This window comes from Cohnella massiliensis, assembly GCF_900169535.1.
GTDB classification, from domain to species: Bacteria; Bacillota; Bacilli; order Paenibacillales; family Paenibacillaceae; genus Cohnella; species Cohnella algarum.
Map to the genome: position 1 here is coordinate 57,672 of NZ_LT821258.1, position 113,997 is coordinate 171,668.

At 58.7% G+C, this 113,997-nt stretch carries 108 protein-coding genes, 1 pseudogene and 1 riboswitch (1 of these 110 cut by a window edge); of the genes and pseudogenes, 31 read left to right on the forward strand and 78 right to left on the reverse strand.

Translation table 11 applies throughout. From position 1 onward, the window contains the following. Positions 1-2,483: the 5' portion of a WIAG-tail domain gene (locus B7E11_RS09985; RefSeq protein ID WP_080833944.1), read on the reverse strand. The gene continues 1,948 nt to the left of window position 1, outside the view; 2,483 of the gene's 4,431 nt are visible here — the first part of the coding sequence; the start codon lies at positions 2,481-2,483; its stop codon lies off the left edge, out of view. Positions 2,484-2,781: 298 nt separating this feature from the next. Beyond that, positions 2,782-3,885: a glycosyltransferase family 4 protein gene (locus B7E11_RS09990; protein ID WP_245809670.1), complete on the reverse strand. Its 1,104-nt coding sequence runs from the start codon at positions 3,883-3,885 to the stop codon at positions 2,782-2,784. A 197-nt stretch (positions 3,886-4,082) separates the two neighbouring features. On the opposite strand from B7E11_RS09990, the gene asd reads away from it, so the two are divergent. Further along, positions 4,083-4,901: an archaetidylserine decarboxylase gene (gene asd / locus B7E11_RS09995; RefSeq protein WP_080833949.1), complete on the forward strand. Its 819-nt coding sequence runs from the start codon at positions 4,083-4,085 to the stop codon at positions 4,899-4,901. Between the two features lie 67 nt (positions 4,902-4,968). Here asd and B7E11_RS10000 read toward each other — a convergent pair whose 3' ends face one another. Together B7E11_RS10000 and pdxR are read right to left on the reverse strand one after the other, a co-directional pair. After that, positions 4,969-5,754, reverse strand: a complete 786-nt coding sequence (locus B7E11_RS10000) for a helix-turn-helix domain-containing protein (protein WP_080833952.1) — start codon at positions 5,752-5,754, stop codon at positions 4,969-4,971. Continuing rightward, entirely contained in the window at positions 5,747-7,240 is a 1,494-nt protein-coding gene (pdxR, locus tag B7E11_RS10005; protein WP_080833954.1) for a MocR-like pyridoxine biosynthesis transcription factor PdxR, read from the reverse strand. Before pdxR ends, B7E11_RS10000 begins: the two co-directional genes overlap by 8 nt. Before the next feature lie 145 nt (positions 7,241-7,385). Between pdxR and B7E11_RS10010 the strand changes: the two genes are divergently transcribed. Beyond that, positions 7,386-8,018, forward strand: coding sequence for a pyridoxamine 5'-phosphate oxidase family protein (locus B7E11_RS10010; RefSeq protein ID WP_080833957.1), 633 nt, complete (start codon positions 7,386-7,388; stop codon positions 8,016-8,018). 184 nt (positions 8,019-8,202) lie between these two features. Beyond that, positions 8,203-9,504, forward strand: coding sequence for an aminotransferase class I/II-fold pyridoxal phosphate-dependent enzyme (locus tag B7E11_RS10015; protein ID WP_080833959.1), 1,302 nt, complete (start codon positions 8,203-8,205; stop codon positions 9,502-9,504). A gap of 206 nt (positions 9,505-9,710) precedes the next feature. Here the strand turns inward: B7E11_RS10015 and B7E11_RS10020 are convergent, their stop codons facing one another. The 6 genes from B7E11_RS10020 to B7E11_RS10045 form a co-directional block, all read right to left on the reverse strand. Beyond that, positions 9,711-10,967 carry an ABC transporter permease gene (locus B7E11_RS10020; RefSeq protein WP_176220678.1) on the reverse strand — a complete coding sequence of 419 codons (1,257 nt, stop codon included), beginning with the start codon at positions 10,965-10,967 and terminating at the stop codon, positions 9,711-9,713. Continuing rightward, positions 10,960-11,718: an ABC transporter ATP-binding protein gene (locus B7E11_RS10025; protein ID WP_080833963.1), complete on the reverse strand. Its 759-nt coding sequence runs from the start codon at positions 11,716-11,718 to the stop codon at positions 10,960-10,962. The genes B7E11_RS10020 and B7E11_RS10025 overlap by 8 nt, the downstream gene beginning before the upstream one ends. Before the next feature lie 171 nt (positions 11,719-11,889). After that, positions 11,890-13,116, reverse strand: a complete 1,227-nt coding sequence (locus B7E11_RS10030) for an S-layer homology domain-containing protein (RefSeq protein WP_245809671.1) — start codon at positions 13,114-13,116, stop codon at positions 11,890-11,892. Between the two features lie 218 nt (positions 13,117-13,334). After that, positions 13,335-14,903, reverse strand: coding sequence for a DEAD/DEAH box helicase (locus tag B7E11_RS10035; protein WP_245809672.1), 1,569 nt, complete (start codon positions 14,901-14,903; stop codon positions 13,335-13,337). Positions 14,904-14,965: 62 nt separating this feature from the next. Continuing rightward, positions 14,966-15,751: an SDR family NAD(P)-dependent oxidoreductase gene (locus B7E11_RS10040; RefSeq protein WP_080835405.1), complete on the reverse strand. Its 786-nt coding sequence runs from the start codon at positions 15,749-15,751 to the stop codon at positions 14,966-14,968. Positions 15,752-15,890: 139 nt separating this feature from the next. Further along, positions 15,891-16,349 (reverse strand): chemotaxis protein CheX, encoded by a 459-nt coding sequence (locus tag B7E11_RS10045; RefSeq protein WP_080833964.1) that lies wholly within the window; start codon positions 16,347-16,349, stop codon positions 15,891-15,893. Between the two features lie 351 nt (positions 16,350-16,700). Between B7E11_RS10045 and B7E11_RS10050 the strand changes: the two genes are divergently transcribed. The 5 genes from B7E11_RS10050 to B7E11_RS10070 all read left to right on the forward strand — a co-directional run bounded on the left by B7E11_RS10050 (position 16,701) and on the right by B7E11_RS10070 (position 21,080). Continuing rightward, the gene (locus B7E11_RS10050; protein WP_080833966.1) at positions 16,701-17,603 is read left to right on the forward strand and encodes a LysR family transcriptional regulator; all 903 of its coding nucleotides are present in this window, start codon (positions 16,701-16,703) and stop codon (positions 17,601-17,603) included. Positions 17,604-17,631: 28 nt separating this feature from the next. Further along, entirely contained in the window at positions 17,632-18,447 is an 816-nt protein-coding gene (locus tag B7E11_RS10055; protein ID WP_080833968.1) for a histidinol-phosphatase, read from the forward strand. A 175-nt stretch (positions 18,448-18,622) separates the two neighbouring features. Then, positions 18,623-19,507, forward strand: coding sequence for a DMT family transporter (locus tag B7E11_RS10060; protein ID WP_080833970.1), 885 nt, complete (start codon positions 18,623-18,625; stop codon positions 19,505-19,507). Between the two features lie 108 nt (positions 19,508-19,615). Next, positions 19,616-19,924: a winged helix-turn-helix transcriptional regulator gene (locus tag B7E11_RS10065; RefSeq protein WP_080833972.1), complete on the forward strand. Its 309-nt coding sequence runs from the start codon at positions 19,616-19,618 to the stop codon at positions 19,922-19,924. A 187-nt stretch (positions 19,925-20,111) separates the two neighbouring features. Beyond that, positions 20,112-21,080, forward strand: a complete 969-nt coding sequence (locus B7E11_RS10070; RefSeq protein WP_080835409.1) for a M15 family metallopeptidase — start codon at positions 20,112-20,114, stop codon at positions 21,078-21,080. Between the two features lie 161 nt (positions 21,081-21,241). On the opposite strand, the gene B7E11_RS30615 is transcribed toward B7E11_RS10070, so the two are convergent. From B7E11_RS30615 to B7E11_RS10100, 6 genes are all read right to left on the reverse strand, one after another. Further along, positions 21,242-25,648: a M20/M25/M40 family metallo-hydrolase gene (locus tag B7E11_RS30615; protein WP_080833973.1), complete on the reverse strand. Its 4,407-nt coding sequence runs from the start codon at positions 25,646-25,648 to the stop codon at positions 21,242-21,244. A gap of 337 nt (positions 25,649-25,985) precedes the next feature. Next, a complete protein-coding gene (gene rocF, locus B7E11_RS10080) occupies positions 25,986-26,939 on the reverse strand; it encodes an arginase (RefSeq protein WP_080833975.1) in 954 nt (317 codons plus the stop codon). After that, positions 26,929-28,110 (reverse strand): ornithine--oxo-acid transaminase, encoded by a 1,182-nt coding sequence (locus B7E11_RS10085; protein WP_139787185.1) that lies wholly within the window; start codon positions 28,108-28,110, stop codon positions 26,929-26,931. Before B7E11_RS10085 ends, rocF begins: the two co-directional genes overlap by 11 nt. 132 nt (positions 28,111-28,242) lie before the next feature. Continuing rightward, the gene (locus B7E11_RS10090; RefSeq protein WP_080833977.1) at positions 28,243-28,965 is read right to left on the reverse strand and encodes an amino acid ABC transporter ATP-binding protein; all 723 of its coding nucleotides are present in this window, start codon (positions 28,963-28,965) and stop codon (positions 28,243-28,245) included. Continuing rightward, positions 28,898-29,608, reverse strand: coding sequence for an amino acid ABC transporter permease (locus B7E11_RS10095; RefSeq protein ID WP_080833978.1), 711 nt, complete (start codon positions 29,606-29,608; stop codon positions 28,898-28,900). The genes B7E11_RS10090 and B7E11_RS10095 overlap by 68 nt, the downstream gene beginning before the upstream one ends. 21 nt (positions 29,609-29,629) lie before the next feature. Next, positions 29,630-30,514, reverse strand: a complete 885-nt coding sequence (locus B7E11_RS10100) for a transporter substrate-binding domain-containing protein (RefSeq protein WP_080833981.1) — start codon at positions 30,512-30,514, stop codon at positions 29,630-29,632. A gap of 379 nt (positions 30,515-30,893) precedes the next feature. On the opposite strand from B7E11_RS10100, the gene B7E11_RS10105 reads away from it, so the two are divergent. After that, positions 30,894-31,538, forward strand: a complete 645-nt coding sequence (locus B7E11_RS10105; RefSeq protein ID WP_080833983.1) for a GntR family transcriptional regulator — start codon at positions 30,894-30,896, stop codon at positions 31,536-31,538. Positions 31,539-31,718: 180 nt separating this feature from the next. Here B7E11_RS10105 and B7E11_RS10110 read toward each other — a convergent pair whose 3' ends face one another. The 15 genes from B7E11_RS10110 to B7E11_RS10175 form a co-directional block, all read right to left on the reverse strand. Then, complete coding sequence (locus B7E11_RS10110; protein ID WP_176220679.1) at positions 31,719-32,546, reverse strand: carbohydrate ABC transporter permease; 828 nt, start codon at positions 32,544-32,546, stop codon at positions 31,719-31,721. Between the two features lie 2 nt (positions 32,547-32,548). Then, the gene (locus tag B7E11_RS10115; RefSeq protein ID WP_176220680.1) at positions 32,549-33,442 is read right to left on the reverse strand and encodes a carbohydrate ABC transporter permease; all 894 of its coding nucleotides are present in this window, start codon (positions 33,440-33,442) and stop codon (positions 32,549-32,551) included. An 88-nt stretch (positions 33,443-33,530) separates the two neighbouring features. Further along, on the reverse strand, positions 33,531-34,838 hold the full coding sequence (locus tag B7E11_RS10120; protein WP_080833989.1) for an ABC transporter substrate-binding protein: 1,308 nt from the start codon (positions 34,836-34,838) through the stop codon (positions 33,531-33,533). Between the two features lie 95 nt (positions 34,839-34,933). Beyond that, a complete protein-coding gene (locus B7E11_RS10125; RefSeq protein WP_080833991.1) occupies positions 34,934-36,289 on the reverse strand; it encodes a response regulator transcription factor in 1,356 nt (451 codons plus the stop codon). A gap of 32 nt (positions 36,290-36,321) precedes the next feature. Beyond that, the gene (locus B7E11_RS10130) at positions 36,322-37,614 is read right to left on the reverse strand and encodes a cache domain-containing sensor histidine kinase (protein WP_176220681.1); all 1,293 of its coding nucleotides are present in this window, start codon (positions 37,612-37,614) and stop codon (positions 36,322-36,324) included. A 217-nt stretch (positions 37,615-37,831) separates the two neighbouring features. Continuing rightward, positions 37,832-39,349, reverse strand: a complete 1,518-nt coding sequence (locus B7E11_RS10135; RefSeq protein WP_080833995.1) for a DUF4179 domain-containing protein — start codon at positions 39,347-39,349, stop codon at positions 37,832-37,834. After that, positions 39,336-39,872: a sigma-70 family RNA polymerase sigma factor gene (locus tag B7E11_RS10140; protein ID WP_275901469.1), complete on the reverse strand. Its 537-nt coding sequence runs from the start codon at positions 39,870-39,872 to the stop codon at positions 39,336-39,338. Before B7E11_RS10140 ends, B7E11_RS10135 begins: the two co-directional genes overlap by 14 nt. Continuing rightward, positions 39,869-40,180, reverse strand: coding sequence for a hypothetical protein (locus B7E11_RS28890; protein WP_176220682.1), 312 nt, complete (start codon positions 40,178-40,180; stop codon positions 39,869-39,871). Before B7E11_RS28890 ends, B7E11_RS10140 begins: the two co-directional genes overlap by 4 nt. 176 nt (positions 40,181-40,356) lie before the next feature. Further along, positions 40,357-41,616 (reverse strand): 2-oxoglutarate dehydrogenase complex dihydrolipoyllysine-residue succinyltransferase, encoded by a 1,260-nt coding sequence (odhB, locus tag B7E11_RS10145; RefSeq protein ID WP_080833999.1) that lies wholly within the window; start codon positions 41,614-41,616, stop codon positions 40,357-40,359. A gap of 5 nt (positions 41,617-41,621) precedes the next feature. Further along, positions 41,622-44,489, reverse strand: coding sequence for a 2-oxoglutarate dehydrogenase E1 component (locus tag B7E11_RS10150; RefSeq protein ID WP_080834001.1), 2,868 nt, complete (start codon positions 44,487-44,489; stop codon positions 41,622-41,624). Positions 44,490-44,723: 234 nt separating this feature from the next. Beyond that, on the reverse strand, positions 44,724-45,341 hold the full coding sequence (locus tag B7E11_RS10155) for a Uma2 family endonuclease (RefSeq protein WP_080834003.1): 618 nt from the start codon (positions 45,339-45,341) through the stop codon (positions 44,724-44,726). A 174-nt stretch (positions 45,342-45,515) separates the two neighbouring features. Continuing rightward, positions 45,516-46,109: a thymidine kinase gene (locus tag B7E11_RS10160; RefSeq protein WP_080834005.1), complete on the reverse strand. Its 594-nt coding sequence runs from the start codon at positions 46,107-46,109 to the stop codon at positions 45,516-45,518. 286 nt (positions 46,110-46,395) lie between these two features. Continuing rightward, on the reverse strand, positions 46,396-47,160 hold the full coding sequence (sdhB, locus tag B7E11_RS10165) for a succinate dehydrogenase iron-sulfur subunit (RefSeq protein WP_080834007.1): 765 nt from the start codon (positions 47,158-47,160) through the stop codon (positions 46,396-46,398). Positions 47,161-47,163: 3 nt separating this feature from the next. Then, on the reverse strand, positions 47,164-48,921 hold the full coding sequence (gene sdhA / locus B7E11_RS10170) for a succinate dehydrogenase flavoprotein subunit (RefSeq protein WP_080834009.1): 1,758 nt from the start codon (positions 48,919-48,921) through the stop codon (positions 47,164-47,166). A 15-nt stretch (positions 48,922-48,936) separates the two neighbouring features. After that, positions 48,937-49,605 carry a succinate dehydrogenase cytochrome b558 subunit gene (locus B7E11_RS10175; protein ID WP_080835414.1) on the reverse strand — a complete coding sequence of 223 codons (669 nt, stop codon included), beginning with the start codon at positions 49,603-49,605 and terminating at the stop codon, positions 48,937-48,939. Positions 49,606-49,791: 186 nt separating this feature from the next. Here B7E11_RS10175 and B7E11_RS10180 point away from each other — a divergent pair, with 186 nt between their 5' ends. After that, positions 49,792-50,718, forward strand: coding sequence for a LysR family transcriptional regulator (locus tag B7E11_RS10180; protein WP_080834011.1), 927 nt, complete (start codon positions 49,792-49,794; stop codon positions 50,716-50,718). 425 nt (positions 50,719-51,143) lie between these two features. On the opposite strand, the gene B7E11_RS10185 is transcribed toward B7E11_RS10180, so the two are convergent. The 4 genes from B7E11_RS10185 to B7E11_RS10200 all read right to left on the reverse strand — a co-directional run bounded on the left by B7E11_RS10185 (position 51,144) and on the right by B7E11_RS10200 (position 55,502). After that, positions 51,144-52,028 (reverse strand): polysaccharide deacetylase family protein, encoded by an 885-nt coding sequence (locus tag B7E11_RS10185; RefSeq protein WP_080834013.1) that lies wholly within the window; start codon positions 52,026-52,028, stop codon positions 51,144-51,146. A 93-nt stretch (positions 52,029-52,121) separates the two neighbouring features. After that, the gene (locus tag B7E11_RS10190) at positions 52,122-52,784 is read right to left on the reverse strand and encodes a potassium channel family protein (RefSeq protein WP_080834016.1); all 663 of its coding nucleotides are present in this window, start codon (positions 52,782-52,784) and stop codon (positions 52,122-52,124) included. Positions 52,785-52,799: 15 nt separating this feature from the next. Then, positions 52,800-54,140, reverse strand: a complete 1,341-nt coding sequence (locus B7E11_RS10195; protein ID WP_080834018.1) for a TrkH family potassium uptake protein — start codon at positions 54,138-54,140, stop codon at positions 52,800-52,802. Positions 54,141-54,158: 18 nt separating this feature from the next. Next, positions 54,159-55,502: a TrkH family potassium uptake protein gene (locus B7E11_RS10200; protein WP_080834021.1), complete on the reverse strand. Its 1,344-nt coding sequence runs from the start codon at positions 55,500-55,502 to the stop codon at positions 54,159-54,161. Positions 55,503-55,628: 126 nt separating this feature from the next. After that, positions 55,629-55,799: riboswitch (cyclic di-AMP (ydaO/yuaA leader) on the reverse strand. 277 nt (positions 55,800-56,076) lie between these two features. Here B7E11_RS10200 and B7E11_RS10205 point away from each other — a divergent pair. Further along, positions 56,077-57,801 (forward strand): CPBP family intramembrane glutamic endopeptidase, encoded by a 1,725-nt coding sequence (locus tag B7E11_RS10205; protein WP_080834023.1) that lies wholly within the window; start codon positions 56,077-56,079, stop codon positions 57,799-57,801. Between the two features lie 64 nt (positions 57,802-57,865). On the opposite strand, the gene uvrC is transcribed toward B7E11_RS10205, so the two are convergent. Next, entirely contained in the window at positions 57,866-59,896 is a 2,031-nt protein-coding gene (uvrC, locus tag B7E11_RS10210; RefSeq protein ID WP_080834025.1) for an excinuclease ABC subunit UvrC, read from the reverse strand. A 173-nt stretch (positions 59,897-60,069) separates the two neighbouring features. On the opposite strand from uvrC, the gene B7E11_RS28895 reads away from it, so the two are divergent. Next, positions 60,070-60,225: a YqzM family protein gene (locus B7E11_RS28895; protein WP_139787140.1), complete on the forward strand. Its 156-nt coding sequence runs from the start codon at positions 60,070-60,072 to the stop codon at positions 60,223-60,225. 91 nt (positions 60,226-60,316) lie between these two features. Here the strand turns inward: B7E11_RS28895 and B7E11_RS10215 are convergent, their stop codons facing one another. From B7E11_RS10215 to B7E11_RS10235, 5 genes are all read right to left on the reverse strand, one after another. Beyond that, positions 60,317-60,838, reverse strand: coding sequence for a Uma2 family endonuclease (locus tag B7E11_RS10215; protein ID WP_080834028.1), 522 nt, complete (start codon positions 60,836-60,838; stop codon positions 60,317-60,319). Positions 60,839-61,021: 183 nt separating this feature from the next. Next, positions 61,022-61,225 carry a YezD family protein gene (locus tag B7E11_RS10220; RefSeq protein ID WP_080834030.1) on the reverse strand — a complete coding sequence of 68 codons (204 nt, stop codon included), beginning with the start codon at positions 61,223-61,225 and terminating at the stop codon, positions 61,022-61,024. 31 nt (positions 61,226-61,256) lie between these two features. Further along, positions 61,257-62,132 (reverse strand): sulfate ABC transporter permease subunit CysW, encoded by an 876-nt coding sequence (gene cysW, locus B7E11_RS10225; protein WP_080834032.1) that lies wholly within the window; start codon positions 62,130-62,132, stop codon positions 61,257-61,259. A 12-nt stretch (positions 62,133-62,144) separates the two neighbouring features. Beyond that, positions 62,145-62,984, reverse strand: a complete 840-nt coding sequence (gene cysT / locus B7E11_RS10230; RefSeq protein ID WP_080834034.1) for a sulfate ABC transporter permease subunit CysT — start codon at positions 62,982-62,984, stop codon at positions 62,145-62,147. A gap of 40 nt (positions 62,985-63,024) precedes the next feature. After that, positions 63,025-64,161 (reverse strand): sulfate ABC transporter substrate-binding protein, encoded by a 1,137-nt coding sequence (locus B7E11_RS10235; RefSeq protein WP_080834036.1) that lies wholly within the window; start codon positions 64,159-64,161, stop codon positions 63,025-63,027. A gap of 249 nt (positions 64,162-64,410) precedes the next feature. On the opposite strand from B7E11_RS10235, the gene B7E11_RS10240 reads away from it, so the two are divergent. Both B7E11_RS10240 and B7E11_RS10245 read left to right on the forward strand, forming a co-directional pair. Then, the gene (locus B7E11_RS10240) at positions 64,411-64,737 is read left to right on the forward strand and encodes a hypothetical protein (protein ID WP_080834038.1); all 327 of its coding nucleotides are present in this window, start codon (positions 64,411-64,413) and stop codon (positions 64,735-64,737) included. 55 nt (positions 64,738-64,792) lie between these two features. Beyond that, positions 64,793-65,089 carry a transporter gene (locus B7E11_RS10245; RefSeq protein ID WP_080834040.1) on the forward strand — a complete coding sequence of 99 codons (297 nt, stop codon included), beginning with the start codon at positions 64,793-64,795 and terminating at the stop codon, positions 65,087-65,089. Positions 65,090-65,309: 220 nt separating this feature from the next. On the opposite strand, the gene B7E11_RS10250 is transcribed toward B7E11_RS10245, so the two are convergent. The 4 genes from B7E11_RS10250 to B7E11_RS10265 all read right to left on the reverse strand — a co-directional run bounded on the left by B7E11_RS10250 (position 65,310) and on the right by B7E11_RS10265 (position 68,680). Next, positions 65,310-66,254 carry an ATP-binding protein gene (locus B7E11_RS10250; protein WP_080834042.1) on the reverse strand — a complete coding sequence of 315 codons (945 nt, stop codon included), beginning with the start codon at positions 66,252-66,254 and terminating at the stop codon, positions 65,310-65,312. 19 nt (positions 66,255-66,273) lie between these two features. After that, positions 66,274-67,788: a DnaD domain protein gene (locus tag B7E11_RS10255; RefSeq protein ID WP_080834044.1), complete on the reverse strand. Its 1,515-nt coding sequence runs from the start codon at positions 67,786-67,788 to the stop codon at positions 66,274-66,276. A gap of 168 nt (positions 67,789-67,956) precedes the next feature. After that, complete coding sequence (locus B7E11_RS10260; protein WP_080834046.1) at positions 67,957-68,370, reverse strand: GtrA family protein; 414 nt, start codon at positions 68,368-68,370, stop codon at positions 67,957-67,959. Between the two features lie 25 nt (positions 68,371-68,395). Beyond that, entirely contained in the window at positions 68,396-68,680 is a 285-nt protein-coding gene (locus B7E11_RS10265; protein WP_080834048.1) for a YuiB family protein, read from the reverse strand. A 238-nt stretch (positions 68,681-68,918) separates the two neighbouring features. Between B7E11_RS10265 and hemQ the strand changes: the two genes are divergently transcribed. Continuing rightward, a complete protein-coding gene (hemQ, locus tag B7E11_RS10270; RefSeq protein WP_080834050.1) occupies positions 68,919-69,665 on the forward strand; it encodes a hydrogen peroxide-dependent heme synthase in 747 nt (248 codons plus the stop codon). A gap of 101 nt (positions 69,666-69,766) precedes the next feature. Here hemQ and B7E11_RS10275 read toward each other — a convergent pair whose 3' ends face one another. Together B7E11_RS10275 and B7E11_RS10280 are read right to left on the reverse strand one after the other, a co-directional pair. Beyond that, on the reverse strand, positions 69,767-70,042 hold the full coding sequence (locus B7E11_RS10275) for a hypothetical protein (RefSeq protein WP_080834051.1): 276 nt from the start codon (positions 70,040-70,042) through the stop codon (positions 69,767-69,769). After that, entirely contained in the window at positions 70,042-71,235 is a 1,194-nt protein-coding gene (locus B7E11_RS10280) for an NAD(P)/FAD-dependent oxidoreductase (protein WP_080834053.1), read from the reverse strand. Before B7E11_RS10280 ends, B7E11_RS10275 begins: the two co-directional genes overlap by 1 nt. 260 nt (positions 71,236-71,495) lie before the next feature. Between B7E11_RS10280 and B7E11_RS10285 the strand changes: the two genes are divergently transcribed. Beyond that, positions 71,496-72,491 (forward strand): NAD(P)/FAD-dependent oxidoreductase, encoded by a 996-nt coding sequence (locus B7E11_RS10285; RefSeq protein ID WP_080834054.1) that lies wholly within the window; start codon positions 71,496-71,498, stop codon positions 72,489-72,491. A 122-nt stretch (positions 72,492-72,613) separates the two neighbouring features. On the opposite strand, the gene sda is transcribed toward B7E11_RS10285, so the two are convergent. The 4 genes from sda to B7E11_RS10305 form a co-directional block, all read right to left on the reverse strand. After that, positions 72,614-72,757: a sporulation histidine kinase inhibitor Sda gene (sda, locus tag B7E11_RS10290; RefSeq protein WP_080834056.1), complete on the reverse strand. Its 144-nt coding sequence runs from the start codon at positions 72,755-72,757 to the stop codon at positions 72,614-72,616. Between the two features lie 267 nt (positions 72,758-73,024). Next, positions 73,025-73,714 (reverse strand): YheC/YheD family protein, encoded by a 690-nt coding sequence (locus B7E11_RS10295; protein WP_080834057.1) that lies wholly within the window; start codon positions 73,712-73,714, stop codon positions 73,025-73,027. A 144-nt stretch (positions 73,715-73,858) separates the two neighbouring features. After that, a complete protein-coding gene (locus B7E11_RS10300) occupies positions 73,859-74,218 on the reverse strand; it encodes a HesB/IscA family protein (RefSeq protein WP_080834059.1) in 360 nt (119 codons plus the stop codon). A 172-nt stretch (positions 74,219-74,390) separates the two neighbouring features. Next, entirely contained in the window at positions 74,391-74,819 is a 429-nt protein-coding gene (locus B7E11_RS10305; RefSeq protein ID WP_213084133.1) for a hypothetical protein, read from the reverse strand. A gap of 302 nt (positions 74,820-75,121) precedes the next feature. On the opposite strand from B7E11_RS10305, the gene mqnE reads away from it, so the two are divergent. The 3 genes and pseudogenes from mqnE (at position 75,122) to B7E11_RS10320 (ending at position 79,190) form a co-directional block, all read left to right on the forward strand. Further along, a complete protein-coding gene (gene mqnE, locus B7E11_RS10310) occupies positions 75,122-76,225 on the forward strand; it encodes an aminofutalosine synthase MqnE (RefSeq protein WP_080834062.1) in 1,104 nt (367 codons plus the stop codon). Between the two features lie 200 nt (positions 76,226-76,425). Beyond that, positions 76,426-77,724: pseudogene (locus B7E11_RS10315) on the forward strand (IS110 family RNA-guided transposase). Between the two features lie 410 nt (positions 77,725-78,134). Further along, entirely contained in the window at positions 78,135-79,190 is a 1,056-nt protein-coding gene (locus B7E11_RS10320) for an NAD(P)/FAD-dependent oxidoreductase (RefSeq protein ID WP_080834064.1), read from the forward strand. A gap of 13 nt (positions 79,191-79,203) precedes the next feature. Here the strand turns inward: B7E11_RS10320 and B7E11_RS10325 are convergent, their stop codons facing one another. Continuing rightward, on the reverse strand, positions 79,204-79,470 hold the full coding sequence (locus tag B7E11_RS10325) for a YuzB family protein (RefSeq protein ID WP_080834066.1): 267 nt from the start codon (positions 79,468-79,470) through the stop codon (positions 79,204-79,206). Between the two features lie 89 nt (positions 79,471-79,559). Here B7E11_RS10325 and B7E11_RS10330 point away from each other — a divergent pair, with 89 nt between their 5' ends. Further along, a complete protein-coding gene (locus tag B7E11_RS10330) occupies positions 79,560-79,811 on the forward strand; it encodes a NifU family protein (protein WP_080834067.1) in 252 nt (83 codons plus the stop codon). Between the two features lie 99 nt (positions 79,812-79,910). Here the strand turns inward: B7E11_RS10330 and B7E11_RS10335 are convergent, their stop codons facing one another. The 6 genes from B7E11_RS10335 to B7E11_RS10360 form a co-directional block, all read right to left on the reverse strand. Further along, entirely contained in the window at positions 79,911-80,693 is a 783-nt protein-coding gene (locus B7E11_RS10335; RefSeq protein ID WP_080834070.1) for an SDR family oxidoreductase, read from the reverse strand. Positions 80,694-80,729: 36 nt separating this feature from the next. Further along, the gene (locus B7E11_RS10340; protein ID WP_080834071.1) at positions 80,730-81,437 is read right to left on the reverse strand and encodes a Cthe_2314 family HEPN domain-containing protein; all 708 of its coding nucleotides are present in this window, start codon (positions 81,435-81,437) and stop codon (positions 80,730-80,732) included. A gap of 132 nt (positions 81,438-81,569) precedes the next feature. After that, positions 81,570-83,336: a UbiD family decarboxylase gene (locus B7E11_RS10345; protein WP_080834073.1), complete on the reverse strand. Its 1,767-nt coding sequence runs from the start codon at positions 83,334-83,336 to the stop codon at positions 81,570-81,572. 21 nt (positions 83,337-83,357) lie between these two features. After that, positions 83,358-84,302, reverse strand: coding sequence for a COX15/CtaA family protein (locus B7E11_RS10350; RefSeq protein WP_139787142.1), 945 nt, complete (start codon positions 84,300-84,302; stop codon positions 83,358-83,360). Positions 84,303-84,544: 242 nt separating this feature from the next. Then, the gene (locus B7E11_RS10355) at positions 84,545-84,895 is read right to left on the reverse strand and encodes a thioredoxin family protein (protein WP_080834075.1); all 351 of its coding nucleotides are present in this window, start codon (positions 84,893-84,895) and stop codon (positions 84,545-84,547) included. A 66-nt stretch (positions 84,896-84,961) separates the two neighbouring features. Continuing rightward, the gene (locus tag B7E11_RS10360) at positions 84,962-86,650 is read right to left on the reverse strand and encodes a stalk domain-containing protein (RefSeq protein WP_080834078.1); all 1,689 of its coding nucleotides are present in this window, start codon (positions 86,648-86,650) and stop codon (positions 84,962-84,964) included. A 113-nt stretch (positions 86,651-86,763) separates the two neighbouring features. Here B7E11_RS10360 and B7E11_RS10365 point away from each other — a divergent pair, with 113 nt between their 5' ends. Further along, a complete protein-coding gene (locus B7E11_RS10365) occupies positions 86,764-87,978 on the forward strand; it encodes a DUF2515 family protein (protein ID WP_176220683.1) in 1,215 nt (404 codons plus the stop codon). On the opposite strand, the gene B7E11_RS10370 is transcribed toward B7E11_RS10365, so the two are convergent. From B7E11_RS10370 to B7E11_RS10415, 10 genes are all read right to left on the reverse strand, one after another. Beyond that, positions 87,975-89,624 (reverse strand): putative polysaccharide biosynthesis protein, encoded by a 1,650-nt coding sequence (locus B7E11_RS10370; RefSeq protein ID WP_080834083.1) that lies wholly within the window; start codon positions 89,622-89,624, stop codon positions 87,975-87,977. The genes B7E11_RS10365 and B7E11_RS10370 overlap by 4 nt on opposite strands. A 10-nt stretch (positions 89,625-89,634) precedes the next feature. Then, positions 89,635-90,354: a ThuA domain-containing protein gene (locus B7E11_RS10375; RefSeq protein WP_080834085.1), complete on the reverse strand. Its 720-nt coding sequence runs from the start codon at positions 90,352-90,354 to the stop codon at positions 89,635-89,637. A 23-nt stretch (positions 90,355-90,377) separates the two neighbouring features. Further along, positions 90,378-90,857 carry a DUF456 domain-containing protein gene (locus B7E11_RS10380; RefSeq protein ID WP_080834087.1) on the reverse strand — a complete coding sequence of 160 codons (480 nt, stop codon included), beginning with the start codon at positions 90,855-90,857 and terminating at the stop codon, positions 90,378-90,380. Positions 90,858-90,864: 7 nt separating this feature from the next. Next, complete coding sequence (locus tag B7E11_RS10385) at positions 90,865-91,608, reverse strand: Cof-type HAD-IIB family hydrolase (RefSeq protein ID WP_080834089.1); 744 nt, start codon at positions 91,606-91,608, stop codon at positions 90,865-90,867. 82 nt (positions 91,609-91,690) lie between these two features. Further along, on the reverse strand, positions 91,691-93,754 hold the full coding sequence (locus tag B7E11_RS10390) for a peptidoglycan D,D-transpeptidase FtsI family protein (RefSeq protein WP_080834091.1): 2,064 nt from the start codon (positions 93,752-93,754) through the stop codon (positions 91,691-91,693). 167 nt (positions 93,755-93,921) lie between these two features. After that, entirely contained in the window at positions 93,922-95,058 is a 1,137-nt protein-coding gene (locus tag B7E11_RS10395) for a transglutaminase domain-containing protein (RefSeq protein WP_080834094.1), read from the reverse strand. Further along, positions 95,055-95,492: a hypothetical protein gene (locus B7E11_RS10400; protein WP_080834096.1), complete on the reverse strand. Its 438-nt coding sequence runs from the start codon at positions 95,490-95,492 to the stop codon at positions 95,055-95,057. The genes B7E11_RS10395 and B7E11_RS10400 overlap by 4 nt, the downstream gene beginning before the upstream one ends. Before the next feature lie 105 nt (positions 95,493-95,597). Continuing rightward, positions 95,598-97,163 carry a hypothetical protein gene (locus B7E11_RS10405; protein WP_080834098.1) on the reverse strand — a complete coding sequence of 522 codons (1,566 nt, stop codon included), beginning with the start codon at positions 97,161-97,163 and terminating at the stop codon, positions 95,598-95,600. Then, positions 97,160-97,891: an ABC transporter ATP-binding protein gene (locus B7E11_RS10410; protein ID WP_080834101.1), complete on the reverse strand. Its 732-nt coding sequence runs from the start codon at positions 97,889-97,891 to the stop codon at positions 97,160-97,162. The genes B7E11_RS10405 and B7E11_RS10410 overlap by 4 nt, the downstream gene beginning before the upstream one ends. Before the next feature lie 2 nt (positions 97,892-97,893). Beyond that, entirely contained in the window at positions 97,894-98,280 is a 387-nt protein-coding gene (locus B7E11_RS10415) for a GntR family transcriptional regulator (protein ID WP_245809673.1), read from the reverse strand. Between the two features lie 228 nt (positions 98,281-98,508). Between B7E11_RS10415 and B7E11_RS10420 the strand changes: the two genes are divergently transcribed. From B7E11_RS10420 to B7E11_RS10425, 3 genes are all read left to right on the forward strand, one after another. Next, on the forward strand, positions 98,509-99,732 hold the full coding sequence (locus B7E11_RS10420; protein ID WP_080835420.1) for an MFS transporter: 1,224 nt from the start codon (positions 98,509-98,511) through the stop codon (positions 99,730-99,732). 127 nt (positions 99,733-99,859) lie between these two features. Beyond that, on the forward strand, positions 99,860-99,970 hold the full coding sequence (locus B7E11_RS28900) for a sporulation protein YjcZ (protein ID WP_139787143.1): 111 nt from the start codon (positions 99,860-99,862) through the stop codon (positions 99,968-99,970). A gap of 192 nt (positions 99,971-100,162) precedes the next feature. Continuing rightward, positions 100,163-100,516, forward strand: a complete 354-nt coding sequence (locus B7E11_RS10425) for a ribonuclease M5 (RefSeq protein ID WP_080834106.1) — start codon at positions 100,163-100,165, stop codon at positions 100,514-100,516. 544 nt (positions 100,517-101,060) lie between these two features. On the opposite strand, the gene B7E11_RS10430 is transcribed toward B7E11_RS10425, so the two are convergent. Both B7E11_RS10430 and cyoE read right to left on the reverse strand, forming a co-directional pair. Continuing rightward, complete coding sequence (locus B7E11_RS10430) at positions 101,061-101,789, reverse strand: SCO family protein (protein ID WP_176220684.1); 729 nt, start codon at positions 101,787-101,789, stop codon at positions 101,061-101,063. 6 nt (positions 101,790-101,795) lie between these two features. After that, positions 101,796-102,704, reverse strand: coding sequence for a heme o synthase (cyoE, locus tag B7E11_RS10435; protein ID WP_080835426.1), 909 nt, complete (start codon positions 102,702-102,704; stop codon positions 101,796-101,798). A 218-nt stretch (positions 102,705-102,922) separates the two neighbouring features. On the opposite strand from cyoE, the gene B7E11_RS10440 reads away from it, so the two are divergent. Together B7E11_RS10440 and gerQ are read left to right on the forward strand one after the other, a co-directional pair. After that, on the forward strand, positions 102,923-103,345 hold the full coding sequence (locus tag B7E11_RS10440) for a cell wall hydrolase (RefSeq protein ID WP_080834107.1): 423 nt from the start codon (positions 102,923-102,925) through the stop codon (positions 103,343-103,345). 21 nt (positions 103,346-103,366) lie between these two features. Then, a complete protein-coding gene (gene gerQ, locus B7E11_RS10445) occupies positions 103,367-103,840 on the forward strand; it encodes a spore coat protein GerQ (protein ID WP_425430063.1) in 474 nt (157 codons plus the stop codon). 6 nt (positions 103,841-103,846) lie between these two features. Here the strand turns inward: gerQ and B7E11_RS10450 are convergent, their stop codons facing one another. Then, a complete protein-coding gene (locus B7E11_RS10450) occupies positions 103,847-104,128 on the reverse strand; it encodes a hypothetical protein (RefSeq protein WP_080834109.1) in 282 nt (93 codons plus the stop codon). A gap of 88 nt (positions 104,129-104,216) precedes the next feature. On the opposite strand from B7E11_RS10450, the gene B7E11_RS10455 reads away from it, so the two are divergent. Next, a complete protein-coding gene (locus B7E11_RS10455) occupies positions 104,217-105,200 on the forward strand; it encodes a metal-dependent hydrolase (RefSeq protein ID WP_080834111.1) in 984 nt (327 codons plus the stop codon). 105 nt (positions 105,201-105,305) lie between these two features. Here the strand turns inward: B7E11_RS10455 and B7E11_RS10460 are convergent, their stop codons facing one another. Then, entirely contained in the window at positions 105,306-105,542 is a 237-nt protein-coding gene (locus B7E11_RS10460; RefSeq protein ID WP_080834113.1) for an alpha/beta-type small acid-soluble spore protein, read from the reverse strand. Between the two features lie 96 nt (positions 105,543-105,638). Here B7E11_RS10460 and B7E11_RS29505 point away from each other — a divergent pair, with 96 nt between their 5' ends. After that, complete coding sequence (locus tag B7E11_RS29505; protein WP_176220685.1) at positions 105,639-105,812, forward strand: DUF5325 family protein; 174 nt, start codon at positions 105,639-105,641, stop codon at positions 105,810-105,812. Between the two features lie 18 nt (positions 105,813-105,830). On the opposite strand, the gene trpS is transcribed toward B7E11_RS29505, so the two are convergent. Continuing rightward, positions 105,831-106,835, reverse strand: a complete 1,005-nt coding sequence (trpS, locus tag B7E11_RS10465; protein ID WP_080835432.1) for a tryptophan--tRNA ligase — start codon at positions 106,833-106,835, stop codon at positions 105,831-105,833. 492 nt (positions 106,836-107,327) lie between these two features. Here trpS and B7E11_RS10470 point away from each other — a divergent pair, with 492 nt between their 5' ends. Beyond that, positions 107,328-108,368 (forward strand): permease, encoded by a 1,041-nt coding sequence (locus tag B7E11_RS10470; protein ID WP_176220686.1) that lies wholly within the window; start codon positions 107,328-107,330, stop codon positions 108,366-108,368. Positions 108,369-108,452: 84 nt separating this feature from the next. Here the strand turns inward: B7E11_RS10470 and B7E11_RS10475 are convergent, their stop codons facing one another. Together B7E11_RS10475 and B7E11_RS10480 are read right to left on the reverse strand one after the other, a co-directional pair. Continuing rightward, complete coding sequence (locus tag B7E11_RS10475; RefSeq protein WP_080834120.1) at positions 108,453-108,860, reverse strand: O-methyltransferase; 408 nt, start codon at positions 108,858-108,860, stop codon at positions 108,453-108,455. 199 nt (positions 108,861-109,059) lie between these two features. Then, complete coding sequence (locus tag B7E11_RS10480) at positions 109,060-110,868, reverse strand: M3 family oligoendopeptidase (RefSeq protein ID WP_080834122.1); 1,809 nt, start codon at positions 110,866-110,868, stop codon at positions 109,060-109,062. A 103-nt stretch (positions 110,869-110,971) separates the two neighbouring features. Between B7E11_RS10480 and B7E11_RS10485 the strand changes: the two genes are divergently transcribed. Then, positions 110,972-111,211 (forward strand): hypothetical protein, encoded by a 240-nt coding sequence (locus B7E11_RS10485; RefSeq protein WP_080834124.1) that lies wholly within the window; start codon positions 110,972-110,974, stop codon positions 111,209-111,211. A 57-nt stretch (positions 111,212-111,268) separates the two neighbouring features. Here the strand turns inward: B7E11_RS10485 and B7E11_RS10490 are convergent, their stop codons facing one another. The 3 genes from B7E11_RS10490 to B7E11_RS30620 form a co-directional block, all read right to left on the reverse strand. After that, positions 111,269-111,967, reverse strand: coding sequence for a DUF2225 domain-containing protein (locus B7E11_RS10490; RefSeq protein WP_080834126.1), 699 nt, complete (start codon positions 111,965-111,967; stop codon positions 111,269-111,271). A gap of 56 nt (positions 111,968-112,023) precedes the next feature. Further along, a complete protein-coding gene (locus tag B7E11_RS10495; RefSeq protein WP_080835435.1) occupies positions 112,024-112,395 on the reverse strand; it encodes a globin domain-containing protein in 372 nt (123 codons plus the stop codon). A gap of 139 nt (positions 112,396-112,534) precedes the next feature. After that, a complete protein-coding gene (locus tag B7E11_RS30620) occupies positions 112,535-112,657 on the reverse strand; it encodes a hypothetical protein (RefSeq protein ID WP_281256501.1) in 123 nt (40 codons plus the stop codon). Between the two features lie 184 nt (positions 112,658-112,841). Between B7E11_RS30620 and B7E11_RS10500 the strand changes: the two genes are divergently transcribed. Beyond that, positions 112,842-113,960, forward strand: coding sequence for a nucleoside recognition domain-containing protein (locus B7E11_RS10500; protein ID WP_080834128.1), 1,119 nt, complete (start codon positions 112,842-112,844; stop codon positions 113,958-113,960). Positions 113,961-113,997 lie beyond the last annotated feature (37 nt).

Below are 113,997 nucleotides of genomic sequence, written 5' to 3' on the forward strand. Positions count from 1 at the left end.
TGATAGCCTTGAATCGAGTCCGGTCTCACGTGTTTTCCGCCGACGCTGTCGCTTAGCAGCTGCTCGCCGCCGACGCTTCCCGGAGCCATCTTCGACAAAGTTACGCTTCCGTCCGCCAGTTTTTTTTCCGTGACGGCATTTTCGGCGAGCGCCGCTTCCCCGACGCTGTTAGCGGTCAGATGAGCCGCTTTGACCGTGTTCGGCTTCAGATGCTCCGTCCCGACGGCCCCCATCTGCAGCTGATTCGGACCGACGGAACGCTCCGTCAAGTGAGAATTATCGACGCTCGACGCCTGCAGTTGGCGCCCGCCCACGCTTTTTTCGGCCAGCTTGGCGGTCGTCACCGACATATCCGCCAGCTTGTCGGTCGAAACGCTTTCCGGCGACAACTTTAGCGATGTGATCAAATGATCCGACAAATGATGCGAAAATACCGAACGGATGCCGAGCTGCCGCTCGCCGACGGCGCCGGGAGCGATAATGTCGGAAGTCACGGACTCGGGTTTAAGCGCCGCGGTCCCGACCGATTGATCGGCCAGATGGCCGGACTCGATCGAGCGTTCGCGCAAATGCCGCCCCTCGAGCGTCCGGTCGGCGATGGCTTCTCCCGTCACCGATTCTTCGGCAAAGTGGAACGGCTTGAGTTGTCCCGCAGCCAGCTTGCTTGCCGTTATGCTGCCTTCCGTCAGATGCTCGCTTCGAACGGCGGCCGGAGCCAGATGCTGCTGGCCAATGGCTCCGTCGGCAATATGCCCGGATTGAACCGCGCCGCTTGCCAGCTGCTCTTCGCCGATCGCCCCGCCCGCGATATGCCGGCGAATGACCGCTTCTGACGCGAGCTGGGTCGAACCGATGCTTTGCTCCTGCAAATGCTCCCTCCGGACCGATTCGTAAGCCAGATGCCGGCCGTCCACCGCCCCGTCGGTCAAATGCCGGCGTTCGATCGAATAGTCCGCCAAATGTTCCGCCTCGACCGCCCCTTTCCCCAAATGGCGGGAAAGCACCGATTCGCTTGCGATTTTGCCCGACGTTACGCTTTGATCCGCGATTTTCATGGACGTGACCGCGTGATCGACGAGTTTGACTGTCGTAACCGACTGCTCCGCAAGCTTCGGAGCCGTAACGGCCCCCTCCGCGATATGCTGATTCTCAACGGCTTCCGAAGCGAGTTGGGCGCCGCGGACGGCCGCGTTTTGCAGGTGCTCGGTTTGAATCGCCCCGCGGGCCAGCTTGCTTCCGATTACCGATTGATCGGCCAATTCGTCCGCGCCCACGGCGCCTTTGTTCAGATGGCCCGAGGTGATGGCCTGCAGAGCGATATGCTTTCCCGAGATGACTCCGGGAGCGACGTGATCGGCGAGAATGAGTCCCGGCTTCAGGTGGCGGGTCTCGATCGCTTCGCGGGCCACTTTATCCGGGCCGACGGATTCGTCCCGCAGCTTGGAAACCGTCACCGAACCGTCCGCCAGCTTGGAGGTGTCGATAATTTCATTGCTCAGATTTTCTCTGCGAATAGCCCCGCTGCGGATTTTCTCCGCCGTAACCGCCTGATCCTTCAGCAGCTCCGTCGTAATGATCGATTGGCTCAAATGTTTAGGCTGAATCGAGCCTTCCGCGATTTTGTCCGCGCTGATCGTCCGGTCCGCCAGCTTCTCCGACGTCACGCTGCCATCCTTCAGCTTTTCGCTCGTAATCGAGCGGTCCCGGATTTTTTGTCCGGAAATCGCGTTTTTCGTCAGATGCTCGCCCGTTATGGATTCGGGAGCGTACTTGGAGGACGTGACCGAACCGTCCGCCAGCTTGATCGCCGTGACCGAAAAGTCGGCGAGCGCTTCCGTCGTCACCGCTTCCGCCTGCAGATGCCGGGAACCGACCGAGAACGGGGCCAGTTTGTCGCCGGTGACGGATTCGTTCGCCAAATCGTCCGTGTACACGATCGGCTCCGGCACCGGCATCCGTTTTTCGGCCAGCTTTTCATGACGCTTGCTTCGCGGCTCCCGTTCGGCCGGCTCCGCCTCTTCCTCCGACGCGGATTCCTCTGCGGCCGGATTCGGGACATCGGGATTATACAGCAGGTCCGCGAGCGCTTCCGCCGCTTCGTATCGGTTGCGTTCGGCATAAGAAACGACGGTGGCGATCTCTTCCGCCTGTTCGGAAATCTTCGGGGCGTCCGAATCCGCATCGCCATACGCCGCAAACAGATCGGCGGTTTCAAAGGTTTCCTGGGCCGATGCAAAATCGGAAGTCAAGCCGGAGAACGCATCGTAAGGCGCACTTCCCGCTTCCGCCGGCGTTTCGACCGTTGCCGTTTCCTGAGCCTCGCGGGGAGGGTCCGCAACGGCGGAAGCCCCGTGCACGCTGACCGGTTTGGCATTTTGCTTTTTTATATCATCCAGCCAATGAAGTTCGGACGTGTTCGGATTGTCGACAAAATAAAGCGGCCGGCGCGTTTTGGGCGCTTTTTTCGTTTTGCCTTTTTTCATGTTCCTCTCCTTCCCAACGGATAATCTAACGTATCATATGCATACACCCATAGGCACGTCACCCGATTGTTTGGGAGCTAGGTCGGTTAAATAACTATAAACTGTAATTTAAAAAAATAAGCGGTCCCTTAGCCTTCCTCTTTACTTCCGGCAGCGACAAAAACTGCAATTGCGCAGGCTTCCGGGTCGGAGAGCCATGGAGCGGATATCGCAACAGGCTTGGGAAAGGAGACGACACAAAAAGGCGGCCATCCCGCTCATGGGCGGAAAAGCCGCGCAATCCGACATGCGCAAATATTTAGTCGCCGTTCAGAATGCCCGCTCGCTTCGCCTCGTCCAGCCATCTGCCGGCCGTGTGCTCCCAAGTGAACAAGGACAGCGCTCTTTCCCGCCCCCTGCGCCCCATCTCCTCTCGCAAACTCTCGTTCTGCAGAAGCAGGGACAGCCGGGAGGCGAGTCCGCTTCGCAGGCATTGCCGGTCCACGAGGAAGCCGGTAACGCCGTCTTCCACGATTTCGGAAATGCCGCCCGATCGGGCCGCGACGACGGGAAGCCCGCTCGCCATCGCCTCTACGTTCACGAGTCCGAAAGCTTCCCTTTCCCCGGAAGGAACGGCGACCGCGTGAGCCAGGCCGAACCAGCGGGGAATGTCGGTATGCGAAACGTACGATTGGAAATGAACGTGCCGCTTCCAGGGCTTCGCCAATTTGTGCAGGCGTTCGACGTAAGCGGTGCGCCGGGACGAACCGTAAAAAGCGCCTCCGACGATCACGACCAGAACGTTCGGAACGGCCCGGACCAGCTCCGGCATTGCCGCGAGGAGGTGATGCACGCCTTTGAGCGGAATAAGCCGCCCGACGTACAGCACGATCCGCCTGTCCGCCCAGCCTCGGCGCGCTCGTTCCTCCTCCGGATTCCACAAGCCGAACCTTTCCGGTTCGACGCCCAGATGCACGACGCTGATTTTATCGGCCGTTTCGGGCGCCCGTGCCCTTACCTGCGACGCCAAATAACGGCTGTTGACCAAGATCCGGTCGGCAAGCCGCAAACACGCCCGCGTCGTTTTCGGTCCGAGATACGGACGCGAAATAAACGTCGTCGATTGCAAGCTGAGCCAGATCGGCTTATCCGGAAACCGTTTGCGGAGCTCCCGCACGAACAGAGGCCTGTTTTCCACCTGGATCAAATCCGGCCGGTACGAAGCCAGGCTTCGAAATACCCGCGCGGCGTAAGCCGCCTTGTCGGATGCGGGATATCGCACGCATTCCGCGCCCCGCCACCGTTCCCGGGCCGGCAAGCCCCGGCGGACCCGGCCGTAGATTCGGGCTTCGATGGCAGGCGCGAGCAGCGGAACGACTTTTTCGACGACCCGTTCGACCGACCCTCCCCTCGGAGAAGGCACGGCGTAGGCCCCCGGCGTGACAAACGCCACTTTTACGATGTCGATCCCCCCCCCTTAAGCCGCATCGTTCGCCAAGCCGGCCCCGCGAAAAAGTTGAACTTTGGACGGCGATATGTCACACTGAAATCGGCACGGCTTTGCCTGCCAAGCCATCGTTCAAGCGAAATCAAATTGAGGCAAAAGGAGTGGCCATGCGAATGAATCGTTGGCTGCTGCGCGCCATGACGGAATTGTCCTCGCGCAAATTCGTTTCCCGGCTGACGGGACGGCTCGCCAAATCCGCCTTCAGCCGCCGCTACATTCCGCGTTTCGTCGCCCTGTACGGCATTCCGGCGGAAGAGGCGGAGAAGAATCTGGAGGAATACGGCTCGTTGAATGAATTTTTTACCCGGAGGCTGAAGCCGGGTTGCCGTCTCGTGGACGAAACCGCCCAAGCGCTCGTCAGTCCGGTCGATGCGCTCGTCACGGCATGCGGCTCAATCGAAAACGGAATGCTGTTGAAAATCAAAGGCCAGGATTACTCGCTGGAAGAGCTGCTCAACCGTTCGCCTCGAACTACATTGTATGAGAACGGGCTGTATTGGGTTCTGTACTTGAGTCCCAAAGATTATCATCGAATTCATTCTCCCTGCGAAGGAACGATTGCGGAAAGCGAGCATATACCCGGCCGGGTATATCCGGTGAACGACTTCGGCTTGACGTCGATGCGGCGCGTCCTGTCGCGCAACGAAAGGCTCGTCACCTACATCCGCCATGAATTCGGCGAAGTGGCAGTCGTCAAGGTCGGAGCCCTTAACGTCAGCAGCATCCGGTACGTAACCCCGCGGCCCACAAACGTCGATCGCGGCCAGGAGCTGGCGTATTTCGAATTCGGCTCGACCGTCGTCCTGCTGGCGGAAAATCAGACTTGCCGGGCGAGAAGCGGCCTCAAAGCCGGCGACAGAGTCAAAATGGGCGAGCTTCTGGGCGTGCTTGACGGCAACCGGAAGGCCAGGGAGCTTTCGGACGAAAAATGAAAACGACAGGCCGTCGTTCCTTCCCGCGAAGGAAAGCGGCCTGTCGCCGTTTTTGCCGGCGTTTTCGTCAGCGCAGCTCGGACGGGCTTTTGCCCGTATATTGCTTGAACTGCCGGCTGAAAAAAAAGATGTCCCGGTAGCCGAGCGTCTCCGCCACTTCCGTCACGTTCATGCCGGCGTGCGTCAGCAGATGCTGAGCCCGCTCGATCCGCATCCGGATCATGTACGACTGAACGGAAACCCCGATCAATTCCTTGAATTTGATGGAAAAATATCGCGACGACAGTCCCGCCCTGGCCGCCAGGTCGTCGACCCGGTGCGGAAGCCCCGGATGCTGGCGGATAAAGTTCGCCACTTCCCGAATGCTTTCCGTCAGCTGGTTGGACGCTTTGCGTTCCACCGGTTCTTCGCGGTCCTGGCGGAGCATCCGGATCAGCAGCTGCTTCAGAATAAGCCGGGCTTCCTCCTCCGAGCCGAACGAAGGAACGAGACAAAGCCGGACGTAACGGGACAGCAAATTTTCAAATTCCAGCGTTTCCTCCAGCACCCGATACGATTCGGGTATGAGCGTTACCGGCTCGTCCACGTCGAAATGAATGTAGGTGAGCACGAGCGGCTTCTGCGGATTGTGCGTCGCCGTCGGATGCTCGCCCGGCCGGAACAGAAAGCAGCTTCCTTTGCCTACGGCGTACGTTTTCCCGTTCAGCACGACCTCTCCTTCGCCGCTCCAGACGTAAAACAAATCGTAATTGACGAGCGGAATTTCGCGTTTCTGCCATTTCCACCCCGGCTCGCATACGATTTTGGCAAAAGAGGGCAGCAGTTTGAACGAGTCCGGCTGAGCGTTAAGCATGGTCGTTTCCTCCTTTCCCGGGAGCGATCAGCCCCAAAGTCTCGGCGGCCGTCCGAATGCGGATCAGGCCGCTCCGAATGCTCTCCTCCTCCAAATGGGCAAAACCGAACAAAGCCGAAGGCGGAGCCGCCGGGCCCGCGGCCGCGCAGCGCGCGCCATCGCCCCAGACGACCCCCTGCCGTTTGCAGCTGTCGTACAACAAGGCGTATTCTTCCCGGCTTTTTTTCCAATACGCGAACTGCAGCAGGCCCGAATCGGAAGGCAGCGCCTCGAACAGCTCGCCCAATTCGCTCCGCAGGCCTTCCGCCAAACAGAGCTGGAGCTTGTGGAAACCGCGCCGCATCCGCCTTAAATGCCGGTCGTATCCGCCCTCGGAGATCCAGCCGGCGAGCGCCAACTGCTCTGCGATCCCGGCGGGATACGGATCGTACAGCCGCTTGGCCCGCTTGAACGGCTCGCGAAGCGTTTCCGGCAGCACCGCGTAGCCGATCCGGACTTCCCGATGCATCGTGCGGGAAAACGTGCCTACGTAAATGACCCGGTCTTCCCGGTCGAGGGATTTGAGCGGCTCGATCGGACGCCCTCCCCAGCGAAAATCGCTGTCGAAGTCGTCCTCGACGATCCACGCCTCTTTTTTCGACGCCCATGCGAGCAGTTCGAGCCTGCGCTCCAATTTGAGCACGGCTCCCGTCGGAAAATGACGCGTCGGCGTGACGAACAGCAGCCGGGCGTCCCAGGCGGCGGGAACGATTCCCTGCCGGTCGACGGCCGCGGGAATGACGCGGGCGCCGGCGGCTTGAGCGGCAAGGCGGGTGCCCGGGTAGCACGGATCCTCCACGACGGCGGACTGGCCTTCCTCCAGCAGCAGTTGGGCGAGCAAGGCGATGGCCTGCATCGAGCCGCCGGTCATGACGATTTGTTCGGGTCCGCAAACGATGCCGCGTTCCCTGCGCAGCCGGGCGGCGACGGCTTGACGAAGCGCGAGGCTGCCTTCCGTCCCTCCGTCCTCCGCCCGCTCGCCGATGCGGCGCAGCTGCGCCGCGACGGCTGCCCGCCACTCCGCCCAGGGAAAGGAACGTCTGCCCATTCCCCTCGGCACGAACGAACCCGGATCGGCAGGCTCGGACTCGTCGCCGAAAGCTTCTTCCTTCGCCATCATGCGTCTGCCCCAAGCGGACAGTTCCGGCAATTCCGGCCGGGCGGCCGCGCCTTGCGGCCGGAAGCCGGCATCCTTCGGCTCGCCGCAGACGAACGTGCCTTGTCCGATTCCGGTCCGCACGTAGCCTTCCGCCGCGAGCATATCGTAAGCGAGGCTGACGCTGCCCCGCGACAGGCCGTACATCGCCGCTAGCGTTCGCGAGGACGGCAATCGTTCCCCCGGAGAAAGGGCGCCGGAAGCGACGCTGTCCCGGATGGCCCTGTACATCGCAAGATGCTTGGACCCGCACTCTCGCAGCCTCAGCTCGTAAGGCACCTGGAACGTCATACGAACACCTCAACATTGGACTAATATTTTTAATGTAAATTGGATCTTTTTTATTGTCAATAAACGACGTAAAATGAAGCGGCATTCCCTGCGCCGCTCGAATCGAACGGGCGGCAAATCTCGTGGATAAAGAAGGTGCATGACGATGCGCAGATCGGAATTCGAAGCGAATATCGCCGAGTGCGAGGCTTTTCTTGCGGAGCGAAACGACGGCGTGCTTGCGTTCGCGGGGGAGGACGGCTGGCCCAAAGCGGTTCCCCTCAATTACGTTTGGCATAACGGGTCGGTCTATTTTCACGGCAGTAAAAAAGGGGAAAAAATGAACGGGCTTGCCGCCGACCCCCGCGCCGAGTTCGTCGTGTATGAAGCGCATGCCTTCATTCCTTCCTACTTTTCCGACCCTTATCTCGCCTGCCCCGCGACCGTGTTTTTCCGGTCGGTCCGGATTCGGGGCGAGATCGAGCAGGTTGAAGACGCCGCGGAGAAGGCGGCCGCGCTTGGCGCTCTCATGCGCAGCATGCAGCCGGAAGGCGGGCACGCCCCGATCGACGCGGGCGACCCCCGATACGCGGCCTCGCTGCGGGGCGTCGCGCTGCTGCGGCTTGTGGCGAAGGAAACGACCGGCAAGTTCAAATTCGGGCAGAACCTGTCGGAACCGAAGCGCGACCGCGTGCTGGAAGGGCTCGAGCAGCGCGATCGGCCCGGAGACGAACGCGCCGCCGCGGAAATCCGCGCGCGGATTCCTCAAAAGGACGATCGGGTAAAGCGGCAAACTTGAAAAATGTAACGGAGTCGCCGTCATTTTCCCGAAATGTGACTTCGATTCGATGACTCCCCCTTCGCAATGGTGTATAATAACTGCGAATGAAAAACGGCCAAGAAAATGCGGGCGTCGTCCCCAAGGACGGAAAATATCCGCTTATATCGGGCGCCGACACACGACCATTGGAAGGAAGGACATTATGAACCCCCTCGCACAGCAGTTGAACGAAACGATCGAGCGGGAGCATCCGCGTGTTGCCGAAATGCTCTCGGGGCTGGGCAAAGCGATTTATTTTCCGAAAGAAGGCATTTTAAGCCAGTCCGCGGAAGCGAAGCAAAAGGCGAAAACGTACAACGCTACCATCGGCATCGCGACGGAGAACGGCAAGCCGATGCACCTTAAGGTCATCCAGGATAAACTGTCCGCCTACGATCCGAAGGACATTTACGAATACGCCCCTCCCGCGGGCAAACCGGAGCTTCGCGCCGTATGGCGCGAGAAAATGCTGAAGGAAAATCCGTCGATCGCGGGCAAGACGATCAGCCTTCCGATCGCGACGAACGCGCTGACGCACGGCCTGAGCATCGTAGCCGATCTGTTCGCGGACGCGGGGGACGCCGTTATTTTACCCGACAAAAACTGGGAAAATTACGAATTGACGTTCGGCATTCGCCGGGGAGCCGTCATGGTCGAATATCCGTTGTACGACAACGACAACCGGTTCAACGCGGCGGGCTTGCGCGATGCCCTCCTGTCGCAGAAGGGCAAGGGCAAAGCCATCGTCCTGCTGAACTTCCCGAACAATCCGACGGGCTACACGCCTGGGCCGGAAGAAGGCAAGGCGATCGTGTCCGCCATCCGGGAGGCCGCCGAAGCCGGGATCAACGTGGTCGCCGTAACGGACGACGCTTATTTCGGCTTGTTCTTCGAAGATTCCGTGCACGAATCGCTGTTCGGACGGCTGTGCGGGCTGCACGAACGGGTGCTTCCGGTCAAAGTCGACGGAGCGACGAAGGAAGAGTACGTGTGGGGTTTCCGCGTCGGTTTCATTACGTACGGCGGAGCGTCGGAGGCGGTGCTGGCCGCCCTCGAGCAAAAGACGCTCGGCATTATCCGCGCGACGATTTCCAGCGGTCCGCATCCTTCGCAAACGTTCGTGCTGGATGCGCTGAAATCGCCGGATTTCGAAGTCCAGAAAGCCGAGAAGTTCGCGATCATGAAGGGCCGCGCCAACAAGGTGAAGCAGCTGCTCGACAGCGGCAAATACGGCGACGATTGGACGTATTATCCGTTTAATTCGGGGTACTTCATGTGCCTGAAGCTGCAATCGGCGGATGCCGAAGCGGTTCGCCAACGCCTGCTCGAGAAGTATCAGGTCGGGACGATCGCGCTCGGCTCCACCGATTTGCGCGTCGCCTTCTCCTGCATCGAGGAGCCCTATCTCGAAGATTTGTTCGACCGCATTCATCAAGCCGTGCTCGACGTGAAAAACGGCGCCTGATCCGGCATGAAAAAGGGGTTGTCCCGTCCGGCGGAAGCATTCCGCCGCGGCGCGGGCAACCCTTTTTCCATATTCCGCCTTCGTTGGATTTTGTCCGACAAAGAACCGGGCTTTCGCAAAATCACCGTTTAACCGTTTTCGTTCGATTTCATCCGATCAAGCGACGTCGTTTAATGGAAATGGGCTCGAAGACCGTCTAGATCCCGTCAGTCCTCGTCGTCGTCCTCGTCCGGTCGGGCCGTCCGGCGCGGCAGCAGCCAGCCCGACCATAGCAGGCCCGCGGCGAGCGCGATCAGCCATGCGCCGGCCGAAAACGGCCGGGCGGGAAGCGCGGCGGCGAGCCACAACAGCAGCGCCGCGGCCGTGCCGGCAGCGCGGGAAACGGCCGCAGCCGCCGGCCGGCGCTTGTCCGCCGAAAGCGGCACCGCAGCCGCGCTCTCCGCGAAACGTACCCGGCCCAGCTCGGTGAGCTGAAGGCCGCCGGCCGCCACGCCGACCGCATAAATGATCAGGTCGATCGTCGGCTGTTGCACGAACAGGGCAAGCGCGGCCATGAGCGCGTTCCACCGCCAAAAAGCCCCGAACGCCTCTCCCCGCACCAACGTTTTCGCATACAAGTACGTCCACGCCGATCGGCTGCGCCGCGGAAGCAAATCCGCCGTCCACGCGATCCAATCCCGCTTGGCCGGTTTCGCCTGCTCCGTCTTCACGTCGACAAACCAGCCCAAAAACCGCATCCATCTCCGGCGGGTCGCGCCTTCCTCGGCTATCAGCGCTTCCCACGGGACCTCGTAGCGCGCCGGCAAGCGAACGACCAGCGCCAGCAGAAGGCAGCAGAGCGCGGCGAACGCCGCCGCCGGCCAGAACGGCTTGAGCAGCAGCGCAGCCGTCATGACGGCAACGGCGAGCCAGCGAAGAAGGCGGAGAAAGCGCCGCAAGGCGGCGGCGACGATCCGGCGTTCCTGCCACGCAAGCCAGGAGCTGCAGCCGCCCAGCAGGACGAACGCGAGCCCAACCGCCCATAACGGCCGCGCTTCGGCAGCGGAGGCGGTTTCCGGCGCGCGGACGTAAAGCGGCGCAAACGCCGCAAACGCGACAAGCAAACGAGCTCCGGCGGCGACGATCGCCCGCCGAAGCCGCGGCCGGATGACCGTATCCGCCAAATCCGTCTCCAGCGGCAGCAAAAAGATCGTATCCGACGGCTGCAAATAAGTGCGCAACGGCGTATAAACGGCGACGATCGCAAGCCCTGCCACCCCGACGGCGGCGGCCGGCCAACCGGCCGGCATATCGGTCAGCAAGCCGACGTAACCCGATATGAGAAAAATGGCGATAGCCGAAAAAACAAGCCCGCCGCTCTGAAGAACATAGCGAAAATAGGGCACGACTTCTTTGCGGAACTCGTCTGCCCGCCTGGCGCGAAGGGCGGGCAGCTCCTCGCGGGAACGCCGCTCCTTATTCACCGGGCTTGCCCCTTTCTTCGGCCGACAAAACAAGCGTTTCGAATGCGTCGTCCAACGAATCGGCGCCGTCCGCCGCGGCCTTCACCGCATCCGGCGTACCCGCCGCGAGGACGCGGCCCTGATGCAGCACGACGATCCGGTCGGCGCGCCGTTCCAGCGCGGGCAAAATGTGCGAGCTGAGCAAAATGGCCGTGCCTTGCTCGCGAACGTCGTCGAGCGCGCCGATCAGCGCCCGCGTCGCCAGCGGGTCCAAGCCGAGAAAAGGCTCGTCGATAATAAGCAATGGAGGAGCCACAAGCAGCGCGTTCATCAGCATAACCTTTTGTTTCATCCCTTTGGAAAGGGTGTCCGGCAAAGCGTTCACCGCCTTGTCCATCCGAAACGTGGCCGACAGCCTGGCGGTTCTCCGGTCCGCTTCCCCGGGATCGAGGCCGTAAGCCATCGCCGTCCACCTTAAGTGCTCGCCCACCGTTAGATTCGGAAACAGGGAAGGCTGTTCCGGCACGTAAGCGCAGGAGGAACGGTATTTGTCGCGGTCTTCCTCGAGGCGCACGCCCGAAATGCGCACTTCGCCTTCGTGGGGCATCATCAGGCCGAGAATATGCTTGATCGTCGTGCTCTTGCCGGCTCCGTTCAAGCCGATCAGGCCGAGCATTTCGCCCGCTCCGACGTCGAACGACACCTCGTGAAGCACCGGCTTGCGCCGGCTGTAGCCTCCCGTCAGCCGTTCTATTTTCAACACTGGCGTCATGTCCCTTCCCCCTTCTTTATATCAAATTATACTCGAGCGAAAACGCAGGCACAAAAAGGGAAAATCTAAAAAACCGGCCCCCGCTAATTCCAGCGGGGCCGGTTTTCCATTTTGCCATGTCCAGAACGGTTGGGCCGCGATCCTGCGGCGGCTTGGCGACGGGCGCGACCGTTACGATTGAATCGCGATTTTGGTGACGGCGTTGGCTGCAATCGTGACGATGACGGATTGGTTGGGCGAAAGCGCTCCGTTCCCGCCCGAAATGACGACGTTATCCGCCACATTGTAAACGGTAATCGCCGCGGAGCCGTTCACCGTTTTCGAGAGCGACAGCGTCGCTATTTTGCCTTGCGCGTTCAAGGTGAACGATCCGACCGTGCCGTAGTCGGTCGTTTCGATCGTCTGCTGCGCCGTTTTCGTCACTTCGATGAACACGACTTTGCCCCCGTACGTGCGGGCGAGCACGGTATCGCCGACCTGCACGGCCGATACGTCGACTTTCTTGTCTTCGCGGAACACGAAGACGTCCGTGCCGAGCGCGAGCGCGACGGAGCTGCCGTCCGGCTTGGTCAACGTCAGCGTTCCGTAAGTTACGGACTGAACCGAGCCGGCAACCGCCTGCGCTTCTTCTTCCGGAAGCTGCTCGCCCGCGCGGTCCAGCAGCGTAGCGAGCTCCGCCCGCGTCACCGGCTTGTTCGGCTTGAACGTGTTGTCCCCGTAACCGGTGATCAGCCCTTTTTCCAGCGCCACCGCAACGTATCCGACCGCTCCCGCCGGAATTTCCTTCGCATCCTTGAACGTCAACTGCGTATTCATCTTGGCAAGCGCTTCGTCTTCCAGCTTGAGCGCTTTCACCAGCAAAATCGACGCCCACAGCCGATCGGCGGCTTTTTCCGCCTGCACCGACGTTTCGGTTTCCGCAAGGAGATCGTTTTCCAGCGCCACCTTCAGGTAGCCGATCGCCCACGGAAATTTTTTCTTCACTTTGTCGAAATCTTTAAAGTTCAACGCCGCATTCATGTTTTCGGCTTTTTCCGCTTCGTCCTTCAAGCCGAGCAGCCGGACGGACGCCACGATCGCTTCGATGCGCGTAATGCTGCTGGCCGGTTTGAAGCTTCCGTCTTCGTAGCCGTTGAACACTTGCCTGGAGGCGAGCCGGATAATGTGCTTGTACGCCCATTTCCATTCCTTTTCGCTCAAATCGCTGTAGCGAAGATTGATTTCCCCTTTGGCCGATTGCCGTTTGCCGTTGCCGTTGCCGTTATCCTTGCCTTTGGCATCCGCATAGACGCCGGACAAGCTTCCGGCCGCCAGCCCCACCGCGAGCGTCGCAACGGTCGTTTTCCGCAGGACGGAGCGGAATTTCCGTTTTTTCGTTTCTTCGAAAGGCATGTTCATGTCCATCCATCCCCTTATTTCCGAATTTTCGGCGCTTGCCGGCCGCTCGGCCGTTCGCCGCTATTTATACCGTTCGGGGACTTCGGGAAGATTGGTTGGGTACGCGATTAAAAATAAGGCTCAAGCCTTAAAAAAAACCGCCGTCTTGGTTGACGGCGGTACTATTGTCGTATCCCGATGCCTTCCGAACCCGAATCGGGCCTGCGAAAAACCGGGATTTATTCCGCCGGAGGCCGGGACTGCTCCCGCTTTTCCTTCAGCCAGCGCGGCGCGCCTTTGTCTTTATTCTTCTTTGCCCGATCGGTCTTGGCTTTCGCCGGGCCGGACGGCGCGCGGGCCGGCTTCGGCTTCGGCGGAGCGCTGTCCGGCTTGCCGTGCATGCTGCCGTCCGTTGCCTTGCCGTTCATCATGCTAGCCGCTTTGCCTTTCATCGTGCCATCCGCTTTCCCGTTCGCCCTGCCGCCCGAAAAGCCGCTCCCCCTGCTCGCTTCACGAGCCGGGGCCGCCTTCTCGCCTTTGCCGGAGAAGGCGGCTTCGTTGCGCGGACGATCCGCTTGTTTCGCCGGCGCGCGTTTGCGTTCGGCTTCGCCCGCCCCGATCACTTGCCCCTCGCGCAGCGCCTTTTCCTCGAAATCGACGCCGAGCTTCTTCGCAAGCTTGCCGATAATGAATCTTTCCTGCGGCGAAACGAGCGTAACCGAAACGCCCGACCGTCCCATCCGGCCGGTCCGTCCCGCGCGGTGGACATAATGGTCGGCATCGAGAGCCGGCTCGAATTGAATGACGAGCGGCAACGACGGAATGTCGAGCCCCCTCGCGGCCACATCGGTCGCGACGAGCAGCTTCGTGCGGCCCTCCCGGAACTTGCGCAGCGCTTCGCTGCGGTCGTTTCCGCCCGTGTCGCCGTATAGGGCTTCCACCGTAAAGCCTTCGTATTTCAGCTTGGCGACCAGCTCGGCGATTTTCTCCGTATCGTTGACGAAGATCATGGCGGAGGACGGCTTGACGGATCTTGCGATCCGGCGCACCGTATCGATCTTGTCCCGGCGATCGCAGACGAAAACCCAATGTCCGATCGTGTCCGGAAGTCCCGCAGCCGTACCGTTGTTCGCCGCCTCCGCGACGAACGGCTCCTTCAGCCATCGGCTTTCCGCTTCCCGCATCGCTTCCGTCCGGGTGGCGGAAACGAATACCGTTTGTCGTTCCCTCGACGTTCCGTGCAGGATCGCCTCCACGTCTTTTTTGCCTCCGAGCGAAAAAACGCGATCCGTCTCGTCGACGACGACCATGCGCACCGCCGGCAGCGGGAGCTTTTTGCGCAGGACGATTTCCCGTACCCGGCCCGGCGTTCCGACGACGAGCGCGGGACGGTTTTTCATCCGTTCCAGTTGACGCGACAGCGCGGCGCCGCCGATCAGGGCGACCGTCTTGATGCCGAGCGGCTCTCCGTAATGTTCGGCGACGCGCACGATTTGCATCGCCAATTCCTGGGTCGGCGCCAGCACGATCGCTTGCGTCTCGCGTCTGTCCGGGTCGAGCCGCTGCAGCAGCGGCAGCAAGTATGCAAGCGTCTTGCCGGAACCCGTCGGCGAGCGCAGCACGGCGTCCCGCCCGGCAAGCAGCGGCGGCCATGCTTCCGCCTGGACTTCCGTCGGCTCGGCGATGCCCGCCTCGGCCAGTTTATCGGCCAGTCTCGAATCGATGCCCAGCGAAGACGCCGAACGGGCTTCCCGCTTTTCCTCTTCGCCGGCCCGAGGTTCGTTAAAAGGCATTTCCTTTTCGTTCATTTCGTTTGCTCCTTCATCGCGTTGAACCGCTTCCGCCCGGTCATGGAGCCGGGCGGCGGCGGTCATTTCTTATTCGTCAGGCGAGCGACGATGCCGCTCGTCCATCCCGGAAACAGCTGGACGATCCGGGCCCCGGCCGATCCGAGCAGCGGCAAATCCTTCTCCGCCCTCCTGCTTTCCATTACGCTTATGATCGCGTTGGCCACTTTTTCCGGCTTCATCATAAACCACCGGACATTGCTGACATAGGTGCCGCCGGGATCGGCGCGCTGAAAAAACGGCGTGTCGATCGGCCCCGGATTGACGGCCGACACGGCGATGCCTTCCCCGCTCAGCTCTTGCCGAAGCGCGGACGTAAATCCGAGCAGCGCATGCTTCGAGGCGGTGTAAGCGGTCGACTTGGCCGTTCCGAGCTTCCCGGCGATCGAGGCGACGTTTACAATATGCCCTCCGCCGGCTTTTCGCATATAAGGAAGGGCCGCTTTGACGCACCGGACGGCCCCCATATAATTGACGTCCATCATATTCTGGAAATGGGACAGCGTCGCTTCGTCAAACGGCACGAATTCGCCGTAGCCGGCATTGTTGAGCAAAATGTCCATGCGTCCGAACCGCTCCCAAACCCGCTCGGCCGCGGCGCTAACCGCCTCCGGGTCGGTCACGTCCAGCGGGAACGCCGCATGCTCGCTTCGGATCGAAGCGGAAACGTCGGACAGCTTGTCCGCGGACCTCGCGGTCAGCACGGGGATCGCGCCTTTTTCCGCAAGCTTGCGGGCGGTCAGCGCGCCGATGCCGCTCGACGCGCCGGTAATCCATACGACGCGCCCTTCAAGCGATTGTCTCACCATTCGGATCACTCCCGGAACGTTCTTCTTTCCATCATACACCAATCGGGCCGCCATCCGGTAATCGCGCTTCCCGAAAGCAAAAAAAAATAGCCCCGAAGGGCGCGACAATCGCCTTGAAGCCATCTCTCCGAAAATGCCGTCAAGCGATCAAAACCTGAATTTCCAATTCGCCGATCCCGTCCATAATAAGCGGCACCGTCAACGCCCGGCCCGGCGAAAAATCCCGCACGGCGTCGGACTGCAGAACGCGAGGCGGCGTGATGTCCACCCGCACGCCCTGGTTGAACAGAAGCGTGCTCGCGTTCCCGCTGATCATATTGCCGAGTTCGGAGATGGCGCTTTTCCCCATTTCGTCGATTTCCGTTATGACGAATCCGCCCATCATCGCCGAAATCATCCGCAACGCGACCGCTTCGCTTAATCCGAATACAATATTGCCGTTAACCTGGCCCGTCATCCCGATATGAATCCATACGTGGTGGTCGATCAACTGAATGTCCTTCAACGTAAGCTGGCCGGTGCTAGGCCGAATCTGTACCATCTGTTCGATGACATTGCTCGCGGATTCCAAAAATGGGTTGATGAATTCTGCCTTCATAAGTTTGAACGCCGCCCCTCATCTCGTTTGCCCGACATCCTGCTTAGGTCCGATACGATTTCCTTTATTATACTGTAATCAATTGGACAAGTATACTCTTATTCGGGAAAAAATAGTCCGCATGGACGAAAATCGGCTCGAACCCGCATGAATATTGTCGAAGACGAATGGATGAATATGCAAAAATAGTCGTTTATCCCTATACGCGCTTCGAACCCTAACCCTTCGATTGCACAGTTGGAACGGTTTTGCAGGTCAGGCACAAATGGCCTATAATAGGTTTGTTGACAAAAGGATTTTATGCCTCTTTATTAACCTGATAAATAATTTAAATTTAGGGAGGCGCTTCCATTGAACATCAGCCAGCTGGAAACGATGCTTACGATTTCCAAAACGCTAAGCTTTCGGAAAGCCGGTGAATGGCTCAATCTGACGCAGCCCGCCGTTTCCGCGCAAATCAAAAGCCTGGAAGACGAATTCAAGGTCGTGCTGGTCGACCGCAACCATCCGGTCGCGCTGACGGACCGGGGCAAAGTTTTTCTGGAGCATGCGGAGCGAATACTGGCCATCGTCGAGGAGCTGAAGCAGAAGCTCGCCGATCTCGACCATATTCCCCAAGGGCATATCGTGCTCGGCACGACCGCCTCGATCGCCATCCAAATTTTGCCCCGCGTCCTTTCTTATTTTCAAAACCAGTTTCCGCTGATCAAGACGACGATTATGTCCATGCCCTCGTCTCAAGTGCTTGCGAGCGTGGAAAACGGGACGATCGACGTCGGAATCGGCTACTTGTCGGAGCGAAGCGCGCAAGTGGAAACGTCGACGCTCTACTACGATACGTTCGAGCTCGTCGTCTCTCCGGATCATCCGCTCGCATCCTTCGACGTCATCAACGTGGGCATGCTGAAGGACGTGCCGATGATTCTGCTCTCCCCGGACACGCAAGGCCGCAGGTTTGTCGACCGGGTTTTCGGCGCATACCATATTCAGCCGAACGTCGTGATGGAGCTCGGCAGCAGCGAGGAAGTGAAGCGGATGGCCGAGCTCAACCTCGGCGCCGCCGTCGTCTCCAAGCTTTCCATCGCCGCCGAATTGAAGCGGGGAAGCCTGAAGATGATCGCGGTGCGGGAATTCGACGCCACCCACCCGGTCGGGGTCATCACGAAATCGGGTCGTTACATGAACAGCGCGATGCGGCAATTTATTAGCGATTTGAAGGGCATGCCGGAAGATCAATTTATCGGCAGCGAATAACAAGCGCTCATTTCAAGGAGGAATTCGGATGGAAAAATTCGATCTGCACACCCACCATTACCGCTGCGGCCACGCCGAGGGCACTATCGAGGATTACATCGAAGCGGCGATTGAAGCCGGTCTTTCGGCCATCGGAATTTCCGACCATTCGCCTTATTTCGCAAGAGAGGAAGATCACCCCCAGCCCGGCATTTGCATGGCCAAAAGCGAATTCCCGAACTACGTCAAGGAAGTGCTGGAGCTCAAAAAACGATACGAAGGAAAAATCGAAGTGCTGCTCGGCGTGGAGTCGGACTTTTATCCCGATCAGATCGACTTGTATCGCTCGAGCTACGCCCCTTACCCGTTCGACTATATTATCGGCTCGGTGCACCAAACGAGGGGCGTCAGCATTTTTAACCGAAACCGCTGGAAGAACCTGGACGAAGCGCGAAAAACGGAGGAAAAACGCCACTACTACGAACTCATCCGCCACTCGGCCAAAAGCGGCCTGTTCCAGGCGCTCGGCCATATCGACGCGATGAAAGGCTACTACCCGGTATTTTCCGAAATTCCCGGCGCGAAAAAGGAAATCGACGAGGCGCTGAAGGCCGTCGCCGAGCACGATATCGCCATCGAAATCAACACAAGCGGAAAGACGAAGGATTGCGGCGGCTGGTACCCTTCCGACGAAATTTTGGAACGGGCGCTGCATTTCGGGGTCGACGTTACGTTCGGTTCGGACGCCCACGTGCCGAAGCGGGTCGGGGACGAATGGGAGGAAGTCCGCAAGCGGCTCAAGGAAATCGGGTTTTCCCGCTGGGTCTATTATCGTCAAAAAAGCAAAGTCGTCGTCGCTCTGTAACCTTATTCCCAAAAAAAAGAACCCGTCCAGGCAGACAGGCTCGTCAAGAAATGAAAAAGGGGGTCTTGGGGTTCATTATAGCCCCGGAATACGACAAAATCGTAACAGTCACATTTCATTTGTATGACAAAGCTCCTATCGAAAGTGAATCGCAACCCGGAAAGGTGATCTTGTCGTGTGGTGGTTTACGCTTGCCGTAGGCAGCGCGGTCGTGTTCGGGTTGGCCGGGTTGTTCATGAAGGTCAGTCAAATGCGGCGGGGCTCGACGACCGCCATGCTGCTCGGCTTGTACGCTTCCGGCACTTGCGGCTTTTGGCTTCAAGCCGCCGGTTCCGGCGGTTGGACCCCGTTCGATTACCGCATATGGATCGCCGGCGCCGTCATCGGGCTGGGTTCGGCCTGGGGAAACCTGCTGTTCATGAAGGCGCTGGATTGCGGCCCCGCCAGTCTCACTTCGCCTCTTACCAACAGCAACATCGTTCTTGTCGTCGCGATGGGCGCCTTCTTTTACGAAGAAGCCGTAAGCTTGGCCGGCATCGCCGGCGTCGTTTCCTTGCTTGCCGCCGTCGTCTTGCTGTCCGTAAAGCCCGGAGCAGCGAGCGCCGAAGCCGGCAAACGCTGGTTCGCGCTCGTGATCGCGGCCACGCTTTTGTTCGCGTTCCGCAACGGAGGGCTCAAGGTAACGGCGGAAATGGGACTCGACAATGCGTCCGTGCTATGGTCGGGGTATTTGCTGTCGTTTCTCTGGTTTGCCGCCGCGACGGCCGCAGGTTCGAGACGGAGCTCCGCGGGCCGAAGCGCCGCCGCGTCTTTCGGCTCATCCTCCGTTCGGACGGGACTTGCATGGGGGCTGGCGGCGGGAATAGGCTCGTACGGAGGCTTGCAATTGTATTCGGCCGCTCTGCTGGCAGGCCCCTCCCACCTCGTCGCGCCGATTTTCGCCACGAACAGCCTCGTCGTCGCGCTGGGCTCGTTGCTGATTTTCAAGGAAAAGCTCGGTCCCCTCCAGCGCGTCGCCTTTTTGCTTTTGATGGCAGGCCTCGCGCTCGTTCGGATTTAATTCCGATCGGCATTTACTAACTTTTGTTAAGTTAATATTCGTTGTATTGTATCTTCTTTCTTTTCGGTGATGGATATGCTATAATGCCTAAAGAGAGGGGGGATTCGGATGGACTACTCCAAAATGTGCCCCAAGTACGAAGCCGCCGCGGAATTGCTCGGCAAGAAGTGGACGGGGCTCATCATTCGCGTACTGATGGGAGGTCCGAAACGGTTCAAGGATATCAAGGAACAAATCCCCGATATGAGCGACAAAATGCTGACCGACCGCATGAAGGAGCTGGAATCGCTCGGAATCGTCAAACGAACCGTTTATCCCGAAATGCCCGTGCGAATCGAGTATGAATTAACCGAAAAGGGTCAAGACCTTGAAGACGTGACCAACTCGATCCAAATCTGGGCCGAGAAATGGATATAAGCGGATAAGCCCGAAGCCGAAACGAAGCGGCTCTCGGGCTTTGTTGTTTCAAATTCCGCCGTTTCGGCCAAACTGGCAGGAATTGCGCTATTCGGCCCTTTTCTTTTTCGCTTTTTTCGGCTATCATTCGACACATGCATGCAACTTGTACGGTCGCTTGGTCGTCATTTCTTTGGAGGCGAATTTAATGAAACTTAGACAATGGGGCATTCTCGCGGTGGTCGTGGCCGCCGGCATTTGGGGAGCGTCCGAATACGGCAAATGGAACGTATGGGGAAGCGTTTCGGAAACGGCGCCGTCTTCCAAGCCGGCGCAAACCGGAGGTTCGGCGGCTCCGTCGGGAACGGCTGACGGCGCGGCGACGGAAGGGCCGGCGGCTTCCCCGGGATCCGGCGCTACGGCCGGGGAAGAACAAGCCGGCGGCGGACAAGCCGGCTCGGACGGCGATACGCAAACGTCCGCAGGCGGCTCGCTCTCGGAGGCCGTCGAAGCTATGCTCCGCGAGAACGCGCCGGACGCGACGATCGCGACCGGAAACGACGGCCTGGCGGTCGTAACCAACGAATCCAGCCTCCTCGTGCTCGTCAACAAAAAGCGAAACCTGCCGTCGGACTACGTGCCGGACGACCTCGTCGTTCCGGACGTCGCGTTTTCGTTCTCCGGCGATTCGCCGAAGAAGAAGCTTCGCAAGCCGGCGGCCGAAGCGCTGGAGGAGCTGTTCGCGGGAGCGGAGGCGGACGGCATCGAGCTTAAAGCCGTATCCGGATATCGCTCGTACGCGACGCAAAAATCGATCTTCGAGCGCAACGCCGAGCAGAAAGGCGAGGAAGTCGCGAACCGGACAAGCGCGAAGCCCGGCCAGAGCGAGCATCAAACGGGGCTCGCGATGGACGTATCCAGCAAAAGCGCCGGCTACGCGCTGGAAACATCGTTCGGCGACACGAAGGAAGGCCAGTGGCTGAAGGAGCATGCCGCGGATTACGGCTTTATTATCCGGTATTTGAAAGGCACGGAGGATATTACGGGCTACACGTACGAGCCTTGGCATATCCGTTACGTCGGCAAGGAAATCGCTCGGGACGTCATGGAGCAAGGCGTTACGCTGGAGCAATATATGGAGCAATTTTCGGGAGCGGTCGAAGTATCGGCGTCCTGAGAAGCAGACCGAACGGCCGGATTTCCGGCCCGCAAAGCTTCAAAATATCTGTTCAAATGAAACGGCGGCGCCGGGAAAGCTCCCAAGCGCCGCCGTTTCTTTATTTTTCCCTATTATTCGCTGCCGGCCGCCTATCGAGCCCGCGGGCCGCTTTCGGGACTTTACAGCTTCAGGTTCAGCAGTCGGCTGATCACGACGGCAGCCTGGGCTCTGCTTGCCACGCCTTTCGGCAGGAACAGGTCCGCGCCGACGCCGGTAATGACGCCGTTCTCCGTCAGAAGCGCGACGGCTTCTTTGGCGAAGGAAGCGATGCTGCCGCCGTCCTTGAACTTGCTCAGCGCGGCTTCGCCGTCGGCTGTTTGCGCGCCGGCGACAAACTTCAGGACGTTGGCCGCCATTACGGTTATTTCCTCGCGGGTAATCGGACGGGCCGGATCGAACTTGCCTCCGCCTACCCCTTGAACCAGGCCGAGCTTGACCGCCGAGGCGATATACGGATAGCTCCACGAAGACGAGCTCACGTCGCCGAACGATACGGTTGCCTCTTCGTCCAGCAGATCGAATGCCCGAATCAGCATCGCCAGGAATTCGGCGCGGGTGACTTCGCGTTGAGGCGCGAAGGTGCCGTCGCCGACTCCGTTCACGATGCCTTTGGCCGCAAGTTCCAAGATGGCGTCCGCGGCCCAAGGCACGGAGTCCAGATCGTTGAACTCGGGCGGCTCAGGCGTTCCGGGGTCGGTCGGCGTTTCCGGCTCGGCCGGCGCTTCCGGATCCGCAGGCGTTTCCGGACTCGTCGGCGTGCCCGGATTCGTCGGAATCGGATTATAATTGTACGGGCGTTCCGTCACGCCGTCGTCCATCGTTTCGTTTTCCCCAAGCTCCGGAGCCGCGGCGTAGATGGCATTGGCCAGCAGGCGGAACTGGGCTTGCGGATGATCCTTGTTCAAGGAATCGGAAGCGAATACGGTAATGTTAAGGCCGTTTTGCTTATACAGGAAGCCTGCATATTGTCCTTTCGCATTGTCGCGGGTCGGCCACCAGCCGGCCTTGAAGAAATCTTCGCCGTCTCCGATCCGCGCCAGTTCGATTGCGCCTTCCGGCAAAGAGGTAATGTATGAGCCGGTGTTCGTGTACAAATAATCGGTTTCCGCGTATGGCGCCGTGATGACGTTGTCCTGGGCGAAAACGGCTTTGTACAGCCCTTCGTACGAGCTTTGGGAGGTGAAGGCGAATCCTTCCTCCGTCAGCAGACTGTTGTTCCTCAAGGCGTTCATGCCCGTTCTGCCGAAGCCGACGTACGGCTTGCCGGCCAGAATTTCGTTCTTGTTGACCGAATTGACCAATACGCCGCTTGCAGACGCGTCGGAGGAAACGGTGAATCCGAGCTGTCTGAGCACGAAATCGGTTACCCGGTCGGAAGTGCCCACGACGGGCGCCTTCAGCACTTTGCCTTCTTTGCCTCCGTCATCCGGAAACGGAACGAGAGTCAGCAAATATTTCGCTTTCAGACCCTTCAAGTTCGCATAGGATACGAGGAAGTCGCCCTTTTCGTATCCTTCCCCGCCCTCGCTCAGAAGCGTAACGGATTTGCCGGCCGCGATCAATTCGTTGACCGCTTGAATGGCCGCGTTGCCGTTGTTGCGGATAATGTAATGCGTCGAGTTGCCGGGGAAAGACGTTTCCGGAACGGATACGGCGTTCACCTGGCTCGTCCTTCCCGAAAATACGCCCGATTGACGAACCGCGACGAGATCAAAGCCTCTCATTACCGGAAAATCCTGAATGATGTCCGAATACATCGCCGAAAAATCGGAAACGTCGATCCCGTCGTACAGCACAAGGTTCGCAAACCCGCGTTTCGCCTGATGCATGTTGACGACATAGGTACCGGCCGGATAGGGAACGCCCTCCAACGCGACGGGCTCGATCGTTTGTTCGACCTTGACTCCGTTTCGAAGCAGGTACTGCACCATTTTATAAACCTCCACGGGATTCTTCTGCAGCTCGGAGTTAACCGGGAGGACGTAATATTCCGGGAAGAAGTTTTCGTGCTCGCCTCTCGGGCGACCGATTACTTCGTCGGAAGCGTTGATCAGATATTGGTCGACGTTACGGTTGTCTTCGTTTTCGATGCCCCGCTTGAACACTTCAAGCTGATTCAGGAAAAGCTTGTCCTTATTTTCCACGACGTAATTCGTCGCGGCCAGAAGCGTGTAATATAGGGCATCCGCGGAATCCTGGTTCAGCTCCGGAATTTCGATCGTGTGACCCAGCGCGCCGTGGTGCATGGCGAATACGGCGGTATAAGCCGGGGAAGCGTCGTCCCAGCCGGTTGCATAGCCGGAATCCGTTCCCCTTTGATGCTCTTCGTACGGAATCAAATAGGAATCGTACTTCGTGTTGGCCACCCCGGCCCGGCCCATCGCGTTCGCCTGCTCCAGCATGTTGTCGATCAGCAGGTCGTATTCGAAATTGGGATCGTGCGGCGGCGTGCATGGCTCGATCAGGAATTCGCCGACAAAACCGTGCAGATCCAGGAAGCTGAGCGGCGTCCACTTGGCGAGCTCTTCCATCACCTGTTGCGTTTCCGGCTGCGTCTGATAGGAGTTATCCCGGTTGAGGTCGAATCCGGCCGCATTCGCGCGGGTGTTCAAATAGCGTCCGTCCGGGTTTTCCGTATAATCGAGCAGGAAAATGACGTTGTCGAGCGCCTTGTCGATGTCCAGCACAACCGTTTGCGGAGTGCCGGAAGCGTCCGTCGTTTCGTACGTTACGTATTCATCGGTAAGCAGCGTATCGAACATCGTAATGATGGCGTCCACGCCCGGCGCTTCGTCGGGATGGATATTGTTGATCCAGATCGGCACTTTATAGTCGCCGAGCGAACCGCTTTTTACTTTCTCCTGAAGGGCTTCCGGGTTATTGAGCATCATCGGCATCGTTTCGTTCAAATACTGGTCGACCGATGCTTTGTCCCTGGCCACGATCGAGAAGTGGATATCGCGGCCCTGGCCGGACTTGCCGATGACTTTGTACTCCGCATACCGTCCGTCCACCCGGTCGGGGCTTTCGGCAATGGCGTCGATCGCCGGCTTGATCTCGTCGTACGTATGGTAATCGTCGTATACGTTCAGCTTGACGGGGGCTTTGGCGATCGTTTCCCCTGCGCCGTCAAGCACGGCCAGATCGTACGTTCCGATGAGCGCCGGATACCGGGAACGGAAGGATCCGGACAGATTGCTTGTCCCGTAGACCAAGTCGAAGGTGACCTTCGCGGTTACCGTCGTTCCGTTAACGGTCGGCGGCTCCTCCAAATAAATGAATGGAGCTCCGTTATAGCCGGCGGGAGAGGGAGAGGTGCTCCAGCTTTTCCATTCCGACAGCGGCTTGCCTCCGAACGTCCATTGCAAATCGTTCAAGGTCGAGGCGTTGAGCAGTTGGAATTCGACGTCGATGGTCCGTTTTTCGGTCATGGACGCCTTGTCGGTGCTTACTTGCAGTTCCTGAACCGGAACCTCGAGCTCCAGCACGAGATGGGTCAAAACTTGCGTAAACGTGCTTAACCGCTCTTCGATTCGTCCGGGATAGTTGGCGGAAATGTACTCGAGATTATCCTTGGGCGTATGCCAAATTTCCCCGTCCTGCTCGGTTTGCGTGTACCCGTCCAAATCCCCCAGCGTCCAGTTGGTTGCTTCAAGGTAGCCATAAGGGATGCCGGCTCTTTTGAACGGGGCATGGTCGCTCCAGTCTCCCGTCGTTCCGGCCGGATAATCGGGATTGATCCCCGGGTTCGTTTGAAGGTTCAAGCCGAGGCGCTCCGCAATGGCAAGCCCCTGATCGCGCACGAAGCCTTGCTCGCCGGCCCCGCCGTAAATATACATGTGATCGCCGACGGCCAGGCTGTCAAGATTGATCATGGCGACCGTGTTTTTCTTGTCCTCGTCGCTCATCTGGGAAACGTAATAATTCGACCCGCGCAAGCCTTGCTCCTCGGCCCCGAATGCGACGAACTTGACCGTGTACGGCGTCGGCAGCTGCGCTACGTTTTTCGCCGTCTCGAGCATGACGGCTACGCCCGAAGCGTTGTCGTCCGTTCCCTTTCCGGCGCTGACGGAATCGAAATGCGCTCCGACAATCAGGACTTTAGGGGAAGCGCCGGGCTTCGTTGCGACAATATTCTGCGTTTGCACCGTCGTGCCCGAACGGGTGTAGCTGAAATCCTGTCTCGCAACGTCCAACCCCATCGCGGCAAATTGCTCCGCGATATAATCCCGGGCGTAGACGTCCTGGACGCTGCCGGCGACGCGCGTGCCGATTGTCGAAGACAAATATTCCAGGAACTCGTAAGCCAAATACCCCGGGGAACCGGGCAGCAGCGAGGTTTCCGCCTGGGCGGCAAGCGAAATTTCCGATTCGCCGGTTTCCGTCGCATAGACGGACTCGGCAACGGAACTTGCCTCCGTTCCGTTCGTTTCCTCTGCGAAGACCGTCGGAGCTGCCGCGGAGAACAGCAGCAGGAGCGCCATCAGCAGGGAAACCAGTTTGTTGGTCGCCTTCTTCTTGAACATGGTGTTCCTCCTTTTTTATTATGACGACGAATGATAGATTAGAAGACGTTCTCCAGCTGCAAAACCCATCTATGTCATCCTTCATCCCTCCAAATCCCGTCATCTGCGCTTGTCTATGTATATAATATACAAAATACCATATACTATATTTTGTATATTATATTTTGTTAGGTAGTATAACATCGACTTTACATTTCAACAATAACTTGCGTATCCATATCTTATTTATTAAGAACTTTCGTCAAAATGCTCCTTTGTTCGCCGGCTTCCATCATGAATGTTCCATAAAAAATCCAGCCGCCGCTCCCCCGCTGCTGCGGGCTTGAGGCTGCGCTTGTCACAAAATTCGTTTGCCGAGCAAGGAAGCGATCAGCTCCACGCCCAATCGGGACGTTCGCCGATTGTAATCCAGGACGGCATTCACCTCCACCAGATCCATCGACGTCACCCGACCGGTTTCGGCCAGCATTTCCATCGCAAAATGCGCCTCCCGGTAATTGATTCCTCCCGGAACCGGCGTTCCCACCCCGGGCGCTTCGAGCGGATCGAGGCAATCCATATCGAAGCTTACATGAACGCCGTCCGTTCCCTCGCAGGCGATGGCTATCGCTTTCTCGACGACGGCCCTCATGCCGAAACGGTCGATATCGTGCATCGTGAAACAGGCGATGCCTTCCGAGCGGATCAGTTCCTTTTCGCCTTCGTCGATATCCCTCGCCCCGACAATGACAAGCTTCTCCTTGCCGATCAGCGAAGCGTTCGGAATATCGGACAGCTTGAACCTGGACTTGCCGAGGGCAACGGCGAGAGGCATGCCGTGCATGTTGCCGGAGGGGGTCGTTTCCTCCGTATTGATATCGCAATGAGCGTCGAACCAGATGACGCCGAGATTGCGGCGATGCTGCGTCAGCCCGGCAAGCGAGCCGATGGAGATGCTGTGATCCCCGCCGAGAATAAGCGGGAAAAAATTCGCGGAGACGGCTTTAGACACGTGTTCGCTGACCTGCCGGCTCATTTCGCGCACCTCGGGCAAATATTTCACCTTGCCTTCTCCCGCTTCCTGCAGCGGATGTCTCGGACATTCGACCTCGCTGTCGCCGACGAGCCGAATGCCGATCGTTTTCAATTGCGCCAGCAAACCGGCTTTCATGATGCTTTCCGGTCCGAACTCGACGCCCGAACGGCCTCCTCCCAGCCAAAACGGCACGCGTATAAGACGGACTTTTTTCTCCCGGGCGTCCGTGCCGGCCCATGCGGACGGATCGCTTGCCGCCGTTTTTTCAATCGCCATCGCTCAGCACCTCCCGGATTTTTTCCAAAGCCCATTCGATCTCTTGCTGTTCGATGACGAGGGGGGGAGCAAAGCGAATGGTCGTTTCGTGGGTTTCCTTGCACAGCAAGCCGCGAGCCATCAGCTTCTCGCAATAGGGACGCGCCTCGCCGTACAGCTCCACTCCGATAAACAGCCCCCGTCCCCGGACTTCGCGGATGTTCTCGCTGCGCAACTCCCTTAACCGTTCGATAAAAAAATTCCCCAGCCGCTCCGACCGTTCAGCCAGCCCTTCCTCCTCCGTCACTTCCAGGGCGGCGGTCGCGACCGCGCAGGCAAGCGGGTTGCCGCCGAAGGTGGAGCCATGCGACCCGGGCTCGAAAACGCCCATGATTTCGTCGTTCGCCGCTACGGCGGAAATCGGCATGACGCCGCCGCCGAGCGCTTTGCCCATCACGAGCACATCGGGGACGACGCCCTCCCAGTCGCAGGCGAACTTGCGGCCGGTTCGTCCGAAGCCCGTCTGGATTTCATCCGCGACGAACAGAACGTTGCGGCTTGAGCAGAGCTCGTAGGCGGCCGCGAGATATCCGTCCGGCGGAATCACGATGCCCGCTTCGCCCTGGATCGGCTCGACGAGAAAAGCCGCCGTATTCGGCGTCATCGCTTGTTCCAACGCCGCAAGATCGCCGTAGGGCACGACGGTGAAGCCCGGCGTAAACGGTCCGAAATCCCGTTTGTATTCTTCCGTCGAAGAAAAGGACGTCGCCGTTATCGTTCTTCCGTGAAAATTGCCGGCGCAAACGATAACGTCCGCCTTCCCGGCGGGGACGCCCTTGATGCGGTAAGCCCAACGCCGAACGGCCTTGATTGCCGTCTCCACCGCTTCCGCTCCCGTGTTCATCGTCAAAATTTTCGGTTTTCCGGCATATGCGGCGAGCTTCTCGCAAAAGCTGCCCAGAGCTTCGTTGTGGAAGGCGCGGGAAGTCAGCGTCACCCGGTCGGCTTGCTCCTTGAGCGCCCTTATGATTTTCGGATGACGATGCCCTTGATTCAGGGCGGAATAAGCGCTAAGCATGTCCATGTAACGGTTCCCTTCGGGATCCTCCACCCAAACCCTTTCCGCCCTGGCGACGACGACGGGCAGCGGATGATAATTGCGGGCGCCGTACCGTTCCGACTTCTCCATCATTTGCGTTTGCGATATCAAGCGGGAACACTTCCTTTTGCGCGCCTTGATTTGTATACAATATACAATGTAGAGTATGAGATCGCCTTTGCCGGGGTGCGCGTTCCCGGCCGTTTTCCGAACCCATTTTTCGAGCTACAAAATCTTGGACAAAAACTCCTTTGTCCTCGCGTGGGCGGGATCGGCGAATACGGCCTTCGGCTCGCCCTCTTCCACGATGAGACCGCCGTCCATGAACAGCAGCCGGTCGCCGACCTCGCGCGCGAATCCCATTTCGTGCGTAACGATGACCATCGTCATGCCCCGCTCGGCCAAGCCTTTCATGACGTCCAGCACTTCGCCGACCATCTCGGGATCGAGGGCCGACGTGGGCTCGTCGAACAAAATCACGTCCGGCTGCATCGCGAGCGCTCGCGCAATGGCGATCCGCTGCTTCTGGCCGCCCGACAGGCTGTCGGGATAAACATCTTTCTTGTTCTCCAGCCCGACCGCGCGCAGCAAATCGAGCGCGACGCTCTCGGCTTCGGCCGGCTTCATCTTTTTCAGCTTTCGCGGGGCCAACGTAAGATTGTCGATCACTTTCATGTGGGGAAACAGGTTGAAATGCTGAAACACCATGCCCATTTTCTGGCGAATTTCGTTCAAATCCGACTGCTTGCCCGTTACCTCGCGGCCGCGAAACCGGATAACGCCGGCGGTCGGCTCCTCGAGACGGTTCAAGCAACGCAGAAAGGTACTCTTTCCGGAGCCGCTCGGTCCGATAATGACGACAACCTCGCCGCCGCGGATCTCATAGTCGATGCCTTTCAGAATCTCGTTTTTTCCGAAAGATTTTTTTAATCCCTGAACTTGAATCACGGTTACTCAACTTCCTCTCCAGCGCGCCGAGCAGTTTCGATAGCGTAAAAGTCATGACAAAATAACAGACGGACACGACGATTAACGGTTCAAAGGGCAAAAACAACGAACCTTGCAGAGTGCGTGCATTGTAGAGCAATTCCGCGATTCCGACCGTAGAAACGAGCGAGGAGTCTTTTAGAATAATGATGAATTCGTTGCCGATTGCGGGAAGCATATTGCGAAAAGCCTGGGGCAGCACGATATACCGCATCGTCATGCCTTTGGGCATGCCGAGGGAGCGGGCCGCCTCCGTCTGTCCTTTGTCGATCGCTTGAATTCCCGCCCGGAACACTTCCGCCATGTAAGCGGCGCTGTTGATCGTAAGAGCCGTTACCCCGGCCATGAAAGCCGACATGTTGATGCCGAATTCGGTAAGACCGTAATAGATGACCAGAATTTGCACCAAGAGAGGAGTTCCCCGAATCACCTCGATATAAATCGAGGCGACCGCTTTAAGAATCCAGATCCGCGAAATGCGCATGAGCGCGAAGAGGACGCCGAACAGCGTGCCGAGAAGAACGCCGAAGAACGACAGCTTCAGCGTCATCCACGCCCCCTTCGCGAACATGGGCCAATAGTCCTGAAGGAAAGAAAAATCCATTACCGCCGCTCCATCCGATCGTTATTCTCCTGCCAGTTCGTTTGCTTCCACGACGAAGCGTTCGATGTCTCCGTTCTCGATCAGGCGTTTCAGCGTGGCGTTAATGCTGTCAAGCAGCTCCGTGTTGCCTTTTTTGACGGCGATCGCAAAGCCCGTTTCTTCCGGAGGCTGTTCGATGACGACATCCGACACGACGGTGTCCGCCTGCGTTCTCGCATATTGGTCCGCAACCGGCCGCTCGAGAATAATCGCGTCCACCCGTCCGGTCGTCAGCTCCATGACGAGCTCCGGGATTTTAGCGAGCGAGGTGAGCGTTGCGCCTTCGATTTCCTGGGCCAATCCTTCCTGGATGGAACCCTTTTGCACGCCGATCTTCTTGCCTTCCAGATCCGCCGGCGTCTTGAACTGATCGGCGGCCTCTTTTTTGACGAGTACGCCTTGCGATGCATTATAGTAAATGTCCGAAAAATCGACCTGCTGTTTGCGATCCTCGGTCGGATTCATGCCGGAAATGACAAAGTCCACTTTCCCCGTATCCAGCGCCAGCAGCAATCCGTCAAAATCGGAGTCCTGGATTTCCAGCTCCGCGCCCAGATCATTGGCGATCTCCTTGGCGATCTCGATATCGAAGCCGACGATCGTGTCCTTGCCGTCGATCAGCTTGTGGAATTCAAACGGGGCGTAGTCCGCGCTCGTTCCGAGCACGATTTTGGAGGCGGCCTCGGAAGCGGGAGCCGAACTCTCCGCGGGGGAGGCGCTCGCGGTAGACGGAGAAGTCGCCGAGGCCGACGGAGCCGCGGACGAGCTGCCTCCCGAATTGTTGTTGCCGTTGCCGCAGGCGGCGAGGCCGCCGATCGCCATTACGGATACGATGCCCGTGAGGAGCAACTTTTTCATCTTGTTCATCTTTTCCATCTCTCCCATTCGATCCCGTTTTTTTGAGATGATCCTTTCGATCCTCAAATTTGTATACAATATACAATACACAATATAATTATTATGTATGTGAAATATTATAACATCCATTCTCGGCTACGACAACAGAAATATGCAATTCATGCAATTGCCTACTAATTAACGTCAATAAACATAACATTCATGATCGAAACTCCTTTCTTGAAAATATGCAATGCCGATGTTAGAATTTATCATGATTGATTTTGCCTGTTTGCTGGGGCAAAAGACGAACGGAAAGCGACTTGTCGGTTCCCTTTCGGTTTCCCGCCGTTTAAAGCGGGCCGAAAGCTGGACAACATGCCGCATATCGGCTTAAGGGGGGAACTGTTTGCAGGCTCCTAGATATCAATCCTTGAAGGACCATGTCTATAACTATATCGTTAATAAAATCCAGGACGGGGCCCTTCTGCCGAACCAGAAAATAAACGAAGCCGAAATCTGCAAAAAGCTGGACATCAGCCGGACGCCGACCCGCGAAGCGCTGTTTCAACTGACCTCGGACAATCTGCTTGAGTATATTCCCAGAAGAGGTTTTATCGTAAAACCGCTCGATGCCAAGAAAAAACTCGACGTCTCCCAAATCATCGGCTCTTTGGAAGCATTGGCCGCCTCGTTGGCGATCGAGCATCTCGCCGATGCGGATATGGCCGAAATGACCGCCATTGCCGTCAAGATCGACGAGGACATCCGGCGCGGCGACTTTTCTCATTATTACAACGATCAATACCGCTTCCATGAAGTCTATATCCAAAAATGCGATAACCCTACGCTGATCGAAACGCTGCATCTGCTCAAGAACAGCTTTATCCGCCAGTCCTACCTAAGCGAAGACAAGGAACGGATGGCCAGGGTTCTTCAAGAAGTGAACAACGAGCACCACCAAATTCTCGAACATTTTCGCGCGAAGGATAAAGACGCCCTCGACGCCTTGCTGAAATACCATTGGCGAATCATCGACTCGGAAATGCTGTAAGACGCGCCGACATCGCGGCCATTTGTCTGGCCGCGTGTCCCGGGGCGTCTTTTTATTTCCCCTGAACGGCGCCGACAAAGCGCCTATAGCGAATGAAACGAAAAAAACTCCCTTCGGAAAGAACCCGAGGGAGTTCAATTCGCACGGATAACGGGTCCGGGAAATCCGGGGGCCCGCCGCTCACCCTTTGACCGCGCCGCTGACCATCCCCTTGATGAACTGCTTTTGCAGCAGCAGGAAGGCGATGACCATCGGCAGGGAAGAGATGACGACGCCGGCGAAAATGAGCGGCCATTGGTTGTTGTACTCGCCGGTAAAGGAATAGATGGCGATCGGGATCGTGCGGACCGACGACTTCTGCAAAAACAGCAGAGGAACCATGAAGTCGTTCCAGATGCTGATGCAGTTCGTGATGACGACCGTCGCCGTAACCGGCTTCAGCAGCGGAAACACGATCAGCGCGAACGCGCGGACGCGCCCGCAGCCGTCGATGGACGCCGCCTCCTCCAGATCGGCCGGCAGCGCGCGGACGAATTCGAAAAACAGGAAGACGACGAACGGAATCGTCACCGCCACGTAAGCGAGGGCGCCTCCCGGAATTTTGTTGATCAGTTCGAACGTCCGGAAAACTTTGTACAGCGGGATCATGGCGATCTGGAACGGCACCATCAAGCCGAGCAAAAAGTATGCATACAGCGCCCGGTGGATCCGGGAGCTGCCGCGCGCCAGCGCGTAAGCCGCCGCGGAGCCGAACAGCACGAGCGCCGCGAGGGAGATCGCGGTGACGAGCAGGCTGTTGCCGAGCGCAAGGCCGAGCGAGGCCTGCGTCCAGGAGGAGACGAAATTGTCGAGCCGGATCGAGGCCGGCAAGCCGAACGGATTTTCGAGAAACTCCGACGGCGTCTTGAAGGCGATCGACAGCAGCATCCAGAGCGGCACCAGCACGACGACCGACCAAATTGCCAAAAAAACGAGGCGGACTCCGCCTATCCAGCCTTTTGCGGTCATCGTCATTCGCCTCCCGCCCGCAGCACGCGAAGCTGCGCGTATGAAATCAGCATGATGAAGGCCAGCATGACGAGCCCGATGGCCGAAGCGTAGCCCATGTCGTTGAAATTGAACGCCATCCGGTACAGAAGCGTGCTGAGCGAATCGGTCGCGCCGCCCGGCCCGCCCTGCGTCATGATCATGATCGTGTCGAACACTTTAAGCCCTCCGATCGTCGCCAGAATGACGCTGACCGTAAACGCCGGCCGCACCTGGGGAACGGTGACGTTCAGCAGCCGCTTCCACGGACCCGCGCCGTCGATTTCCGCCGCTTCGAGAAGCTCCTTGGACACGCTTTGCAGCGCCCCGAGAAAAATAATCATATGAAAGCCGGTCCACTGCCACATATGCGCGAAGATGACGCTCGGCAACGCCAGCTTCGGATCTCCGAGCCAGTCCTGCTTGAGCGCGCCGAGTCCGACCGCGTCGAGCGCCGAATTGATGACCCCGAAAATCGGGGAGTACATATAGCTCCACATATAGCCGATCGACAAGCCGCTGAGCAGGGTCGGGATCAGGAAGAGCACGCGAAGCGTCTTGCGGATCCGTCCGTTTCCGTCCAGCGCCAGGGCGGCCAAAAAGGCGATAAGGTTCAAAAAAACGACGAGTCCGAGCGCGAACGCGAGCGTGTTGCGCAGCGTGCGCCAGAAGGCGTCGTCCGCCCACAAGCGCCGGAAGTTGTCCAATCCGATAAACGACAATTCCGGCGACAGCCCGTTCCAGTCGGTCATGCTGTAGTAGAAGCTGCTAAGCGCAGGATAACTGAGAAAAATCGTGTAAACGAGCAAGCCCGGCAGCAGAAACAGCAGGTCCGAGGCTTTGAACGCGAGCTTGCCCGTTCTTTTTCGACTTGCCATACGGTCGCCCTCCATCCCGAAAAGGACAGCGCCGCGCCGCGTCCGGCGGATTCCTGCGCCGCTGTCCTTCGCCTATTCCGTTCTCTCTTTAGACCTTATCCTTGTTTCGCTGGAAGGCTTCGTCCAGCTTCTTCAGCATGCCGTCGATGCTCTCCCCTCCGGAGAACACGCTCTGGATTTCCGTGAACAGCGTATCCTGAACGCCAGCCGGCCAGTTGATGTCCAAAAACGGGTAGGTGCCGCCGCTCATGTACGGCTCCATATCCTTGAGGGCGGGGTCGAGCTCGACCGAGGCGTCCGTAAACACCGGGAACGCTTTTTTGCCGTTCAGCCAGATCCGGTTGTTTTCCGGCCGGGACATGAATTCCAAATAGGTTTTCGCCTCTTCGGGGTAAGCCGTCTTCGCGTTGACCGCCCAGAACGCGCCCGGGCCGACGGAAATCCACGCTTCCTTGCTGCCGTCCGTATACGGGAGCGGGAACATGCCCAGGTCCAGGTCTTCCTTCAGCGCCCGCAGGTTCGGAATCATGAACGAACCGTTGACGACCATCGCCGCTTGCCCGGAAGCGATCAGCTGCGCCGTCTGGTCGTAGGTCGTGCCCATCAGGCCGTCGTTGAAGTATTCCTTGAGCGCCACGTAATCCTCCATCGTTTGCTTCCACGCGGAGTCCGCGAACGTCGCCTTGCCGTCGTACATTTGCCGGTCGAAGTCCGGCGTATTCGCGTAAATCGAATTCGCGATCATCGGATACGCGATCAGCTGCGTAATCCACAGGTCCTTGAAGCCGACCGCAAGCAGAATTTTGCCCGCGTCCTTGATCTTTTTCGCCGTATCGAGAAATTGCTCCCACGTTTTGGGGATTTCCAGATTCAGTTCCTTGAACAGCGCCTTATTGTAAATGACGCCGATGACGTGCTGATCCGCCGGCATGCCGTAAACTTTGCCGTCATAGGAAGCGACCGATTTGGCCGAGTCCGGCAGCCTCGATACCCAGCTTTCCCCGGATAGGTCCAGCAGGTAGCCGGCGCTCGCGAACGGATCCTTCTTTTTTCCCGGCCAGACGGTGAACAAATCCGGCGCGTCGCCGGCCGCGAGACGCGTTTTGATGACCGTCGAATATTGATCCTCCGGGGCGACCTCCAGCTCGATTTTGATGTTCGGATTCTCTTCGCTGAACTTCTGGTTCAACTGGTCGAGCGCTTCCTTTTCGCTGCCCGAGGTCGTATACGCTTTCAGCGTAACCGTTTCCGTTTTTCCCGATGCGGACGAAGACGGGCTTCCGCCCGCCGCGGACGGCGAAGCTCCGCCTTCTCCGTTCGATCCGCAAGCGCTTGCAACGAGCGCGAACCCGAGCGCCAGCGCCAGGAGACCGGCCCCTTTTTTTCTGATTTGCATAGCGGTTCGTACCTCCTTGAATTTGGCTTCCGCTGCTCATTATAAGCGCTTCCGCTCCCCCTTGAATGCGGACGATTTTGCGTATTGGGGGGGGATTATTTTTCCATGCGCCATTTGTTCGGGGATGCGCCGTATTTTTTCTTGAACAGCTGGCTGAAATATTTCGGGTCCTCGTAGCCGACCATGGCGCCGATCTCGCTCAGGCTAAGCCGATCCTCGAGCAGCAGGCTTCGCGCCTTCTCCAGCCGGAAATCCGTCAAATAATCGGAAAAAGAGACGCCCGTCTCGTTTTTGAACAGGCGGGACATGTGCCCGACGCTGATGTGATGGCGGGAGGCGAACTCCTGCAGCGACAAGCCTTCTCCGTAATGAAGCTTTACTTGCCCGATCAATTGCTGCACCAGATGGCGCGTGTCGGCCGTCGGCCGCCCGCCCTCCCGCTCCATCAGCGTCGAAATCCATCCCTCCAGCCAGGGCTTCAGCTCCGCATATCGGACGGCGCGGCGCAAAGGGCCGTTCAGCGATTCCGTATCCATGGCCTGGGCAACGCCCGCGTTCGAAGCGGTCGAAGCCAAGTTGTATTGAAGCGCATAAAACAAATTCACCAGTTGGGTCTTCGCCTCGCGCGCCGTCGCCTTCCGCTCGTGCAGCGCCTTCAGCAGCTTGTCGATTCCCTTGCTCGTTTCGGCCCGGCTTCCGTTCCGCACATACGCTTCGATCAGCCGAGCCGCGTCCCAGAAGCCGCTCCAGTCGCTCGCGGCTTGCGTTCCCTCGCCCCCGGCCCCCGCAAACGTCGGATGGCCGATCGCAAGCGTCTCCTCCAGCATCTTCATGGCGCGCAAGTAGGCGGGCCGCAGCACATCGCCGTTCCCCCGCTCCGCGACGAACGCCCCGTGCGCCGTCCCGGTCCGTCCGGCCCGCCGGTGGAGCTCCGCCGCCGTCCGCGCGGCCTGCGCTTTCCCCTTCTCCGCCGCCGGCCAAACCGCCGCGAGCAGCCGCGGCTCCACGCGAAGCAGGCGCGCCGAGCCGCCCGCGAGCGCGGCAGCCTCCGCTTCCAGCTCCCGGATGTCGCGGTCCGGCCATGCGCGCGGGCCGTCCCAATTTTCCAGCAGCAGCCACAGCGTGCTCCAGCTGCCTTCCGGGAGCAGCCGGCTTCGCTCGGCGGGGGAAGAAGCCCCCGTCATCGCGTCCACCCAGGCGGCGTCTTCGCTCCGTCTCCGGAAACGCAATCGTTCCTCCCGCTCGCGCAGCGCCTGCTCCGCGCTGGCGAGCAGCGTTTCCGTCGGAACCGGCTTCAGCAAAAAATCCTTGACGCCAAGCCGCAGGCCCGTTCGGGCATATTGAAATTCGTCATATCCGCTCAGGATGAGGCAAACGACGCCTTCGTCCGACGCCAGCAGCCGCTCGATCGTTTCCAGCCCGTCGAGCCCCGGCATCCGGATATCGGTCACGACGACGTCCGGGGGGCACTCGGCCGCCTTTCTCAGCGCACGACGCCGACGATTTCCGGCGCTTCGCGCTTGCGGCCGATCGCCTTGATCATGTTGAGCGTGTTGAACAAAAAGTGCGGGTTGATTTGCGCCTGTAGCGCCAGCAGCCGGGTATCCTTTTCGCGGAGCTTCGATTCGTACGCCTCCTTGATCAGCACGTCCAGGTTTTGGACCATCTCATTGAACATTTGGCCGAGGTGCCCCACCTCGTCGTTCCGTTCGGGCCTTAACCGCACCTTGAAATTCCCCATCTCCACCTTCTGCATGTTCCGCATGAGCAGCCGCAGCGGCCGGGTAATGCCGGTCGAGATCATGTAGGAGACGACGATGACGGCCAGCAGCGCCGCCGCGGCGATCAGCAGCGTAACGTTGCGCGTTTGCTTGATTTTGCCGACAACGCTGTCGTACGGAACGAACGCAACCATCTGCCAATCGGCCCCGTTCACCGGGCGGGTGACAAACAGCGAGCGCTCCCCGGCCCACTCCGTTTCCCCGGAACGAAGCCCGGCGCCGGCATACGCCGCAAGCTCCGGCATCGCGCGGCCGGTCGCGGCGCCTTCAGCATCGTAGATGACGTGGCCGTTCCGGTCCGCGATATAAAAATGCGAAAACGACCGCAAGCCGGATTCTTCCTGGCCGAGGGCATAGTCGAGGCTTTGGGCCTTGATGTCGATTTTGAGATAGCCGAGCACGCTCGGAACCGGAAAATCGTTGATCGGGCGAATGAGCGAAAACACGGTTTCCGACTTGCCGAAGACGGTCGTCTCCGGTCCGGACGGCCAGATTTCAAGCGCTTTCAATTCGCCGTTGGCGATCAATCCGTACCAGGGCTCCTCTGCGAGCTTGTAGTGGAGGCGCGGGCTTTTTTCTTTGGATGCATAGTACAGGCGGCCGTCCGTGGAAAAAACGTAAATGCCCTGCACCTGATTCCAGGGCGAGGCGTAGCTGAGAAGGCGGTAGTTCATCTCGTTCGTGTCGCTTTGCCGGTCGCTTTCCGAGTCGCCGCTTTTCGCGCGCAAAATGCGCTGGACGCTCGGATCGCCGAAGATCGACAGAGACAGCCGTTCCGCGTTGTCCAGAAAAAAGCCGACGCTTCGGTTCATTTGATCCACCGTATTTTCGCTCAAAAACAGCGCCTGCGCTTTGATTTCGCGAATCATCGTCCAGTAATAGACGAAGCCGACTGACGTAATGGTAACGAGCATGACGAGCGAGAACCAGAACGTAAGCTTCGTTTGAATGCTGCGAAAGCGCAGCGGAGCGGGCGGTCGAAGCCGCGCGAGCATAGCGATTCCCCCTTCGGTCGGCCCGCTTGAAATAAGGACCGGCTGTCGACAGTGCAAAAAAGAGCCCTTGCAGGCTCTTTTCATCGAACAAACTATGGATAATGTTACCACCGGTTGCCCCGCGCCGTCGAGATGCTTTTTTTTGCGATCAACCGGATCCGCCTCAAAGTCAAGCGGGAGAAATGCCGTTTAGGCCTTCGGCTCACGGCGGTACGCATCACGGTTTGCTCGGGCCCGCGATCTGGATCCGGTAAGGCTGCGAAATGTAATTCGGATAATCGTAAATGTCGAACGTTAACGGCTGCGCGTAAAGCTCGTTTTCGATGTTGAAGGAGACGGATTGTTTCGAAGGCTCGCCGGACGTGAACGAAGCGAAACTGCCGGAGCGGTTCACGCTTGAGTATTCGGCGCCGGAAGCGTCCGTAAACGTATCGTTCAGAAGCAGTCCGTAAATCATGTTGTCCTCGGGCAATGTCTTGTTTAGCGTCAACCCGATATTCAAGCGGTTCCCCGTCTCCGATATGCCTGAAAGCTGCACATTTTCGTCCGGCGCCTGAATCAACTTTTTCCGTTCCGTATCGATAACGAGCTTCGACTTGTTCTTATCGAGCGCCCGAAACCAGGAGCCTTCCAGGTAAAGCTCCTTCGGCTGCCGGTAGTAGGGACTTTCGAAATAGATCCGGTCCTGCCCGAAGCCTCCCTTGTACTGCCACTCCGTGCCGTTTTCGTCGAGAAGCCGAATATCTCCCGGTCCCGTAATCCGCTTGGCGTTCGATTCCTCGTAATCAAGCTGTACGTAAACCCGCAATGGCGAAACGGTCGCGCTCGCGAACGTGATTTTCTGCCCTTCGGCGACGATCGTCTCGTTCAGTTCGTAGTTTCGGGTCAAGCCGGCGAATTTTTCGCGATCGATCGGAAACCTCACGCTAAGCCGGGTTCCTTCCGCATCCTCTTCCGCGGTCGGCTCCAGTCCGGCCCGAACGAGACGCTTCTGCAAACCGTCGTAAGGAACGACGATGACCTCCGGAGCGAAAACCGCCTCTTCCGGCATGGCGGAACCTTCCTGCAATTGGGCATCGATCACGCCGCGGAGAACTCCTTTCGCGTAATCCTCCTGCTCCTTTTCGTCGAGGGAACCGTACGCGATCATCGCTTCAAGAGATTCTCCGTTCGCTCGGGACAGGTTGGGCTCCAACAGGCGAACGACCCGCTCCCCTTCTCCTTCGGCCCTGATTTCATAAAAAATGACGAGCCGCTGATCGTCGGCGATAATGCCCCGAACGGTCAGCTTGATGCCGTTCTTCTCGTCGGACAAGCCGATCGGCTGCATCAAGTCGGCGTCCATCGCCAGCTCAAGCCCTTTGTCGTTCCAGCCTCCGATCAGATCGACGAACGCTTCCATCCCCGGAATTTCCCGCACGATCGCGGCGAAAACGGGCGACACGCGGATCGTAAACAGGCAGGCGGCGACCAGCAGCACGGTAGCCGCGCTTGCCGCCATCCGTTTTCTCCGCTTGCCGGCGCGCCGGCTCTTGAGCTTTTTCCCCCGCTCGATTCCTTGCAGAATGGCACGGTCGACGCTGTCGGGCGCGGAATTCGCCTTATCCGTCCACTCCGGCGTTAACCTCGCATTAACGTAAACCGTCGGATCGGCCGGATTCTGCCGCCCGTTTTCTTCCGCGCTGTCCGCCGAACCTTCCCCATTCTCGCGATCCCATCGCTTATCGTCCGGCATAGCCGCCTCCTTCCCGGCCGCACATCCGCTTTAACTCTTTCAGCGCCTTATGCAGCCATGTCTTGACCGTGCCTTCCGGTTTCTCCAGAAGCTTTGCGATTTCGCCCACCGTCAAATCCTGATCGTACTTCAAAATAATGACGTGCCGATATTTGGGCGCAAGCTTGTCGATCGCCGCCCGCAGCGTGAGGCGTTCGTCCATCGCCAGCTCGGCGGCCAGCGGTTCCGGCAGCCGGGCAAGCGGCAGCGTCTTGCGCCGGCGCTTCTGCTCGTCCATACAGTAATGAATCAAAATGCGGATGAGCCACGTGTGGAAAAATCGGGGCTCCTTCAACTTTTTCAGCTTCATGTAGGCGCGGCATGTCGTTTCCTGGATCGCTTCCAGCGCATCGGTTTCATCCCGCAGGTAAGCGTAGGCGATCGCGTACAGCCTCGTTTTGGCGCTTCGCATCAATTCGTACAGGGCGTCGTCGTCCCCTCCCTGCGCGGCGCGTACCCGCTCTTCGAGCTCCTCCGTCGTCAAGCCGTCTCCCTCCATTCTTTAATTAGACTTCGGAACGGGGCAAACGGTTTTGATCCGGCGAAAAAAAATCGGCAGCCGAGCGCGCCCCGAAATAAACCGAATTGCGCGGGGTTCGGCGGAGCTTCGTTGGATTTTGTCCAACCAAAATCGGCTTTTTCGCGATTCTCGCTGGCTTCATTGGATTTTGTCCAATCTGGAGAAGCCCTTTCGGAGATTTCGTCCGAATTGGCAGTTCCTCGTTGGATAAAATCCACTCTAGATTGAGATTTCCCCGTTTCCGGCTTGTTCGAATGGATAAAATCCAACATAGGCTCCCCGCTGCAGGAGGGGATCTCCCCGCCGAACGGATCCTCCGCCGGCTGAGCGGATCTCCCGCTGTCCCGCAAGCCGCGCCGTCTCCAAAAAAAACCGCCCCGGCCAGGAGGCCGCGAGGCGGTTTGAAAGGCGACAAGCACCGGGCAACGTCCGAAGCGGACGCGCGATCTTAGCTTTCGAGCAGAAGCGATTCCGGATCTTCGAGCAGTTCCTTGACTTTGACGAGGAAGCTGACCGCTTCGGCGCCGTCCACGATCCGGTGATCGTAGGAGAGCGCAAGGTACATCATCGGGCGGATCTCCATCGTCTCGTTGTTGATGGCGACCGGACGGTACTGGATTTTGTGCATGCCGAGAATCCCGACTTGCGGCGCGTTCAGAATCGGCGTCGACAGCAGCGAGCCGAACACGCCGCCGTTCGTGATCGTGAACGTGCCGCCGCTCAGATCGGACAGGCTCAGCGTATTGGAACGGGCTTTCTTCGCGAGATCGGCGATCGTGCGCTCGATTTCGGCGAAGCCGAGACGGTCCGCGTCGCGTACGACCGGAACGACAAGGCCTTCCTTGGCGGCCACGGCGATGCCGATGTCATAGTAGTGCTTTTCGATGATGTCTTCGCCGTCGATTTCCGCGTTGAGCAGCGGGAACCGCTTGAGCGCGCCTACGACGGCTTTCGTGAAGAACGACATGAAGCCGAGGTTGACTTCGAATTTTTCTTGGAACGATTGCTTGCGGCGTTTGCGAACGTCGAGAATGGCGGTCATGTCGACTTCGTTAAACGTCGTCAGCATCGCGGCGTTGTGCTGCGCTTCGACGAGGCGATTCGCGATCGTCAGCCGACGGCGCGACATGCGCTTGCGTTCCGACGGCTTGGCCGGATTGACGGCGGCCGGAGCTGCGGCCGCCGCAGGCTTGGCTGCCGGAGCGGCAGCGGAGGCCGGAGCGGAACCGGCTGCGCGCACGTCCTCGGGATAGACGCGGCCGAGCGGATCGCGGGTCGGCGTGCGGCTCAAGTCGATGCCCTGCTCGCGCGCCAGCTTGCGGGCGGCCGGGGATGCCGGAACGTTCGCGGCGGAATCCGCGGCCGCGGGAGCGGCTGCCGGTGCGGCCGGCGCGGCTGCCGGTGCGGCTGCAGGAGCTGCGGGAGCCAAAGCGGCCGGGGCCGCGGCAGCGGGCGCAGGGGCCGCGGCAGCGCCGCCTTCGCCGATCCGTCCGACGACTTCGCCGATTTGCACGGTGTCGCCTTCTTGGCGGATGATTTCGGCGATGACGCCGCCTTGGTCCGCGCTGATTTCCAGGTTGACTTTATCGGTTTCCAGTTCGAGCAGCAGGTCGCCCTGCTGAACCGTATCGCCTACTTTAACGGCCCATCTGGCGATGGTTCCTTCCGAGATCGATTCTCCCATAGCGGGTACGATGATTTCTTGCACTGTTGTTACCTCCCCAAGTTAAGAGTCAAGGAACGACTCGGCTTCAACGTTTGCGAGATGATATACTGCTGTTCCAGCGCGTGGACCTGCTGGAAGCCGGTAGCCGGGCTCGAACGGTCCGGGCGGCCGATATATTGAACGGAGACGCCGGCGGGGGCAAGATCGCGAAGCCGGGACTCGACGAAATTCCAAGCACCCATATTGCGCGGTTCTTCCTGAACCCATACGATTTCTTTCAGTTTCGGGTAGCGTCCGGCAATTTCGGCGATTTCGTTCGCCGGGAAAGGATAAAGCTGCTCGACGCGGGCGATATGCAGCCAATCCGTCTTGCCGTTCTCTTCCTTCTCAAGCGCTTCGGCCAAATCGATCGACACTTTGCCCGAGCAGAGCACGAGCCGTTCGACGCGGTCTTTCTTGCCTCCGAGGCCCGGATGCTCCAACACGGAGCGGAACGAGCCTTCGCTGAACTCCGCAGGCGCCGAAGCGACGCGCGGGTTCCGCAACAGGCTTTTCGGGCTCATGAGCACGAGCGGCCTCGCGTTGTCCGTGCCCAGCAGGGACGCTTGGCGGCGGAGCAGGTGAAAATACTGTGCCGCGCTCGAAACGTTGGCCACGATCCAGTTTTCTTCGCCGGAGAGCTGCAGCACCCGTTCGAGCCGCGCGCTCGAGTGCTCCGGCCCCTGGCCTTCGAAGCCGTGCGGAAGCAGCATGACCAGGCTCGATTTTTCGGACCATTTGGAGCGTCCGGCCGCGATGAACTGGTCGAACAGCACCTGCGCCACGTTCGCGAAATCGCCGAACTGCGCTTCCCAGATGACCATCGTTTCGGGAGAAAACACGTTATAGCCGTATTCGAAGCCCAAAACGGCCGATTCGGACAACGGGCTGTTATGAATCGCAAACGATGCCCGGGCTTGCGGCAAGCGGTGCAGCGGACAGAACACGTCGCCCGTCTCCGGGTCGTGAAGCACGAGGTTCCGGTGCGCGAACGTGGCGCGCTCGGCATCCTGCCCGGTAATCCGGATCGGACGGCCCTCGGACAAAATCGTGGCGAACGCCAGCGTTTCCGCGTGGCTCCAGTCCACCTTTTCCCCTTCGTTCAGCGCGTCCGCGCGGCGTTCCAAAATCTTTTGCAGCTTCGGATACACCTTGAATCCGTTCGGCCACCGCAGCAGCTCGGCGTTGATTTCGCGAAGCTTCTCGAGCGGCACCGCCGTCGGGAACGCCGGTTCCTTGTCGTCAGCCTCGGGCGGCGATTGGTGCACCGCTTCCTGCCCTTCGTTCTGCTTCACTTGCTCGTACGCTTCCTTCAGCTTGTCGAGCACGGATTTTTTGATTTCGTCGTAGGTTCCCTCGCTCAGGGCGCCCGCTGCGGAAAGCTTGTTCCAGTAGATCTTGCTGACCGACGGGTGAGCCTTCACTTTCTTATAGATCAGCGGCTGGGTCGCATCCGGATCGTCGCCCTCGTTGTGGCCGTATTTCCGGTAGCCGACCAGATCGATCAGGAAATCCTTCTTGAACAGTTTGCGATATTCGGCGGCCATTCGCGCCGCGGCGATGCAGGCTTCAGGATCGTCCGCGTTGACGTGAACGATCGGAATTTCATATCCTTTGGCCGCGTCGCTCGCATAATGGGTCGAACGCGAATCGACGCTCTCGGTCGTAAAGCCGATTTTGTTATTGACGATAATATGGATCGTGCCGCCGATTCCGTAGCCCCGCAACTGGCCGAGGTTCAACGTTTCCGTTACGATGCCCTCGCCCGGGAAAGCCGCGTCCCCGTGCATGACGATCGATGCCGCGAGATCGAAATTTTGCTTCGGATAGCCCGGTTGGCTCCGATCCTCCTGGGCGGCACGCGCGAAGCCTTGCACGACCGGATTGACGTACTCGAGATGGCTCGGATTGTTCGCCAGCGTGATGCGCGTTTCGACGGCTTCGCCCGTCTTGATCGAACGGTTCGCTCCGAGATGGTATTTGACATCCCCCGTCCAGCCGTAATTGATGCCGATCGAGCCTTCGGACGGGATCAGATTTTTGTTCGGCGAATGATGGAACTCGGAAAAAATTTTCGAATACGGCTTATTCAGCACGTGCGCCAGAATATTCAGGCGGCCGCGGTGAGCCATGCCCATCGTGATGTTGCGGACGCCGTCGTTCGTCAGCTCGTGCACGATTTCGTCCACGAGCGCGACCAGCACGTCGTTGCCCTCTACGGAGAACCGTTTTTGGCCGACGAAGGTGCGGTGCAGAAAATCTTCGAACTGCTCCGCCTCGATCAGGCGGGTCAGCAGCTTCAGCTGTTCCGCGGCGTTCGGCTTCTTGGACGGAATTTCCTGCTCCGCCCAATGGTTCAGCCACTTTCTTTCCTCCTCGGAATGAACGTGGCCAAAGTCGAAGGCGATCGTTCCGGTGTAGGTTTCGCGCAGCTTCTTGATCGCTTCCCAGCCGTTCGCGAGGCCCGCCGGAGCGCCTTCCCATACGAGCTCGGCCGGCAAAGCCGCCAGGTCCGCTTCGCTCAGTCCGAACGCGGAAGGCTCCATAATGTTCGTATCCGCTTTCGGGCCGATGCCCAGCGGATCGATGTCCGCAGCCAAATGGCCGTAGGCGCGAATATTGAAAACAAGCTTGCCGGCAAGCACGGCGTTCCGCAGCTGCCGCGGGTCGATTCCGGCCGCCGAAGGAGCCGCCTGTGCGGCCGAACCGGCATAGCGAAGAGGCGGCGCTCCTTTTGTCGCGAACAGTTCGCGATATTCCGGCTCTACCGCCTCCGGATTGCTCAAATACAATTCATACTGCTCCTGGATGTAGCCCAAATTGTGGCCGTAGTACTTTTCCCAGAATTCACGTTGGGTACACTCTTCTGTCGCCATGGTCCTACCCCTCGAGTTCATTGATTTGTCGATAAAATGAATTTTTAAACGTAAATAAGTCACCCTAGAAATTATAGTATATCCTTGACGATGTTAAAAATAATCAATTCCTATCAATATCATCTCAAAATGAGATGGATAGGCCCGCGCAAGGAAAAAAGGGGCTCCGAGCACGACCCCCGGGGCCATTCATTTTCTCAAGCGGTCGTCGGACATCCGTTTAAGCCGCCCGCTTCACCCCGGCAAATCTGCCGCGGCGTCCAAAATCTGCCCCATCGTAAAAGAGACGCAGGGCAGCCGTTCGGACCGGACCGCCTCGTCCCTCTCATAGACGTTGAGCAGCTCGTAGCTTCCGTCAGACAAAACGTACTGCTCCAGCGCTTCGTTGCCGGGGTCGGCGATCCAGTATTCGGGAATCCGGTAAGCGGAATAAACGTCCCGCTTGTCGAACCTGTCCCGCTTGACCGAATGAGGCGAAAGGATTTCCACGACGAGATCGGGAATGCCCTCGATCCCCCTGCGGGTGATAATCCCGATTCGGCTGCGGTTAATCATGACGATATCGGGCTGGCGGACCTCCGTCGGGGACAAAATCAGATCGACCGGAGACGCAATGACGATATAATCGTTCTGACATCCGTTCGTAAGAACATTTTGCATGAAATAGCTGATGACTTGATGCTTGGGCGTGGGCCCCGGAGACATCGACTCCAGCACGCCGTCCGCGATCTCGTACCGCTTTCCGTCATCAGGCATGTTGGCGTAATCGTCGTACGTTACCGGCTGTTCCCGGATCGTCGCCGCGCGCTCGCCGGCATTTGCCGTCCTTTTCGACCGCTTTTCCCCGTTCATCCGAACATTCGCCCTCCTTCATGCAAATAGCACCTCATCAAAGCTGCACGCATCGTGATCGGCTTTGTGAGGTGCTTCCCCGTCTTTCGTTGCTTTTATTATCTATCGGTTCGTCCTTCGTGTCAACGCGCGAAGAGCCGGGAACCCGCCAATGCAACGTCGCCAGTGCAACCGTCACTTCGGACCCTCGAACGCCCCGTTGTAGCATCGCCTGCAAACCGGCTTGTAATCCTCGTTTCCCCCGATTTGAATTTGGTCCCCCTCGTTGACGGGCTGTCCGTCTTTATACCGGATGACCATCGTCGCCTTGCGGTCGCAGTACCAGCAGATCGTTTTGATCTCTTCGATTTTGTCCGCGTAGGCAAGCAAATAATAGCTTCCTTCGAACAGGTTGTTTTGAAAATCGTTTTTCAGGCCGAACGCCATGACCGGAATGTCGAGCTCGTCCACGATTCTCGCGAGGTCCAGCACCTGCTTTTTGTTCAAAAATTGGGCTTCGTCCACGAGCACGCAGTAGATGCGTTTTCGGCCTTCCCTGGGCAAGAACGACTTCACGCTTTCGAATAAATCGGTGTCGTCCTCGACCGGGATCGCTTCGCGCGTCAAACCCGCGCGGGAACCGATGCGGTTGTGCCCGCTCCGGGTATCGATCGAAGGAGAGAACAGCAATACCGGCTTGCCTTGCTCCTCGTAGTTGTGCGCGACCTTAATGATTTCGATCGATTTGCCGCTGTTCATCGTTCCGTATTTAAAGTACAGCTGCGCCATTCGCTTCCCTCCGGTCTTCCGCACCCGCGGCTTGATTCGTGCTGTTTACAAACGACCGGACAATTCGTTCGCAAAACCGCCCCGTGCCTTCGTTCCATTTTACTCCTCGCTTCGGCGCTTTGCCAGCATCGCTTCCAGACGTCCGAAGGAAGTTCGCTTGCTTGACCGGTTCTGTCTGCCTATCGATAGACAGAAGGGGCCGTCCCCCAGGTCGATTTTGACCTTTCGGGACGGCCCCAAGCAGCCTCTCCGAAGGACGAGCCCCCGGCAGCGAGTGCTAAATGTCTTAAATGGTCAGCCAGCGCTTGAACATATGCTTCGTCGTGTCGCGGTTAATGGCCGCGATCGAAGTCGTCAGCGGAATGCCTTTCGGGCAGGAGCGCACGCAGTTTTGCGAGTTGCCGCAGCCTTCGATGCCTCCGTCCTCCATCAGCGCTTCCAGACGTTCGTGGGCGTTCATTTCGCCCGTCGGGTGAGCGTTGAACAGACGGACCTGCGAAATCGGGGCCGGTCCGATAAAGCTGGAGCGGTCGTTGACGTTCGGGCACGCCTCGAGGCAGACGCCGCACGTCATGCATTTGGACAGTTCGTACGCCCATTGGCGCTTCGATTCCGCCATCCGCGGGCCCGGGCCGAGGTCGTACGTGCCGTCGATCGGAATCCACGCCTTGACGCGCTTGAGGGCGTTGAACATGCGCTCGCGGTTGATGACCAGGTCGCGGACGACCGGGAACGTCGTCATCGGTTCGAGGCGGATCGGCTGCTCGAGCTGATCGATCAGCGCGGAGCAAGCCTGGCGCGGCTTGCCGTTGATCACCATCGAGCAGGCGCCGCACACTTCTTCCAGACAGTTCGACTCCCAGCAGACCGGCTTCGTTTTCGAGCCGTCCGCCTTGACCGGATTCCGCTGAATTTCCATCAGCGCGCTGATGACGTTCATATTCGGACGGTACGGGATATCGAACTCTTCCGTGTAAGGAGCCGAGTCCGGATTGTCCCGACGGGTGATAATGAATTTGACTGTGCGTTTGGCGGTTGCCGTTTCGGCCATCGCTTATCCCTCCTTCTTCTTGTTGGTGGAATAGTCGCGCTTCCGGGGCTTGATGAGCGAAACATCCACGTCCTCGTACGAAATTTCCGGACCTTCGTTCGTCCATTTCGCCTTCGTCGTCTTCAGGAAGTTTTCGTCGTCGCGTTCCGGGAATTCCGGCTTGTAGTGCGCGCCGCGGCTTTCGTTCCGCAGAAGGGCGCCGACCGTCATGGCTTCGGCAAGCTCCAGCATGTTCCACAGCTGGCGGGTAAACGAAGCGCCCGCGTTGTTCCACCGCGCCGTATCGTTAATGTTGATTTTGTTGTAGCGCTCTTTCAATTCCTTGATTTTGCCGACCGTCTCTTCGAGTTTCTTGTTGAAACGGACGACGGTCATGTTGTTCGTCATCCATTCGCCAAGCTCTTTGTGCATGACGTAGGCGTTCTCGTTGCCGTCCAATTTCAGGATCGATTCGTATTGGGCGGCCGCTTTCGCGCGTTCGCGTTCGAATACGCTCTCGGACACGTCCTCGGCCGATTTTTTCAGGCCTTTGATGTATTCGATCGCCTTCGGTCCGGTCACCATGCCGCCGTAGATCGCCGAAAGGAGCGAGTTTGCGCCCAGACGGTTGGCTCCGTGGTATTGATAATCGCATTCGCCGCAAGCGAAAAGCCCCGGAATGTTCGTCATCTGGTTGTAATCGACCCACAGGCCGCCCATCGAATAGTGAACCGCCGGGAAAATCTTCATCGGAATTTTCCGCGGGTCGTCGCCGGTGAACTTCTCGTAGATTTCGATAATGCCGCCGAGCTTGACGTCCAGCTCCTTCGGATCCTTGTGGGAAAGGTCGAGATAAACCTTGTTCTCGCCGTCGATGCCGAGCTTCTGGTTGACGCAGACGTCAAAAATTTCGCGAGTCGCGATGTCGCGGGGCACGAGGTTGCCGTAAGCCGGATATTTCTCTTCGAGGAAGTACCACGGCTTGCCGTCCTTGTACGTCCAGATGCGTCCGCCTTCGCCGCGGGCCGATTCGCTCATGAGACGGTTTTTGTCGTCGCCCGGAATCGCGGTCGGGTGAATTTGGATGAATTCGCCGTTCGCGTAATAGACGCCTTGCTGGTACACGGCGCTTGCCGCCGTGCCGGTGTTGATGACGGAGTTCGTCGTTTTGCCGAAAATGATGCCGGGGCCGCCCGTCGCCAGAATGACCGCGTCCGCGCGGAACGTTTTCACTTCCATCGAACGCAGGTCCTGCGTCACGATGCCGCGGCAAATGCCTTCCTCGTCGACGACCGCGCCGGTAAATTCCCAGTGCTCGAACTTCTGCACGAGCCCCGCGGCCTCCCAGCGGCGAACCTGCTCGTCCAGCGCGTACAGCAGCTGCTGTCCCGTCGTGGCGCCCGCGAACGCGGTACGGTGATATTGCGTGCCGCCGAACCGGCGGAAGTCGAGCAGGCCTTCCGGCGTCCGGCTGAACATGACGCCCATCCGGTCCATCAGATGGATGATGCCCGGAGCCGCTTCGCACATCGCCTTGACTTGCGGCTGATTCGCGAGGAAGTCTCCGCCGTACACCGTATCGTCAAAGTGCTCCCATGGGGAGTCGCCTTCGCCCTTCGTATTTACCGCGCCGTTGATGCCGCCTTGCGCGCACACCGAGTGCGACCGCTTGACCGGCACGAGCGAGAACAGGTCGACCCGCATGCCCGCTTCCGCAGCTTTGACGGTAGCCATCAAACCTGCCAGGCCGCCGCCGACGACGATCACTTTTTGATTTGCCATTGATGTTTCCTCCCCTTAACTGATCGTTACCGAACCGAGCGCCGAAGCGGCCGCCGCGAACTCTTCTCCGCGGAACGCGAACAGCGACAGCAGGAACAAGGCGGTTACGATCACGAAAATGCCCATGCAGATGTTCGAGGAGACGCGTTGGGCGCGCGGTCCGACCGTAATGCCCCAGCTGACCAGAAACGCCCACAGGCCGTTCGCGAAGTGGAACGAGGCGGCCAGAACGCCGATAATAAAGAACGTAAAATAAACCGGATTGCTGACGATGCCGTGCATATGGTTGCCCAGCTCTTCATGCGTCGTGTTGCCGAGCGCGATTTGAACGCGAGTCGTCCACACGTGCCAAATCACGAAGATGAAGGTGATCACCCCTGTAATCCGCTGCAGCGCGAACGCCCAGTTCCGGCCGTAGCTGTAACGGTTCACGTTCAGGTCGGAGGTGAACGCCAAATACAGCCCGTAAACGCCGTGGAATGCGATCGGAAGCCAGATGAAGAACAGCTCCAGGAAAAATACGAGCGGAAGGCTGTTCAGCAGATTTACCGCATCCTTGAAGCCTTCCGGGCCGCCTTCAAACGCGGAGTAGTTCGTCAGGGCGTGTTCGATGAAAAACAGCCCGAGCGGAATGACTCCGAGCAGCGAATGAAGCTTGCGGGGGTAATACGAATTTCCACTCATGTCGTTGTGCCTGCTCCTTTCGAATCCGTACGTTTTGGACGAAAAACGGCCGCAACTGTCGCGGAAGCGCTTTTTCGTCACGATTTTGTCACTCTTCTAAGGTTACTGCATTTTCGCTTATAATGGAACTGCTTATTTTTTATTAACACTTATACCGAATACGCATAAGCGGAAGGATGACCTGTTATGCTGGAAGATATGAAGCTGTTCGCCACCGTCGTGGAGCATTCAAGCCTAAACCGGGCCGCCGAACGGCTCAATTTGACGCAGCCCGCGCTTTCCCGCCGCATCGCCCGGCTGGAGCGGGAGCTGGAGGTCGATCTGTTCCGGCGGATCGGCAAAAGGCTCGAGCTGACGCCGGCCGGCCAGCTCACGTACGAATTCGCGCTGGAGCTGCGCCGCTTCCACGGCGAATACCTTCAGCGCTTGAACGCTTTCAAAACGGAGGAAGCGCCGGTGACGACGATCGGCGCGAGCCTGACGTCGCTGCAAACGACGCTTCCGGAAATCGTCAAGGCGATCACCGAAAAGCATCCGAACCTGGAAATCAAGGCGATAACAGGAAAATCGCATGAAATCGCCACGCTCGTCAAAGAGCGGAAAGTCGACTTCGGCATCGTCGCCTCGGCCGTCGACGACGACCCGGCCGTCACGAGCGTCCCCCTGTTCGACGACAGCCTCATGCTCGTGCTGCCGCGCACGCATTTTATATTGGAAAAAACCCAGCTCGAAATGAAGGATTTGAACGGCCTGCCGATGATTTTATTCGCCCCCGGAACCTGGTACCGCACGCTTACCGACGAGTTGTTCCGGCGCCATGGGATCAAACCGGACGTCCGCATGGAAATCGATTCGTTCGAAGCGATCGTCCGCCTGCTCGCCGCTTGCCGCGCTGGCACGCTGCTGCCGACGTCCTATCTGCGCCCGCAGCTTCTGGAAGACAACGACTTGTACGTCGTCCGGCTCAAGGAGCTGGAGGTGACCAAGCGCACGACGTCGCTCATCTACGGAGACTTGGGCTGGCTCGTCCCGTCCACGCGGTATCTCATCGAAGAGACGATCGCCTATTTTTCCCGGAACAGCTTCAAATCGAGCGAGCATTTGACGCCTTGATGGCGAATGTTTCCGGTATATTGCCCGTTAAAAAGTATGTTATCCTCACTAGGAGCTGGATAGACTCTTCCGAGTCAGGAAATTCAAGCTTAATCTGCCAAAACCACCGATATTTTCATCCCCGAATCGCGCGAAAAAGCGAAAATCTTCGACTTCCAAAACGTTAAACTGTACATTCTCGAGTAAGCTCGAGCCGCAATTTTCGCACATAGGGGCTGCTGCATAAAAAAGATTGGCGACGTCAGGGAGCATATCCCTGCGTCGCCGTTTTTTGTTTTCCGTTCCGCTGTCGCCACTATTCGCAACCTCTCAATGGCCTTTCGCCTTTCCTTTCCGCGGGTACGTTTTGCACAGGGAAATGGTCGTTAATTGCGATTTCGCGCTCCGAGGGCAAATAACGGTCCGGGGAGGCCGTTATTCGCGAATTACCCCGCACCGCGGGCAAATGGAAGCTGCCACGAAGCCGCTCTGATTCGCGGTCCGCTTTCCGGCACGGCCAGCATTTCCGTGAGCGCGACCGGCTCGTATCCTTTGGCGCGAAGCCAATCGATCAGCCGGGGCAGCGCCTCGACCGTGCCGGACAAATCCTGTCCGACGCCTCCGCCCGCGTGCAGCAAAATAATCGATCCCGGCCGCACCGCCTCGGTCACATTCCGGATAATTTCGGGCGCTTGAAGCTGACGCCAATCGAGAGAGTCAACGTTCCAATTGACGACGGTATAGCCCTGCGAGATCGCCCACTTCAACTGCGGCTCCGTAATCTCTCCGTACGGCGGACGGATCAGCTTCGGGACGAACCCGATTTGCTTGCGGATAATCGCACCCGTCCGTTCGATTTCGGAAACCATTTTCCGCGTGGACAATCGCGAGAAATCCGGATGGCTGAACGAATGGTTGCCGATCGCATGCCCTTCGGCGAGAATTCGCTTGACCAATCCCGGATGCTTGGCCGCTTTCATCCCCACGACGAAAAACGTCGCATGCATCCTTTTTTCCTTTAAAATATCCAGCACCTGCGGCGTAAACCTCGGATCCGGCACGTCGTCGAACGTCAGCGCCACCTGACGGGGGCGGCCCGGAGCGGATAAAATAAACGCGCCTCTGTACCTTCGCTGCATATCGGCCCAATTTAGCTTCGGCCGGCTTTCGTTCGCGCGAACGAGACGCTCCGTTTCCGCGTTCGTTCCCGTTCCAACGAGACGCCCCGCTTCCGCTTTCGTTCCCGCAGCCGCCCCTTCTCCTTCGGCGAACAGCAAAAGAACGGCGCAGCCCAGCAACAGCGCGCGCCGTCCCCATCCCGATTTAAGCATCGCTACCCCCCACTCCCTTGAGAAACCTGCGCCTCCCATAGGGTTAGCGGAACGACTTTTTATCATGCATAAGGCATCTGGCCCGATCTGCGGCTATTTCTCGATCGATTCCTGGAATTGCTCGATTTGCTCGTTCGTCCCGATGACGACCATGACGTCTTTTTTCTCCAGCAAATCTTCGGCCGTCGGGGCGATAATGATGCCTTTCGGCTTGTTGATAGCCACGACGCTGCAGCCGAAGCGCCCGCGGGGATTGACCTCGGAGAGCGATTTGCCCGTCAGGCAGTCCGGCACGTTCAATTCCGCGATCGTGTACGTCTTCGAAAGCTCGATGTAATCGAGCAGATTCGGCGAGACGAGCTGGTGCGCCACGCGAATGCCCATATCCCGTTCGGGGTAGATGATCCGGTCGACGCCAAGCCGCTCCAACACCCGGCCGTGAAGCTCGTTCACCGCCTTGGCGACGACTTTTTTGACGCCGAGCTCCTTTAGCAAAATCGTCGCGAGAATGCTCGCCTGGATGTCGTCCCCGATCGCGACGACACCGCAATCGAAATTGCGGGCGCCGATGGAACGGAGAACTTCCTCCTCCGTTGCGTCCGCAACGACCGCATGCGTCAGGACGCCGCTCATCTCCTGTACCTTTTCCTCGTCGCGGTCCACGCCGAGCACCTCGAAGCCGAGCTCGATCAGCTCGCGGCCCAAGCTCGACCCGAAACGTCCCAGTCCGATAATGACAAATTGATTCAGCTTCATGTTCGCTCTCTTCCTCTACCCGATCATAATTTTGCCTTCGGCGTGGCGGTACAGCTCGCGGCCCTTTCTCGGTCCGAGCGCATAGCCCATCGTCAACGGGCCCAATCTGCCGATAAACATCAGCAAAACAATCATGATTTTCCCCGCGTCCGTCAGCTCGAGCGTCAAGCCCATCGACAGGCCGACCGTGCCGAACGCGGACGTCGCCTCGAATAAAATCATCAAAAAATGGCGGTCCTGCGTCGTCGAAAGAATCATCGTTCCGATCAGGACGATGGCGAGCGATATAAGCGTAATGGTGAGCGCTTTATATACCCGCTCCTGGGCGAGGCGGTACCGGAACATCGCCACGTCCTGCTTGCCCCGGATCATCGCCCACACGGCGCCGAGCAGCGCGGCGAACGTCGTCGTCTTGATCCCCCCGCCCGTCGAGCCCGGCGACGCCCCGATAAACATATACAGGATGATGAAAAATTGGGTCGCCTGGCGGAGCGAAGCGATATCGAGCGAGTTGACGCCCGCCGTGCGAGGCGAAACCGACTGCAGGAACGCGGCCAATATTTTCTCGCCGAACGTCAGCGGGCCCATCGTGTCCGGATTGGAGTATTCGAAAATGAAGATGACGAACGCGCCGAACAAAATCAGAAACCCGGACATGCTGAGCACGACTTTGGAATGCAGCGTCAGACGCCTCGTTTTTTTGAAATCCGCCAAATCCGACAGCACGACGAAGCCGAGCCCGCCCGAGACGATGAGCAGCATCGAAACGATGTTGACGAGCGGATCCCCCGCGTACATCGTCAGGCTCCGGTAATCGCCCATAATATCGAAGCCGGCGTTGTTGAAGAAGGAAATCGCATGAAAAACGCCGAGATACGCCGCGCGGCCCGGGCTGACGTCGAACATGAATCTCGCGGTGAACAGCACCGCTCCGGCGGCCTCGATCGACAACGCGTAGACGACGACGCGGCGAACGAGCCGCACGATGCCTTCGATGCTCGTCTGGTTGAGCGCTTCCTGCAGGATGAGCCGCTCCTTGAGCGAGATGCGCCGCTTCAGAAAAATGGCGAACAGCGTAGCCATCGTCATGAAGCCGAGCCCGCCGACCTGAATGAGAACCAGAATAACCAGCTGGCCGAATGCGGAATAGTGCGTGCCCGTATCGACGACGACGAGCCCCGTCACGCAGGTGGCCGAAGTCGCCGTGAACAGCGCGTCGAGCCAGGGCGTCGCCTCCCCCGTCGCGGACGCGGCGGGCAGCCGCAGCAGCTGCGAGCCGATGAAGATGATGCACGCGAATCCGAGCACCAGCAGCCGCGGCGGCGATGCCGTCAACCACTTGAAGGCCGCTTTCATGGCTCTTCACCTCGCATTTTATCCAATGATGATCTTCCCTTCTGCATGCCGGTACAGCGAGCGATTTTCCCGGGCGGCGAGCGCGAAGGAGAGCGTATACGGACCGACCCGGCCGACGAACATCACCAGCATAATGATGATTTTCCCCGCCGTCGACAGCTCCGTCGTCAACCCCATCGAAAGCCCCACGGTGGCGAACGCGGAGGTGGCTTCGAACAGGACGCCCATGAACGACGCGTTTTCGGTTACGGACAGGATCATCGTCGCCGCCACGAGAATCGCAAGAGAGAAAAAGGTGATCATGATCGCCTTGTACACCTGGGTTTGGCCGAGACGGTGGCGAAACAGAACGACGTCCGTTTTCCCCCGGATGACCGCGTAAACGGCGGCGACCAGCACCGCGAACGACGTCGTCTTGATTCCGCCGCCCGTCGAGCCGGGCGACGCGCCGATAAACATCAGCCAGACGATAAAAAACTGCGTCGCCTGGCGCATGTCGTACATGTTGAGCGTGGTGACGCCGGCCGACCGCGGCGTTGCCGAATGCAGCAGCGCGGCAAGGAGCTGGTTGCCGAAGTTTAACGGCCCGAACGTTTTCTCGTTCGTATATTCGAAAATGAAAATGACGATCGCGCCCCCGACGAACAGCAGAACGGTGACGCTCAGCACGACCTTGGAATGAAGCGACAGCCGTTTGCGCTGCGGCCACTCGACCAAATCCGCCAGGACGACGAAGCCCAGGCTTCCGCAAAGGATCAAAATGATGGAAATGACGTTCATGTAAGGATCGGAAACGTAATCGGACATGCTGCGAAAATCGCCGAACAGATCGAACCCGGCGTTGTTGAATACCGATACCCCGTGAAAAATGCCGTAGTACAGCGCGCGTCCGAGGCTCATTTCCTCCATGAACCGGATCGCGTAAAGCAGCGAGCCGACCGCTTCGATCGTCAGCGCATACAGCACGACTTTGCGCACGAGCCGGACCAGACCCTCCAAAGTGTTCTGATTCAGGGATTCCTGCAGCGCAAGCCGGTCCCGCAGCGAAACCTTGCGCCGAAGCATGAGAGCGAACAGCGTTCCCATCGTCATGAAGCCGAGTCCTCCGACCTGGATCAGGATCAGAAGAACCCAGTGGCCAAACGCGGAAAAATGAGTTCCGGTATCCACCACGACGAGACCGGTCACGCACAGGGCGGAAACCGAAGTGAACCAGGCGTCGATCCAGCTCAGCGTTTGGCCGCTCACGACGGAAACCGGCAGCTTGAGCAGCACGGCCCCGACCGCGATAAGGAACGCGAAGCCGAATACCAGGGTGCGATAAGGCGAAGCATAAAGCCAGCGAACGGCTTTTTTGTACAAGTCGGTCACCTCGTTCGAAGTCAAGCGTCATCCGTTCCGTCCAAACCCGTGAGGGCGAAAAGTTCACCCTTAATCTTTCCGAAATCGCAAAAAAAGACACCGGCACTCCGGTGTCTTCGCACACTGAGTCCTGTTCGGCTGCAGCCTACGAGGTTAGCTGACGGGTTCGGGCCTGAACAGGCAGCCCTATCCCGCGCGCCGCCTGCGCGCGCAAGGAATTCACCCCGACCGCGGCGCCAATGCGGCGGCGGCATTTGGTTCCCCCGTTTTCTTGCGGAAATTCGGCTGTTTAGTATGATAGGGAATAACGATAATAATCGAATGCAAAATTACATACCATCGCATTATAGTCTCTCCGCTTAACGCGGACAACTGCCAAATCCGGCTAATAATGCAGTTTGGAGCGTTAATTGCTTCGGCAAGCGGCGGAAACGGGGAGCGATGCATCAATCTTCGCGGTTATCTTCTATTTTCGTTAATTTAGCTAGCAATCGGGCGGAAAACGAGAAAAAAAGAATTATGCGTCCGGTGTATGCGTTTACCTGAACGATTCGAAAGAGCGGAGTGATCGAATTTGATTTCGAAGCGTTGGCTCGTTTGGTCTGCCATCGGTCTCGTCTTGTATTTTTTTATCCAAGTGGCGCCTTATTTCGGTTCCTTGCAGGACTCCGGGGATTTCGGCATGCTGACCCGCGAGGAAGCGAAGTCGGCGGCGCTTGAAGCGGCAACCGCTCGGTTCGGCATTCCCGCTTCGGACCTGGGGGAAGCGCGCGCAGCGCATCTGTCCGACAGCGAGGGCGTGAGCTACTTGTCCAAAGAAAAGCTGCTCGAAGCTTATAACGACGCGTGGGACGAGCGCTTTCCCACCGATGTTTATCGCGTGGACATTCCGCTGGGAGCCGAAAGCAAGCTGGAACTGTCGCTTCACATGAAAACCGGGGAACTCGTCGCGTGGCGCCACGCGACGGAAGGACGATCGACGGGCGGCGCGGACGAAGATCCCGCCCTCCTTGTCCGGCAGGCTCGCGAAACGTTGGCCGAATGGGGCTTCGCCGCGGAAGACTGGGAACCGACGGGCGAAGTCGCCGCGGACGGCGCGGTCGGCTTCCAGTCCCGGAAAGCCGGGCTCGGAGAGGCGAAGCTGCAAGTGTTCGTCAAGCCGGCGCAGCGTTCGCAAGCTTCCTCCGGAACCGGCGCGGAAAGCTCGGCAGCGGAAGACGGCATCCTGCCCGACCGCGCCGGGAGCGAGCTTCGGTACCGGCTTTTGCCGCCCGCATCCTTTATGCAGTATTTGGAGTCGCAGGAGGAAAAGGCCGCTCTCCTGTCCATTTACGGCTCCATGCTTCCGCAGCTCGTCCTGCTCGTTCTTGCGGTCGTCTACTCGGGGGCGTACAGCAGTTGGACCTCGTACCGGCGCGGGGCCTTTTTGGCCCCTTTGTTTTTTGTTTTGTATGCGGCCTTTACGTTCAATATGGCGCCCGCCTTCCGGGCTCAGGCCATCGAATCCGGCATGGGGCAGCCGGAAGCGGCGGCGTTCGGATCGATCGTTTTCAATCTGATGATGCTCGCGGCGATGGCGCTCCTGACTTACTTCTCCGCGGTCGCCGGCGACGGCCTGTGGAAATCGGCGGGCCGCGATTTGTGGCCGAGCTGGCGTCAGCCCGACTACGGCCGGCGGGTGCTCGCCGGCATGGGTCGGGGCTACTTGCTGGCGTTCATCGTGCTCGGCGTCCAATCCGTCGCGCTGCTTGCTTTAACCTTTTTGCTCGGGTCGTTCTCTTCCTCCGACGTCACGCAATCGACTTACAACATGACGTATCCTTGGCTGATGCCGCTGCTCGCCTGGTGCGCGGGCATCTCGGAAGAGCTGCAGACGCGGCTGTTCGGCATCGGACTGTTCCGCCGCTGGCTGACGGGCGGGGCTCGCCGGCTGCTGCGCCGGGAGCCGTCTCCGCGGGCGGCGAAAGCGCTGACGTTCGCGGCGATGCTGCCGGCTTCGCTGCTATGGGCGTTCGGGCATGTCGGCTATGCGATCTATCCCGTTCACACCCGATTGATCGAGCTTGTCCTGATCGGCTGCCTGTTCGGCTGGTTCATGCTCCGGTTCGGCCTGATCGCCGTCATTTTCGCCCACGTTTCCGTGAATTCGATTTTGATGGGCGTGCAGATGCTGTTCGACGGCCTGCGCGTCGATCTGGCGGGCGGACTGTTCAGCTTCGCGATGCCTCTGCTCGTCGCCTGGGCGATCTGGCTGCTTCACCGGCGATTCGGGAGCCGGCCGCCATCGCCGAGCCGTTAGAAAACCAAAAGCCCGGCGCAGGCCGTTGCAGCTTGCCGCCGGGCTTCCGATCCTTATCGAATGATCAGGCCTTTCCCTCTTCTTGCCTCTCCTCGTTCAAAGCCTCCAAAATCCGCTTCGCAAGCGCCTCCCCGATCGAGACGGCGCGGAAATCCTCGACCGACGCTTCGCGGATCGCCTTAAGCGAGCCGAAATGCTTGAGCAGCTGCTTGCGCCGCTTTTCGCCGATGCCGGGAATCGCGTCGAGCGCCGAGGCGACCATCGATTTCGCCCGTTTTTCGCGGTGGAACGTAATCGCGAACCGGTGCACCTCGTCCTGAATCCGCTGAAGCAAATAAAACTCCTGGCTGTCGCGCGGCAGCGGCACGGCTTCCGGGGGATCGCCGACGAGCAGCTCGGCGGTCCGGTGCTTCTCGTCCTTGGCGAGGCCGCATACCGGCACATCCAGCCCCAGCTCGTTGACGAGCACGTCCAGCGCGGACGCGATTTGCCCTTTGCCGCCGTCGACGACGATCAGGTCCGGGAGCGGCAAGTTTTCCTTCAGCACGCGCTCGTAGCGGCGGCGGATCACTTCCCGCATCGTCTCGTAGTCGTCCGGTCCGGTGACCGTCCGCACGTTGTATTTGCGGTATTCTTTCTTGTCCGGCTTGCCGTTGGTAAAGACGACCATCGCGGAAACCGGCGACGTCCCCTGGATGTTGGAGTTGTCGAACGCTTCGATGCGGCTCGCGGACGGAATGCCGATGCGCTCGGCGAGCCCTTGCGCCGCCTTGACGCTGCGTTCCTCGTCCCGCTCGATGAGCCTGAACTTCTCCTCCAGCGCCATCCGCGCGTTGCCGCAGGCCATCGATACGAGCTTGCGCTTCGAGCCCCGTTTCGGCACCCTCACCTTGATGCGCAGCCAATTGCGCAGCGAGGCGACGATGTCGCCGCCTTCCCCGTGCGCTTCATCCTCTTCGTCCTCGTCGTCCTCCGGCACCGCGCCTTCGCCTTCCCCGGGCACGGCTCCGTCCGCGAACGCTTCCGCGGATTCGCCCGTTGCCGCCGCGGCGGCGTCTTCCGCTTCGGATGCCGCGTCCGCTTGCTCCGCGTTCCGCGCGGCCTCCTCCTCCGGCGGCGCGGGCAGCAGCACCTCGCGCGGCAGCGCCGGATTGTCGCTGTAATACTGCGTCAAATACGTCAGAAAGTCGTCGTACGGCTCGCCGTAATACGGAAAAACGGAGACGTGGCGCTGAATCATTTTCCCTTGGCGCATGTACAGAATTTGCACGCACATCCAGCCCTTGTCGACGGCGTAGCCGAATACGTCGCGGTCTTTGGCGTCCGCCATCGTAATCGTCTGCTTCTCCATCGTCGCCTCGATCGCCGCGATCTGGTCGCGGTACTCCTTCGCGCGCTCGAACGCCAGCTCCTCGGCGGCTTGCTCCATTTTTTGCTGGAGCTGTTTTTTGATTTCCCGGTGTCCGCCGTTCAAAAATTTCGTGATTTCGCCCGTCATCCGTTCGTATTCGGACGGCTCGACCGGAAATTCGCACGGCGCCAGGCATTGGCCCAGGTGGTAGTAAAGGCAAACCTTGTCCGGCAGGGTGCGGCATTTCCGCAGCGGATACAGCTTGTCGAGCAGCTTTTTCGTTTCTTGGGCCGCGTACGCGTTCGGATACGGTCCGAAATATTTGCCTTTGTCTTTGACGATTTTCCGCGTGACCTCAAGCTTCGGATGCGTCTCGTTCGTGATTTTCAAATACGGGAACGTCTTGTCGTCCTTGAGCAGCACGTTGTAGCGCGGATGATGCTCCTTGATCAGGTTGCACTCGAGAATGAGGGCCTCCGTATTGCTCGCGGTGACGATATATTCGAAATCGCGGATTTCCGCGACGAGCCGCTGGGTTTTCGCGTTATGGCTGCCGCTGAAATACGAGCGGACGCGATTTTTCAGCACTTTGGCCTTGCCGACGTATATGATGGTGCCCTCGCCGTTTTTCATCAAATAACAGCCCGGCTGATCGGGCAGCAGCGCCAGCTTGCGGCGGATGTTTTCCTTCGCCTCTGCGGGGTCCGAAAACAGAACCGTCGGGATTTGCTGCGGCGTATCCATCGCTTGGGAGCGCCTCCTTGCATCTAAAATAACAGACGATGATGCCGATTTGATTATTATTGTATCACACCCCGGACATGCGCAAAATTCCGCAACTTGTCCGCGCAAACGCTTTACAACAAAATGCGAAGTTGGGTATACTGAAGCTAATGATGTTTTCAGGAGGCTTCCCCATGGAGAACGCTAACGTACAAGATCCACGGCTGCACGTGAACGAAGAGCCCCGCGACGATTTGAAGGATCTCGTTTACGGGTTCGGCGGCATGTTCGGCTTTATGTTCATCGTGTTCACGATCGCGGTCATCGTCAAGTTTATCATCACCGACTGAGACGGTCCAACGCCGAAAAGCCGTCCGGAACCTTTACAGGGTTTCCGGGCGGCTTCTTCTTTTTGAGTCGCAACGATTGCCGGACTGACCGTCAGAAGTCGATATCCCGAAAGATCGTTTCCGTCGGAAGCTCGATGCCGGGCAGCACGTCCGACCGCCCGATCGGCTCGTACTTTCCGTCCGCAAGCCCGTGCATATAGATTTGACGCTCGATGTAATCGACCATCCAATATTCGCGAACTCCGTGCCGCTCGTAAAGCCTGAACTTGTCGACCGCGTCCCGCGTGGCGTTCCGCAAGCCGGGAGACACGATCTCGATGATCAAATCGGGCGCTCCGAAAATGCCGTTCGGCCGCAGCAGATGTCTGCGCTCGTTCGAAACATAGGTCAGATCGGGCATCACGTAATCGCCCGTTTCGCCGTGGGCGTATACGGCCGCATTCGAGAGGAACACCCGGCCTGTCCGGTGACGATTAACGAATTGCTGCAGAATCAGGTGAAGCTGTCCCAATACCGATTCATGCGGGAGCGAACTCGGTTCCCGGAGGACCTGCGCGCCGTCCCACACTTCGTAACGCCCTTCCATGTCGATCGAATGATATTCGAAAGCCATCCGGAGTCCTCCAATGCGCAGAATTTACATATATGGATAGTTTATCGGATATGTGCGGAAGGATCAACGATGGACCGTGTCGAGAAAAGGATCGTTTCATCCGCTTCTTTTTCCGTACTTGAGCCCAAAATAAAACAACTTCCCTGACAGCCAGGCTGCCAGGGAAGTCGAACATGATCCCGTTTATTTTCCCGCCGCTTCTCCTTGCGCCCCGTCCCGCGCCGAGCGCCGCTCCGCCACTTCGTCGAACCTGCGCCGTTCGGTTCGTTCGATTTGCACGATGCGGCCGTCATGCACGATGATCTGGACGGTGCCGTACTGAAGGCCGGATACCGCGTCCGTAATCCGGTTTACCCAGCTTTCCGACAGTTCCAATGGTTTGGGCATATGTCGAGTTCCTCCCCTTGATCGTTTAATCTTAAGCTTCGTGACCGCGGCTCATTCGGTTTTCCAGCACGGATTTGACGATCAGCGTCACGATCGCAAGCAGCATCAGCAAAGACGAGACGGCAAACGAAGCGGAAAACTGATACTCGTTGTACAAAATCTCGATGTGCAGCGGCAGCGTGTTCGTCTCGCCCCGGATATGTCCGGAGACGACGGAAACGGCCCCGAATTCCCCCATCGCCCGGGCGTTGCAAAGTATCATCCCGTACAGCAGCCCCCATTTGATGTTCGGGAGCGTGACCTTGCGGAACACTCTCCAGCCCCGAGCGCCGAGACTGACCGCCGCTTCTTCGTCCTGCGCGCCTTGGGCCTCCATCAGCGGAATAAGCTCGCGGGCGACGAACGGAAACGTGACGAACATCGTCGCGAGGACGATTCCCGGCGTGGCGAACACGATTTTGATATCGTGCTCCTGCAGCCACGGGCCGAGAAACCCTTGGGCGCCGAACAGCAGGATGTAAATCAAGCCGCTGATGACGGGAGAGACGGCAAACGGCAAATCGATCAGCGTGACGAGCAGGTTTTTGCCGCGAAACTTGAATTTGGTGACGGCCCAGGCGGCGGCGACGCCGAAAATCGTATTGAGAGGCACGGCAATCAGCGCGGTCACGAGCGTGAGCCTTAAGGCAGCCATCGCGTCGGGGTCGGCCAGGGCGTCGACATAGGCTCCCCAGCCTTTCCGGAACGCTTCCGCCAGCACCGAAATCATCGGCAGCACGACGATGAGTCCGAGAAAGAGCAGCGCGATGCCGATCAGCGCGAACCGGACGAAGCCGGACTCGGTCAAATGCTTGGGCGAAGGCGCGCGTTTTTTGCGGCCGAGAGGATTGGTGACGATACCCGCCATCGGTTATCCCCCCTAAGCCGAGCGCAAACGGCGGTTGCTCCACCGTTGCAGGACGTTGATCAACAGCAGCAGAAGAAACGACATGACCAGCAGGACGACGGCGACGGCGGCCGCCTGGCCGTATTCGAACTGCTCCAGCTTCGTGACGATGAGCAGCGGCGCGATTTCCGTCTTGAGCGGCATGTTTCCCGAGATGAAGACGACCGAGCCGTATTCCCCGATCCCGCGGGCGAAAGCCATCGCAAAGCCCGTGAGCAGCGGCGGCACCAGCTCCGGAAAGATGACCTTGCGGAACGTCCGGAAACGGTGGGCCCCGAGCAGGGCGGCCGCTTCCTCCGTATCCTTGTCGAGATCCTGCAGCACCGGCTGGACGGTGCGGACGACGAACGGGATGCCGATAAAAATGAGCGCGATCGTAATGCCGATCGGCGTATACGCGACTTTGACGCCGAGCGGCTCGAGCAGCGATCCGACCCAGCCCTTCGGCGCGTAGATCGTCGTCAGCGCGATGCCGGCCACCGCGGTCGGCAGCGCGAACGGCAAATCGATGAGGCCGTCGACGATAGTCTTGCCGGGGAACTTGTAGCGGACGAGCACCCAGGCGAGCAGCAGTCCGAACACCATATTGACGATCCCGGCAAAAAACGCGGTCATCAAGCTAAGCTTATAGGAGGCGACGACCCGCGGCTGCGTGATGGTGCTCCACCACTGCGCCGGACTCAGGTCGGCCGACTTCACGACCAAAGCTGCGAGCGGAATGAGGACGATCAGGCTCAAATACGTGATCGTAATCCCCGTCGTGAGCCGAAAGCCCGGCAGCACTCTTTTTGGCTTGCGAATCGATGCGGTCATGTCTTCGCGTTAACCCCTCTCGCGTTTGCTTCGCTTTCCGTCACCCGGCCGTATAAATCTGATCGAACGTGCCGCCGTCGGCGAAGTGCGTTTTTTGCGCTTCCGCCCAGCCGCCGAAATCTTCGTCGATCGTCAGCAGATTGAGAGCCGGGAACTGATCCTTGTATTTGTCGGCGACCGATTGAAGGCGCGGCCGGTAAAAGTTTTTCGCCGCGATTTCCTGGCCCTGCTCCGAGTACAGGTAATTCAGATATGCTTCCGCGACTTCGCGGGTGCCTTTTTTGTCTACCGTTTTATCGACGATCGCGACCGGGGGTTCAGCCAAAATGCTGATCGAAGGCGTGACGATTTCGAAATCGTCGCCGAACTCCTTGAGCGCCAAATACGCTTCGTTCTCCCATGCGAGCAGTACGTCGCCGATGCCTTTTTCAACGAACGTCGTCGTCGAGCCGCGAGCGCCCGTGTCGAGGACCGGCACGTTCTGGAACAAGGCTTTCAGAAAATCCTTCGTTTGCGCTTCGTCGTAGCCGAGCGTCTGCGTCGCGTAGCCCCATGCCGCGAGATAGTTCCATCTTGCGCCGCCCGACGTTTTCGGGTTCGGGGTGATGACTTGAATCCCTTCCTTGACGAGATCGCCCCAATCCTGGATGCCCTTCGGATTGCCTTTGCGCACGAGGAAGACGATCGTCGACGTGTACGGCGTGCTGTTTTGCTCGAATTGCTGCTGCCACTCGGCATCGAGCAGCCCTGCCGCCGCCACCTCGTCGATATCGTAGGCGAGCGCGAGCGTTACGACGTCCGCTTCCAGGCCGTCGATGACCGAACGGGCTTGCTTGCCGGAGCCCCCGTGCGACTGCTTGATCGTAACCGTCCCGCCGTTCTCCTGCTTCCAATAGTCCGCGAAGCTCTTGTTGAATTCTTCGTACAGCTCGCGGGTCGGATCGTAGGATACGTTAAGCAGCTCGGCGTCGATCGGGGCCGGTTTTTCGCTGCCCGACGGCGAAGCCGATCCGCTCGGGGACGCGCTTTCGGCCGGACTGGCCGACGGGGATGCCGAAGGGCTGGCCGCGCCGCCTCCGTTGTTGTTGCTGCCGCCGCCGCATGCGGATAACGCGGAAATCAAAAGCGCGAAAACGACGAGCAAGCTTGCCGATTTGAAGCCGTTCCTTCTTTTCATTGACCATTCTCCCTTTCCGTTAATTCCTACCCGTTTAGTATGTTTTGGTATTTGCTTGAAATAATAGCATTCGGGTTGGAAAACTGTCAATAACAAAATTTAAAATCATTTATCAAATTAGCTTATGAAAAAAAGCCATTTCGCGGCAAAAACCGACTCGCTCCGGCGAAATTTTTAACCGCGCACCCCGAACTGGGCATTCGCATAGAATGAACCGACTGTTCACAACGATTAACGGAGGTTTTGAAAATGAGCGTGGCGAACGCCTTCCCCGCAGAGCAGAAATATATTTATAAGCCCGATCCCGAGCTGACGCGGCATTTGAAATCCGTTCAGGATCACGTGCACCGGGTGTGCGCCCCCCACCTGAACCGGCCGGTCATGGTGGAAACGATGGACGGCGACGTCTTCGAAGGCCACATCGTGCATTGCGACAAAGGCGTTCTGTACTTGAGGCTGTCCGCGGAAAGAACGGACCGCGCCTTCTTTCCCGGCCCTTTCGGCGGTCCGGGCCCGTACGGCAATTTCATCCTGCCGCTCGTTCTGTTCAATCTGCTGACGATTTCTTTGCTTTAACCCGAGTTGCACAAAGCTTCGCCATTCTACTTTGATTCTTAAGGAGCGATGACTTATGGCCTTCATGCCGCCTTTCGGACCCCAAGGCACCCAGCAGCCCCCGACCGCGCCGCCGCCGCTCTCGGCGCCTCCGAGACCCCAGCAGCAAGCCTCGCTGCTCGCCGTCGATCCCGGCGCGATTACCGGCTGCCTGTTTCGCAACACCTACATTTGGCCGACCAGCGGTCCCGGATTTTGGTTTTACCCGATTTTCGTCGGCAGCACGTCGGTCTCGGGCTTCCGGTGGACCGGCTGGACCTGGGTTTTTTCCGGCTTCGACACGCGGCGAATCGATTCGTTTTCCTGCTTCTGATCTGGGGAATATAACGGAAATGGAATATGCGATTTGCGGAAATTCGGCGCGAAAACGGGGAGAAACGAGGAAATAAGGGCTCTGATTTCCGTTACATTTTGAAAAGGGGCCATTGGGGAGAAATAGCGAACCCCCATCTCCGTTAACCAGGAGATGGGGGATAAGAGGAGTTGCGGTCGTTTGGCTGCCATTTTCCCCGACGGTTCGGAACGCTTCCCGCTTACCCGCGATGGTTCCGCCCGCGGACGTGAACGACTTCGACGAAGGGACGGATCCGGTCCATCAGCCGTTGGCCTTTATGCATTTCCTCGCCTTCCTTGTGCGTGAAGCTGAAATGCCGTTCCAGCGAGTCGAAGTCGTGGTTCGACGTGTAAAAGGTCGGCTTGCGGTTCATGCGCGCGTTCAGGATGGCCCCGAGCACATGATCGCGCACCCACGGGCTCAAATTTTCCGCGCCGATATCGTCGAAGACGAGCAGATCGGCTTCCTTCATCAGCGTCAGCGTTTCCTTCAGCTTTTGCGGCTCCATCATGAGCGCCTTGGCGTCTTCCACGAACTCCGGCATGTAGACGATCACGCCCGAGTACCCCGCTTTGGCCAGCTTATGAAGCAAAAAGGCGGCCATGTACGTCTTGCCCGTGCCGAAGCTTCCCATCAGGAACAGCCCTTTTTTCTGCAAGCCTTGCTCCTGCGTCCGGTCGATGTAGGCGAGCATCTGATGAACGGCATTGATCCGTTCGGGATCGAGGTCGAACATTTCCTCCAGGTCGTAATCGGCGTCGAAATCGATGTTGGCGTTTAAGCTCGTAATCCGGCGCCGAAGCTGCTCCTGCTGCTCGTACGCGGTCCATTTCGGGCAGGCGGCTTTGTGGTCGTACAGCTGCCAGCGGCCGTTCACCTGGTCGCACGTGATGCGGGTATAGTGCCCCTGCATATCGTTCGGACAACGCTCAAGCCCCGGGCATTCCTTGCAATTGCGGTATTCGGCCGCGCATTGATGCAGCCGGTTCATATTGATTCTGAGCGTCCGCTCGTCCAGCCCGGGATAGCGGGAACGAAGCTTCATCACGAGCGGGTCCCTCAGCACGCGTTCGGCCAACTGCTCGACGTTTTGCAGCTCCGACGCTTTTCTCCAACCGCGGATGACGTCTCCCAGCGACTCCATGGCTCTCTCCTCCCTTCCGTCAGCCTTTATCCTTCAATTTGCGCACTAGCTCGCGCATTTTCTCGACTTCCTCGGGAGGAATCTCCTCCTTCGGTCCGCGGTCCTCCACCACCGTCATCGCCGGCTTGCGGCGCGGGCCGGTTCGCCCGCGGCCGCCGCCCGCGGCCGAGCCCTTGGACGCATCGTCTTCGCCCCGTCTTCTCCGCTCCAGCGTCTCGTTCAGCTTTTCCTGCTCGCGCACGTAAACCGCCGCTTTTTCGAACGTGTCGATGCCTTTGGCGAGCATGTTGGAGGCGATCGAGTCGATGAAATTTTTCGTCAATCGCTGCGTATGGTTCATGCCGAACACATAATGGATGAGAACGTTGATGACCGGTTCGGGCAGCTTGTAATTCAGGTCGACCCTTTCGAAAATGCGCACGAACGCGTCCGGCACGGCCCCCGGAAAATAGCGCTGCAGCATCCGGGTGTAGGGCTCGTTGCGCAGCATCCGATTGTACGTTTCGACGGACGTTTTCATGCCGAAGCGGTCCGGGATCGCGAACGGCGGAACGCCGGAAGCCCCGCGGTCGAAATCGCCGGCTTCGGGCGCGTAACCCGGCGTTTCCGCCTCGGCCGTGCCCGTCCGGGCCAGGAGGCGTTCGCGTTCCTCTTCCCGCTTCCGGTCTTGCCGGTACATCAGATTCGCCTTCGCCTGAAGCTCCTCCCAGCGCAGCGTGCCGTCCTCGAAGAAAACCCCGTCCTCGTTCAGCAAGCGGCAAATTTCCGGCACTTCCAAATCGTATTTGTAAGCCAAATAGTTCAATTGGTCCATCGTTTCCGGAGCTCTGTACAGCCGTTCGACGAAGCGGCGGTTCGGCGAGCTGCGCGGAAACCGGAGCAGCATGTCGGCGTGGCGGATCCGCTCCGGAGGCCGCACGGCGCGATTTCGCTCGGTTCCGGCGGCGCTCTCCGCGACCGCTTCCTCGAACCCGGAATCGGCCGACCCGGCGCTCAGGCGAAAAATCTCGTAAAACGGGACGGTCGCCTCCTCCCGGTTCAAAAATCGGCTCAGCCCGGAGGGCTTGGCCGGCGCCAGCGATTCGCGCAGCTCGTCGAACGCCATCTTCCCGATTTTGTCGCGGAGCAGCAAAGCGAGGTGAACGGTCGCGAAAAACTCCGCCGCGCCGAGCGGCCGCTGCAGCGCGTATTCGTAAATCGTTTCGTCCTGGACGGGATCGTGCCGGCGAAACACTTGCATCAATCCGACGGCCTCCAGCCTGGAGGCTTGTTCGATCAGCGTTTGCCTGCCGTCCGGGCTCATCTCCAAGTCCAACCCGAGAAATAGCTTGCGCTGCGCTTCCAGCGCGGAGTAGCCGACCCGGTCCCCGGCCAAATGTTGATATAATAATTGATAAAAGCTTGCGGCAAACGCGCCGACCATCGGCTGATACAGCTGTACCAGCATCTTTCGGTCGAGCCCGCTCAGCGCGAAATCCCGATAGACGACAAAGCGATGATGTTCCGTAAATTCCAACCGGTTCGATACGCGCATGGCGAGCCCGACCACTCTTTTCGCATAATATTTATAGGTTAGTCTATTGTAGCATAAACATAGGCGGCGCTGACCGACAAAAAAGAGACCCCCGCAAGACGCCTGCGGAAGTCCGATTGCATGCTTGCCGGCATCGGCCGGAGCGGCTTGCGAAGCTGCCGGAACGGCTTATCGCCGAACGTCCCGCGCCGGCTGCGCGTCGCGAAACACCCAAAGCTTCGTGCCGGTGTAATTGACCGCGAGCGATGCCCCGACCGACACCAGCTTGGCCGCCCACGCCGCGAAGCCGAGCCCGTGCTCCAGCCCGAGCAGCACGCCGGTGGCGCAGGCGAACGAAAGCGCGTTAACGATCATGAAACGAACCCATTCCCCCGCATTCGCCCGCTCCTGAACGCGGAACGTCCAGCGCCGGTTCAGCCAGAAGCTGTTGACGACGCCGCAGCCGTACGAAACGATTTGCGCGACTCCCGACATGACGTCGAATCCGTATACCAAAGCCGCAAAAACGGCGAAATCCACGCCCGTGTTCGCAACGCCCACAAGGCCGTATTTCGCCACCCGCAGCCATTCCTTATTTGCCATTCCGCACCGCTCCGATCCGTTCTGCCTAAAACATCTTGTAGCCGTTTTTGCGGAGCGAGCGAATCGCCCAACCGCTCGTCAGCGCGCCTCCGATGCCGGCGAGGAACGGCCAGAGGAAGACGCCGAGAAACGCCAGCAGGCTCAAGTCGGGCTTCCAAAAATACCAGACGCCGAGCGGGAGCACGATAATGACATACAGCCAGGTCGGCAGCCACGTCGTTTTAATCAGCATATTCAAAATAAAGCCGATCCCGAAAAACAGCACGAAAAACAGCACGGTCCCGACGATTTCCTGCAAAATCTCCCGCATGACGAAAAATCCCCCCGAGATGGTATCACTACTCAGTTTACAAGATCGGTCTCGGGACAGTCAATCGAAACCGCTTTTATTCGGACGCTCATCTTCCCGTCAGGCCCGCGTTCACTTCATTGTCATCGCTTTGTCAACGATTTGCTTTACCTTTCGTTTGCCCCGCCTCCCTCGTTCCGCTACAATTAATAAATAGAAGGAAGCAGACAAGCTAATCACGACAGGGGAGAATGGTTTCATGAGCGAAGCAGCCCAAACGCTGGAAGGCTGGTACGTATTGCACGATTTTAGAACGATCGACTGGACGGCCTGGAACGCCGCTTCGTCCGCGGAGCGGGAGCAAGCGAAGAACGAGCTTGCCGGCATGGTGGAGCAATGGGAAGCGGTCGAACAGCGGAAAGAAGGAAGCCTGGCTTTATACGCGATCGTAGGACAAAAAGCGGATATCGTCTTTATGCATTTGCGGGAGACGCTCGAAGAACTGAACGCGGTCGAGAACGCCCTCAACCGCTCCTCGGCCGGCCGTTTTCTCAAGCCCTCCTATTCCTACGTGAGCGTGGTCGAGCTCAGCAACTACATGGGCCAGCCCGGCGTCGATCCGATGCAGGTGCCGGAAATCGCCGCGCGGCTGAAGCCGACGCTGCCGAAGACGAACCATATTTGCTTTTACCCGATGAACAAACGCCGCCTGCTGGACGACAACTGGTACATGCTGCCGATGGAAGACCGCAAGGCGATGATGCGCAGCCACGGGATGATCGGCCGCAGCTATGCGGGCAAGGTCAAGCAGATCATCAGCGGCTCGGTCGGCTTCGACGATTGGGAATGGGGCGTCACGCTGTTCGCGGACGATGCCCTCCAATTCAAAAAGCTCGTCTACGAAATGCGCTTCGACGAAGTCAGCGCCCGTTACGGCGAGTTCGGCGCGTTTTACGTCGGCAACCGGCTCGACCGGGAATCGCTCGCGGATCTGCTGAAAGCCTGATCCTCGTCGGCAAACCGGCATTATCCGCAGCTTAAAAGGCCGCACCCTTCCGGAAAGGGTACGGCCTTTTCGTTTATTCGTCTTCTTGTATCCGATGCCTCTTATTCGTCATCGTCCAGCGCCTTCATCTGCGCTTCCCATTCGGCCCGCCGCTGTTCCTCCAGAAATTCCTGCGTTTTGCGGTCGCGCTCGCGGCCCTTCTCCTTGAGCCGCTCGATGCCGGGCTGAATGAGCAGGTCGATTTCCGCCTGCACGATGGCCGACAAGTCGTACCGGGATTGCGCCTCCAAAAACCCGCCCACTTCCATCAGCGCGTTGTAGCGGTTCAATTCGTCGCGGGTCAGCAATCCCCGAACCTGCACGCTGCAATGTCTCATTACAGGAATTTGCCTTTGCGCAGCACGAGCGGAATGCCGCCGATGATGAACAGGTAGCGCAGATCGATCGCCTTCTTCAGCCAGGAGGCGACTCGGCCTTTGTACTTCTTGCCGAACGCGATGCCGATCGCTTCGCCTTTGCCGAGAGAGGCGACCGTTCCCTTGTTGCTGAACACGAACGGCTTCGACGTCTGGTTGCGGATTTGGGCGACCAGATTGTGCGCGCAATTGACGCCTTGCTGCATCGCGATTTGCGCCGTCGGCGGGTACGGGCGCCCTTCCTCGTTGAACATCAGCGAATTGTCGCCCAGCACATAAATGTTCTCATGCCCCGGGGAACGCAAATATTCGTCCACTTTCACGCGTCCGCGCGTCGTCTCGAAGCCGGCTTCCTCGATCAGGCGATTGCCGCGCACGCCCCCCGTCCAGATGACGGTTTGGGATTTGATTTCCTCCCCTTCGCCGACGACGACGCCCTCCGGCGTGCATTCCCTGATGGCGGTGCCGATTTTGAAAATGACGCCCTTCTTCTGCAGCACCTGCATGCCGTATTCGACGAGCTCCGGATCGAATCCCGGAAGCGCCGTCGGCGCCGCTTCGATGTTGTAAATTTTCACGAGGCTGCGGTCCACGTCGAACTGCTTGCACAGATCGGGAACGCGATCGGCCAGTTCGCCGATAAATTCGATGCCCGTAAATCCGGCTCCGCCGACGATAAACGTCAAATAATCGGTTCGGTGCGGCTCCCGCTTATAGCGGGCGAACTGATATTCGATATGCTCGCGGATCAGCCGGACCGAATTGATGCTGCGGATCGTAAACGCGTGTTCGGCCAAGCCCGGAATGCCAAACGTTTCAGGTTCTCCTCCGAGGGCGATAACCAAGTAATCGTAAGAAAGCGTGCCGTCTTCGAGGATGACCTTGCGGTCTTGCGGACGGATTTGCACGACGGTCGATTTGACGAAGTCGATCTTGAATTCGTCGATCAATTTCGAAATATTGACGCGGGCGTTGTCGGGATGGTCCGTCCCGGCCGCCGGCATATGCAGATGAGTCGTAATATAATGATAATCGTGTTTATTTACTAATGTAACATCCGCTTCATTGTAATTTAATTCCTTCTGGAGTCGCAAAGACGTTAGAATGCCGCCGTATCCCGCCCCCAGAATGACGATTTTCGGTATGCTGCTCATGGTTAAATCCCATCCAATCCTGTGTTTGTTTCTCTCCTATTATGCCCATTTCCTCACCGTACAACTGAATCATATAGGCTTTCACTGCTATTTTCAAGTTTCATATGTACGAAATTGTTTGGACATCTCCACAAAAATAAGAGGGATTTTTTTAGTGCCGATTGCATAGTTTTCATCAAACTTACGTTCCCTATGCGCGGGCCGGTTTCTTTTGCCATCGTTCAAGGTTATAATTTTCATATTAAACGGAGGTGTCACCTATGGATCAAGCTCTTGGAGAAGTCAGGGACGTAGCGATTATCGGCGGAGGCCCCGCCGGGATGTTCGCGGCTTTTTACGGCGGAATGAGGCAAATGTCGGTAACGTTGATCGAAAGCATGCCGCAGCTGGGCGGGCAGTTGGCCGCGCTGTATCCGGAAAAGTATATTTACGATGTCGCGGGATTTCCGAAGGTGACGGCTCAAGAGCTGGTGGACAACCTCAAACGGCAAATGAGCCTGTTCGAGCCGGACGTTCGTCTGGAGGAAAAGGTGCTGAGCGTGAGCAAGCTGGAAGAGCGGCTGTTCGAAATCGTCACGGACAAAGGCGTCCACCGTGCCCGCGCGGTGATCGTGACGGCGGGCGTCGGCGCGTTTGAGCCGAGAAGGCTGGAACTGCCCGAGGCGGCCAAATTCGAAAAGGCCAATCTTCATTATTTTATAAGCGATTTGGAGCGGTTTCGCGGCAAGAAGGTGCTAATCAGCGGAGGGGGCGACTCGGCGGTCGACTGGTCGCTCATGCTGGAGCCGATCGCGGAGCAGGTGACGCTCGTCCATCGGCGGGACAAGTTCCGGGCGCATGAGCACAGCGTGGAACTGCTGAAGCAGTCGAACGTCAACATCGTCGTGCCGACCGAAATTACGGCGCTTCACGGCGAGGACGAAATCCGCAAGGTGACGCTGACCCATACGAAGACGGGGGAAACGCAGGAAGCCGACGTCGACGCGGTGATCGTCAACTTCGGCTTCGTCAGCTCCCTCGGCCCCATTTCCGAATGGGGACTGGACATACGCGACGGTTCCATCGTGGTCGACTCCCGGATGGAAACGAGCGTTCCCGGCATTTTCGCGGCCGGCGACATTACGACCTACAACGGCAAGCTGAAGCTCATTGCCGTAGGGTTCGGCGAAGCGCCGACCGCGATCAACAATGCCAAGGTTTATATCGATCCGGGCGCCAAGCTTTCTCCCGGGCACAGCAGCAACATGAAACTGTAACGTTTGCAACGATTTTAGGGCATCCCCGTGGCGGTTCACTGCGATTTGCGATGACGCGGTCATGAAGGATGCCCTAATTTTTATGTTTCCGCATGCGATGTTGTTGCCGTACGGTCTTGGAACTAAACCGTCTGCTCTTCGGGCAAAGCCAATTCTCGCCGGTGGATCTCCGCTTGCAGCAACGACACGAACTCGTGCTCAAGCTGAAGACGAAGCGCATGGCGATAGGCTTCCAACAGCAATTCATCCGATAGAAGCGGCAACATGATCCACACCCTTTCCTCCTCAATTGGTTGTGAGGGCATCATAGCATGCGGCGGAAAAGGTGGACAAGGGTTCGCGCTGTCCACATTCCTAAGTGGACAACTTGTGGATATAATGTTGAAAAGCGTCGGTAAAGCCCGATTCTACACTGTGAACATTGTGGATGAAGTTATTCACAGCCCATTTTCGAACGTTTGCATAAAAAACTTTGATTGCGTAATTTGCGGTGATTAAACGAATGTATTGAAAATAATGTCATTTTCCCTCGTTTATTGCGGTCGAGTATTGACTTCCAATATCCAAATATGGCCGTTCCGGTCGATTCCGTAATCGTAGCCCAGCGACCCGACCCCCGGAAAGCGGCTTTCCAGCAGGCTTGTCGCGGTTCTCGTCAGCTGTCTCATTTCCCCTTTTTTCGCGCGGACGAGGCGCGGCGACAACGATCGCGAAATGCCTTGGGCCGCCGTCATCTGGCTGCCGCCTCGACAAAGATTGGTCACGAACAATCCTTTGCGCGCCATGCGTCCGACCATGGACCGGATCGTCCAGCTTCCGTTTTCCTTGATGTATTTGACCCGGTAATCGATCGGCCTTCCGGCGATGCGGGCCAGATGAATGCCTTTTTGAATCAAGTAGGAGCGCCGCCCGCGCTTGTGGTTCAAGTGGGACAGCAGGCCTTGAAACGTTTGGAACGATTGCGTCCTGGCCATATACGTGCATTGATAGGTCCCTCCGACTCGGGACACTTTCATGACCCCGATGCCTCCGCCGCCGCGAACGGGCTTGATGACGACCATTCCGTACTTCGAAAGCATCTCGCGAAGAGCGGAAGCGTTGAACAATTTGGAAGGCGGAATGTGGCGGGCCACATAAGGATCGGTCCGCAGCGCGTTCGTCTTCAGCCACTTGCTGGCCAATTGCCGTCCCGACGAGATCGTTGCGAATTTCGCAGTTTCCATCCTCTGCGTCTCCTTTCCTGTTGCTACGCTATTATCTTACGGGGGCAAAAGGACAGGTTCTTGGATGAATGACGCCCGAAAATCGCCCGAAAAAAAACCGCCAGGGCTCGACGTTCGAGCCCTGGCGGCACTGCCCCGTACCTGTCAGCACGGTTCCGCGTTCGGTTTGCCGGCGTCGGTCGCCGTACGGAACGACGAGCCGCAGCCGCACGTCGCGGTCGCATTGGGATTGAAAATGGTAAAGCCTCCGGAAAGCCCGCTTTCCTTGAAGTCGATCTCGAGACCGTTCAAGTATTTCGCGCTGTCGGCATCCACGACAACCTTCAATCCGCGAACATCGAGGACCTGATCGTCTTCGTGCTGCTCGTCGTCGAATCCCATTCCGTATGAAAAACCGCTGCAGCCGCCTTCCTGCACACCGACGCGCAGGAACAAGTTCGGAGATTCCTCCGCCGCGAGCATTTCCTGGATTTTTTGGCTGGCCGTTTCGCTGATTTGAATCATGGACGATCCCTCCTTGCATGTAGTGACAAACCGTAAAAGAAAGCCCGTATTCAGCTTTCCCGCTGCTTCCCATTATACTCCTCGGGGTACAAAGCCTCAAGGGGGCACCCGGTTAGCGGGATTTACAGGGTGAAAGACTTAACCTTTCCCATTTGCTAAAAAACCCGGCGCGTCATGCGCCGGGCTCTTCCTCTTTCCAATCCGCGGGCGAAGCCGCTTGCTGCTGGTGCAAGGCCTTAAGTTCGATGCGGCAGCGGAAATGGCCGTTTTCGTTGATCAAAAATTCGGATAAACGTCGGAACACGTGGGCAAGCTCCGGCCCCGTCGAATCGGTATCCAGCCCGTAGCGGAACTGGTCGGCGGGCAGCCCTTTCACCTGAATCCGCTCTTCGTCCCGGCTTTCCGATTCGCGAATGCGTTTCCACTCCTTGGAGGGCTCGAACTTGTCCGCGCGGCGTACGATTTGCTCGTATATATGCTGCTTTTTCAGCCACATGTAATATTGAATCGGGTTGTTCAGCCCCCAAGCCTGGCTCAAATCCTTGATCGTATATGCGGCTCTGTATTTTTGCAAGGTTGCAACCTTTTCACTTTTTTCCATTTTCTCCAATTCCGCGAGGGGCAAAATGTCGGGCTTCAACGCGAACACCATCCTTCTACGTTATTTTTCGCTACATTTAACATAACCATATTTTACTTTATATTCAAGTTGATTCCCCTATTTGACATTAATTATACCTCATTTATTTTTGTTGCCGGGCGGAGATCGGAGGTTTATAATGTAAACTGACATTTCGGTTGCCGTGGCATTCGTTATAATCGGCTAAAAAGTTATTTTTTTCACAAACATTTTGCGCTGCACCGCCTTTGCAGCCATGAAATTGGATAAAAGGAGGCCGTTCAATGTCCCTTATTTTAACGAATCCGGATCGCAAAATGGCCGAAATCGCGGACAAAGTCCGCAACGGCGAAAGACTTGGCCTGGAGGACGGCATTTTCTTATACGAATCCGAGGACTTGCTCACGATCGGACAGCTGGCGAACGAAGTCAATTTGCGCAAAAACGGCAAAAAAGTCTATTTTACCGAAACGATGAGCCTTTACTTTACCAACGTTTGCGAATCGCACTGCGCGTTCTGCAGCTTCCGCAAGGATCTCGGCGAAGAAGGCTCCTATACGCTAACCCCGCAGGAAATGTTCGAGTACGTCGACCAGCACATTACGCCGACCGCGCGGGAGTTTCATATTGTCGGCGGCCACAACAACCACGTGCCGTTCGAATATTACGTCGAATCGATTCGCGCCTTGAAGGAGCGGTATCCGCACGTCACGATCAAAGCGTATACGGCCGCCGAAATCGATTTTTATTCGCGGCTTTCCGGCTTGAGTTACCGCGAGGTGTTGGAGCGGCTTATGGCGGTCGGCCTTCAATCGCTTACCGGCGGCGGCGCGGAAATTTTGTCCGATCAATACCGGCAAAAAATGCGGGTAGAAAAAGCCGGCATCGAGCAATATTTGGAAGTGCACCGGATCGCGCATCGGCTCGGGATGAAAACGCCGACCACGATGCTGTACGGCCCCGTCGAATCCGTCAAAGAGCGGGTCGAACACATGCTGCAGCTGCGGGCGCTGCAGGACGAGACGAACGGATTCCAGGTGTTCATTCCGCTGTCCATGCAGCCTTCCAGTCCGAAGGCCGGCATCCGCCGCCGCAATTCCGCGTTCGACGATTTGAAGGCGATCGCCATCGGACGGCTGATGCTGGATAATTTCCAGCACGTAAAGGCCTATTTCATCAATATCGGGACTCAATTGACGCAGGTGGCGCTTACGATGGGCGCATCGGACGCGCACGGCACGATCGTCAAAGAAAAAATCAGCCACGCGGCAGGCGCGCTGACGCCGGCCGGCATTACCCGGGAAGATCTCGTATGGCTGATCAAAGGCGCCGGCCGGATCCCGGTCGAACGCGATACGCTGTATAACGAATTAAAGGTGTACGAATAACCCGACGCTCGAAGCGGCAGGCGTAGCCGCTTTTTTTGCCGTGCGTTTCCTTCCTCGGGCCATACTAAGAAAAGAAGACATCAAAGGAGCCATTCCTGTAATGAATTAAAATGCGGTTTGCAAAACAAAAAGCGCCTCCTGTATGCTGGGTCTCGGAATGGTGCACATTCACTGCCCTAATTAAGAGGAGGACGCTCACTATGAAGTTTAACCAATCGAGCAAGCAAAATCAACGGATTTCGAGAATTTCTGAAACAACATTGGTCATCGGGACGGATATCGCGAAGCACAACCATGTCGCTCGGGCCTTCACCTACCGTGGCATTGAGCTCGGTAAGCGTTGCCTGTTCCAGAACGACGAGAATGGCCTACTGGACTTGTTGGCCTGGGCCGAATCCATCCAGCAAGAACATGGACTGACGGACGTACTACTTGGCGTAGAGCCCACCGGGCACTACTGGTTCCCGCTGTTTCACTTCCTGAAGCAGCGCAGCATCGAAGTGGTGCTCGTGAATCCGCATCACGTCAAGAAAAGCAAGGAACTCGACGACAACTCGCCGACCAAGAACGACATCAAAGATGCGAAGGTCGTCGCCAAACTCGTCATCGACGGACGCTATACACAGCCGCAGCTGCCGGAGGGTGTTTACGCCGACCTGCGTGTACTGATGAACCAGCGTGACCGTCTATGCGGGGATTTGAATCGGGTGAAAGGAAGAATCCACAATTGGCTGGATCGCTTCTTTCCCGAATATAGGCAAGTGTTTAAAGACTGGGAAGGCAAGGCCTCGCTCATTACGTTGCAACACTTTCCGCTGCCACAAGACGTCGTCTCCGCCGGCGAAACGACAGTCGTGGCGACTTGGAAGAAGAACGATGTGAAACGAGCTGTGGGCCCCAAGAGAGCGGGACTGCTCTACCGGAAAGCCCAAACGTCCATCGGCCTCACGGAAGGCGCTACGGCGGCCAAACATGAGCTAGCCATGTATTTGGAACAGTACGCCATGCTGTGCAGGCAGATCGAACAACTGATGGAGCATGTGGCGGATCTGGTGGAACAGATTCCGGGCGCCACCCACATGATGAGCATTCCGTGTATCGGCCTCATCACTGTGGCAGGATTCCTGGCGGAAGTCGGAGACTTGAGCGGCTACGATCACAGCAGGCAAATCGTTCGTCACGCCGGTCTCAGCCTGCGAGAAAACAGCTCCGGGCTTCACAAAGGGGAAACGACCATCAGCAAGCGAGGCCGTTAGCGTCTCTGGGCTTTGCTGTACCGACCGGCATTGACCTCGGTTGCCAAAAATCCGGAGTTCCGCGCACTGCACCTGTACTTCACGACGCGCCGGGATAATCCGCTGAAAAAAAAGCAGTCGATGATTGCGATTTCGAGCAAGCTCATTCGAGTCATGTTTGAGCTAGGCCGTAAACAGAAGAACTATGACGTCAGCAAAGTACTCGGCCCCCATCGGGAGGCTCAATTGCAAGCGGCAGCTTAATTCATTCACAGATGGATAACTCACTTTGGTTTCATCGCTTACACACATGTTGATCTTTGACAAACGAAGCACGGATAGGCTGGGAGTAATCGATTCCATTAGGGCAACGACCCCGTAAAGGAGCTAACCTGGCCTCCACCCCTTGAGAGGTAGAACGAAGGAATGTAAGGGCAACGACCCAGGGAGATATGGGAGGGTAAACCGCAAGGGCACATGTGGAGATCCATATGCGACCATACGGCTTTCAAAAAGCGGGGTGGTCCCCACCTCTATTCCCGCCAACAGGTCGATCCCAAATATTCGCTCCGCGTCAAATCTTATCCAAGGGAGCCTCGGATGTCAAAGTTGAAATCCTGAGAAAATGCGAGAAAAACGGAGAAAAGATTAATTTATTGAGGGAGTTTTCCACCATGAGCAACGTTGTCGTTCTCGGCGGCGGCTACGGCGGGCTGACCGTCGTACAGGAATTATTGCAGCATATCGCGGCGGACGTTCGCATCGTCCTGATCGATCGGAATCCGTTCGGCGCGCTCAAAACCGAATTTTACGCTTTGGCTGCCGGCACGTCGTCCGAGCTGGATATCCGCGTTTCGTTTCCGTCCCATCCTCAGTTGGACATCGTCTACGGCGAAGTCGAATCGGTTTCTTTCGAAAACAGAACCGTCCAACTGGCGGGCCGGGACCCGATTCCTTACGATTCGCTTGTCATCGCGCTGGGGTGCACGGACAATTTTCACGGAATCGAAGGCGCGCCGCAGCATTCCACCGGCGTCCAATCGCTGTCGGCGACCCGCCGGACTTATCAATTGCTTAACGATACGAAGCCTTACGGCCAAATTCATATCGTCGGAGGGGGACTGTCCGGCGTCGAAGTCGCTTCGGAATTGCGCGAAAGCCGTCCCGACCTGAACATCCGCATCTTGGACCGCAGCAGCCTGATGTCCGCATTTCCCGGGAAATTGCAAAAATTCGTCGCTTCCTGGTTCAAGGAGCACGATGTCGAGCTTCGCTCCCAAATTCATATTACCCGTTTGGAGGAAGGCGTCATTCATAACGGCGACGAGGAAATCTTGTCCGACGTCACGGTTTGGACGGCCGGCATCCAGCCGGTCGAACTCGTGCAAAAATTGACCTTCCCGAAGGACAAGCAAGGCCGGCTGATCGTGAACGAATGGCATGAGCTCCCCGATGCAAGAGACGTGTTCGTCATCGGCGACTGTTCCAGCCAGCCGTTTTCGCCCAGCGGACAGCTGGCCCAGGCGCAGGGCCATCAGGTTGCCCAGGTCATCGCGGCCCGCTGGGCGAACAAAGACATTCGCCTTCCCCGGATTCAACTGAAAGGAACGCTCGGCTCGCTCGGCAAAAAATCCGGCTTCGGTCTAATGGGCTCGACGCCGATTCTGGGACGGGTTCCCCGTTTGCTCAAAAGCGGCGTCCTCTGGAAAAGCCGCCGCCATTTCGGTTAAAAATCCCGTATTTTTACAGATCGTCGAGCAGCTTGTCGAGAGCCGAACGTTCGGCATCCTGCTCGCCCATCTCGGCTAAAATTCGATCGTACAGCTCGTCCGCGGTTTCCGCGAACACGGCCGTCCCGTTCACGAGCGCATACGGGGACAAATAACATTCCCCGCAGTTGCCGAGACATCCATACTCGACCGTTTCGACATCGGGAAGCTGCTCCAGTTTCCGCAGCACGCGATCGGTTCCGTGATGCATGTTGGTTACGCAAAATTCGACGATATGCACGGAAACCACCTCCCTCTTTGTTTTGCGGACATCCGTTTTATTTCCTTGCGTTTTGTACTATAATAAACCTAAGAAAGGAGTCGATAATGATGAGCGAAAACACGCAAACCGCAGACTCGATGTACGACGAAGTGCTCGAAGTGCTCGACAAGCTGCGTCCGTTCCTGCAACGCGACGGCGGCGACGTTGAACTTGTCGACGTGGAAGACGGCATCGTGAAGCTGCGCCTGATGGGCGCTTGCGGCAGCTGCCCGAGCTCCACGATTACGCTGAAAGCCGGCATCGAGCGCGCGCTTCTCGAAGAAGTCGAAGGCATCGAGGAAGTCGTGCAAGTGTTCTAATTTTTTGATTCCCATTCCCGTTTGATTCGTTTCGGACGGAAAGCGGGCCCCGCTTCGCCGATTGCCGGCGGCGGGGCCTTTTGCCTTTTCGGCGGCCGCTTACAATAGCTTGATGTTGTTTACGATCGGATCGAGTCCTCCCGAGACGTCGACCGTGTTCCCGGTAATGAAGTCCGATTCGGGCAAGCACAAAAAACCGATCACGCGGGCCACGTCCTCGCCCGTGCCCGGACGCCCGCGCGGAGATTCCTCGTCCTTCACGCCCTCGACGTCCGCGATGCCCTTTTCCTTATTCGCGCCGCGAATATCCCCGGGACAAATCATATTGACCGTAATGCCGTTGCCGGCTTCCTCGGCGGCGAGCGTTTTCGTGAACGAAACGAGCCCGACTTTGGCTGCCGCATAGACCGCCCGGTGCGGCCATGACCGCGCCTCTGAAGCATGCCCGAATCCGAAATGCACGATGCGTCCCCACTGCCGCCGGCGCATGCCGGGCAGCACGCGATGATCGAGCAGCATCGTGCCGACGAGGTTTCCGTTCATCAAATAATGAATCTGCTCGGCCGTATAGTCGGCGAACAGCTTGCGCTCCCGAATAAACGGACCGGCGTTGTTGACCAAAATATCGACCCGGCCGAACCGGCTTTCGGCTTCCCCTACCAGCCGCTCGGCATCATCGGGTTTTGCGATGTCGGCCTGCACCGCGATCGCTTGGCGCCCGAGCGCGGCGATATCCGCGCATACGCCCTCCGCCTCCGTTCGGCTCGATACGTAATTGACGACGACGTCGCAGCCGAGCGCCGCCAGCTCAAGCGCCGTGCGCCTGCCCAAGCCTTTTGCGCTTCCGGTGACAAGCGCCGTTCTTCCCAACAGCTTCGACAACCGTTCCCGCCCCTTCCCCGCAGCGCGGTTTACCCTTTATTCCGCGTTTGATCGCAAGTACGCAAAGGAGATGGCCAACGTTTTCACGACCATGTCCCAGCCGTCCTCCAAATCGTTCAATTGCGCCGACAGATCCTCCAGGCGAAGCCGGGAAAGATCGCGTTCCGGCTCCAAGCTTTGCAGCAAATCGTCCTGCAATTCGGCATTCATATGATGAACTTCCGTATTGCGCCTCTTGCGAAGCCGGTCGAGCGGAGGCTTGTACGCTTCCTTCCAATGCCCGAGTTTTTCCCCCAGCTCCCGATGGCGCCCGTCCTGCCTCATTCGGCGAAGCACCGTGAAATAGGAAAAATGCGGTTTGACTTTTTCCGTTTCGAGAGACAGGGCGTCGTTCAGCAGCGTGCCGAGCTTGTCAAGCAAGGCGAAAATGCGAATGTAGGCGTTTTTATCGAAATAAACGTACCGGTCGTAATCCAGCCGTTCCGCGTCCCCCAGCTCTTTCACGATCGTGGCGGTTACCCGGCTTCCGAAGCGGAAAGCGGCGTAACGGCTTTGCTCCAATTCATCCAGCGAGCGCAGTAGGCCTTCCGACCAGATCGCGTATTTGCGGAACCTGGCGTTGTCCCCGTGAATGCCGTTTGCTTTGTCGCGCAGACGGCCGATATAGCTCTCGATTTCCCGAACGGCTTCCGCGGGGGCGCCCTCCCACTTGCGGGGCGGTTCCCCGAATATCGATCTCAGCATGAAAGTTCCTCCAGCGTTTTCCGCCCTTGCCGATGTAGGCGCTTAAGCGCCAGTCGATTTGGCCGTTCTATTTATTTTAAGCAAAAAAAGCGCCGCGCTCAACCCTGAGGGCCGGCGAGGCGCCGATATGGATCAGGCCGGAAAATATTCCTTCCACCGCTTGTCCACGAGCTGCACGATATCTTCTCTCGGAAACAGCTCGTCCGGATAGCCGGGCTTCATGCGGGCATCGATCACGAGCGGCAGCCCGTACCGGATATGATGGCGGCCCTGCTCGCTCACGGCGTAAATATCCTGCGCCGGATTAAAGCGCGTAAACGTGGTCCACAGGAACGAGGACTCGCCTTCCGCCATGTCGGCATCGTCCGCCAGCACGACGAGCGGCCATTCGCAGCCGGACTCCGCAAGCTGAACGGACAACCGCTCGGCCAGCTGCGGATCGCCCGCGTAGCTTGCTCCCTGGACGACGAGGCAGCCCGGGCAGAACGGCTTCAGCCGGTCGATTCCCGGAATGAGACCGCCCGTATATTCGGAAGGAAGCTTCCGGATCGGCTCCCCGATGCCCAGCATTACCGCCTTGCTGCCGTGATTGAGCCGCGGGCCGGTGTAATCGAGCGTATCGTGCGAAGTGTTGTCGAAAATATACAAATCCCTCTGCGGATCGAACCGTTCCAGCACGGTGGACAGCAGCAGACGGAAATTCTCCAGGTCGACATCCCGGTCGGTCAGCATCAGCACTTTCGTAAGCGACAGCTGCCCTTGGCCGAGAATGCTGAACGCCGTTCCCATCGCTTCGCGCGAATAGCTTTCCCTGACGACGGCCGAAGACAGGGCATGGAAGCCCGTATCCGCGTATGTCCACAGGCTGCGGACGCCCGGCATGACCATCGGGAACGCGGGAGAAAGCAGCCGCTGCAAAAATTCGCCCAAATAATAGTCTTCCTGGCGCGGCTTGCCGACGATCGTCGCCGGGTAAATCGCATCCTTGCGGTGCCAGACGTGATCGACGTGCAAAACCGGAAAATCGTGCTGCAGCGAGTAATAGCCGTAATGGTCCCCGAACGGGCCTTCCGGACGGCGCTCGAACGGGAGCAGGCGGCCGGAAATGACGAATTCCGCTTCCGCCGGAATCCGGTGCCCGCCCAGCGGATCTTCGGCCATCGGCAGCTTGCTGCCCATGATGAGCGACGTCAGCAGCAGCTCGGGCAGGTTTTCGGGGGCCGGCGCGATCGCGGAGGCGATAAGGGCCGGCGGCCCGCCGAGAAACACCGTCACCGGCAGCGGCTCGTTGCGCTTCTCGGCCTCGCTGTAATGGAAGCCGCCCCCGCGGTGAATTTGAATGTGCATGCCGGTCGTTTTTTCGTCGAAAATTTGCATCCGGTACATGCCGAGATTGTGCTTCTTCGGATGTCCCGGCTGCTCGGTGTACACGAGCGGCAGCGTAATGAAAGGCCCGCCGTCCTCCTGCCAGCTCGTCAGCGCGGGCAGCCCCTTGAGCGGCTGCTCGGTCCGGGAGACGCCCAGCACCGGAGCGGCGTCGCGGCTCGTTTTGCGCAGGCCGATCTTCATCAGGTCAAACAGCATGTCCTTCTCCTGCCACAGCGCGGCCGGGGTCGGCGGCAGCAGCTTGTCCAGCGCGCCGACGAGCCGGTTCATCAATTGCTCCGGCCGGGGACCGAACGCGAGGTCTACCCTGCGGCTTGTCCCGAACATATTCGTCACGACGGGGAAGGAGCTTCCTTTTACGTTCGTGAACAGCAAAGCCGGGCCCTCCTCCTGGATGACCCGACGATGGATTTCCGCGATTTCGAGGTAAGGATCGACAGGCGCCTCGACGATCGCCAAATCTTTCTCCTTGCGCAGCACGTCCAAGAACGGCCTAAGCGACGAAAAACTCATGAATTCACCCTCCAAGCGGCGTTAGCGGCGGGACAGTTGATAAGCCCGGACCGCCAGCAAGCATAAAGCGTTGAACAGAATGCAAATGATGATCGTATGGAGCAGAGCGGTAAACACGTACACGTCTTCGTTATGCAACGTGACGGTAAGCAGCCAGCCGCTTAAAATTTGCGCGACGACCAGTCCGAGCGCCGAGGCGGCGATCCCGTTCAGTTCGCGGCTTCCCGAAGCTTTCCGGACGTACAGGAACATGGCGACGATCGCGAAAAACAAAAGGACGGCGGCCACGCGGTGGATAAAGGCCGGAATCGTCGCCCCGGTCAGTTCCGGCACGATTTCGCCGTTGCAGAGCGGCCAGCCGATGCATCCCCCGGCGGTGCTCGTATGCCTTACGTACGCCCCGATATAGACGACGACGTAGCAGTACGCCATGACGGCCAGAACCCATTTATAGAGCGCGGCGGGAACGCGGGCGGCGCCTGTTCCGAGATGAACAGCCGCCGGATTCGGCTCTCCTTCCGCTTGCGCTTTCTCGTATCTTTTCGCCCACGCGTACAACAGCCAGGTGAACGAAAACGCGATCATCGAAATGCCGAAATGAATCGCCATCACGGCGTCGGACGTCGGCCAAATGACGGCCATCATCCCCAGAATCGCCTGGACGACCGTGAACGCCAGCGCTCCGCCGGAGTACCACAGCGCTTCGCGGCTTCGCGGACGCATCATAAACGCAAAAACAAACGTAGCGAGAACGAGCAGTCCTTCGATGCCGGTGACGAACCGGTGCGAATACTCGATCATCGACTCCAGCGTATAGGCCGGAATGAACTTCCCGTGGCACAGCGGCCAATCCGTTCCGCAGCCTTCGCCGGAGCCGGTATTCGTAACGGTGACGCCGGCCAGCAGCACCAGCAGCATCCCGATGCAGGACAGCAGCGACAATATTCGAAATCTTTTTGCGGTCATGGCCATCCCCGGTTTCATTGTGAAAGTTAGCTCAAAATAGCCAACCTCATTATACCGAACCGCGTTTCACAATACTATGTTTAAAGTATGACGATTTTATAGCGGGACGGCGGCTGCCTTGGAAAAATGGCTTTTGTTGTCATGAAATCGCCTTTATACGGGTCACAAAATCGCCATTATTCGCCATTATATCTCATATTGCGCAAAAAAGCGCCCTCTCGGGCGCTTTCGTTGCCTGCTCCTTATACCGACGCGGACAGACTGTCCGAAACGGCAATCGCTCGATCGAGAAACAGCTCGATCTCTTCCCGCGTCTTGCGAAGCTTGCTGACGAACCGAACAAGCTCCTTGCCTTCCCGGAACGCGATGAAGCTCGGGATTCCGAGAATGTTCAGCTCGAAGCAAAGGTCGGCCAAATCGTCGCGATCGATTTCGATAAACGCGATGCGGCCGGCGTACGCCGCTTCCACGTCCGGCATGAAGGGATCGATGAAATGGCAGTCCTTGCACCATGTCGTCTTGAATACCGCAACCGTCAGCCCGCTGCCGCCGACCGCCTCGCGAAACTCGGCCTCTTCCCTGATTTTGCGCATAACCTCCGTACCTCCTTCGAAAATCTCCGGTTATCGTACGGTCATTATACGCCTTCGGACGTTTTTCTACAAATCCCTTTCGATCACCATCCAGCGGTCGTATTCGTCGTAGCTGTCGTCGAACGAATACGTCGCCCCGAGCTGTCCGAGCAGCTCGTCGGCAGGGGCATAGGCGACGCCGTCCAGGGCGATGACCGGATGGAGCCAGGCGTCGGATTCCCCGTTAACGGTAATGGCGGCCGATCCCAGCTCGAGCGTAATATCCTGGTACGTCGCCTCGTCATAAAAGTTGATCGAGCGGGCCGCATGGTCGTAAATCATGACGTCGCCGAAGCCCGTCAGCGTTTCCCGAACCGGCACGTACAGCACTCCGGCTTCGTCATAGAAGTAGACGTCCGGCCAGTAGGAGCTCAGCCACACTTCCTGGTCGTCGATTTCCAGCTCGTTCTTCAGCAGATCGTACGCGACCGAATCCGCATCGAACGTGCGCAGCAGCCGGATCGGCTGCATCGTCTCCAACTCCTCTTCCGTCAGCGCGTTGCGGGGAACCCGGATTTCCGGAATCGAGACGTCCCCGTTCACCGTCCATTTCTCTTCGTCGTAGCGGAGCGCGATCCCGACGAGGGGAACGGCTTCGTCCGCAAGCGCGGTCGTATCGATGCGCGCCTCTCCCGAAAGCTTGCGGATTTGCAGAGACGAATCGACATAAACGTCGGCGGAAATTTTCGTGCCTTTGTTAAACAAACGGTCCCAGCCGAATTCTTCGTCCGTTTTCGCCAGCTCGAGCTCTTGCCGGGCCTCCTTGAGCGAATCGATCAAAGCCCGGATTTCCGCGTCGATCTCGGCGTCGGTCAACGGAGCCGGGGTCGCGTAATCTTCCCACTCCTCGTCCAGCCATTCTTCTTCATCGAGCCATTCGTCATCCGCTCCTACCTCGTCATACCCTTCCTCGTCGTACCCTTCCTCGTCGTACCCTTCTTCGCCGGCCCACTCTTCTTCCGTTCCGAATTCCTCTGCCCATTGCCGCTCCATTTCCGCGTACCACAACGCTTCCGCTTCGGCAGTCATGGCATAAAACTCCTTCAGCAACGCGCGAAGCCCTTCCTCGTCCGCCAAAATCGAATCGAGGAAAGCCGGAATCATTTCGCCCAGTTCCCGGCCGTCGAGCTCGGCGTGGAGATGGGAAACGTCCGTCGCGACGCCGTTGATCGGAACCGACGTCCGCTTCACCTCGATATCCGACGGATTCGGGAAATGGCCGATCGCGTAGGATGCGGCTTTCTTCGCCAACTGTTGAATATGCCCGGCGATCAAATCCGGCTGCATTCCCCCGAGGCTCAACCCTCCATAGCTTTGCAAATCGATCGCGATCGGCCGTTTCGCCCCGCCGATTTCGATCAGCATCGTCTTTTGGTCGCTTTGAACCGCGAACGGAATGTCCCCCTTTCCGAGGGAAAGGATACCGTTAGCCGACACCCTGCCGTCGTCCGTCTGCTTCAGACTGTTCAAGCTAAGCTTGATTTCGCTAATCCATTCCAGCATCCGCAAAGACGCTTCGTCCCACCCGGCGAGAGCGTCCCGATCCCAGTCCAACGAAAGCTCGAACGTACTGCTCGATTCGGATGATGTCACATCCAATTGGTTGACGATCGCCTTGTTCACGTCAAGTCCGCCGACGGACTGGCAGCCGGCCATGACAAGCAGCAAGAGTCCCGCGAGCAGGCTCCCCATCCGTCTCATGCGCCATTTTTTCATGCGTCACGCTCCCCGGTAAATTCCCATCAAAGATGCCTTGGGTAAACAGTTATTTCGACACGCAAATTGGAAATCCTTCCAATAGAGGCGCGTTTTCAAATGGAGGATGGTTCATGGCAAAGGAGTGGCTGGAAGCGATCCGGCATCTGGCGGAGGGCATGGCGGCCAAAGCTTCCGGGTGGCGGCGCTCGGCGGAGCTGACGAGACCCCGGGAGCCGCTGAAGATTCGGAGGGAGTCCGTCGAGTGGACGGTAGAAGCGCTCAAACAGGAGCAGTTTCGGAAAAAAAGAGGAGAGTCGACCGTGCTGTTCGGCGAAGAAGGGGAACGGGTCAGGCGGATCGCCGCCGAAACGGAGTCGCTGAACCGCAACAACGTGACGCGGACGAAGGCGTATGCGGATTTATTTTTTCAATTTCCCGAGCTTCACTGGGCGCTGCTCGCTCATCTCGTCTCCCGCAACGGCGGCTGGAATATGACCGACTTGAAGGGCGAATGGCTGCCGCGGCTGCTCCCCGAAGCCGCCGTCGAATCGACGTTCCATCTGCTCGAATCGTGCAACGCGATGATTTTTCGGGACGCCTATCCCCAGCTTCGGCTCTATGCGGAAAGCCGTCTTGCGGGACGCGGCCTGTTCGCGCTGCTTCCCGCTTTCGGCGTGTCTGCCTTTATGGCGCCGTTCTGGGAACGTTTCTGGATCGACCGCGATCCGGTTCCCTTGACGGTGGCGCTCGTCGTGAACGAACAGAACGTCATCGAACACCGTATCGTGCGGGATCCGAAGTATCGGGATAAAGTCGTCGAATCGCTGCCGTTCCGCAGCCAGCCGCTGCTGCAGCTGAACCAGATCGTGTTTCCGCTCGGGCCAATGGGCGAACGGCTGGCCGGACGCGTGCTGGAACGGTTCGATTCGCTGGACGAAAGAATCGCCTTCGGAAAGTGTCTGTACGCCATGCTGTTCGCTTGCCCGCGCATTCGCGACGGCGCGATCGATTTCGCGCGGGCGGTTCCCCATACCGGCTCCCGCGCGGATTATTGGCCGCATGCGTTCGCCGCGCAAAAAAAAGGCATCCGCCCCGAAACGCGCGGGCAAGATGCCGAACGTGCGGAAGGGCCTCCTTGGCTGAGTCCCCGGCTGGAGGAAGCTTGGGCGGACCGCCCGCTCGGTCCCGTGACCGAAGGCGATTGGTTCCAGAGCCTGTCCGTCCTTCACGCTTTCCGGCATTTGCGCTGCCCTCTCCTCGTCGACATGACGGAGGAGCATCTGCTCGGCCAGCGCAAGCTTCAGACGGCGGCCCTTGCGGCGGAGAAGCTGCAGCCGCAGCTTTAGGCGTCCGCTCCGCTTCGCGCCTGTTTTTTCCGCAGGCGCATGAACGGCTTCAGCAGCTTGCGCAGCTTCGCCGGATAGCTGTCGAGATCTTCGGAGCGGACGACGCCGAGCGCCGCGAGCAGCAGCGGATAGGCGCCGCAGACGACCGCGCCGGTCAGCCCCGCGGCAAGCAAGTACGGCCACTTCCAGCCGAGCGGCTCGAACCATTCCAAGGCATAGTGCGCGAGCGCCCAGCCGGCGGCGGCGAGGACCGCCACGACGCCAGCAAATCCGGGCCAGCGACTGCCCAGCACCTTGACGTCGGCGACCTTGCGAACGGCATGCATATTCCAGGCCGTAATGAAAATGAAGCAAACGCTGGTCGCCGCCAGCAGCCCGTAAATGCCGAAAAACGGAGTCAGCGCGAAGCTGAGCGCGATTTTGACGGCGATGCCGACCAGCGTATGGGTCATGGCTTTGCGCTGAAGGCTCAGGCCATTCAAAATCGAGTTGGACACCATCATCGAAATTTGAAAAATCGTTCCGGCGGTCAGGACCGCGACGATGGCGGAGCCGTCCGGAGAATCAAAAAGCGTGCCGGTGACGGCATACGCTGCCGTAGTCAGCACCAAAACAAGCGGCATTCCGCTAAACACCGCGATGCGCATCGCCAGCGCCGATTGGTGCCGGACTCGTTCGATGTCCCGGGAAGCGAACGCGGACGCGATGACCGGCAGCAAGGACGTGCTCAGCGCGATGGCCAAAATAGGAGGAATTCCGGCAACCGCCTGCGCACGCATGGTCATCCATTCTCCCCACGCTTCGGCAGTCGCGAAATCGTATTTCCACTGGGATAACGGAATTAAAACCGTCTGGTCGAAAGAGTAAATCACCTGTACCGTCATCGCGGTCAGCAAAATCGGAATCGAAGTCCGGAAAATAGCGGCATAAATTTCTTTCGTCCGGGTTAATACCGGCGGTCCGCCGACTTGCGGCTCTTGGGGGGCATGCGCGCGGTCGGGCTCGGCTTTTCGCAGTTTGAACGCGTACCAGAGCATGACCGCAAACGCTCCGACGCTTCCCAACACGCTCCCGAACGCGGCGCCGGCCGCGATATGGCTGTCGTCGTACCCCCAGCCCGACAGAGCGAAGGCCAGAACGATCGCCGTCAGCACGCGGGCGATCTGCTCCACGATTTGCGAGATGCCGCCTGCGGTCATATACTGCCTGCCCTGAAAGTATCCCCGCATGATCGCGATAACGGGAAACAGCAGCAAAGACGGCGCAATCGCCCGAATGGCTAGCGTCGCATACGAAGCATCCGCCAGCCTCGCATACCAAGGCGCAAACAGAAGAAGACCGGCGGTCATGACAACCCCGGCCGCGATGCCGAATCTCAGGGCGGCGCGGTAGATGAGCTTCACTTCGGCTTCGCGTCCGAGCTCCACCCGCTCCGACACCATTTTGCTGATGGCGCTCGGGATGCCTGCGGTAGCGAATACAAGCAAGAGCAGATAAATGTTGTTCGCGTATCCGAACGCCAGGCCTCCCTCTCGGCCCCATAAGTAATCGAGCGGAACCTTTTGAAACAAGCCGAGCGCCCGGGCGACAAGCGCCGCGAGCGCCAGGATCAGAGTACCTTTGATTAGCGAGTCTTTTTTAGGCATTTTAACGTCGTCATCCTAACGGTTCCAATGGTTTGTGATTCCCGCGCACCGGCCTCGCCGAGCCCGACGGGGCCGCCCAGCGGACGCCGTTCGCGATGACGCGGCGCACGAGCGGATGATAATAGGTCGGATACGTCTCGTGGCCGGGACGGAAATAAAAAATTTTGCCTTGGCCGCGCTTCCAGGTGCAGCCGCTTCTGAACACTTCGCCGCCCTCGAACCAGCTGACGAACACGAGCTCGTCCGGGGCGGGAACGTCGAAATGCTCGCCGTACATTTCTTCCGGCTTGAGCTCGAAATATTCGGGCAGCCCCGCCGCGATCGGATGGGCCGGATCGACGACCCAGATGCGCTCCTTCTCGTTCGCTTCGCGCCATTTCAAGTCGCAGCTCGTCCCCATCAGCTTTTTGAAAATTTTCGAAAAGTGGCCGGAATGCAGCACGACGAGCCCCATGCCCTCAAGCACGCGGGCATGGACGCGCTCGACGATGTCGTCGCTTACTTCGCCGTGCGCCATATGCCCCCACCAGATCAGCACGTCCGTCTCGTCGAGAGCCTCCCGCGTCAGCCCGTGCTCGGGCTCCGGAAGCGTCGCCGTACGCACGGAGAAGTTCTCCTCCTGCTCGAGTCCGGCCGCGATCGCGCGGTGGATGCCGTCCGGATAGACGCTCCGAACCTCGTCGTGAATAGGCTCGTGCCTGAATTCGTTCCATACCGTCACGCGAATCATAACGTCGCCTCTTCCTTATGCGGCTACAGGAGCCAGATGATGAACAGCACGATCATGATCAACTGGAGAACGATTTTGGCGACCATGCCGCTGAACAGCCCGATGACGGCTCCCCAGCCGACCTTCAACGAACGGTCGAAGGAGGAGCCTGCGATCAGCTCGCCGATGACGGCGCCCGCGAAGGGGCCGATCAGCAGCCCGAACGCCGGAATAACGAACGGCCCGACGATGACGCCGATCGTGCTGCCGACGACGGACGCCTTGGAGCCTCCGAACTTTTTGACGCCCCAGGCGTTGACGATATAGTCCGCCGCGATCAGCGCGACGACGATCAGCGTCTGAATCGTCCAAAACCAGAAGCCGAACGGCTCGAAAGAGAAGAAGAACCCGTACACGAAAAACGCCGCGAATATCGCCAGCGCCCCCGGCAATACCGGAAAAACCGCTCCGGCCATGCCGAGCGCGAACAGCGCCGCAATGATCAACCAGCCCAAAATGTCCATCCGTCCATCACGCCTTTAGCACATAGTTTTGAATGACTTGCGCGACGCCGTCCTCCAGGTTCGTTCCGGTAACGGCATCCGCGGCGGCTTTGACCTCTTCCTGCGCGTTGCCCATGGCGACGCCGAGCCCGACGGCCTTGATCGCCTCCAGATCGTTCAGGCTGTCCCCGACCGCGACCGCTTCGGACATGCTGTACCCCAGCATGCGGCAAACTTCGGCGATGGCCGTCGCCTTGGAGACGCCTTGCGGATTGATCTCGATGTTGAAGGGCGAGGAATTGCTCAGCTCCAGGCCGTCCCAGGTGCGAATCTCGCTCAATATTTCCGCGAGCTGCTTCGCGTCTTCGGTATAGTAACCGAATTTCAGCCATTCGAGAGCGGCGCAGTCGTCGAGCCATTTCTCCTTGTTGTAAATGCCTTCGGTGGAATACGCCCAAAACCATACGTCCGGGTAGCCGGCGGCCAGGCGGTGCAGTCGTGCGACGATCTCCGCGTCAAGCGCAATGCGGCGATGCAGTTCGTCGGGACTGCGCCAAATCTCGCCGCCGTTGACGAAAATCATCGGGGACGTAAGCCCCAGCTGCTCCACGTAGGGCATTGCCCCCTGCTTCCCGCGTCCGGTGGACACGCAAACCGTAACCCCCGCTTCCGCCGCCTTGCCGATCCATTCCGCGGTCGTATCGCTGATCTCGCTGCGATCGTTGAGCGTCGTGCCGTCCAGGTCGAGAGCCAAAAGCCGATAATGTGCCAAAAAAACGTCCACTCCTTTTGTTTGTCTCTATCCCCGTTCGCCATATTTTAGCATACGAGCCCCGTCATTGCGCGCGAATGGCTTATCGCGCCTCCGAGTTCGCCTGCCCGGTCTGATCGGCGTTCGCGTCGGTCGTCGCGGCCGCCTGTTTTTTCGGCGTTCCCGTCAGGCCGATCTCCTGATCGTACGCGTCGAAAATTTGACGCGCGATCGGCGCGGCGCCCCAGCCGCCGAAGCCGCCTTCCGGCACGACGACGGCGACCGCCAGCACCGGATCCTCGGCCGGCGCGTAGGCGATGAATACGGCGTTTTCTTTTCTCGTTCCCCCGACGTCCTGCTCGGAAGTGCCGGTTTTGCGGTAAAAGTTATAGTCGAAGCCGTCGAAGCCTTGAACGTTTACCTGCGACATTCCTCTTTCGATCGTATCCCAATAGGTGTCCGGCAGCTCAATCGTATTCAGCACTTCCTTCTGATACGACTGCACGACGTTGCCGTCCGTGTCGACGATCCTGTCGACGAATTGCGGCTTGAGACGCTGGCCGTGGCTCGCAAGCGTCGTCGCGTATTGGGCGAGCTGCAAGGCGGTATAGCGGCCCTGCTGGCCGAAGGAAGCGTAGATAAGCGGGGATTGGGCGCCACCGCTTCGTTCCGCTTCTTTGTAATAGTTGATGTCTCCCGCCGACTCGCCGGGCAGGCCGCTCTCCGTCTTGACCCCCAGCCCGAACTGCTTGTTGAACGAATCCCAGATGTCCAGCCCTTCGTCTCCGTCCCGCATATACAAGGCGTTGCCGATCTCCGCAGCCATGAAGGCGTTCGAAGATTTCGCGATCGCGGACCACGGATACAGCAGGCCGTTCGCCTTGCCGCCGCCCGCGTTGCGGACTCTTACCTCGTAGCCTTTGCGGCCGAACTCGAAATAGCCCCGGTCGTTATAAGAGGTGGAAGGCGTGATCAAGCCTTCCTTCAGCCCGAGCAAAATCGTCAGCGGCTTTTGCGTCGAACCGAGGAAAACGAGCGAGGACGGGTGCTTCAGCCGCTCCTCGTACTCCGCATACGGCGCCTGCACCTCGCGGATCGCGCCGTTGCTGATAAAGTACTGAACCTCTTCGTAGTCCTTGCTGCTGATGCCGCCCTGCCACAAATTCGGATCGTAATCCGGCATGCTCGCCATCGCCACGACTTTGCCGGTCTTGACCTCCATCGCGACCGCATAGCCGGTGATCGCATTTTCCGCCCGTTCCGCCTTGTTCGACGAGTTGCGGATTTTCTCGAGATGCGTCGTAATCGCGTTTTGCGTCGCGAGTTGCACGTCTTTGTTGATCGTCAGGTACAGGTTGTCGCCTTTGACCGGCTTCGTCAGCTCCATCGGGCCGACGATCCGGCTCATGTTGTTGACCGGATACGTCTTGAGCCCGTTGCGTCCGCGCAGCACGTCCTGGTACATCAATTCGATGCCGTCGAACCCGACTTCTTCGGAGTCCAAATATTTGAGGGTCGGGTCGTCCTGGTTGTCGTTGATCGTTTTGTACTTGTCGAGCGAGGTCGCGCCGTTGAATTTTTTCATGTAGCCGACCAGCTGGACCGCGACCTGATCCTCGCTGTACTGCCGGATGCTTTCCTCGACGATGTCGATGCCTTTGAACTCGTTGCGGTGCTCGCTGAAATAGGCGATTTCCTTATCGGTCAGATTCGATTTGATCCGCCGCTGCTGGTAGGGCAAATGCACGATGCCCCCGAAATCCATATAGCCGAAAATTTCGTCGGCGGTAAGCGGCTTCTCCGCCGGGTCGCCGTATTGCGCGAACACGGCCGCCAGACTCTCCGCGAGCTTGCGTCCGTCTTCCTCCTTCGTGCCGGGCTCGAACGTGTAATAGAGCGATTGCGTCGAGGTGGAATAGGCGATCGCCGTCCCGGTCGAATCGTAAATGTTGCCGCGGATCGGCGGGATATAGACGTCTCTCGTGGCGATTTTTTGCTCCGCTTCCGCGAGCGACGGACCCTCGACGAACTGAAGATAGGCGAGCCGGACGATGAGCAGCGAAAACGCGAAAAAAGTAACAAAAAAGAAAATGTTCAGCCGAAAGCTGAAATTCCGACGGTTGCGAATTTCCCTCTTCTGGGCTTCTTCCGTCCGATCGTCCGTCATTGCGCTTTCCTCCTGTAGCTCCGATATCTATTTGCGATTGAAAAACCGGAATGCCCCCGATTCGCCGTGTGCGCCCTGCCGCGACGGCACTCGCGGCGCGCGGCGGCTTCCCCCGGTCCCGATAACCCCTTTTTCGAATCGTTTCGCGTCAACTACTCCGGCATCCCTTATACATACGAGATCGGCCCCTGGCGAATATGCGTATCCTGGAAGCCCTCCGGATCGAACCAATCTCCCGAGCTCGCCCATGTGGCGTCGAGCGGCGCCCACCGGTTTTCCTCCTGCAGCCATACTTCGTTCCAGGCGTGAGCCCCGTATCCGCCCTGTCCGTCGTACCCGAGTCCGGTGACGACGCGGACGTCGAGGCCGACGGCCCGGGCCATGGCCGCGTACAATCTCGCGTAATCGATGCAAACGCCCTTTCGGGTGTCGAACGTATCCTCCGGCGTCTGCTCCCGCCATTCGCCGCGTTCCTCGTAAGCTTCCACTTTATCGTAGTCGTAGGCGATGCGGCTGCCCACCCAAGCGTAAAGCGCCCGAGCTTTCGCCTCGTCGCCTTCCGCGCCGGCGGTGACGGAGACTGCCGCTTCCGCGATGTCGGCAGGAAGCTCGGCATCGATGATGTCGTAGCGCTTCTGCCACAGCTGGTCGAGCTCCGTCTGCATGGTCGCGGCGAAGACGGGAAGCTGCTTCGTCAGCAGCGAGCCGGCGGCGGGCTGGATAATTTGCGAAGCCGTCTGTTTGTATAGGCCGGACTGTTGAATGTAGTCCGCATAAGGTCCTTGCGGCCACAGCGAGCAATACGCGAACAGCACGGCCGTCAGCAGCAGCGCGCGGCCGCAGCCCAGCGCCGCGCCGATCAGCCCTCCGATCGCGCGGCTGACGGCGCCCCCGGAAGGCAGAAGGGTGAACGGAAGACCGCCTATTCGCGCGAGCAGCGAGCCGATCAGTCCGAGCGCGACGCGCAGCACGATATAAAAAAACAGCATCAGCAAAGAAAAGCGAAGCAGCGGCAGGGCCCGGATTCCGGCGATCAGCGTAAAGGCGAGCTGGACCCAGGAAGAAGCGTCCGGAAGCGGCTGCCGCCAGCCTCTGGCGATCAGCCAGGCCTGCACGTGAGGGGAAGCCGCTGCGGCCGCCCAGGCGGCTCCTCCTACCGAAAGAAGCGTAAAGGCCGCGCCGGCTACGAATCCGAACAGCTGCCTGGCCGATCCCTTCGCTCCCCGAAGCAGTCCTTGAAGCAAAGAAACCGCCACGATGACAAGCAGCGCGACGGTGATCCAATTGGCGTCTATCCTATTCATGAAGCGGCATGGTCCCGAGCCTGTTCGATGAACTCGCGGACGGCCCCTTCCATATTCCACGTTCCAAGCGAGACGCCTTGAAACTTCACGGAAACTTCTCCGGAACCGGGCGTCCCCGTCAATTCCAGATTCGGCGTCGCGACGGTAAACGTCCCGTCGTCGTTCAGTCTGTATTCGGCCTGCGACGCCTCGCCGGCCATCGCCTTGACCGCTTGATCCTCAAGCGCCTGCGTCACTTTGCTTCCGACTTCCTTCAGGTCGTTGACGCTGTATCCACCGTAAACCGCCAGTCCGACGACGATAGCGGCGACTAACACCCATTTGAGCACCGTTTTGACGAGGTTGATCACGACGATCAGCGCCACGACGGCGATGACGATCAATATCCAGTGGTCGATCGCGAACTGTTTCCACGCCTCCAAATCGAGGTCCATCCCATCTCCTCCATGCCTAGCCTGCATACTCTAGCATCTATTATACGTGCGTTCCGTGCCGCAGTTCAACCCGAGCAAGAGACGAATTGCGCATAGACCGAAAAATCAGCCGGAACGGGTTTTGCCGTCGCGGGACCAAAAGGCTCTGCGGCCCGCTTCCTGCGTTTGAAACAGGTGGAGATGAAGCCATTTCGCCCCCAGCGCGAAACACCCCCAAGCCGCGGGCAAGCAAACGGCGATCGCGAGGATCGTCGCCGCCCATTGGCTATTGCCGATCCCTTGCTCTTTTGCGACCGCGGGCAGCACCCACCGGTTGATCGCGGTCGGCAGAAAGCCGGCGCCGCCGTACAGCGGAAGGAAGAGCGCGGACGTCCAAGCGTTTTTGTACAAAAACGGCCCGATCGCCAAAACAAACGTCATCAGCAAGCTGAAGGCGCAGCAGCAGAACGCCAAGTAGGCGAAGGTTGCCGCGTCCCGGCTCCACGAATCCGACGGCCAGCCGGAGACGGCCCAGCGCGCCGCGGCTCCGAGCGCAAACGCCGCGAACGCGAGCCCGCTTCCCCGCAGCAGCGTTACCCAAACGGCGAGCATTCGGGAAAACAACAGCGTCCGCCGCGCGTAGGGCATGGCCAGCCACCAGACGAGCCGGCGCTGTCCGGCATCGTGCTGCAGCATGACGGCAAGCATGAACAACGGCCCAATGCCCGCAAAATAAAGGATCATGACCGGGAGCACGAACATCGTTTCGCTTTCCCCGAAGGCGAAAACGCCCGCGACCGCGGCAAGGGCGAGCAGCGCGTACCGAACGGCCCGCGCCGTCTTGAGCCTCGCGAAATGGCGGAACCGCGAGCGCTCCAGCGCATACAGGGCGCGAAAGCCGCCCGATGCGCCCGACCGGAAGCGCAGCTTGACGCTCTCATCGCCTCGTTCGGAACTCGATTTCATGCCGGAACGGTAACGGGCCAAATCGGCCATCCCGCGGCGCGAAACGAAACGAATCGTCGCCCGCTTCAGCAGCAAGCCGAAGAGCAAACCTATCCCTGCGTATAAGGCAACCCTATCCGCGGCAAACCATTGCGGCGCAACGTCTGTCGACAGCGCGAGGAGCGGAAACATCCCGAACGGAAGCATGACGATGCAAAAGTACGGAACGGTCAGCCATTGCCGCCGCCCCCGGAAAAAGCCGAGCAACAGAAACCCGAACGTAGTAAAAACAAAGCCGCAAGCCCAAAACAGCGCCAGGTAGGCAAGGGACATGCCGAGCAATTCGTCGCCTCGAGCATGCGTCAACGGGGTTCCGAATAACGTTCTCGAACCAAGAATCTGCAGAACGCTTACCGTCCACAGGCCGAACGACGCGATCGCTTGCGCGGCGTAAGCCGCCGACATTTTCGCGCGCAGCAGTTCAAGGCGGGAATGCGGCATCGCGAGCCACCACTCGCGGAACGGATTTTCCCATATCGTAAGGGACGGGAACAGGGAAAACCCCGTTCCAAGGCAGCAAACGATAAGCGCGCCAAGGGAAAGGAGCTTCTCGGGCGCCAGAGAATTTTGCAGGAAAACGACAGCCAGAGCAAGCAGCAGCGCGTAAGCCGACGCGGCGGTTTTTACGATGCCGGGCTGTACATAGGCGCTCCACTCCAGTTTGAAAAGCGGCATATGCGGCTTCATGCGAACACTTCCCTATAGCAGGATTCGACCGAACGGCCCTCTCTCCGCAGCTCCTCCACTTCGAACGCGCCTTTGACTTTGCCGTCTCCGAGCAGCACGATCCGGTCGAAAATGGACTCCATCTCCCGAATGTCGTGCGTGGCGATCAGAAACGTGCGGAACCCGTCCGCCATGTCCCCGACGACGGCGGAAGCGATGCGTTCGCGGGAAACGAGATCGACGCCGGTAAACGGTTCGTCCAGCACGATGAGCGGAGCCTGCCTGGACAGACAGGTAAGCAGCTGCAATCTCGCTTCTTCCCCCCGCGACAAGGCGCCGATCCGGGCGGCCGGATCGACGGCAAGCTTTTGCGCCAGCTCCCGCTGCCGCGCCCGGTTCCAGTCCGGATAAATGCCGGACGCCAGCTCCAGCCAGTCCGCGACGCTCAGCCAGCCGGGCAGCTGCCCCCTGTCGGGCAGGTACGATACTTGGGCCAGCGTGCGTTCCCCGGCCTTTTGCCCGAACAGCAGCACCTCGCCCGAATCCGGAGGCACAAGACCGGTCAGCATGCGCAGCAGCGTCGATTTTCCCGCGCCGTTAGGGCCGAGCAACCCGCATATGCTCCCTTGCGGAACGTCGAACCCGACTGCTTCCAGCAGCGTTTTTTTCTTCCATTTGGCGCCGACGGCCCGGCAGCGGATCGCGGGAACCGCGGAAAAAACCGCATCGTTCGCATGATGGATGTTCATCGTCATTCCTCCTGTTCGTGAGCCAACTCGATCAATTCCTTCACCGTCAGACCGATCGATGCGGCCGTTTCTTCCAATTGCCGGAACGCTTCCTTCGCGATCCGCTTTCGGGAAGACCGAATCGCGTCCGTATCCCGCGTAACGAACGTGCCTTGGCCGCGGAACGTCACGATGAGCGACAGTCTTTCCAGTTCCTGATAAGCCTTCATCACCGTCGTCGGATTGACCCGGAGGCTTGCCGCCGTGTCCCGGACCGACGGAAGCCTCGCTCCCGGTTCCAGCTTCCCCATGGCGATTTTCGCCCGGATTTGCTCGACGAATTGTTCGTATAGCGGGCGCGAAGGATCGATTTGAAAATCCTGCGGGGACCAGATCCAAAATGGCGGCAACCTTTTCACCGGCTCTCCGTTTCATGATTGTGTAATGTGTATGATGACACGCCATACACTTTTGATCCAAATGTACCACACGACGCCATACACTTGCAACCGGCTTGCGCGATCGGCCAACGAAAACGGGCGGCATATACGGACGAGATCGAACGTACAAGTAGGATAAAACAAGCTTTGGCGATCGAAGGCCCGACCGTGCCGAAATCGCCGGCGGAGGCGAAGCGATTGAAAACCGCGATATGGCTTTATCTGTTTTTGTTCGTGGCCTTTTTCGACCTGCACGCGCAATATCCGATGCTCACCCCGTTTGCCGTATCTCTCGGGGCGGCTCCTTCTTTTATCGGACTCGTCATGGGCATGTACTCGCTCACTCATCTGCCCGGCAACATTCTCGCCGGCTACAGCGTCGACCGGTTCGGAAGCCGCTTGTTCATCGCCGGCAGTCTGACCGGGGCGGGCATCCTGCTGCTGCTGCAAGCGCGGGTCACTGATCCTTGGCAGCTGCTGTACATCCGTTCCGTCAGCGGGTTCGTGCTCGCCTTCCTTTCCCCGGCTTGTTTGGCGATGCTCGCGAGGCTCGCCCGGAACCGCATTCATCAAGGCAAGCTGATGGCCGGCAACGGCCTTGTCCATACGGTCGCGGCCGTCGTATCGCCGGCGGCGGGAGCCTGGATGACCGCCAAAATCGGGTTTGAGACGTCCTTTCTCATTCTCGGCTGGATTCTGCTCGTCACCGGCATCGCTTCCTTGATTTTCGTTCGCGAAGCCAAGCAGCCGTTCGCAGATGCCGCCCCGGCGTCCTCGCCGTCGGGATCGAAAGCAAGCGTATCCCTGTCCCCGTCGAACGCGGAGCCGGCGCCGCTTCCTTCAATGGGCGACAGGCGGTTTCCTTGGATCGTGCTCATTTTGCCGCTTGCGATGTCCTGCTCTCAGGGGATTCTCTCTTTCGAACTGCCGCTCAGCGTGAAATCCGCCGACGAGATGATGACGACCGGCCTGCTGTTTTCCGTTATCAGCCTCGGCTCGCTCGCCACGCTGGCCCTGCTGTTTCTGCAAAAATATTTGCCTTACGCCCGAAGCGTTTGCGGCCTGCTGCTGCTTGCGATCACCTATTACGGCCTGGCGGCGGGATGGCCGTTGCCGATCGCCGTGCTGTTGTTCTCGCTCGGCATGGCCAAAGGGGTCGTCTTCCCGGCCATGACCTCCTTTTTGCTTCAGTTGAGCGGTTCTTCCCGATACGGCAGAACGCTCTCGTTCATGTCGATCGCCTCCTCGATCGGCGCTTTCCTCGGACCGGTCGCGGCCGGAGCCGTCAGGGACTATCTTTCGCCGTATTTTATCGCGTTCGCCGTGCTGATGATCGCGCTGCTCGCGCTTGCGCCCCGGCCGGATTACTCTCTCGGCTGGAACGGAGGAGCCGACGCCAGCCCCCCGGCGGCGGGACATTGAAGAAGCGGGAAAATAGGTGATCGCACACGTCGCCCCAGGGACAGACGCATATGCTGTAGGGCGGCGCGCCTTTTCGGCTTCGCGGGAAGGCGGGCGGCAATAAGCGTTAAAAGCGGGGTGAACGCGGATGTCTCAAATTGCGGATTGCGGCCACGGACATGGACACGGCCATGGCGCCTCGGCGGCCATCGTGCTCGTCCTGTTCGTTCTGCTCGTCATCGTGCTGAGAGCCTGTTGATTTCGTTCGAACGGCGCAAGGCCAAACGTTTCGTTTCGGGATGAGCCGCGAACGCCGGAGCGGTTCATCCCTCCATTTGCGAGGGGACGATCCCGAGCCGCCGGACAAGCTCGCCTTTTCCCCGTTGTGGTACAATAGGAACAAGAGGACGGAAGCGCCGCTCCCGTTCCCGCCTGAAGGGGGTCGCAGCAAATGGATGTCGCCATCATCGTCGAAGGAAAAAACGACAAAAGCCGCCTCGCCCGCGTGCTGTCTCCCGAAATTCCGATCTACTGCACCTTCGGCACATTGAATACCGAGCGGATCGAATCGCTTCGCAAGGCGGTGCGGGATCGCCAGGTGTACCTTTTTACCGACCCGGACGCTTCCGGCCGGCGAATCCGGGGCATGCTCAGCGACGTATTTCCCGACGCCGAGCATATTTACACGCGTCGAGGCTACAACGGGGTCGAAGGGACCCCGGAAGAATATTTGATTCAGCAGCTCGAAAAAGCCGGCCTGGAACAATACATCGTTTACCCCCCTCCCGCCGAATGGCCGGAGTGAAACGAATGCTTTAACTGCTTACGACTTTTTGCGTTTAGCGGGTTGAGATGAGTTAAATCTACCCATCTGAGCACCGACACGCGCCTATACCCGGCTGAGATGAGTAAAATCTACCCAACTGAGCGCCGACACGCGCCTATACCCGGCTGAGATGAGTAAAATCTACCCAACTGCGCGCCAACACGCGCCTATAACCGGCTAAGATGGGTAAAATCTACCCAACTGAGCGCCGACACGCGCCTATACCCGGCTGAGATGAGTAAAATCTACCCAACTAAGCGCCGACACGCGCCTATACCCGGCTAAGATGAGTAAAATCTACCCAACTGAGCGCCGACACGCGCCTATACCCGGATGAGATGAGTAAAATCTACCCAACTGCGCGCCGACACGCGCCTATACCCGGCTAAGATGAGTAAAATCTACCCAACTTAGCGCCAAAACGTGCGAACTACGGGTAGCCAATTCACCATATCCGCAACAAAAAGGGCTGCCCGAGGCCGAAAAGCCTTCGGACAACCCCTCTTCTTCGCCGCCCCCGAATTTACAGCAGCGTTTTGACTTGCTCGTACAGCGCGTCCGCATCCAGATCGCCCGGATTTCCGTTCGCGTCCGGCGAAATATAGCTGCGGATCTGGCCTTTTTTGTCGACCAGCACGACGAGGTTCGAATGGCCGAAGTCCCCGTTTTGATCCTTCACGACCATGAGGCCGTACTCTTGCGCCAAATCCCAGATCGGCTGCTCCTCGTCGCCGCGGAGGAATTTCCAGCCGGCATAGTCGGCGTTGAATTTGTCCCCGAACGCGCGCAGCGCTTCCGGCGTATCGCGCAGCGGGTCGATCGTAATCGACAAAAATTCGACCTTGTCCCCGAAATCTCCGTCCGCCTTCAGCTTCTCCTGCACTTGGGAAAGCATGAACGTCGTCGGAGGACAGACGTCCGGGCAGTTGGAGAAGAAGAAATACACCAGGCGAACCTTGCCGTCGAGCTCGCTCATCGTCACCGCTTCGCCGTCGATGCTTTGCAGCGTGAAATCCGCCGCTTCGCCCTGAACCGGAAGGTCGCTGCCTTTCATGGAATCCCACAGCAGATAGCCGCCGAGCGCCAGGCACAGCGCCAGCAGCACCATCGGAAACGCGTACCGGCGGGCGAACGATTTTTGCGTTCCTACGGTAGGCGCCGAAGGCCCATTCGCTCCGGTTCCGGCCGTTTCGGCGGTTTCGGGGGTTGCATTTTCCAGTTTGTCGGACGGTTCGCCCTTGAATTCGCTCATCTTCGCTTAAGCTCCATTCGTGTCGAGAATCATCGCCAAAAACATAATCAGCAAATAGTTGACGGAAATCAGAAAGTCGGCCTTCGCCCATTTCTCGGTGTCTTTGGCCCGAAAGCCGGACAGCGCGTGAAGGAGCCAAGCTCCGACGATGACGACCGATAAAACGAGAAAAACAACGCCTACGTACCCGTACGTATAAAGGAAGACCGAAGCGACCAGCAGCAGGGCGATATACGGAACCATTTGCAGCTTCGTCCGCTCGATGCCTTTCACGACCGGAAGAACGGGAAATCCCGCTGCGCGGTACTCTTCGACCCGCCGGATCGCGAGCGACCAAAAGTGGGGAGGCTGCCACAGAAACAGAAGCGCGAACAATATCCAGGCTCCCGCGTCCACCTGGCCGGTCACCGCGCAATACCCGATGACGGGAGGCATCGCCCCCGATACCCCTCCGACCGAGGTGCTCCACGTCGAGCTTCGTTTCAGCCACATCGTATAGATGACGACATAAACGAATATCCCCAAAATCCCGAGCCAGCCGGTCAGCGGATTGACGAGCCCGAACAGGACGGCAAGCCCCGCGATTCCCAACACGACGCCGTACCCGAGCACGAATGAAGGCCGCAGCCTGCCGGTCGGGAGCGCCCGGTTCCGGGTTCGCTCCATTTTCGTGTCCATTTCCCGGTCGAGATAGTTGTTAAACACGCAAGCGGACGCCATCGTCAGCGTCGAACCGATAAGCACCCAGACAAGCAGCATCCAGTCCATCTCCCACCGGGAAGCGACCCAAAAACCGCCGAAAGCCGCAAATAAGTTCAACCGGATGATGCGCGGCTTGGTCAGGGCCACAAGATCTTTAAGCACGGAGCTCCTCCTTCGAGAATGAAAAGCCGCAAGCGACCGCCATTTTTCCATTTTTAATGATACCTTATAAGTCAAATCATTGACAACGATTCCGCCGTCAAAGTTCATGAATTTGCCATTGCCCGGCGGCCCGCGAAGCTCTTGTATTCCTTTTCGCCGAAGATGTCACACTTTTGGGCGCTTCACAATACATTGTAGAGTGACATTCGCCCAGTGCCGCCCGGCGGCGGAGCTGGAGGCGAGACCGCAAGAGGAAGGGTGCAAATCGAATGGCCGTCATCAAAACGAACGAAGAAGGCATCAAAATGCTGGCCCGCCTTATGCGCGCGGAAGCGGAGGGCGAAGGCCACCTCGGCATGCTGATGGTCGGCAACGTCGGCGTCAACCGCATTCGCGGGAACTGTCTCGATTTTCGCAACATCCGCTCCGTATCCGACATGGCGTTCCAGTCGCCGGGCGGGTTCGAAGCGGTCCAAAAGCCGTATTTTTACCAGAGAGCCCGCGAAGCGGATATCGCGCTCGCCAGACGCGCCGTCAACGGAGAGCGCACTCATCCGGCATCCAACGCGCTATGGTTTTTCCGCCCGTCGGGAGGCTGCCCCGGCACCTGGTACGATCAGACCAATACCGGGCGCTTCAAGGCCCACTGCTTCTTCGCTCCCACGTACGAGGACTGTCCCCGAGTTTATTAAGGCGTCAAAGGAGGATTTACTTTGATTCAAAAAGCTCCCTGGCCGAATACCGCTGCCCCCACGCCTATGCCCATGCCCGTGCCCCAGCCGATGGTCAGCCCCGCGATGACGGGCAACAACGCGTTTCCCGGAACCGCGGGCATGATGCCGATGGGCGTTCCGGGCGGCGTCATGATGCCCCCGATGGCCGCTCCGAGCGGATCCATGATCACGCCCGCCGGGACGACGATGCCGCTGCCGACCGAAGAATCGTATGTAGAAAACATCCTGCGCATGAACCTCGGCAAAGTCGCCACGCTGTACATGACGTACGAAAACAACAGCGAATGGAACGCGAAAATATTCAAGGGCGTGCTGGAGGCGGCCGGACGGGATCATATCATCATCAGCGATCCGGCTACGGGCAGGCGGTTTTTGCTGCTCACCCTGAACCTTGACTATATCACCTTCGACGAACCGCTCAACTACACCTTGCCGTTCGGCACCCAAGGCTGATTCGAATCAGCCGGTTACCGGAACGAACGTCCAAATTCTCAGGCCCTCGCGCCCTCCTTTGATCCAGGGCGTCATCGCCTCCCATCCGGAACGTCCTTCGCGGCGTTCCTTTTCTATTTCGGCGGCTTCGGCCTCGCTTTTCACCCTTCTCAGTTCGACGATAACGCCAGGCTGCGCGGTGTTTTCGAGCAGTTCGACTCCGTTCCACCGCCGCGGCTCCGCGCGCACCCATTCCATATAAGCGGCGCGATGCTGCCGTTCCACGGCATATTCCACGAACAAAATCATTCCGTCTCCTCCAATTTTATAAATTCGGGCGGCCTTGCCCATACTTAAACCCGACAAACGTCATGACGACGAAAGGGGACTTCCAGTTATGGATTCCGGCACGCATCTGCTGTTCGGGCTCGGCCTGGGCGGACTCGCCCTTGTCGATCCGGTCATCGCTTCGCATCCTTACGGCGCTGTCGCCGCGCTGATCGGCACGGTCGCCGGGTCGCAGGCGCCCGATCTCGACGGGCTGCTCCGTTTCAAAAGCAATGCCGATTATATCAGAAACCACCGCGGCTTGTCCCATTCGCTGCCGGCGGTTGTCGGATGGGCGGCGGCGATTTCCCTCCCTTTGGCCGCCTTGTTTCGAGGCCTGCCCTGGTGGCATTTGGCGCTCTGGGTGCTGCTCGCCGTCGTCGTACACGTCGCAAGCGACTTGTTCAACGCCTACGGAACGCAAGCGCTTCGGCCGTTTTCGAAAAAGTGGATCGCCTGGAACATCATTCACATTTTCGATCCGTTTATTTTTTCATCGCATCTCGTGGCCCTTCTGCTTTGGATGACCGGAACCGCGGATCCGAGAGCGATTTTCCCCGTCCTGTACGGATTGATCGTCCTTTATTACGCCTGGCGATGGGCCGTTCGACGCCGGACGGCGGCCAAGGTTCCGAAAACGGATTCCGGGCATCGGCCGGGCGACGACTATACGCTGCTGCCCACCGTTTCCCTTCATCGCTGGAACGTCGTCCGGCTGTCGAAGGACTGCTCGTACACGATCGGCTACTGGGAAAACGGAAAGCTGACCTGGGTCGACCGGACCAGCTGCGATCAGCACCCCGCCATCGACGCTTCAAGGAATATCGCGGACGTTCAGGCGTTTCTGAACGTGACTCCGTTCCCCTGCGGGCAGGTCCATGAACGGCCGTGGGGCTTCGAGGTGCGCTGGATCGACATCCGGTACCGTTACCGCCGGCAATACCCTTTCGTCGCCGTCGCGCTGCTCGATTCCTCCCTGCAGCCGCTTCAGTCTTACGTCGGATGGCTGAGCGACGAACGCCTGGAAAAAAGACTGCGGATGAACACGTACTAAGCGGCCGGGCCTCGGCCGCGGCTATTGACGATTTCGCTTCAAAAGGAGACAATAATAAAAGCCCGAGGGCAACCTCGGGCTTTCGGTCGGGACTATCGAGTCCGATTAACGACCGCCGGTAAACTGTTGACCACCGGAAAGCTGTTGTTCGGCGATGCGGACCAGGTTTTTCGTGATATAACCGCCAAGCGATCCGGCATCACGGGAAGTGACGTTGCCGTAGTATCCGTCGGACGGAATTTGAACGCCGAGGGATTGTGCGGCTTCCATCTTCATGTTTTCCAGGGCACCTTTGGATTCTTTTACAAGTACCCGGTTGCGAGAAGAATTGTTGCTGGCCATGTTGATTGCTCCTTTCGCCTTGCTGAAGTTATTTGCAAGCTTGCTTTTGTAGTATGCAAAGGCGAAAGAAAAATATGCTTCAAGGAGATGAAAAAGATGAAGAAATCTGTGGCATGGGTTTTGGCCTTCGTTTCGGTCGCCTGGATGACCGCCACCGCCATCTCGCTCGACTATAACGTTTGGTTGTCCGCCCTGTTTTTCGTCCTCTGCGGCTGCACGATCGGAATCGGCTTCACCGTCAAATCGCGCAGCCGCAGAAGCCCGCAGTAGGCTTCGGACGTCCGGAGACTAACGGCGGGGGAGCAGGAAGCCCATCGCGTCCTTTACCCGGGCCAGCGTTTGCTCCGCCGCCTCGTTGGCCTTCCGCGCGCCTTCGCGCAGCAAATCGTGAATGGCGCCGGATTCGCGAATTTCCGTATATTTCCGCTGGATCGGTTCAAGGACGGCAACGACTTGCTCCGCCAAATCCTTTTTGAACGCCCCGTATCCCTGTCCCTCGTACCGCGCCTGAACCTCGTCGACCGAAATTCCAGCGCAAAGGGCGTAGATGCTCATCAGATTGCTGACTTCCGGTTTGGTTTGCGGGTCGAACTCGACCTCCCGTCCCAGGTCCGTTTTGGCCCGGGATATTTTTTTGCGGATTTCGTCCGGGGAATCGAGCAGGGAAATGTAGCTTCCCGGATTCGGATTGCTTTTGCTCATTTTTTTGCTTGCGTCGTCCAACGACATGATTCTCGCGCCCACCTTCGGAATATAAGGCTCCGGAATCCGCAGCGTTTCGCCGAAACGGTGATTGAACCGGCCCGCCAGATCGCGCGTCAGCTCCAGATGCTGCTTCTGGTCGTCGCCGACCGGGACGAGATGCGTGTCATACAGCAAAATGTCGGCCGCCATGAGCGGCGGGTAGACGAACAAGCCGGCTCCTACCGCTTCCTTGCCCGCCGATTTGTCCTTGAATTGCGTCATCCGCTCGAGCTCCCCCATATACGACAGCGTCGTCATGATCCAGCCCAGCTCCGCGTGCGCCGGAACGTGCGATTGGACGAAAACGGCCGACTGCTGCGGATCGATGCCCGCCGCGATAAACAAAGCCGCGACCGATTCCGTTTGCTCCCGAAGCGCCGCCGGCTCTTGCGGCACGGTAATCGCGTGCAGATCGACGATCATGTAGAAGCTGTCGTACTCCTCCTGCAGCTTGACGAAGTTTTTCATGGCGCCGATGTAATTGCCGAGCGTCAGCTTGCCGCTTGCTTGAATGCCGGACAGTACCCGCTGTTTCGCGTTTGAATTCATGTAAATGCAATCCCCTTCCTGTTGGCCGGTCCATCTGCCGGCGCTTCCGATTAATCCTGCTAAAAAAACAAAAGACCCCTCGTCCGTAAGGGACGAAGAGGTCGTGGTGCCACCCTTGTTCGCTTCGAAAAACGCGGCGAAACGGCCGCTTGAAGCCTTTGTGTTCCGTAACGCGGAACGGACGGAAAGCAACGGACGCTCCCGGGGACGGACTGAAAAAGAATGCCCGGCGCGTCTTTCCGCTTCGGCTCCGAGTTCCATTCCGCACGGGAGAAGCGCCGGTTCGCAGCGAACACCGGCTCTCTGCCAGCTGTCTCCGTATGCGTACTTGTTCTCGTCATCGCCAATGGCCGATATGCCGACGTAAAGTCGATTGAAATTCATTATACTCCCCCGCGCCGGGAAGTCAACCTCCCCGGTTCTTGCCAACGGGAGATCGAGCATACGCTAAACTAACGCCTGTCCCCATCAAGCCGTAAGGAAGTGATGAACGTGACGGTTTCCAGGTTCAGTCTCGCCGCGGCCGCGGTCGCGACGTTCATTTTGGCATATGCGGCTTATGCCGCCCGCTTGCCGCTGGAACGCCTGTTTCCGTTTTACCGGGCGTTTGCCGGGCTTTTGTTCGAGGCGCTGCCTTTTCTCATTGCCGGGGCCGTCCTGTCCGCTTTGCTGGAGACGGTCGTTCCCGACCGCTTCGTCCAGCGGCTCGCCCCCCGCGGGAAAGCCGGCGGCATCCTGTTCGGAAGCTTGCTCGGCCTCGCTCTCCCCATTTGCGAATGCGGCATGATCCCCGTCGTCCGAAGACTGATCCGCAAAGGCCTTCCGCCCTTCGTCGGCTTCTCTTACCTGGCTGCGGGGCCCGTCCTGAATCCGATCGTCTTCGCCTCGACGCTGACCGCCCTCGGAGCGCATTCCGGACTTGTCAACGCGCGGTTCGCGCTTGCGTTCGCCGTGGCGGTCGCGCTCGGGCTGATCGCGGCTTTCGCGATGGGCGGCCGCGATCCGCTGCGAGCGAACGGCGGCGGAACGGCGGCGGCGTCTTCGTTTCACGACCATGACCACGAAACGATGTTCGGTCCGCGCGGTAAGGGAGGTTCGCTGCCGGAGCGAATGCGGGCTTGGAAAAGCAAAGCCGCGCATATCGGCTCCCACGCGGCGGAAGATTTGCGCGATACGGGCAACTATTTGATCGTCGGCTGCATGTTCGCGGCTTTTTTGCAAACCGCTCTGCAGCCCGAACAGCTTGCCGCCGCGGCCGGACACCATTTTTTTACGCATTTGTTCATGATGGGACTCGCCTTCGTATTGTCGCTGTGCTCCACCGCGGACGCCTTCGTGGCCGCTTCCTTCGCGGCGTACGTGCCGCAAGGAGCGCTGTTGTCGTTTCTTGTCTTCGGTCCCATGTTCGATATGAAAACGCTGCTGATGATGCTCGCCGTATTCAAAAACAAATTCGTCCTGCTGTTCGCGTTCCTCGCCGTTTGGCTCGTGCTGGCCGGTTCCGTGCTGTTCGAAAAATGGGGATGGGTTTGACGGCCCGTGACGGGGGCACGCCGCAAACCAAAAAAGAGCGGCCCCCTTCGCCGGGAGCCGCTCTCGCGCTGACGTCCTCGCTTCCTATTCGCCGGAAATGCCCCGGCGGTCGTGCTTCTTCGGGTGCAGCCGGAACAAAACGTTGGCCATATTGTAGTTGGACTCGAACTGTACGCTTACTTGAACCTTGTCCTGGCGAAGCGCGAAATCGTATGTAATCTCGCCGTGAGTCCAGCCGTTTTTGCGGGTGATCGCTTCGACCGCCGTGCGGCGCAGAGCCGTTACTTGGGCCGAGGTCAATCCGGGAGAGCTCCCCTTGCCCGCTCTTGCCTGGTCGATGTCAATCGGCAAATGGCGGATGCCGAATTTCCCCACCGTATCGTTGCGAATTTGCAGCACGATCGTTCCGGCCGTCATGCCCTTCAGCTCATTTTCAAGCTGTTGCAGGGCCATGTCTACTTGCCTGATCAATGGGACCTGTTCCGAATGCATCATTCTCCTCCTTATGCACGAAATTTCAAAAGCGGTATGTATTCCCATGAGTCGATAGGACTATTATATGAAAATATTTAGAAAATTACAATCATTTTGTCTGGAAATGTCGTAAAAAGATTTTCGCAAAAGGGGCTTTCGAACGAAGCGACGGAGAGGCAGGTCCTCATCCTCTCCGCCGTTCTCTCGCTTTTTTCGCTTACCCCTTCAAGCCGAGCGCGCAAAATTCGTCCACGTCCGCAACGGCGCGTTCGACCGCCGCTTTCCAAAATTCCGGCTCGTCCAGCCGCACGCCCAAATGCCGGGAGCCGAGCTGCTCGACCGTCATCCGCCCGGTGTCCCGCAGAAGCAGATCGTACCGCTTGGCGAAGGACGGCCCCTCGGCTTCGGCCACCGCCGCGATTCCCGTGCTGAACAAGTAACCGAACGTGTATGGGAAATTGTAAAACGGCACGTCGGTCAAATAAAAATGCAGCTTCGAAGCCCAAAAATGCGGATGCCACGAGGACAGCGCCCCGCCGAACGCTTCGCGCTGCGCTTCGAGCATCAGCTCGCCTAGCCGCTCCGCCTCGAGCATGCCTTTGGAACGTTCGTCGTAAAACCTCGTTTCGAACAAAAAACGCGCGCGGATGTTCATGCAAAACGCGGCGGCGCGCTGCAGCCTTTCGTCCAGCAGCGCAAGCCTTGCGGCGTCGCCGTCCGCCAAGCGAAGCAGCGCGTCGCTGACCAGCCCTTCCGCGAACGTCGACGCGGTTTCGGCCACGTTCATCGCGTAATCCTGCGCGAACGGCGGCAGCCCGTGCACGAGCGAGCTGTGATAGGCGTGGCCGAGCTCGTGCGCCAATGTCGAGACGTTCCCCGGCGTTCCGGAATACGTCATAAAAATACGGGTTTGCCCGCTTTCGGGAAAATCGGTGCAAAATCCCCCCGGGCGCTTGCCCGGACGGTCTTCCGCCTCGATCCAGCGCTCGCCGAACGCTCTTTTCGCGAGGGCGGCCATGTCCGGCGAAAAGGCGCCGAACGCGGATTCGATCAGGGCGGCCGCTTCGGCATACGGAATGACGGCCGCGTTTTCCCCGACGGGCGCTTCGACGTCGTGCCATGCGAGCCGATCCTTGCCCATCAGCCGCGCTTTGGCCGACATGTACCGTTGCAGAGGCTCAAGAGCGCCCGCCGCAGCCGTCCACATGGCGTCCAGCGTGTCGCGGCTCATCCGGTTCAGCTTGAGCGGCTCCCGAAGCGGATCGTTCCAGCCTCTGGCGCCGTACAGCTTCAACCGGAAGCCGGCGATCCGGTTGAGCGCGTCGGCGCACAAATCCGCCTGCCCGGACCAGGCATCTTCCCAGCGGCGCCCCATTTCGTCCCGGACCGCCGCGTCCGGATGGTCCAGCTTGTTGGCCGCCTGTCCAGCGGACAATCGGACGGTTTCCCCGTTCTCTTCCCACGGAATCGAAATTCGGGCGACGATCGTCTGATAATGCTCGGCCCAGCCGTGATAGCCGTCCACGGCCAGCTCTCCGGCCAGACCTTCGAGGGCCGGGGGCAATTTGTCCTTAACCGCGTCGCGCCGCTCGCGAAGCAGAAACGCCACCTCCGCGCGGCCGCCCGACGCGGACCATTCCTCCCACTTCCGTTCCGAAAGCGAAGCCAGCTTGACGTCGTACAGATCGGAGGCCTGGCGAAACCGCGCGGCGAGCGTCTGCACCCGTTCGGTCCAGGCGACCGCCTTGCGGTCGTCCATCCGCTGCGACGTCAAGCAGCCGATGAAAGAATCGGCTTGCCGCAGCCGGGACAGCGCCCTTTGCAGCCCGTCGGTCCACAACCCAAGGCGGTCCTTGAAGGAATCGTCCCCCGCTTCTCCGTCGCTTGCTTTCAATTCGCCAAGCAGCTGGCCGACAAGCCGCTCCGTTTCTTCGAAAAAAGCGGCGAAAACGGGCGATTCCGATCCGCCCGGAAACAAAACGTCCAGGTCCCATCTTTGCGTTTCGCGTTCGTTCGTTTGCGTCATTCGCTTCCTTCCCCCTACTCGCGGTTCCCCCGCGGAAATATGCGCGTTGCGCGCGGCCTTGCGCTGATGTATCGTTAACGTATGTACACAGGAGGTGCCGAAATTGATTCCTTTCGGTAACAGTTTACCATACGATATTCAAATGAATGAAGTTTACGCTTCCGAATGTCCGTTCTGCGGCCAGTCCCACGTGCGCCTTCCGATCAAACCGGCGGAAGTCCGCGACCTGCGCGCCGGGCCCGGCAAGCGGGCGGTCGTCTTTCCGTGCTGCCGCACGCGAATCCAGCTGATCGACTCCGACGACGATTATTTGATGGCGGACAAGCCGATCCCCCGAAAATAAAAAAAGCATGGCGGAGAGACTTCCCTCTTCGCCGTGCTTGCAACGGTGCGCCGATGCTCAAGCCCCGCTCTGCATTTCCTCCGGCAGCTCCTGTCCTTTTTGCTGCATCTCCTCGCGAATGAGCGTCCACTGCTCCCGGGAGGCGCGGATCATCGCCCCGTCCGTAATGGACTTGTCGTGAATGACGCGCGAAAACCAGCGCACGGCTTCGCGCGGATCGCCGAGCCTGCGGTGCAGCTCCCCGATGACGTACAGCAAACGCGCATTGTTGAGCGATCCGCGCTCGGCTTCGTAAACCCGTACGTAAGCATCCAAAGCGAACCGGAGAAACCGCATCTCCTGTTCCTTCTGGCCCGCGTTGCGATAAAGCCAGGCGATGTGATGCAGCAGGCCGGAGATGACCCGGTCCTTTTCGCCTACCGCCTGGGCCGTCAGCAGGGCGAGCTTATAGCATTCCAACGCCGCTTCCGGCGTTCTTTCGCCGCTGTAATCCCGCATCTTCCATTGATGGCCGAGCTTTTCCAAATAGGCTTGCTTTTGTTTATCGTAAAGGCGGTCGCTGAAATTTTCCGTCGACGCGAAGCCGCAATAGGGGCAAACCCTGACAACGTAATAATCCGGATTGATGACGTCGAAATACGCGCAAAAATCGCTGTCGGTACGAATCGGCCTCTTGAAGCTCGGGCGAACGCGGGAGGTTGCGAACGTATTTTCGCAGCAGGCGCAAACGATTTTGGACTGATAGAGCGGTTCCATCGGAATTCCTCCTCGGGCGGCGGCAGGTTTTTCTTCAAGTCGGCGCCGTGCTTTAATTAAGTATTGATAAAGTGATAAGCAGGTCCCGAAAGCCTTGTCAGCATGAGCTCCTGCAGCTCGGCGGGAATCGCCGTTTCGGCCAGCGCGCGACTCATGCAGTCCAGCCAAGCGTCCGCCCGCTCCCGCGTGATCGGAAACGGAAGATGACGGGCCCGCATCATCGGATGGCCGTGCTCGTCGGAATAAAGCGTCGGCCCGCCGAAAAACTGGGTCAAAAACTGATATTGCTTTTCCATGACCGGATCGATGTTCTCCGGAAACAAAGGCGATAGCAAGGGATGGGCTTGCACTTTCGGGTAAAACTTTTGCACCAGTTCCCGAATGGCCGGAGCGCCTCCCGCGGCCTCGTATATCGTATCGTAGTTCATAAGAAGCAACCCCCATTTCGAGTAGGACGACATTCGCGGAATCACCTGGGACTATTTGCCTTCACAGGCTACTTCATTATACCATAAAAGACCCGGAACTTATCTCCCAAAAAAACAAAAAACGCCCTTTCGGGCGGGACTAGCGAAATGGCTCGGATTCGGCTTCCGTTTTCGTTTCCGTTTCATCTTCGGCCGAATGCAGCGATTCCCGGATTACGTACACGAAAGCGCACGCAATGATGCCTGCCACGATTGCCGCCACGTTCATCCCTCCGCTTCGTTGCGCCGTTGTCGATCCCGACCGGATTCGTAGTTCTATTTTATCATATCCTCCCGGCGGTTAACAGGTTATTATTGCAAGCGATTTCAAAAAAGACCGATGCAATTTCGACGGTTTGTACACATATAGTTAAGGACAAGACAACGCGAGCGGAAGGATGGAGAAGATGAGCAAACGGATGACCGCAAGCGATCCGGTACGGCTGGTCAAAAAAACGATGCTGCTCGGAACGGGATTGCTCGCGCTGTGGATCGGAGGCATGGCGCTCACGATGCCGGGCGAAGCGCTCCAGGCGTCGCTGCGCGGGCTGGCCGTCTGGTGGGAGGTGCTGTTCCCGGCGCTGTTCCCTTTCTTCGTGCTGTCGGAGCTGCTGCTCGGCTTCGGCGTCGTCCATTTGACCGGCACGCTCCTGGATCCGCTCATGCGGCCGCTGTTTCGCATTCCGGGCGTCGGCGGATTTGTCGTGGCGATGGGGTTCGCCTCCGGCTATCCGGTCGGAGCGCGGCTGACGTCGCGGCTGATGGAGCAGCGGCTCGTCAATCGCGAGGAAGGGGAACGGCTCGTTGCGATGACGACGTCCTCGGATCCGATATTTTTGATCGGGGCGGTTTGCATCGGGTTTTTCGGGCGGGCGGACATCGCGCCCGTCATGGCGGCCGCCCATTACGGCGGCGCCATGCTGCTCGGCCTGGCGCTTCGGGGGCGCGGGCGGACCGCCGAGGCCGGGAAGCCGGAAGCTTCGGGAGCTTCGTCCCCGGTCCTCCCGGAGGACGGGGGCAGGATGCGCCGAGCGCTGGCCGCGATGCACCACGCGCGCCTGGCCGACGGACGGCCGTTCGGCGTCATGCTGCAAGACGCGTTGGAATCGTCGATCCGGCTGATGATCGTCGTCGGCGGGCTTGTCGTCTTTTTCTCGGTCGCTCTCGAGCTGCTCCTTCACAGCGGCATTCTTTCCGCGCTTCGATCCGGCCTCGGCGCCGTCCTCGGCGCGATCGGTCTCGTTCCCGGCCTGGCCGAAGCGGTCGTGCAGGGGTCCTTCGAAGTGACGCTCGGATCCCGGGCGGCGGCGGAAGCCGCGAAGACGGCTCCGCTGATCGATCAGGTCGCCGCCGGCGCTTTCGTCCTCTCGTGGGCCGGGCTTTCCGTCCACGCCCAAGTGGCCGGGCTGATGAGCCGGACGTCCTGGCGGTATTTGCCTTTTTTGCGCGCCAGATTGCTGCATGCCGCCTTCGCCGTTGGCTTGATCTATTTGCTCTGGCCGCTCCTCGGCCCGCATGGCGGTTAATCCCGGGCGCGGCGAGGCTTAGCCATTGTGCTTGCGG

Bases quoted from the DNA above. Each gene is read 5' to 3' on its own strand.
- asd (WP_080833949.1), top strand. From the start codon at position 4,083: ATGAATCGTTGGCTGCTGCGCGCCATGACGGAATTGTCCTCGCGCAAA.
- B7E11_RS10000 (WP_080833952.1), bottom strand. From the start codon at position 5,754: ATGCTTAACGCTCAGCCGGACTCGTTCAAACTGCTGCCCTCTTTTGCC.
- pdxR (WP_080833954.1), bottom strand. From the start codon at position 7,240: ATGACGTTCCAGGTGCCTTACGAGCTGAGGCTGCGAGAGTGCGGGTCC.
- B7E11_RS10010 (WP_080833957.1), top strand. From the start codon at position 7,386: ATGCGCAGATCGGAATTCGAAGCGAATATCGCCGAGTGCGAGGCTTTT.
- B7E11_RS10015 (WP_080833959.1), top strand. From the start codon at position 8,203: ATGAACCCCCTCGCACAGCAGTTGAACGAAACGATCGAGCGGGAGCAT.
- B7E11_RS10025 (WP_080833963.1), bottom strand. From the start codon at position 11,718: ATGACGCCAGTGTTGAAAATAGAACGGCTGACGGGAGGCTACAGCCGG.
- B7E11_RS10030 (WP_245809671.1), bottom strand. From the start codon at position 13,116: ATGAACATGCCTTTCGAAGAAACGAAAAAACGGAAATTCCGCTCCGTC.
- B7E11_RS10035 (WP_245809672.1), bottom strand. From the start codon at position 14,903: ATGAACGAAAAGGAAATGCCTTTTAACGAACCTCGGGCCGGCGAAGAG.
- B7E11_RS10040 (WP_080835405.1), bottom strand. From the start codon at position 15,751: ATGGTGAGACAATCGCTTGAAGGGCGCGTCGTATGGATTACCGGCGCG.
- B7E11_RS10045 (WP_080833964.1), bottom strand. From the start codon at position 16,349: ATGAAGGCAGAATTCATCAACCCATTTTTGGAATCCGCGAGCAATGTC.
- B7E11_RS10055 (WP_080833968.1), top strand. From the start codon at position 17,632: ATGGAAAAATTCGATCTGCACACCCACCATTACCGCTGCGGCCACGCC.
- B7E11_RS10065 (WP_080833972.1), top strand. From the start codon at position 19,616: ATGGACTACTCCAAAATGTGCCCCAAGTACGAAGCCGCCGCGGAATTG.
- B7E11_RS10070 (WP_080835409.1), top strand. From the start codon at position 20,112: ATGAAACTTAGACAATGGGGCATTCTCGCGGTGGTCGTGGCCGCCGGC.
- B7E11_RS30615 (WP_080833973.1), bottom strand. From the start codon at position 25,648: ATGTTCAAGAAGAAGGCGACCAACAAACTGGTTTCCCTGCTGATGGCG.
- rocF (WP_080833975.1), bottom strand. From the start codon at position 26,939: ATGGCGATTGAAAAAACGGCGGCAAGCGATCCGTCCGCATGGGCCGGC.
- B7E11_RS10085 (WP_139787185.1), bottom strand. From the start codon at position 28,110: ATGATGGAGAAGTCGGAACGGTACGGCGCCCGCAATTATCATCCGCTG.
- B7E11_RS10095 (WP_080833978.1), bottom strand. From the start codon at position 29,608: ATGGATTTTTCTTTCCTTCAGGACTATTGGCCCATGTTCGCGAAGGGG.
- B7E11_RS10100 (WP_080833981.1), bottom strand. From the start codon at position 30,514: ATGAACAAGATGAAAAAGTTGCTCCTCACGGGCATCGTATCCGTAATG.
- B7E11_RS10110 (WP_176220679.1), bottom strand. From the start codon at position 32,546: ATGACCGCAAAAGGCTGGATAGGCGGAGTCCGCCTCGTTTTTTTGGCA.
- B7E11_RS10115 (WP_176220680.1), bottom strand. From the start codon at position 33,442: ATGGCAAGTCGAAAAAGAACGGGCAAGCTCGCGTTCAAAGCCTCGGAC.
- B7E11_RS10120 (WP_080833989.1), bottom strand. From the start codon at position 34,838: ATGCAAATCAGAAAAAAAGGGGCCGGTCTCCTGGCGCTGGCGCTCGGG.
- B7E11_RS10130 (WP_176220681.1), bottom strand. From the start codon at position 37,614: ATGCTCGCGCGGCTTCGACCGCCCGCTCCGCTGCGCTTTCGCAGCATT.
- B7E11_RS10135 (WP_080833995.1), bottom strand. From the start codon at position 39,349: ATGCCGGACGATAAGCGATGGGATCGCGAGAATGGGGAAGGTTCGGCG.
- B7E11_RS28890 (WP_176220682.1), bottom strand. From the start codon at position 40,180: ATGTTGGATTTTATCCATTCGAACAAGCCGGAAACGGGGAAATCTCAA.
- B7E11_RS10150 (WP_080834001.1), bottom strand. From the start codon at position 44,489: ATGGCGACAGAAGAGTGTACCCAACGTGAATTCTGGGAAAAGTACTAC.
- B7E11_RS10155 (WP_080834003.1), bottom strand. From the start codon at position 45,341: ATGAACGGGGAAAAGCGGTCGAAAAGGACGGCAAATGCCGGCGAGCGC.
- B7E11_RS10160 (WP_080834005.1), bottom strand. From the start codon at position 46,109: ATGGCGCAGCTGTACTTTAAATACGGAACGATGAACAGCGGCAAATCG.
- sdhB (WP_080834007.1), bottom strand. From the start codon at position 47,160: ATGGCCGAAACGGCAACCGCCAAACGCACAGTCAAATTCATTATCACC.
- sdhA (WP_080834009.1), bottom strand. From the start codon at position 48,921: ATGGCAAATCAAAAAGTGATCGTCGTCGGCGGCGGCCTGGCAGGTTTG.
- B7E11_RS10175 (WP_080835414.1), bottom strand. From the start codon at position 49,605: ATGAGTGGAAATTCGTATTACCCCCGCAAGCTTCATTCGCTGCTCGGA.
- B7E11_RS10180 (WP_080834011.1), top strand. From the start codon at position 49,792: ATGCTGGAAGATATGAAGCTGTTCGCCACCGTCGTGGAGCATTCAAGC.
- B7E11_RS10185 (WP_080834013.1), bottom strand. From the start codon at position 52,028: ATGCTTAAATCGGGATGGGGACGGCGCGCGCTGTTGCTGGGCTGCGCC.
- B7E11_RS10190 (WP_080834016.1), bottom strand. From the start codon at position 52,784: ATGAAGCTGAATCAATTTGTCATTATCGGACTGGGACGTTTCGGGTCG.
- B7E11_RS10195 (WP_080834018.1), bottom strand. From the start codon at position 54,140: ATGAAAGCGGCCTTCAAGTGGTTGACGGCATCGCCGCCGCGGCTGCTG.
- uvrC (WP_080834025.1), bottom strand. From the start codon at position 59,896: ATGGATACGCCGCAGCAAATCCCGACGGTTCTGTTTTCGGACCCCGCA.
- B7E11_RS28895 (WP_139787140.1), top strand. From the start codon at position 60,070: ATGGAGAACGCTAACGTACAAGATCCACGGCTGCACGTGAACGAAGAG.
- B7E11_RS10215 (WP_080834028.1), bottom strand. From the start codon at position 60,838: ATGGCTTTCGAATATCATTCGATCGACATGGAAGGGCGTTACGAAGTG.
- B7E11_RS10220 (WP_080834030.1), bottom strand. From the start codon at position 61,225: ATGCCCAAACCATTGGAACTGTCGGAAAGCTGGGTAAACCGGATTACG.
- cysW (WP_080834032.1), bottom strand. From the start codon at position 62,132: ATGGCGGGTATCGTCACCAATCCTCTCGGCCGCAAAAAACGCGCGCCT.
- cysT (WP_080834034.1), bottom strand. From the start codon at position 62,984: ATGACCGCATCGATTCGCAAGCCAAAAAGAGTGCTGCCGGGCTTTCGG.
- B7E11_RS10235 (WP_080834036.1), bottom strand. From the start codon at position 64,161: ATGAAAAGAAGGAACGGCTTCAAATCGGCAAGCTTGCTCGTCGTTTTC.
- B7E11_RS10240 (WP_080834038.1), top strand. From the start codon at position 64,411: ATGAGCGTGGCGAACGCCTTCCCCGCAGAGCAGAAATATATTTATAAG.
- B7E11_RS10245 (WP_080834040.1), top strand. From the start codon at position 64,793: ATGGCCTTCATGCCGCCTTTCGGACCCCAAGGCACCCAGCAGCCCCCG.
- B7E11_RS10250 (WP_080834042.1), bottom strand. From the start codon at position 66,254: ATGGAGTCGCTGGGAGACGTCATCCGCGGTTGGAGAAAAGCGTCGGAG.
- B7E11_RS10255 (WP_080834044.1), bottom strand. From the start codon at position 67,788: ATGCGCGTATCGAACCGGTTGGAATTTACGGAACATCATCGCTTTGTC.
- B7E11_RS10260 (WP_080834046.1), bottom strand. From the start codon at position 68,370: ATGGCAAATAAGGAATGGCTGCGGGTGGCGAAATACGGCCTTGTGGGC.
- B7E11_RS10265 (WP_080834048.1), bottom strand. From the start codon at position 68,680: ATGCGGGAGATTTTGCAGGAAATCGTCGGGACCGTGCTGTTTTTCGTG.
- hemQ (WP_080834050.1), top strand. From the start codon at position 68,919: ATGAGCGAAGCAGCCCAAACGCTGGAAGGCTGGTACGTATTGCACGAT.
- B7E11_RS10275 (WP_080834051.1), bottom strand. From the start codon at position 70,042: ATGAGACATTGCAGCGTGCAGGTTCGGGGATTGCTGACCCGCGACGAA.
- B7E11_RS10280 (WP_080834053.1), bottom strand. From the start codon at position 71,235: ATGAGCAGCATACCGAAAATCGTCATTCTGGGGGCGGGATACGGCGGC.
- B7E11_RS10285 (WP_080834054.1), top strand. From the start codon at position 71,496: ATGGATCAAGCTCTTGGAGAAGTCAGGGACGTAGCGATTATCGGCGGA.
- sda (WP_080834056.1), bottom strand. From the start codon at position 72,757: ATGTTGCCGCTTCTATCGGATGAATTGCTGTTGGAAGCCTATCGCCAT.
- B7E11_RS10295 (WP_080834057.1), bottom strand. From the start codon at position 73,714: ATGGAAACTGCGAAATTCGCAACGATCTCGTCGGGACGGCAATTGGCC.
- B7E11_RS10300 (WP_080834059.1), bottom strand. From the start codon at position 74,218: ATGATTCAAATCAGCGAAACGGCCAGCCAAAAAATCCAGGAAATGCTC.
- B7E11_RS10305 (WP_213084133.1), bottom strand. From the start codon at position 74,819: ATGGAAAAAAGTGAAAAGGTTGCAACCTTGCAAAAATACAGAGCCGCA.
- mqnE (WP_080834062.1), top strand. From the start codon at position 75,122: ATGTCCCTTATTTTAACGAATCCGGATCGCAAAATGGCCGAAATCGCG.
- B7E11_RS10320 (WP_080834064.1), top strand. From the start codon at position 78,135: ATGAGCAACGTTGTCGTTCTCGGCGGCGGCTACGGCGGGCTGACCGTC.
- B7E11_RS10330 (WP_080834067.1), top strand. From the start codon at position 79,560: ATGAGCGAAAACACGCAAACCGCAGACTCGATGTACGACGAAGTGCTC.
- B7E11_RS10340 (WP_080834071.1), bottom strand. From the start codon at position 81,437: ATGCTGAGATCGATATTCGGGGAACCGCCCCGCAAGTGGGAGGGCGCC.
- B7E11_RS10345 (WP_080834073.1), bottom strand. From the start codon at position 83,336: ATGAGTTTTTCGTCGCTTAGGCCGTTCTTGGACGTGCTGCGCAAGGAG.
- B7E11_RS10350 (WP_139787142.1), bottom strand. From the start codon at position 84,302: ATGACCGCAAAAAGATTTCGAATATTGTCGCTGCTGTCCTGCATCGGG.
- B7E11_RS10355 (WP_080834075.1), bottom strand. From the start codon at position 84,895: ATGCGCAAAATCAGGGAAGAGGCCGAGTTTCGCGAGGCGGTCGGCGGC.
- B7E11_RS10360 (WP_080834078.1), bottom strand. From the start codon at position 86,650: ATGAAAAAATGGCGCATGAGACGGATGGGGAGCCTGCTCGCGGGACTC.
- B7E11_RS10365 (WP_176220683.1), top strand. From the start codon at position 86,764: ATGGCAAAGGAGTGGCTGGAAGCGATCCGGCATCTGGCGGAGGGCATG.
- B7E11_RS10370 (WP_080834083.1), bottom strand. From the start codon at position 89,624: ATGCCTAAAAAAGACTCGCTAATCAAAGGTACTCTGATCCTGGCGCTC.
- B7E11_RS10375 (WP_080834085.1), bottom strand. From the start codon at position 90,354: ATGATTCGCGTGACGGTATGGAACGAATTCAGGCACGAGCCTATTCAC.
- B7E11_RS10380 (WP_080834087.1), bottom strand. From the start codon at position 90,857: ATGGACATTTTGGGCTGGTTGATCATTGCGGCGCTGTTCGCGCTCGGC.
- B7E11_RS10390 (WP_080834091.1), bottom strand. From the start codon at position 93,754: ATGACGGACGATCGGACGGAAGAAGCCCAGAAGAGGGAAATTCGCAAC.
- B7E11_RS10395 (WP_080834094.1), bottom strand. From the start codon at position 95,058: ATGAATAGGATAGACGCCAATTGGATCACCGTCGCGCTGCTTGTCATC.
- B7E11_RS10400 (WP_080834096.1), bottom strand. From the start codon at position 95,492: ATGGACCTCGATTTGGAGGCGTGGAAACAGTTCGCGATCGACCACTGG.
- B7E11_RS10405 (WP_080834098.1), bottom strand. From the start codon at position 97,163: ATGAAGCCGCATATGCCGCTTTTCAAACTGGAGTGGAGCGCCTATGTA.
- B7E11_RS10410 (WP_080834101.1), bottom strand. From the start codon at position 97,891: ATGAACATCCATCATGCGAACGATGCGGTTTTTTCCGCGGTTCCCGCG.
- B7E11_RS28900 (WP_139787143.1), top strand. From the start codon at position 99,860: ATGTCTCAAATTGCGGATTGCGGCCACGGACATGGACACGGCCATGGC.
- B7E11_RS10425 (WP_080834106.1), top strand. From the start codon at position 100,163: ATGGATGTCGCCATCATCGTCGAAGGAAAAAACGACAAAAGCCGCCTC.
- B7E11_RS10430 (WP_176220684.1), bottom strand. From the start codon at position 101,789: ATGAGCGAATTCAAGGGCGAACCGTCCGACAAACTGGAAAATGCAACC.
- cyoE (WP_080835426.1), bottom strand. From the start codon at position 102,704: ATGGAAAAATGGCGGTCGCTTGCGGCTTTTCATTCTCGAAGGAGGAGC.
- B7E11_RS10440 (WP_080834107.1), top strand. From the start codon at position 102,923: ATGGCCGTCATCAAAACGAACGAAGAAGGCATCAAAATGCTGGCCCGC.
- B7E11_RS10450 (WP_080834109.1), bottom strand. From the start codon at position 104,128: ATGATTTTGTTCGTGGAATATGCCGTGGAACGGCAGCATCGCGCCGCT.
- B7E11_RS10455 (WP_080834111.1), top strand. From the start codon at position 104,217: ATGGATTCCGGCACGCATCTGCTGTTCGGGCTCGGCCTGGGCGGACTC.
- B7E11_RS10460 (WP_080834113.1), bottom strand. From the start codon at position 105,542: ATGGCCAGCAACAATTCTTCTCGCAACCGGGTACTTGTAAAAGAATCC.
- B7E11_RS29505 (WP_176220685.1), top strand. From the start codon at position 105,639: ATGAAGAAATCTGTGGCATGGGTTTTGGCCTTCGTTTCGGTCGCCTGG.
- trpS (WP_080835432.1), bottom strand. From the start codon at position 106,835: ATGAATTCAAACGCGAAACAGCGGGTACTGTCCGGCATTCAAGCAAGC.
- B7E11_RS10475 (WP_080834120.1), bottom strand. From the start codon at position 108,860: ATGCATTCGGAACAGGTCCCATTGATCAGGCAAGTAGACATGGCCCTG.
- B7E11_RS10480 (WP_080834122.1), bottom strand. From the start codon at position 110,868: ATGACGCAAACGAACGAACGCGAAACGCAAAGATGGGACCTGGACGTT.
- B7E11_RS10490 (WP_080834126.1), bottom strand. From the start codon at position 111,967: ATGGAACCGCTCTATCAGTCCAAAATCGTTTGCGCCTGCTGCGAAAAT.
- B7E11_RS10495 (WP_080835435.1), bottom strand. From the start codon at position 112,395: ATGAACTACGATACGATATACGAGGCCGCGGGAGGCGCTCCGGCCATT.
- B7E11_RS10500 (WP_080834128.1), top strand. From the start codon at position 112,842: ATGAGCAAACGGATGACCGCAAGCGATCCGGTACGGCTGGTCAAAAAA.